This window comes from Paraburkholderia sp. Clong3 (assembly GCF_050436485.1).
GTDB lineage: Bacteria > Pseudomonadota > Gammaproteobacteria > Burkholderiales > Burkholderiaceae > Paraburkholderia > Paraburkholderia tuberum.
In genome coordinates this window covers 1-114766 of record NZ_JBNDMH010000002.1, presented here as the reverse complement: position 1 = coordinate 114766, position 114766 = coordinate 1, and the positions used below count along the sequence as shown (strand labels likewise).

The window sequence follows — 114766 nt, the reverse complement described above, 5'->3', positions numbered from 1 at the left end:
GTACCAACGACGGCGAAATCGTCCCCATGGCGCGTCATTTCAAAGGCACGGGCGCGGTGCTGCGCTTCATCGAGTACATGGACGTCGGCACCTCGAACGGCTGGAACATGACCGAAGTGTTGCCTTCCGCCGAGGTCGTCACGCGCATCGCCGAGCATTTCCCGCTGGTGCCGCTCGAAGCGCACAGCGCCGCCGAAACTGCGCAACGCTGGGGTTATGTCGACGGCGGCGGCGAGATCGGCGTCATTTCGAGCGTCACCCGCGCGTTCTGCGGCAATTGCACGCGCGCGCGTTTGTCGACCGAGGGCAAGCTATACCTGTGCCTGTTCGCATCGACCGGACATGACCTGCGCGCGCTGTTGCGCGGCGGTGCGAGCGATGCCGGGATCGCCACCGCCATCGCCGAAATCTGGCAGGGCCGCGGCGACCGCTACTCGCAGCTGCGCGGCAGCCAGCCGGCCGATCAGGGCGAGCCGGCCAAGCGTCGCGTCGAAATGTCCTACATCGGCGGCTGAGCGGCCGACGCATGTCCATTCCCCGCGAACAGATCACTGGCCTCGTGCTCGCGGGCGGGCGCGGCACGCGCATGGGCGGCATCGACAAGGGCTTGCAGCCGCTGCACGGCGAACCGCTAGCCGCTCACGTGCTGCGGCGCCTCGCGCCGCAGACCGGCCCGCTGATGATCAGCGCGAACCGCCATCCCGACACCTATGCGGCGCTCGGCGCGCCATATCGCGCAAGGCTCGTCGCCGACACCCTCCCCGACTTTCCCGGCCCGCTCGCCGGCATGCTCGCCGGACTGCGCGCCGCCGGCACGGCGTACCTGCTGAGCGCGCCCTGCGATTCGCCGTGGCTACCGGCCGACCTCGCCGCGCGCCTCGCGGATGCGCTCGACGCGAACCACGCCGACATCGCAACGGTCACCACCGTCGACACCGGTGGAGAAACCTCCCTGCACCCGGTATTCGCGCTGATGCGCACAGTCGTCGCGGACGACCTGGCCGCGTTTCTGGCCTCCGGCGAGCGCAAGGTCCGCGCGTGGTACGCGCGCCACAAGACGGTCGAAGTCGTCTTTGCCGACGAGCGCGCGTTCTACAATGCCAACTCGTTACAAGAACTCGCCGACCTCGAACGCAATCGGGGCCCCGGCTGACATCCGCTCCGGCCGCACGGCAACAGCCGCGCCCGTCACCGGTCGCGACGCCCAGCCATTCATGACCACGCTCAACGACTTTTCCCGCTGCGTCGCGCAGTACGATCCTCATGCGCTACCCGTCCCGGCCGCTCAGGCGATCGTCCGGCAGTGGGCGACGCCGGTCGCGGCCGTCGAGCGCCTGGCGTTGCGCGATGCACTCGACCGCGTGCTGGCCGCCGACATCGTGTCGCCGATCGACGTGCCCGCGCACGACAACTCCGCGATGGACGGCTACGCGTTCAATCACGCGGCGCTCGCGGCCGCTATGCGAGGCGGCGCGGACAGCGTCGAGCTGACGGTCGCCGGCAAGGCGCTCGCCGGTCATCCGTTCGCGGGCCGCGTCGCGGCGAACCAGTGCGTGCGCGTGATGACGGGCGCCTGCATGCCTGCCGGTTGCGACACCGTCGTGCCGCAGGAACAGGCGCAGCGCGACGGTGCGGATTCCACGTCGATCCGCGTCGCCGCCAGCGCGGTGGCGGCGGGTGCGAACCGCCGCCGCGCCGGCGAAGATCTCGCGCGCGGCCACGTCGCGCTGCATGCCGGCCGCATCGTGCGCGCCTCGGACCTCGGCCTGCTCGCGTCGCTCGGCATTGGCGAAGTCAGCGTGCGGCGGCGTTTGCGCGTCGCGTTCTTTTCGACCGGCGACGAACTGCGCTCGCTCGGCGAGCCGCTCGACGCGGGCTCGGTCTACGACAGCAACCGCTACACGCTGTTTGCGATGCTGCGGCACCTGAACATCGACGCGCTCGATCTCGGCGTCGTGCGTGACGAGCCGGCGGCGCTCGAAGCCGCGCTGCGCAGTGCCGCGGCCAGCGCCGACGTGGTGCTGACTTCGGGCGGCGTGTCGGTGGGCGAAGCGGACTTCACGAAGCAGCTGCTACAGACCTTCGGCGACGTCGCCTTCTGGAGTCTCGCGATGCGTCCCGGCCGGCCGCTCGCGTTCGGCCGCCTGTGGTCTGGCGCACAGCCCGGGCTCGGCAAACCTGCGCTATTCTTCGGCCTGCCCGGCAATCCGGTCGCCGTGATGGTGACGTTCTATCAGATCGTGCGCGAAGCGCTGCTGCTGATGGCCGGCGCGACGCCGCGGCCGCTGCCGGTGATTCACGCGACGAGCCGCGTGGCGGTGGGCAAGCGCGCGGGCCGCACCGAATTCCAGCGCGGCATCGCCGAACAGGACGCGCACGGACACTGGCACGTGAGCCCGACCGGGTCGCAAAGCTCAGGCGTGCTGAGCTCGATGAGCGAAGCGAACTGCTTCATCGTGCTCGGCCACGACGAGGGCGACATCGACGTCGGCGATCGCGTGTCGATCATGCTGTTCGACGGTCTCATCTGACGTTCCAGGCGGCGCATCGATCGCACGACATCGGCACCACAGCAGCACTTCATCGACACTCCACCCACTATCGCTACTACGACACACGGGTTTGACTTACATGAAAAAACAGATCTCGTTCATCGCACCAGGACAGACGGCCAAAGCGCTGATCCTCGTGTATCTGACGTTCTCGGTGCCGATCGTGCTGCTCGGCGTGGTGGTCGCGTTCGTGCGCTATGGCTCGGTCGAGCTGAGCACGGTGTTCAGCGCGCTGCTGCTGAACGCGATCCTCGGCTTCGTGCTGTTGTGGATCGCGTGCCACGCCTACAACTGGGTCGCGTCGCGCTTCGGTGGTATCGAAATCCATCTGGCCGACGCACCGGAAGAAGCGTAATGCCCGCGACGATCCGCGCCGCCAAGCCCGCGGATACCGGCGCGATCTTCGCGCTCACCTACGAACTCGCGCAGTTCGAGAACCTCACGCACATCTTCGTCGCGACGGAAGATAGCCTGCGCGACGCGCTGTTCGGCAGCTTCTATCAGAAGATGGGGGCGACTGTGTTGCCGGACTGGCGCGTCGTGCGCATGACGGGCGATGCGCTGGTGCGGCTGGCTGCAAGGGCCTGAATTCCAGCGCCTCGCCCCTCATTGCTCATCAGGCTCCGCATTCGACAGCGCATCGCCGAGCAACCCGCTCGCCTCGTCGCCCGGTAACGCCTCGACGTCGCGCAGCTTGCGGTTCATCATGCGCGTGCGCGTTTCCGCTGCCTCGATCGAACGCGTGACGGTTTCGAGCTGCGCCTTGGTCTTCGCGAGCACGTCGCCGAATTTGCCGAACTCCGTCTTCACCGCGCCGAGTACCTGCCACACCTCGCTCGAACGCTTTTCGATCGCGAGCGTGCGGAAACCCATCTGCAGACTATTGAGCAACGCGGTCAGCGTGGTCGGCCCCGCAATCGTCACGCGATAGTCCCGCTGCAGCAGATCCGTGAGTCCCGGTCGGCGCAGCACTTCCGCGTACAGGCCTTCGGTCGGCAGGAACAGCAGCGCGAAGTCGGTCGTATGCGGCGGCGCCACGTACTTCTCCGCGATCGTGCGCGCCTCCGCGCGAATTCGCACTTCGAGCGCGCGCGATGCTTCCTCGACCGCGACCGGATCGGCGCGCTCCTGCGCTTCGATCAGCCGCTCGTAGTCCTCGCGCGGGAATTTGGCGTCGATCGGCAGCCATACCGGCGTATTCGCGCCGCCGGGCTCCGGCCGCCCCGGCAGACGAATCGCGAACTCCACGCGATCGGCGCTCTTCGGCACCGTCGCGACGTTCTTCGCGTATTGATCGACGGTCAGCAGTTGTTCGAGCAAGGCTTCGAGCTGCACTTCACCCCACGTGCCGCGCGTCTTCACGTTGGTCAGCACGCGCTTCAGATCGCCGACGCCGGCCGCCAGCGTCTGCATTTCACCGAGGCCGCGATGCACCTGTTCGAGCCGGTCGGACACGAGCTTGAACGACTCGCCGAGACGCTGCTCAAGCGTTGCGTGCAGTTTTTCGTCCACGGTGCGGCGCATTTCCTCGAGCCGCGTCGCGTTGTTCGCCTCGATGTCCTTCAGACGCTGCTCGATCGTCGCGCGCACTTCGGCGAAGCGCCGGTCGTTCGCCTCGGTTAGTTGCCCGAGTTGCAGGCTCAGCGTGTCGCCGAACTGCTTCAGCGAGCGGCCCTGCTCGTCGCGCGCCTGCTGCGCCTGTGCCTGCAGGCTGTGACGCACGGCGTCGAGCTGTTGCGCGAAGCCGTCGATCTTGCCGCCCTGCACCGTCGTCATGCTGCTGAACTGCGCGGCGAGCGTCTGCTGAAAATGCGCGAAGCCGCTGCTTTGCTCGGTGCGCGACACGCGCGCGGTCTCGGCGATGTCGTTGCGCAGTTGCCGCTCGAGCCGCTCGGCGGTATGCGCCTGCGCGTCGACGACGGCATCGACGCGTTCGTTCAGCATCTCGAACTGTTCGCGCTGCTCCGTGCGGTCGTGACCGCGTAGCAGCAAGGCGAGTGCGATCACGAGGGCAACCGCCAGCACCGCGACGGCCGCCACCAGAATCATTGTCATGAACGCGCCTTGCCGATCACGTCGGGGTTGATCGGATTCGGCGGCTGACCGGCGCGCGGTCCTGCGCCGAGGCCGGCGATCAGGTTGTCCGCGGCGAGATTCGCCATGGCGCGGCGCGTGGTTTCGGTCGCGCTCGCGATGTGCGGCGTCAGCACGACGTTCGGCACGTTCAGCAGCGCCGGGTGCAGCTGCGGCTCGCCTTCGAACACGTCCAGACCGGCCGCCGCGATGCGCCTGTCACGCAGCGCGTCGGCCAACGCCGCATCGTCGACGATGCCGCCGCGCGCGATGTTGGTGAGCGTCGCGCTCGGCTTCATCAGCGCCAGTTCGGCCGCGCCGATCGTGTGGTGGTTGCCTTTGTTGTACGGCAGCACCAGCACGACGTGGTCGGCGCGCCGCAGCAGATCCTCTTTCGACACGTACTCCGCGTTCAGCTCGGCCTCGATTTGCGGCGCGACGCGCGAGCGATTGTGATAGATGACCCGCATGTTGAAGCCCTGCGCGCGCCGCGCGAGCGCCTGGCCGATGCGGCCCATGCCGATCACGCCGAGCGTCGAACCGTATAGGTCGCTGCCGAGGAAGCCATCGTAGCTCCACTTCTGCCAATGTCCGGCGCGCAGCCAGTGCTCCGATTCGGCGATGCGGCGCGCGGCGGCCATCATCAGCGCCCAGCCGAAATCGGCGGTCGATTCGTTCAGCACGTCCGGCGTGTTGGTGCCGAGTACGTTCGCCGCGTTGAACGCGGCCATGTCGAAGTTGTTGTAGCCGACCGCCATGTTCGACACGACGCGCAGACGCGGCGCCGCGGCGAGCACGCCCGCGTCGATCATCTCGCCGGCCGTCAGCGCGCCGTCCTTGTCCGCGAGACGGCGCTTCAGTTCATCGGCGGGCAACACGTCGCCCTCGTTCCAGTCGACGTCGAAGTACTGCTTGAGCCGGTCGATCACGTCGGGAAAAATCGAACGGGCAACGAGGATTTTCTGCAATGCAAGTCTCCGTATCGCACGTCGAGGGATAGTCTCGGCGTTGCAGAGTCAGCGTTCAAAAAAGAGCCAGCCGGTCAGCGCGAACAACGGCACCAGCACCGCGCCGGACCAGCCCAGATACGCAAAAAAGCTCGGCATGCGCACACCGCGCGATTGCGCGATCGCCTTCACCATGAAGTTCGGCGCGTTGCCGATGTAGGTGTTCGCGCCCATGAACACGGCGCCGGCCGAAATCGCCGCGAGCGTGGTCGCGCCGGCGGTCATCAAGGTCTGCGCATCGCCGCCGGCCAGGTTGAAGAACACGAGGTAGGTCGGCGCGTTGTCGAGAAACGAAGATAGCAGGCCGGTCGCCCAGAAGTACATGATGTCGCGCGGCTCGCCTGACGGATCATTGACCAGATGGACGATGCCCGCGAACGCGCCGGCTTCTCCCGCGCGCAGGATCATGATGACCGGCACGATCGTCACGAAGATGCCGGCGAACAGTTTGGCGACTTCCTCGATCGGCGCCCACTTGAAGTCGTTGCCCGCGCGGGCCGCGCGCGGTGTCCACGCGAGCGATAGCAGCGTGACCACGATCAGCGCGGCGTCGCGCACGATGTTTTGCAACGCGACGTGCGTGCCGAGCACGTCGAATGTGATTTGCGGGCGCCACAGTCCGCTCATCAACACGAGCGCGATCACCGCGGCGAGCAGCACGAAATTGATCTTGCCGTCGATGCCGAGCGGCGCGCCGTCGGGCGTCGGATCGAGGAAAGCCGAACGCACTTCCTCGCGCTGGTGAAAGTAGTACGAGTCGAGTGCATAGAAAACGGCAAGTAGCATGCCGCTCACGAACAGCATCGGGAGCGCGAGATGCGTAGTGGTCCAGAAAAAGCTCACGCCTTCGAGAAAACCGAGGAACAGCGGCGGGTCGCCGAGCGGCGACAGCGAGCCACCGACGTTCGCGACGAGGAAGATGAAGAACACGACCACGTGGGTCACGTGGCGGCGATTGTCGTTTGCGCGCAGCAACGGGCGGATCAGCAGCATCGCCGCGCCGGTCGTACCCATCACGCTCGCGAGCGAGGTGCCGAGCGCGAGGATCGCGGTGTTCAGCCGCGGTGTGCCATGCAGGTTGCCGCGCACGCAGATGCCGCCCGCGACGGTATAGAGCGCGCTCAGCAGGATGATGAACGGGATGTACTCGTCGAGCATGGCATGCGCGAGCGCGCCGAGCGCCGCGCTCGCGCCGAAGCTCACGGCAAACGGCACGATGAACGCGAGCGCCCACGCCGCGGCGATCTTGCCGAAGTGGTGATGCCAGAGGGCTGGCGCGATCAGCGGAACGATCGCGATCGACAGCAGCACACCCGCGAAGGGCAAGCCCCACAACGCCGACAAGCGCGCGCCGTCGAGCGTCTCAGCCTGCACGGACGGCGAGCACAGCGCCAGCATCGACGCAACGGCGAGCCACCGGCCCGCCTGCGAATTCATGCCGATACAGGCCGCGCGACGGCTTGCAACCGCACGCACGACAGATAACGCGTGTGTCGCGTATGCGCTGGCACGCCGCCGCGCGACGCGTTCAAGCATCCTGCACGACGATCGCATGCACCCGGTAGGGGCCGTGCGCGCCCAGCACGATGGTCTGCTCGATGTCGCCGGTGCGCGATGGTCCCGACACGAAATTGACCGCGCGCGGCAGTTCGCCGCGTTCCTTGCGGATCAGGTCGAACGCCTCTTCATGACCCGCGACGATCCGCGAGCCCGGCACGATCGCGATGTGCGTCTCCGGCAGCAGCCCGGCCGACGCATACGTCTCGGGACCGGACAGCAACACGAGCGTGCCGGTCTCCGCGGTCGCGCAGAAACAGCCGGTGAGACCGACCACGTCATTGTCTTGCGGTTTGCGATATTCGACGGCGAGGCCGGCTGCGGCCCACGGCAGATCGCGCAGCGTTTGCCACGCGATGGCCTGCAACGGCAAACCGTGTTGCGTCAGATAGCGATGCGCGGCGGCGGGTACATCGGCGAAGGTTTGAACGGTGTCGACAGTACTCGCCATTTTCTGCGCTTCCTCGATGAAGCGCGCGCGCAGATCGGTGGGCATGTCCGGACGCGGGCCGGCCGGATGACGCGCGAGATAGTCCGCCGCGGCTTCGCGCTCGGCGGCGCTCGGTTCGGGCTCGCGCCCTTGCGCGGCGCGGATGCGCGCCAGGATGTTGCGGCGGGCAATCGATGTGTCCATGGGCGAAAATCCTCGTGTCGACGGCCGTGCGATATGGCGAGGATTATACCGGCCGCGCTCCGCGCGAACACCCTGGCCGAACGGCATATTGCCGCCAGTCGATAGCGCGGCGACACGGTTCGCCGTGCCCCCCCCCGAACGCGAGCAGATCATGGTCAGGCGATGAACCGAAAAGCAGTCCGCAAAGCGCGCTACCTGGTCGCCTCTTCTTCCGGCTGCGCGATGCCGAACACCTGGCGCAGATACGCGAGATACGCCTTGTCCTCGCACATGTTCTTGCCCGGCGAGTCCGACAATTTCGCGACCGGCTGACCGTTGCAACGAACCATCTTGATCACGATCTGCAGCGGGTTGTAGCCGAGGTCGTTGGTCAGATTGGTGCCCACGCCGAACGCGAGCTTGCAGCGGCCGCGGAAGCGCTCGTATAGCTGCAGCACCTTCGGGATGTCGAGCGCGTCGGAGAACACGAGCACCTTGGTGCGCGGGTCGCAACGATTCGCCTCGTAGTGTTTGAGCAGGCGCTCGCCCCAGTCGAATGGGTCGCCGGAATCGTGGCGAGCACCGTCGAACAGCTTGCAGAAGTACATGTCGAAGTCGCGCAGGAACGCCTGCATGCCGTACACGTCGGAGAGCGCGATCCCGAGGTCGCCGCGATATTCCTTCGCCCACATCTCGAAGCCGAAGATCTGCGAGTCGCGCAGCCGCGGACCGAGCGCCTGGCAAGCCTGCAGGTACTCGTGCGCCATCGTGCCGAGCGGTGTCAGGCTGTGCTTCATCGCGTAGAAGACGTTGCTCGTGCCGGCGAACTGCTCGCCGAGACCGTCCTTCAGCGTGAGGATCACTTCCTCGTGCCACTGCTTCGAGAAGCGGCGGCGCGTGCCGTAATCGGCGATCTTGCAGTCGGCGAACTCCGGACGAGCGCCGAGCAGTTGAATCTTGTCGAGCAGACGGCCACGGCCTACGTGATAGTCGGGCGTTTGCTGGGTGTTGCGGAAATAGACTTCGTTGACGATCGCGAGCACCGGAATTTCGAAGAGGATCGTATGCAGCCACGGCCCCTTGATGTCGATGTCGATTTCGCCATTGCCCTTCGGCGACGGCGTGATCGAAATGTACTTCTCGTTCAGATGGAACAACGCGAGGAACTCGATGAAGTCGCCCTTGATGAAGCGCATGCGGCGCAGGTAGTCGAGTTCGTCGTCGGTGAAACGCAGTTCGCAGAGCTTGCGCACTTCGTCGCGAATCTCGTCGATGTACGGCACCAGATCGACTTTCGGCGTGCGGCAGCGGAAGCGGTACTCCACGTTGGCGGCGGGGAAGTGATGCAACACCACCTGCATCATCGTGAACTTGTACAGATCGGTATCGAGCAGCGAAGTAATAATCATGATGGTACGAACTGGACCGCTGAAAAAACGAAAAGGGCTCACTGCACCCTTGCAACGGACGCGCTGAGCCGAGCGGCGCGCCAACCTGATGCATGTTACCCGAATGCGTCCGCATCCAGCGTGCCACCGGGCCTTCGCCGCCATTGCGCGGCCGCTCGAGGCACCCCATAAACTAATCACAAAAACATATAAGACGCACGGCCCGATGCTTTATGCGCCTGTTGACGTTACGTTACAATAGTTCTTTTGGCGTCCGCGCCCTCCCCGATTCCGCATGCAGGAGCTGCCTGAATGACTCACGTTGTGACCGAAAGCTGCATCAAGTGCCGCTATACCGACTGCGTCGATGTGTGCCCGGTGGACTGCTTTCGCGAAGGTCCCAACTTCCTCGCGATCGATCCCGATGAATGCATCGACTGCGCCGTGTGCGTGGCCGAGTGCCCGGTGAACGCCATCTATGCCGAAGAAGACGTGCCGGGCGACCAGCAGGACTTCATCGCGCTGAACGCCGACCTGGCGAAAGCGTGGCCGAGCATCACGAAGACCAAGGCACCGCTGCCGGAAGCCGAGGAATTCAAGGATGTGAAGGAAAAGCTCGCGCTGCTCACGCGCTGAGCGCGGCCGCCTGTCACCTGCCTTGGCCGTTCAGACTCAGTATCAGGATGAACGCCGAGGCATTGACAGACGTTTCAGCTGCCTCTACAATTTCGCTTCTCTGCTGTTGTTGTTCTGTTCCTCGATAGCTCAGTCGGTAGAGCGCCGGACTGTTAATCCGTAGGTCCCTGGTTCGAGCCCAGGTCGAGGAGCCAAGAATTGCAAAAGCCCGTTAATCAAGACGGGTTTTTTTATGTAGATCAAGTTGTACTGCTGTTCCTCGATAGCTCAGTCGGTAGAGCGCCGGACTGTTAATCCGTAGGTCCCTGGTTCGAGCCCAGGTCGAGGAGCCAAAAAATTTGAAAGGCCCGCACCCATGCGGGCCTTTTTGTTTTTGTGCCACGATGGACAGCCTCACGCGCGCCGCGCGCCGTTATACGATGGCGACTTCACGGCGCACGTTTCGCCCCGCTCTGGCGCCGGCCCACTCCAGACACTCAACCGGCACGCTCATGAAATCCACCTCGCTACGCATCGCGCTCGCGGCCGCCGGCACCCTGCTGCTTTCTTCGGCGCGGGGCGAAGAAATCGCCAGCGTCAATACGAATTTTCACGTTACCGGCTCCGACCGCGTGGTCGTGGAGGCCTATGACGATCCCATCGTGCAAGGCGTCACCTGCTACGTGTCGCGGGCGCGGACGGGCGGCATCAAAGGCACGCTCGGCATCGCCGAAGATCCGACCGAGGCGTCGATCGCGTGCCGCCAGGTCGGGGAGTTGCATTTCACCGGCCCCGTCAAGCAGAAGGACGACGTGTTCTCGGTCAGCATGTCGCTGATCTTCAAGTCGCTGCACGTGGTGCGCGTGGTCGACACGAAGCGCAACGCCCTGGTCTATCTGACCTACAGCGACCGCGTCGTCAGCGGCAGCGCGAAAAACAGCGTGAGCGCCGTGCCGATGCCCACTGGCACGACGATTCCGGTGAAGTAAGGGCAAGTCTCAGGACAAGTACCGGCAATTGACGGCACCAGCGGCACGCGGCGCGGCGCTGCACACCCGCCGCCGTCCCCGACAACGACGCGTTAAACTGACCGGTCCAGCCAGACTTTCGTCATGACCGCCACCCCTCGTTTCCGCGATTCCGCCCGCTACTGGCGCACGCCGCTACTGCCCGGCGCGGATCTGCTCACCGCCGAATATCACGATCACGAGTTCGCGCCGCATTGGCACGACGCCTACACGATCCCGGTGATCGTCGCGGGTGCGGAATGCTATCGGTATAGCGGCGAGCACCATGTCGCCGAAGCGGGCAGCGTGCCGGTCATCAACCCGGGCGAGTTGCATACGGGGTCGAAGGCGGTCGAGGCGGGCTGGCGGTATCGCGTGATGTATGCGCCGGTCGGGTTCCTCTGCGCGCTGGCCGACGAAGTCGCCGGCAAGCCGCAGGCCTTACCGTGGTTCGCGCCCGGCGTGATCCGCGATTCCGATCTCGCGACGCGGCTCGCGCACGCCCACCGTCTGCTCGAAGCCGGCGACGACGCGCTCGCCGCCGAAACCGCGATGCTCGACGCGCTGTCCACGTTGCTGGTCCGCTATGCGCGGACGCGCCCCGCCGCCGCTCGCGTCGTCACCGACGACAATCGCGTCGCACTGATGCAGGAGCGTCTGACCGGCGACCTCGTCGAACCGGTGACGCTCGCCGAGGTCGCGAAGGCAGCGGGTCTGTCGCCGTTCCACGCGGCGCGGCTATTCACCCAATCGACCGGCCTGCCGCCCCACGCGTGGCGCAATCAGGTGCGCCTGCAGCGCGCGCTCGCGCCGTTGCGCGCCGGCGTCCCGGTGACCGACGTCGCCGCCGCGAGCGGCTTCACCGATCAGAGCCATTTCACGCGGCATTTCCGACGCATGTTCGGCGTGCCGCCGGGCCAATGGCAAGGAACGCAGCGCGGTTCGTAACGCGATGCGGCACCGCCGGCGCCTGCACCGCGCGCCGTGAGCGTGCCGCCGCAATCCGTCAGCCCGTCATCAGCCATCCCCCGCTACACCGTTGCACCCCATCCGCAATCCGCCGCAAGAACGTACAAGTCCGAACGCCGGTCAGCCGCTATGCTTCCGACATCAAGGAGGCTTAGATTGACCGATTCCACCCAAGGCCAGCCCACCCGGGGCGGCCATCTCAAAGAATTCGCCGCCGGCGCGCGCGACATCATCCCGATGATGGTCGGCGCCGCGCCGTTCGGCGTCATTTTCGGCACGCTCGTGACCTCCAGCCCGCTGCATCTGTGGCACGGCCAGTTGATGTCGCTCGTCGTTTTCGCGGGCTCCGCGCAGTTCATCGCGCTCGGGCTGATCGCCGGGCATGCGAGCTTCGCCGTGATCTGGGCGACCACGCTCGTCGTCAATCTGCGTCACGTGCTGTATAGCGCGACGCTCGCACCGCACGTCGCGCATCTGCCGAAGCGCTGGCGTTGGGCGCTCGGCGCGCTGCTCACCGACGAAGTCTTCGCGGTCGCGTGGGAGCATTACCGGCATCGCGAGCCGGGCACGGTCGGCCCGTACTACTTCTGCGGCGCCGGCGTCGCGATGTATCTGAACTGGCAGCTATGGACCGTCGCCGGCCTGCTGTTCGGCGCGGCCTTCCCCGGCCTGCAGTCGCTCGGTCTCGACTTTGCGATGGTGGCGACGTTCATTGCGATCGTCGTGCCGCAACTGGTCGCGCTGCGCTATATCGCGGCGGCCGTCACCGCCGGCACGCTGGCGTTTTTCTGGCAGGCGTGGCCGTATAAGCTCGGCCTGCTCGGCGCGGTGTTCGCGGGAGTCGCGGTCGGCGTGCTGCTGTCGATGTCGCGTCTGAACCTGCGTGGCGCGCGCCGTCCCGTGGAGGCCACGCGATGAACTACGTCGTTCTGATCGTCGGCATGGCCGCGATTACGTGGTTGATCCGCGCGGCCGTGTTCGTGCTCGGCGACCGGCTCGTGTTCCCGCCGCTTCTGCGCGCCGCGCTTAGCTTCGTGCCGGTCACCGTGCTGACCGCGATCATCGTCCCGATGGCCGTGTCACCGCACGGCAACAACGCCGAGCTGAACTGGCGCAATCCGCAGCTGGTCGGCGCGCTCGCCGCGATCGTCGTTAGCGCGCTGACGCGCCGGCCGCTGCTGACGATCGCAGTCGGTCTAGGCGTGTTCTTCGTCTGGCAGTGCGTGGTGCTGAAGTAAGCGCGCCCTGTCTCTACGCTCATCGACTCATCAGCGGTCCGTCGACGCCTCGCCGCGTCGCGGGCCGCGCACTCCCGTTCAAGCGACTCCCAAGCGGGCCATTGCCCGAAGCTTCCCTCCAAAGCGTCCGCGCGTCGCCGGGCCGCCCTCAAGTTTCCCGCCACCCCGCCGATATGCAGTCGAGGTCCGCTCATCGGGAGTCGTCCCGCTGGTTACGCGGCAACAGGCTGGAATCAAGCGCGTCGGCAACCGGCGTCGCATCGCCTCGGTCCGCGCGCGGCCGGGCGATCTTGCGACGGAGCGCCGCGCGCAGCCGCATTAAACGGGATAACACATGGGTCAAATCACCCTGAAGCTCAAGGACGAGACCGTCGCGTCGCTGCGCAAGGACTTCGAGGCCTTTTTACGGGTCTCGCTGAAGCTCGATCCGCAGTTCGCGACGCCGTCGTTCGAGGATTTCTTACGCGCCAAGCTGCTCGACAACATGGTGCCGCTCACCGAGCACGCGGTACAGCGGATGCTGCAAGGCGGCCAGTACGCGTGGGCCAAACGCACGCTCGACAAGGAATTCCCGGACGTCGTGTCGATCCTGATGCGGCAGGCGGGCGAGTTCGGGTTCGGTTTCGCGGCGCGCTCGGAATGGACGCCCGAGGAGCTCACCAAGCAATGCCGCGACTGGGCCGCCGCAATCGTCAAGGAAGCGGAAGGCGACGCGACGCTGGTCGACCCCCTCGCCTCGCAGATCAAGAGCACCGTGCAGGACATTCAGGCACTCGAGGAAGTGATGCAGACGCCGGCATGGCGGCTCGTCGAATCGCTGCGCCAGCGCGTCTACGAGGCGAAGGTCGCGTGCGAGACGAGCGTGGGCAGCACCGCGCGCGAGAAGCTCGGCGAACTGCGTGGGCTGTTGCGGCTAGGCATTTCGCACGGCACGTTCCAGAAGCAGGAAGCGCAGCAGATCATGGAGTATCTGCGGCTCTTGAAGCCGGAGATTTTCGTCGAGGAGCCGTACGACGTGTTCTCGCGGCTCGCCGCATGGCTGCGCAATTTCTTCGTGCCGCCGCCTCCGGTCGCACAGCAACAGCAGCGGCAGTCGCGCTGAGCTTCCACTGACCCGCGCGGCGCACGTCCCTTCGGCGGATAAACGCGCCCCTGCCCGCGCGTCGATCCCAACGCGCGGTGCTAACCGCTCAATCCCACATCTTCCTGAGCTTCGTCGCGATCTCGATCTTCGCCTGCGCGGCCGCGGCGAGCCCAGCCGCGCTCGGCGCGCTCGCCACCGCAATGCGCGGCCATGCATAGGCGTCGAACAGCGGCAGCATCGGCGTGGCGATGAAGCGCGTGCGCGACGCCCACACATGGCGGTCGCCCAGATGCGTCTGGTTGTGCACGTAAAAGCGCTGCGGCACGACGATGTGCAGGTCTTCCTTCGCGCGCGTCATCGCCACGTAGAGCAGGCGCCGCTCCTCGTCGATTTCCTCGTCGCTGCCGGTGCCGAGATCAGAAGGAATGCAGCCGTCGACGCCGTTCAGCACGAACACGTTGCGCCACTCCTGACCCTTCGCCGAATGGATCGTCGACAGGATCAGGTAGTCCTCGTCGATCAGCGGCACGCCGGATTCGTCGCTGGTCGCGTCGGGCGGATCGAGCGTCAATTCGGTCAGGAAGCGTTCACGCGACGGATACGTACCCGCGATGCTTTCCATCTGCAGCAGGTCCGCGTGACGGATCGCGGCGTCCTCGTGATTGCGCTCCAGATGCGGCTCGTACCAGCGCCGCACCATCTCGAACTCGGCGGGCCACGGCGCTTGCCGGCCGTACGCGCTCGACATCAGCTTGGCGAACGGATGCCAGTCTTCCTGCGTGCGCGCGGGCGCCGCAAACGCGGCCAGCACACCGCCCGCGGTCGCGACCGGATCCCCTCCGTCCGCGCGCGCGACGATGTCGTCGAGCACCTTCGCCGCGGTGGCCGGGCCGACGCCCGGCAGCAGTTGCACGACGCGAAAGCCGGCGACGCGATCGCGCGGATTCTCGGCCCAGCGCAGCACGGCGAGCACGTCCTTCACATGCACCGAGTCGAGAAATTTGAGCCCGCCGAACTTGACGAATGGAATGTTGCGGCGCGTGAGCTCGATCTCGAGCGCGGCGCTGTGATGCGTGGCGCGAAACAATACCGCCTGCGACTTCAGCTTCACGCCCTGCTCGCGCGCCTCGAGCACCTGCTCGACGACGTAGCGAGCTTGCGCGGCATCGTCGGCGACCGTGACGAGGCGCGGGCGCTGCGCCGACGCCTTGTCGGTCCACAGATTCTTGGTGTAGCGCTCGCTCGCGAGTTCGATCACCGCGTTCGACGCGGCGAGAATCGGCTCGGTCGAGCGATAGTTGCGCTCGAGCGTGACCTGCCTGGCGGGCGGCTCGAACTGCGTGGGAAAGTCGAGGATATTGCGCACCGTCGCGCCGCGAAACGAATAGATCGACTGCGCGTCGTCGCCGACCACGGTCAGGCCGCGGCCGTCCGGCTTCATTGCGAGCAGGATCGACGCCTGCAGGCGGTTGGTGTCCTGGTATTCGTCGACCAGAACATGATCGAAACGCGCCGACAGATCGGCCGCGATGCTCGGCTCGGCGGCCATGTGCGACCAGTAGAGCAGCAGATCGTCGTAGTCGAGCACGCTCTGCTTCTGTTTGGCGTCGACGTATGCGGCGAACAGCCGGCGCAGATCGTCCTCCCACTCGCGACACCACGGAAACGCGCGGTCCAATACCTGGCCGAGCGATGCGCCGGTGTTGACGACACGCGAGTAGATCGCGAAGCAGGTGCCCTTCGCCGGAAAGCGCCGCTCCTTCGCGGACAGTCCAAGCTCGTGGCGCACGAGGTTCATCAGGTCGGCGGAGTCTTCGCGGTCGTTGATCGTGAACGCGGGCGCGAGGCCGATCAGATCCGCGTATTCGCGCAACAGCCGCGCGCCGACACTATGGAAGGTACCTGCCCACGTGAGCCCTTGCGCGAGCGCGGCGCGTGGGCCGACGGTAGCGGCCGCGGCGCCCGCGATGCGGGTCACGCGGCGGGTCATTTCGAGCGCCGCGCGGCGCGAGAAGGTCAACAGCAGGATGCGCTGCGGATCGGCACCCTTCACCACCAGATTGGCGACGCGGTGCGCAAGCGTGTTGGTCTTGCCGGAGCCGGCGCCCGCGATCACGAGCAGCGCGCCGGGCAGCGCATCTGGCGTGTCGGTCCCGTATTCGACGGCTTCGCGTTGGGCGTCGTTGAGCTTCGCTAGCCAGGCGGCGGTATCGAACGACGGAGCGGATTCGGCGACGGTGGACACTGATCGGTTTCGCGGGTTGGATGGATCTTCAGGATGCGACGCACACTGTATATCCATACAACCTCATGCGACAAGCGCCCCTTTTTTCGGGCGCCTATCCGCCGGTCTACGCCGCGCACTACTGTTTCTTCGCGTCCTTCAGGTTGGCAACAGCGCTGGCCTTGTCGGCGTCGGCCTGCGCGTCGGCTTTGGTCTTGTCCGCATTCGCCTGGACGAGCGCGGCTTTCTTGTCGGCCTTCGCCTGTGCTTTCGCGGCCTTTTTGTCCGCATGCGTGGGGGGCGCCGCGGCCGGGTCGGTCAAGCGACCGACGCCCGCGGCGCGCGAGTCTCGCAGACCCACGCGCCGCGGCATCCAGCAGGGCTTAGTGCTTGACGTCCGCGCCGTCGCCCTGCGCGGCAGCCTGCCCTTCCATGTTCATCTTCATTTCGTTATTGGCGGTCTGTTTGTCCGCCTTCTGGTTCAGCTTCGCGCCGCGCACCTGCTCCTTGTACTGGTCCTTCGCGGCCTTCTGCTCCGCCTTCAATTCCGCTTTCGAGGACTTCCTGGCCGCGCGATACTCGGCGTTGGCCTTCGCGTCGGCGTCGCGCTTCTGCACGAGCGGGTCGGTGGAGCCCGAAGCCGTCAAACGGGCCGGCGGCGGCGCCTCGACGCCTTGCGCGGCGGGTGCGCCCGGGACTTGCTGCATGCCTTGCGTCGAAGGCGGCACCTGCATGCGCTGGGCGCCAGCCGCGGACGGCGGCGCCATGCCGGCGGCGCCCTGGCTCTGGATCTGCGCCTGAGCGCCGATGCCTGCTGCCGGCTGCGCGGTCTGCGCAACGGCGGCCGTCGCGGCAAAAGCAGTGAGGGCGGTACCGATCAGGAGCGAACGAATCTGGGTCATGGCTATCCTCTCTGGAGTTGTTGTGACACGGGCGGACTCTCTGGCGTCGTGATGACGGAACGTCGCGCGCGCCTCGTCCGGTCTGTGCGTCGCTGGATGGGCGGCCGGGGAGCGATCCCGGAAGCCAGCGGGCTTTGCTGCTGAACTGCACTCTAGGAGTGAAATCCGTCCGGTGCGACCAGCGTTACGGAACGTTTCACTTTCCGACAACTGAATAACATCTACTTTCATTTGCTTGCGCGAAGGGCTCGCAGGATGGCCGCGCCGCTCCGGGTGCGCTTGCTTTATGATGCGAACCCCCAACGCGACCCCGTGCCCAAAGGTGCAAACGCCATGCCCAACCTCAATTTCACGCTGACCGGCGAATACGTCGAACTCCACAATCTGCTGAAGATCACGGGCCTCGCGGATAGTGGCGGCTCCGCGAAAATGATGGTCGCCGACGGCGCCGTGATGGTCGATGGCCGGGTCGAGACGCGTAAGACCTGCAAGATCCGCGCGGGCCAGGTCGTGCTGCTCGGCGATACGCGGATCGCGGTCCACGAAGGCTGACGGCAGTCCGGAAAATCGCAGGACGGCACGCACCAGAATTGTGCGTCGTCCATCGACAGCGGCCGGGGGAGGCAATAAGCTGTCGGTTTCGACAGGTAAACGACGGACCGCGCCACGGGCGAGGAGTCGGCTGACCGGCTCGGCGCCGCGTCGCGTTTTTTCCCGCCCGCTGCCCGGCCGCTCCAACGCCCGTCGGAGCGCGCGGCGAGATGCAATGCGGCGCCGCTTGCGCCCGCCTTTCGCTGTTACCACCGCTATTGCCGCCGCTGTTGCCACCGCTCTTACCACTTTTCGCCGTCAGACATTCGATGACTCAACCCAGCTTCGCCCGCGCGGCCAGCCGGCCGCCGACCCTATCCCGCCACGCGGCCGACACCGCGCGGCTCGCCGCGCCGCTCGCGATCGCGCAACTGTCGCAAATGGCGATGAGCGTCACCGACACGATCCTGCTCGGCTCGCTCGGCCCCGATGCGCTCGCCGCCGGCGGCCTCGGCGCGAACCTCTTTTTCGTCGTCGTCACGCTGCTGCAGGGCGTGCTGACCTCGGTCAGCGTCAGCGTCGCGCACGCGCGCGGCGCGCAGGACGACAGCCGGGTGCCGCATATTTACTGGACCGGTTTCGTGCTGTCGGTGCTGCTGTCGGTGCCGGCGTTCATCCTGCTGTCGTTCGCGTCGAGGATCCTGCTCGCGGTCGGCGAGCCGGGCCTGCTCGCGCACAACGTCGGCCGATACGCGGCGGTGTTGCGCTGGGGCGCACCCGCGAGCCTGATCGGCGTCGGCCTGATGCGCTCGTTTCTGCCGGCGATCGGCGCGGCACGGCGCCTGTTGTGGGTGTCGATCGCGAGCGTCGGCGTGAACGGCTTCCTGAACTACGGGCTCATCCACGGCGCGTACGGGCTGCCGCGGCTGGGTTTTCTCGGCTCGGCGGCCGCGACCACGATCACCGTGTGGCTGACCGCGCTCGTGCTGATGGCGCTGCTGCATCTGCGGCCGCGCTTCCGCCATTTCGTCGTCGCGACGCGGCCGAAGCTGCCGTTGATGGGCGAATTGTTCGGCATCGGCTGGCCGGTCGCGATCACCTACGGCGTCGAGTCGACGCTGTTCCTCGCCACTGGCCTGATGGTCGGCCTGCTCGGCGAATCGCAACTGGCCGCGCATCAGATCGCGCTGAACGTCGCGTCGGTCGCGTTCATGGTGCCGCTGTCGATCGGCCAGGCGGCCAACGTGCGGGTCGGCTACTGGGCCGGCGCCGGTCAGCCGCTCGCCGCGCGCCACGCGGGCTTCGTCGCGCTCGCCCTCGGCGTCGGCTTCATGTCGATGTCGGGCCTCGTGCTGATCACCGCGCCGCACTGGATCGTCGGGCTGTATCTGCATCTGGACGACCCGGCCAACGCGCCGACCATCGCGCTCGCCAGTTCGCTGCTCGGCGTGGCGGCGATTTTCCAGATCGTCGACGGGATGCAGGCGGTGGGCTCCGGTTGTCTGCGCGGCCTGAAGGACACGCGCGTGCCGATGATCGCCGCCGCGTTCGGCTACTGGGTGATCGGTTTTCCGACCGGCTATCTGCTCGCGTTTCACGCCGGCCTCGGCGCGCGCGGCTTGTGGTGGGGGCTCGCCGCAGGTCTCGCGAGCGTCGCGCTGCTGATGACGCTGCGTTTTCACAGGCTGAGCCGGCGGCAGGCGCCGACGGCGGCATCTGCCACGCCGCCCGCGCGCTCGGTTCGAGCAAGGTAGCCGTACGCTCCACTCCTGAAGCACTCCCTGTAAAAGGTAAAATGGCCGCCGCGGCCCGCGAGCGCCAACCCGCGCTCACGCGCCACGAACCGCACGACGGCGCGCCTCACGAAGGCAGGCGCCGGACTGGCGCCGCTCGCGCACTCACCATTGCCCGCTTCGCGTGCGGCTTCAATTGGCCGCCCGTTTTTGCCGCGCTTTCGCCACGGCGCTTGGCCGTAGCCGCCTCACCCGCTTTGGCGCGGCAAACGCCGCAACGCCAGCCGACACCCGGCCGCGCCGCAGCCCCCGCTTTCCCGCGATACAACATAACCAGGGACCACCCGCCATGCTTGCCCGCGTCACCCGCCTATTCCCGCTCTGGGCCGTGCTCGTCTCGGTCGCCGCGTACTTCTCGCCGGCCTCGTTTTCCGGCGTTGCGCCGCACGTCACCACGCTCCTCACGATCATCATGCTGGCGATGGGCGTCACGCTGTCGGCCGGCGATTTCCTGCGCGTGTTTTCGCGGCCCGCGCCGGTGATCGCCGGCATCGTGCTGCACTACCTCGTGATGCCGCTCGCCGCGTGGGTCATCGCCAGGGCGCTGCGCATGCCGCCCGACCTGACCGCCGGCATGGTGCTGGTCGGCAGCGTCGCGAGCGGCACCGCGTCGAACGTGATGATTTATCTCGCGCGCGGCGACGTCGCGCTGTCGGTGACGATCAGCGCGCTGTCGACGCTCGTCGGCGTGTTCGCGACCCCGCTGCTCACGCGCCTTTACGTCGACGCGTCGATCGTCGTCGACGTGCACGGCATGCTGATGAGCATCCTGCAGATAGTCGCGCTGCCGATCGTCGTCGGTCTCGTCGTCAATCATCTGTTCGGCAAGCTCGTGCGCAAGATCGAACCGATCCTGCCGCTCGTGTCGATGGTCGCGATCGTGCTGATCATCGGCGCGGTGGTGGGCGGCACGCAGAAGAGCATCGCGTCGGTGGGCCTCGTCGTGATGGTCGGCGTCATCCTGCACAACGGCATCGGCCTGCTCGGCGGCTACTGGGGCGGCCGTCTGCTCGGTTTCGACGAAGCCGTCTGCCGTACGCTCGCGATCGAAGTGGGCATGCAGAACTCCGGTCTCGCCGCGACGCTCGGCAAGCTCTACTTCACGCCGCTCGCCGCCCTGCCGGGTGCGCTGTTCTCGGTCTGGCACAACCTGTCGGGCTCGCTGCTCGCGGGAGTGTGGGCGGGTCGCCCGGCGACAGGCTCGACCCATCCCGACGGCGAGCGCGCGCTGCACGCCGGGCGCGTCTGATAGAGCGGCGGCGCGCCGCGGTTCGCATCAGGTGATGGATCACCGAACCGCGGCGCCCTCCGACCGACGCGCGGCACTCTGCTGCGTTTGCAGACGAACGACGAACACGCGCCCCAATTCCCTTAGAATGGTTTTCTCGACAGCGTGCGCAGGCCTTCGCTGTCGCCACGCGAAAAGCTTGCAAAACAAGGGGAAAACAGCGTGCAGGGCCAATTCGAACAACATCGGCGGGCCGCGCGCCGCCACTCGATAGTCAGCACGACGAGGCAATTTTTCCTGCTCTGTTGCGCGGCGGCATGTGTGACCGCCTGCGCGACGAAGCCGCCCGCCACCGCGTTCGACCCCCAGCTCACGCACGCACTCCCCGCCACCGCGGATACGCCGCTGCGCGAAGCGCTCGCGCCGGTCGAGGCGAAGCATCCGGAGCAGTCGGGCTTTCGCGTGCTGGCGAACGGCACCGACGCGCTGCAGATGCGCATCGCGCTCGCGCGCGCGGCGACCAAAACCCTCGACATGCAGTACTACATTGCCAACGAGGACACCACCGGCAAGCTGCTGCTCGGCGCCGCGCTGTATGCGGCCGATCACGGCGTGCGCGTGCGCATGCTGGTCGACGATCTGAACTTCAAGGACATCGACCGCATCATGGCGGGGCTGAACTCGCACGACAACATCGAGATTCGCGTCTTCAATCCGTTCGGCAGCGCCCAGCAAGGCATGTTCGAGCGCACCACGAACGTATTCACGCAGATCGGCCACTTCACGCGCCGCATGCACAACAAGGCGATGATCGCGGACAACCAGCTCGCGATCGTCGGCGGGCGCAATCTTGGCGACGAGTACTTCAGCGCCAGCGAAACGCTGCAGTTCCGCGACATGGACGTGCTCGCGGCGGGCCCGATCGTCGCCGACGTCTCAGCGAGTTTCGACGACTACTGGAACAGCGACCTCGCCTATCCGCTGCGTGCGCTGAACAGGCAGAAATTCGACCAGAAAGAACTCGAACAGACGCGCGACGACCTGCGCCACCACTGGCGCACCAATGCCGATCCGTACAACGCGAAACCGCTGAACGCGACGCCGCTCGCCGCGCAGATTACGAGCGAGCAGCTCGGCCTCACGTGGGCGGGTGCGGAATTCAGGGCGGACCTGCCGGAGAAGATCGCGCATCCGTCGCCGGACTACGTGAGCCCGCCTCTCGCGCGGCTGCGCGAACTGATGCGCGACGCGCAGCACGACTTCCTGATCGTGTCGCCCTACTTCGTGCCGCACGCGTCGGGCGTGCAGGCGGCCGGCGAGCTCACGCGCCGCGGCATCCGCATCGCAGTGCTGACCAACTCGCTCGCGGCTACCGACGCGGTCGCCGTGCAGGCCGGCTACAGCCCGTTCCGGGTGCCGCTGCTAAAGGCAGGCGTCGAACTGTACGAATTCAGGTCATACCAGGAGACGCCGAACGTGGGGCTGGTCGGCTCGCGTTCGCGCGCGAGTTTGCATGCGAAGACTTATGTGATCGACCACCAGATTCTCGTCATCGGCTCGATGAACCTCGACCCGCGCTCGGCCAATCTGAACACCGAGCTCGCACTCGTGATCCACAGCCCCGAACTCGCGAATCAGGTCGCCGGCATCTTCGAGCGTGCCATCCAGCCCGATCACAGCTACCACGTGACGCTCGCCGACGCGGCCCAGCTCGCCTATCTGCGCTCGATCGGCGCGCCCCTGTCGCCGCTCGTCTGGACCGACGTCGAGAACGGCCAGACACGCACCTACATTTTCGATCCGCAGGCCGGTTTTTACCGGAATGCGCTAACGGGTCTATTCTCGTTATTGCCTGTCAACTCGGAACTTTGAGAAGCGGAGTCAACCATGACTGAAGACGTACGGATGGAGCGCGACACGTTCGGCGAAATCGCGGTGCCGAACGCCCGCCTGTGGGGCGCGCAGACGCAGCGCTCGCTGCAGAACTTCAAGATTTCGACGGAAAAGCAGTCGCCCGAGCTGATCACCGCGCTCGCGGTGATCAAGCGCGCGGCCGCCGAGGTCAACCTCGGCCTCGGTGTGCTCGACGAGCAGAAGGCCCGCGCGATCATGCAGGCGGCCGACGAGATCATCGACGGCAAGCATCCGGACGAATTTCCGCTGGCGGTCTGGCAGACCGGCTCGGGCACGCAGACCAACATGAACCTGAACGAGGTGATCGCCAACCGCGCGAGCGAGCTGCTCGGCGGCGAGCGCGGCGAAGCGCGCAAGGTGCATCCGAACGATGACGTGAATCGCGGGCAGTCGTCGAACGACGTGTTTCCGACCGCGATGCACGTGGCTGCCGCGGATGCCATCGTCAAGCATCTGCTGCCCGCGCTGAAGACGTTGCGCGACACGCTCGACGGCAAGGCGAAAGCGTTCACCGACGTCGTCAAGATCGGCCGCACGCACCTGCAGGACGCGACGCCGCTCACGCTCGGCCAGGAATTCTCGGGCTATGTCGCGCAGCTCGAGCATGGCATCCGGCACGTCGAGTCGGCGTTGCCGCATCTGTACGAGCTTGCGCAGGGCGGCACCGCGGTCGGCACGGGACTGAACGCGCACCCGAAGTTCGCCGACGGCGTCGCCGCCGCGATCGGCAAGCTGACCGGTCTGCCGTTCGTGTCGGCGCCGAACAAGTTCGAGGTGATGGCAGCCGCCGACGCGCTGGTATTCGCGCACGGCGCGCTCAAAACGGTGGCCGCGAGCCTGAACAAGATCGCCAACGACATCCGCTGGCTCGCGAGCGGCCCACGCTGCGGTCTCGGCGAGCTGTCGATCCCCGAAAACGAGCCGGGCAGCTCGATCATGCCGGGCAAGGTCAATCCGACCCAGTCCGAAGCATTGACGATGCTGTGCGCGCAGGTGTTCGGCAACGACGTCGCCGTGAACATCGGCGGCGCGAGCGGCAACTTCGAGCTCAATGTGTTCCGTCCGATGATCGCGCACAACGTGCTGCAGTCGGTGCGCCTGCTCGCCGACGGCGCGCACAGCTTCAACGACAACTGCGCGGCCGGCATCGAGCCGAATCACGAGCGCATCGATACCTTGCTCAACGAATCGCTGATGCTGGTGACGGCGCTCAATCCGCACATCGGCTACGACAAGGCCGCGCAGATCGCGAAAAAGGCGCACAAGGAAGGCACGACGCTGAAGGCGTCGGCGCTGGCGCTCGGCTATGTCACCGAGCAGCAGTTCGACGAGTGGGTGCGACCGAAGGATATGGTCGGACGCACCGCATGATGATGCGCTGCGCTTAGATCTTTCCCTGCGCGACTTCTTCCGGCTTCAGCTCGACGATCGCGTCGAGCGCTTCCTTCACGTCCATCGCGTACCTGGCGAGGCGTTTCTGCTCCTCGGTCTCGGGCAGGAAGGCGGACACCGGCACCGGATGGCCGTTCTCGTTGACGGCGACCATGACGACGAGACAGTCGGTGGTCTGCAGCAGTTCGCCGCCCTTCGGGTCGCCCGCGTGCACCGACACGTGGATGTGCATGCTGGTGCGGCCCGTCGCGACGACGCGCGCGCGCAGCTCGACCAGATTGCCGACGAGGATCGGCCGACGGAAACGGATATTGCCGACGCTGACCGTCACGCAATAGCGCCCAGACCATACCGCCGCGCATGCGTAGGCGGTTTCGTCGATCCACTTCATCAGCGCGCCGCCATGCACCTTGCCGCCGAAGTTGACCGAGGTCGGCTCGGCGAGAAAGCGGAAGGTGGTTTCCGAACGGTCCAGCGGTGCGGTGGGAACAGTGCTCATCTTGACTCCGGTCAATCGGATGCATTGAAAGGAGACGATTATACGAGCGCAATATTGCGCGCGGCGCGGCGTCGATTGGGGACGCGGCGCGAAGCGCGCCGATGGGCCGAGGGTGGGCCTAGTTGTGGACGCTGATCCCTGTGTCGACGGTACCGTACATGTTGATGCTGCCGCTGCCGGCCGACCCCGAGCCGGCTCCGCCCCCCGCGCAGGCGCTGGACAGCAGAACCGCCGCGGCGACGGCGAGAAGAGTTTTCATCACATCGATTTCCTGCAAGGACAGGCTTCGATTCTAGCCTGGTGGCTCGCGACGACGCGCAAACGCGGACCGAGCCGGACACGTCCGTCGCATTGATTGTTCACGCGAAGCTGAAACATCGAATACCCGATGCGCGTAGAGTAGGAATCGTGGCGGCGGGCTTTGCGATTGGACCGCGCTGCCCTGTGCCGCCCATTCAGGAGACGCGCCATGACCGCCCCCCTCTTAGACGACCAGAACCACTTCCCCGGCCTGAGCCGCATCGGCGCGCTACTCGCCGATCCCGGCCGCGCCGCGATGCTGTGGGCGCTAATGGACGGTAGCGCCCGCCCAGCCGGCGAACTGACGATGATCGCGGGGCTGTCGCCATCGGCGGCGAGCGCCCATCTCGGACGGCTCACCGACGGCGGGCTGCTCGCGCTCGAAGTGCGCGGCCGACATCGCTATTTCCGTATCGCGTCGGCGGACATCGCCGCATCGATCGAAGCACTCGCCAACGTCGCGCAGGTCAGCGCGCCACAGCGCTGCGTGCCGCGTCCGGCACGCACCGTGCCGCTAGAAATGCGCTATGCGCGCACCTGTTACGACCACATGGCAGGCGAGCTGTCGGTGCGCATGTTCGAGCGCATGCTCGAGCGCGGACTGCTGACGCAAGACGGCGCATCGCTCGAAGCGACCGCGCAGGGCGTCGCCCGCTTCGCCGACTGGGGCATCGACATGGCCGCGCAGAAGACCCGACGGCGGCGCTTCGCTTGCACCTGCCTCGACTGGAGCATGCGCCGACCGCATCTGGGCGGCGCGCTCGGCGCGGCGTTGCTCGATGCGTGGTCGGCGCAGGGCTGGGTCGAGCGGACCGAGCGACCGCGCGTGCTGCGCGTCACGCCGGCCGGCCATCAACAATTCGATGCGTTTCTGGCCGGATAGACCGTTCACCTGCCGGCGGCCCGACGCCGCGAGACCTTTTGTTACACGCCAGTGAATCCACCTTACAAATGAGCGATTCTTGAAACATAGGCGGCAAGTACAGTGACTGAACGGACCGGCCCATTGCCACGTCCGTCGGAGATCAGTCATGACACACGCCAAGCAGCCCGTGCAGCATGCCGGGATCCGACGCCGGATGAGCGGCTATACGCTGATCGCGGCCGCCGTCGTCGCGCTCGCGACGCAGAGCGCCCTGGCGCAGCAAGCGACACCCGCGCCACAAGCCGCGGCGGCCGTCGGGCCGGGCGGCGATCCGTCGGGCGGCGATCCGTCGGGCGGCGATCCGTCGGGCGGCGATCCGCCGGGGCGCATCGCCCGGCTGAACTACACGGCCGGCGCCGTGACCACCGAGCCCGCCGGCGCGACCGACTGGTCGTACGCGCAGATCAACCGGCCGCTGACGACCGGCGACCAGCTATGGAACGACCAGAACGCACGCTCCGAGCTGCACATCGGCTCGACCGCGGTGCGCCTCGGCCAGAACACGAGCCTCGACGTGCTCAATCTCGACGACACGACCGCGCAACTGAAAGTCGCGCAAGGCACGCTATCGACGCGCGTGCGCGAGCTCGCGCCGGGCTCGTCGTATGAAATCGACACGCCGAACCTTGCGCTCGGCGTAAATGGTCCCGGCGACTACCGCGTCGACGTCGCGCCGGACGGCAGCAGCACGACCGTCACCGTGCGCAGCGGCAGCGCGATCGCGTACGGCGACGGCGGCCAGGTGCCGGTCGCGGCGGGTCAGCAGATCCGCTTTGCCGGCACCAGCCTGCAGCAGCTCGCCGACAACCGCGCGCCCGCTGTCGACGAACTCGACCAGTGGGCCGCCAGCCGCGACGCCACCGAAGACCGCTCGCTGTCGGCGCGCTACGTGTCGCGCGACATCCCCGGCTACGAGGACCTCGATGCCAACGGCACATGGCGCGAGACGCCGCAGTACGGCGAAGTGTGGGTGCCGAACGCGACGCCGGCCGGCTGGGCGCCGTATCACGACGGCCACTGGGTCTGGCAGGCGCCGTGGGGCTGGACCTGGGTCGACGACCAACCTTGGGGCTTCGCGCCGTACCACTACGGCCGCTGGGCCGAGGTCGACGGCACGTGGGCCTGGGTGCCAGGTCCGCTCGAAGCGGACGCGGCGCCGGTCTATGCGCCGGCGCTGGTCGCATTCGTCGGCGACGACGACGGCGGTGTCGACTGGGGTGTGAACCTGGCGGTCGGCGGGGTCATCGCGGCGGGCGTCGCGTGGTTTCCGCTCGGGCCGGGCGAGCGGTGGCATCCGCATTGGGGCGCTCACGACCGCTGGAGCGCTGGGTACTACAACCGCGTGAACCGCACGACGATCGTCAACGACTACCGCCGCAACGTGAACATCCACAACACATACGTGAACTATCGCGTGCCGGGCGGTGTGACAGCCGTGCCGGCGACAGCGTTCGTGCACGGTCAGCCAGTCCGACGCTTTTCGCAGAAGGTCGATCCGGCGCAGTGGCGCAACGCGCGGATCAACCCGGGCGCACCGGGGATCGCGCCGGTGCGAGAAAGCTTCGGGTCGGATCTGCGGCGCGCGAACTACCGGCCACCGGCGAGCGTCGTCGGCCGGCCGGTCGTCGCGACTCGCAATCCCGTCATGCCGGCCGCTTACCACGACGAACTCGCGCAGCGCTTCGCGCAAAGCGGCGGTCGGGTGCCCGGCGGCGGCCAGCCGGTCGTGCGCACCGCTGTGCCGGCGCATATGACCGGCGCACCGAGCGCGCTGCCGATGGCGAATGTGCGGGTCGTGCAATCGCATGTGCCGGGACGTCCGCCGGGGATGGCCGCGGGTGCGCCTGGCGCGCCTGGCGCAATGGGCGGTAACGGCCCGCATGGCGTCGAGCAGGCTGGCCAGCGGCCCGGCGAAGCCGGCGTCGTGGGGCCGCATGGCGAAGCGCCGCAAGCGCGTCAGGGCATGCCGCCGCAGATGGTCGGCAAGCCGCGTCCGCCGCAGCCTGGCGAGAGTGGGCTCGCGGGCAATATGGGCCATCCGTCGAATGGTGTGCCGCGGCCGCCGCAAGCAGCCGGTGGGAATTCAGCCAACGCGGCGGCGTACGCACGGCAGCGCGGCGCGCCGCAGGAATGGGGCGCGGTCGGCAGGTCTCAGCCGGCATGGACGCAGCCGCATACCCCGATGGCGCAGCAGGCACCGCGCATGGCGCAACCGGGCGGCCCGCAACAGCCGAGCTTCGCGCAACAGGCCGGTATGTCCCACCCGCCGGACAACCCGGCCGCGCAGCAACAGGCGCGTGTGCCAAACCGGCATCCGCCTGTGACGCAACAGGCGCCGCGCGCCGTCCCGCCGCAGCAACCGCGTCCCGAACCACAAATGCAGCAGGCGCAACAGCCGCGTGTCGAACCGCGTCCGCAGCCGATGCCGCAAGCCCCTCGGCCCGAACCGCAGTTCCAGCAGGCGCAGCAGCCGCATTTCGAACCGCGTTCACAGCCGATGCCGCAAGCCCGGCCCGAGCCGCGTCCGCAGATGCAGCAGCCACGCCCCGAACCGCGGCCCCAGCAGGTGCAGCAGCCACGTCCGCAATCCCAGCCGCAACCGCAACATGCCGAGCAGCACCAGGGCGGCGGCAATCGCGACGAGCATCACAAGAGCTGAGCAGAGCTGAGCAGGACGCCTGCCGTCCCGGCAACAATAAAGCCCCGCGATGCAAACCATCGCGGGGCTTCTGTTATTCGACGACGACGAGAGCGAGCGCTACCGCCCCGCTCCCACCGACATCAGATCGCCATCGGCGCCGTCAGCGGCTCGTGATGCCGATAGCCGACCAGAGAGAAATCCGCAGGCTCGATCGTCTCGAGCCATTCCGGCTCGTACACGCCGGTCTTCGCGTAGTCGGGCACGCGATCGGAAATCGCGAGCCGCGGACTCTCGTACGGCTCGCGCTCGAGCTGCTGGTGCAGCATATCGAGCTGATTCTCGTAAATATGCGCATCGCCGATGAAATAGCTGAACCAGCGCGGCGTATAGCCCGTCAGCCGTCCGACCAGATGCAGCAGCGCCGCGCCCTCGGTCAGATTGAAGGGCGTGCCAAGCCCGACGTCGTTGCTGCGGATATACAGGCACAGCGAAATTTCGCGGCGCGTAACGTTCGGCAGAAACTGGTACAGCAGATGGCAAGCCGGTAGTGCGATCTGGTCGAGCACGGCTGGGTTCCAGGCATGGAACAGAATGCGTCGATCGGCGGGATTCTGCATGATCGTGTCGAGACACTGGCGCAGCTGGTCGATCGCCTTGTAAAGCAGCACCTTCGAGCGGCCTTCTTCGTCGAACTGTGTGATCACGCGAAAACCGCGCGCCTGCGCGTCAGCGAGTTGCGCACTTGCGCTGGCGTCGAGCACCTTGTACGCCGGCCACTTGCGCCATTGCACGCCGTAGACATCACCGAGATCATCCGGGCCCTCGCGATACGGATTGGCGAGCCACTGTGCGTTCTGATTCGCGTTCCCGTCCCACACCTTGCAGCCGAGCTCGCGGAAATCCGCGGCGCTGCGCGAAGCACGCAGAAACCCGACCAGCTCGCCGATCGCCGACTTGAACGCGAGCTTCTTCGTCGTGACCGCTGGAAAGCCTTGTTGCAGATCAAAGCGCAGCATCGCGCCGGGCATGCTGATGGTGCGGATGCCGGTGCGGTTCTCCTGCCACGTGCCGGTGTCGAGAATCGTACGGACGAGGTCCAGGTATTGTTTCATGCAGTTTCCTTCGGCGCGGCGCGAACCCGATCAGGCGCGCACACGGAATTGAGCAAAACCCGATTCTAACAAGCGCGACCGCACGCCGCCGGGGCATGGCGCGCCGCATGGGGAATATCGAGGGAAATATCAGACGGAAAGGAAAACACCGCGGTACGCGATATACGGGCGGCAAACACGTGCATGCAAAAGTGCTTCGACGCGACGCTTGGCCGATGGGCGTCGCTGCGCCCGGAAGGCACAGTCAATCCGTCCGAACCGGCACAGCCCGAGACCCCCGGCGACGCGCCAGACCTTCACATGCCACGTCGCCCGTCTCGCCGCTCGCCCGCGCCGCCTACAGATGCTGCACCGACGCCGGCAAATCGCCGTGCGGCGGCGCCATCGGCTCGGCTTCCATATGACGCATGCCGTGCGAGCACAGCAGCCGGTACAGCGTTACTCGCGAGATGCCAAGTTCCTGCGCCGCGTCTCCGAGCCGCCCGCGATGCCGCAGCAACGCAAGCTCGATCGCCTGACGCTCGGCCGCTTCGCGCGCCTGCGCGAGCGACACCGGCACGATCTCGACGTATTCGGCAAGTTCGAGGTCGCGCGCGGTGATCGCGCGTCCCTCCGACATCACGATCGCGCGCCGCACCCGATTGATCAGTTCGCGCACGTTGCCGGGCCAGCCGTAGTTATGCAGCGCGGCGATCGCGTCGGGCGCGAAGCCACGCAGGCGGCGGCTCGCATCCTTCTTGAAACGTTCGAGCATGTGCCGCGCGAGCAGTTCGATGTCCTTGCCGCGCGCGCGCAGCGGCGGCTCGTCGATCTGCAGCACGCAGAGGCGGTGATAGAGGTCGGAACGGAAGCGCCCTTCGATCATCGCCGCGGTCATGTCCACGTGCGTGGCCGAAATGATGCGCACGTCGACGTCGATCGCGCCATGGCCGCCGAGCCGCTCGACCTTGCGCTCCTGCAGGAAGCGCAACAGGCTCGCCTGGCTTTCGAGCGGCAGATCACCGATTTCGTCGAGAAACAGCGTGCCGCCGTTGGCCGCCTCAACCCGGCCGATCTTGCGCTGGTTCGCGCCGGTGAACGCACCGCGCTCATAGCCGAACAGCTCCGATTGCAGAAGATGCGGCGGGATCGCACCGCAATTGATCGGCACGAACGGCGCGTTGCGCCGCGCCGAGCGTTCATGAATGGCGACTGCCGTCAGCTCCTTGCCGGTACCCGATTCCCCGGAGATGAACACCGGCGCGTCGGTCATCGCGACCTTGCGGATCGAGCGGAACAGCGCGAGCATCGCGTCGCACGAGCCGACCATCTCGCCCTCGGCGCCTTGCGAGCCGTCGTGCGACGCCGTTTCGCTCAGCGAGATCATGCCGTACGCATGACCGACCGAGTCGACAATACGGTCGCCAGAAGACGGCACCGTCACGTAATCAAAACAGTAGTCGCGCACGAGCCGGCGCAACGCGGCGTCCTGGAGTTGGCCAGGCGTAGTGGCAGCGACCCAGCCGACGTTCGGCATGGTCAAACAGGATTCAAAAGCAGCGATTTCGTGCGGCTGGAAATCACTGGACAGATCGAGCAGGCCACCAGCAGCCGAGCCGGTGCGCACTGCCCGGCGCGCATCGCGCGCCGATCCCACGACTTCGACATGCCAGCCACGCTGCATAAAACGCGTATTCAGTTCCGCGCTCGGGTCACGCGAAACGTAAATCAGTTGCCGCGTTGCGGGTTCCATTATTCAGATCCTCTCGCCAACGAACGTTAAGGACGACGCATGCACCTGAAATTGCGGTTCAGACACGCTGACTCGTCCAGGATTCGCGAATCGCAAAACCCGAACGGCCATTCCATTCCGTGCGGACAGCTGATCCCCAAGAAAGCGGCGTGTGTGTTCGAGACGGCCCGATATGGGCCTTTTTTAAATCTGAAGCTGTTTTCGAGAGCTTACTATACGCGCGCCGCTTCGAAAACAATTATGCGAATTTAATCGATTGACCCGTTGCCCATCAAGGCTTAGCGGCCGATCGCGATTTATTCAGCCGACAAATAAAACATTAGTGGAAGCGCTTTTCGTGGCGTTCTCGCGACAGTATTTCGTACGTCGCGGATTAACGAATTACAGGTATTTTCTGCTGATCCGTTTCAGGGCTGCAACGTTTTTTCCCGATTTGGAACGCATTAGTCGTGTTTGCGCTGGTTGGCGCCAGACGTATCAATGGATTGCGAGCGATGGCACACGTTTCGCTAATTGGCGTGCACCAGGGAGACACATCATGCGACTCGCATTCCGCATCGATCTGATAAGCCGCCGCGCACCATACTTCGCGATCTGCGCAGCTCTCGCGTTCAGCGCCCTGCCGGCGAGTGCCGGCACTCCGACAGCGCAAGCCGCCCCGGCGCGATTCGCCACGCTGACGGATTCCAGCGATGCCGCCGACCCCGCCTCCGCCAGCCTGCAAGCCACCGCGCCGGTTGCCGCGGAGGACGACAGCCAGATTGCCGCCAACCCGTCGAGCCCGGCTGCCGATGCTGCATCCATGAACGATATTTCGCTCGACGACCAGATGCTGTCGCGGCAACGCGGCGGCGCGGTCGGCATGTTGATGGTCGCCGCGACGCCCCGGTTGATGCAAAGCGGCGGCAACCAGGTGACGTTGTGGGACGAGATCGCGCCACCCTCGCCGCTGCCGGTGCCCGTCGATGCCGCGCGCGCCGCCCAGGGCAACGTCGCGACCTACCAGCGCAAGTAAGCAGGACGAAGCCACGAACAGACGGCAAATAACCAGGCACAGTGACGCGCCCCACGACGGCGGGACACAGGCAACAAGAGAGAAGGGACCGGGACATGAGTACGAACCAACAGACGCCGCACGCCCTCGGGCTGCCGGCAGCGTCGTTCAGCAACGCTCCGGTCTTGCCGCGCGCCGCTTCGGCCGGCACCGCCCTTCTCGCCAGTGTCCTCGTCACCGCCTGCTTCACGAGCCATGCCTATGCCGAGCAGGTTGCCAATCCGGGCGACCTCGTCGTCGAGCGCAGCGTCACGCCGCGCGACGCGTTCGTCCCCGTGCCGCGCGACCAGGACCCGGTCGCCGTGCGCGCCACCACGTTCCCGGCCAACTCGTTCGATCCGACGATCGCGACGCTCGTGGGCGACACCGATCTGACGAACGCGCACGGCTCGAACGGCGTCGCCGCCGGCGGCGTACTCGGCGGCACCGGCATGCAGGCCGTCACGCAGATCCTCTCCGGCAAGGCGACCGGCAACACGATCCCGCTGAACTCGGGCGGCATCGGCGGACCGGCGACGGGCGTAGGCGGCACGATCAGCTCGTCGGTGACGGGCGCGCTCGCGCCGCTATCGAACGTGCTCGGCGGCACGCTCGGAGGTCTGAAATGAGCACACGTCTGCGCCCCTCGCAGCGCTCGCGGCAAATCGCTGCGGCACGCCCGGCCCTGCGCGTCTGCGCGTGCCTGTGCATGGGCGTCGCTGCGTTCGTCGCCGGCGCGGCTCACGCGCAGGCGCAAGCGGTGCCCATCGTCGGCGCCATCGCGACGATCGGCACCGGCGCGGGCATGGGCGCGACGGGCGCGCTCACGGTCAACGAAACGGCTGGCCTCGACAACGCGCAGGCCAACCAGATCACGGTGACGAACGGCGCCGCGGTCGGCAACGCGAACGCGAGCGTGCAAAGCGCGTCGGTGGCCGCGAACGTGCCGCGCGCGCAAGCGTCGATCGAAGCCAATGCGTTTTCGAACACATCCGGCGCGGTGCTGGTGAACCAGTCGGCCGGAGCAGGGAATCTGCAGCGCAACAGCACCCAGATCGGGACTGCGGCGCTCGGAGTCGAGACCGTCTCGGATGGGGAGCTATCCGCGACGGCCCCGAAAAACGGCAGTCCGGGGCAGTCGAACGCGATTCACGGCGTGCGCGAGGCAAGCATTTCCAGCGATGCATTGCGCAACGCGAACGGAATCGTGCAAATCAACCAGGCAGCCGGCGCCGGTAATGCCACGGCAAACAGTTTTGTGCTCCGTCCCCCGGCGGGCACTTTTTTTAACTGACCACACTTAAGTATCGGAGCGAATCATGAAGCGCACTCTTATTGCCACGGCCGTTCTCGTTGCCGCGTCCGGCAGCGTGCTTGCCGCGCCGCAGAAGGCCTACCTGTTCAATACGACGGTCGTCGGCGAGATGGTCGGCGTCGAAGGTCTGGTCGGACTGTTTGGCTGCGTGCACGTCTCCAGCACGGCTAACGCGGTGATCAACAACAATCAGACCGTCAACGTGAATGCGACGCTCGATCCGCAGGCGCAGACCTACACCAGCGGCAACGTGACCACGACCCTGAACAACAGCAGAACGTCGGTCAGGGGCGGCGGCTCGGCATTCGCGTTCACGACGCAAAACCATACGTCGTCGAGCTCGGGCTCGCAGGGCTTCGAAGCCTCCGGCGGCTATGCGTACGGCAGCCAGAGCGCGAGCGTGACGAGCGGCGGCTATGAAACCAGCCAGCAGGCAGCCGGCATCGCGGGCAGCTTCTCGCACACAAGTCAGAACTCGGGCGGCCATCTGTCGGCCGGCGGCTCGATCGGCGGCAGCTACAGCTATCAGGACCACAACACGTTCTCGCACGGCAGCGGCTCGTTCAGCGCCCGCGGCGGCCTGCAGGCCGGTTATCGCGAATCGAGCTACGCGAACTCGTCGGGCGTCGCCGGCGGCTTCGAAGCGAGCGAAGCGTCCGGGCAAAGCCGTTCATGGGGCTTCAGGGCGAGCGAAGGCTCCGGCTATGCGATGGTCGGCGAGCAATCGTCGGGCTACTCGCGCAGCCGCTCGTCGTCGAGCGACTCGTATGGCGCCGCCTGGGGCATCGACGCAGGCATGTCGACGACCGACGTGACGACGCGCGGCTCGATCACGCAGCACATCAACAACGAAGCTGCCGCCACGCTGAATGCAACCACCGGCACCAACGCAGCCAGCAACGTGTCGGGCAACCTCGGCATCAACATCGCGGAAGGCATCGACAACGCGCAGAGCAACGACGTGTCGCTCGCCTCGGTCGACGTCGGCAACGTGTTCGGCAACGCGCAGGCCTTCAACGTGCAGTCCTCGGGCGGCAGCGCAACGATCCACAACTTCAATCTGAACGCGTCGGTCGGCAACGGGTCGCTGTCGGGTGTGACGGGCAACGTCGGTGTGAACATCGCTTCCGGTATCGGCAACGCGCAGGACAACGCGCTTGCCGGCGCCGTGACGACGACCTCGCCGGGCAAGGCGCTGACCACCGCGATGGATGCGACGGACGACAACTCGCAATCCGCGACGATGGCCGTCCACGGGCAATTCCAGGGCACCGCGAGTCTGGGTGCCGATACGCTGAAAGGCGCCTCCGGAAACATCGGCGTGAACATCGCCGGCGGCGCGGGCAACTTGCAGCACAACGGCCTTGCCATCGCGGCGCTGAACAGCGGCAAATAAGCCGACGACGCGGCGAGCGCGGGCAAGCAGAAGAAGCACAAAGCAGTCGGAGGGGCGCGCCGGCAGCCATCGAAGCTGCCGGCGCGGATCGGGCAGGAGACCAGCATGACCGGGTTCAAGGGGTTCCCGGCGCTACCGTTCGTCGTAGCGCTGGCAGGGTGCGTGCTGTGCGCGGATCACGCCGCCGCACAGTCGAGCATCGACACGTCCACGTTCGCCGGCGTGCCGTTGACGAAGACGGTCCGTTCGATGAAGGACCTGCGCTACAACCACATCGTCAATCAGCAATTCGATTACAGCTGCGGCGCCGCGGCGCTCGCCACCCTCCTCAAGTACGGCTACGGCATCGATATTCCGGAAACCGAACTGATTCGCCGGATGATGGTCTTTTCAACCCCCGAAGTCGTCGTCAAGAACGGCTTCTCGATGCTCGACATGAAGCACTTCGTCGAGACCATCGGGCTGCGCGGCCGCGGCTTTCGCGTCAACGTCGAAGCGCTCCACCATCTTCAGATCCCCGTGATGGTCCTGATGAACATCGACGGCTACGAGCATTTCGTGATCGTCAAGCATGCGCAGGACGGCCGCGTGTTCATCGCGGACCCGGCGCTCGGCAATCGCATCGTGCTCGAAGAGGACTTCGCGAAGACCTGGAACGGTCTCGTGTTCGCGGTCCTCGGCAAACCCTTCAGGGAGGATTCACCACTGTTGCAGGACAACGAGTCGCTCGCGCTGAAGCTGCGCGCCGCTGCGCTGGCAGCCGGCACCGCCGCGACTCCCTTTTTCGAGTACGGCTTGAACAAGGCAGACATGTTCTGATCCCGCCATGAAGTCACACTTCACACAGCTTGGGTTCGTGCTCTGCGCCGTCGCCTGCGGCGCAGGCGGCCTCGCCCACGCTTCGGAGGGCGCCGCCTCGCCACCGGCTCCCGAACTTTCGATACCGCCCGAGCCAGGCGCCGCGCCCCTGCGGGTGCAACTCGTCGGCGACGACGTGCTCGCGACCCAGACCGGCAAATACGCCGGCGCGACGATGATCTCCGGCTTCGTGCTGAACGTCATTTCGCAATGGCAGTTGCCCAACGGCGCGAGCGCGCTCGCCCAGGGATCGCTGAGCGCGGTGCAGAACGGCGGCGGCCAGCTCACGAGCTCCGTCAGCACGTTCGCCAGCGTGAGCGGCGGCGCGCACGGCCAACCAGGCGATTCGGGCGCCAACCCGAATGCCCAGGCGCGCGGCGGCCAGAGTGTCGGCGTCAATGGCGTGTCGCAGGTCACCCAGGTCGCGGGCGATCGAAACAGCGGCACCAACGCCGCGCTAATCGACTTCAACAACAGCGCCGTGACGCTGACGGGCTCCGCCAACGCGCCGTCGGCATCGGCCAGCAATTCGACCGGCTCCGTGAAAGCCGGCATTTCGTTCGGCAGCAACGGCGTGAACGTGGCGCTGCAGACACCCGCTGGGCTCGCCACCCAGACCATCGCGCCGAGCAACGGGCAGATTGCCCAATTGCTGCAGATTGCAGGCAATAACCAGCAAGTCGCCAACGCCCTGCAACTGCATCTGCAAACCCAGCAGATGTCGGCTTCGATGCTTCGTCAGTTAGGCGTACTGCAGGCACTGCAAAACAGGAGATGACGAAGCGGGCCGCCACCCGCCAGTTGCAGCAAAAGCAGTAAAGAAACGGCCGCGCAGTCAGCACCGCGTGGCCGGACCACCGGGGGAGCAAAAATGAAAAAAGTGTCATCGACCAGGGCACCGCGCATGGCTCTCGCGGCCATTCCGGCCGCCGTCATGCTGTGGGCTCTTTCTCAGACGGCGAGCGCGCAGGCGCTCGCCGGTCAATCCGTGGAGGACCGTCTGAACACGCTGATGCGCGTCGTCGACGAGCAGCAGCGGCAGATCCATTCGCTCGAACGGCAGGTCACCGAACTCGAGATGGCGCAGCGCGGACGCGGCGTGCCGGGCGCCGGCGCCCCCGCGGGCAGCGACACGGTGGCCGAGCAGCCCGGCGCCGACGGCCTGCCGGTGCCGCTGCCGCCGCTCGCGCAGATCGCGCCCGGCGCGCCCGCGCCGGCGGGCACCACCGGCACCGCGACCGGCGTGCCGGTCAATCCGCCGACGCCGGACGGCAGCAATGCAGGCAACGCCAGCGCCGGCGGCCTGCCCGCCGCCACGGACGGCAGCGGCGCGGTCGGCCGGACCCAGCGCGCGAATGAACCGGTGCGCACCCAGGCCGAGCAGGCGGTCGTGCAACGCGAGCATGCGCCGCTCTTCGACCACAAGCTGACGATGGACTTCGGCATCAGCGACACCTACTACGACCGTCGCCAGTTGCAGTTGTCGGGCTTCCTCGCGCTCGACGCGATTTTCCTCGGCAACATCAACCTCGGCCAGACCAAGTCGCACCAGGTAATGGCGGACCTCGACACGCGCTACGGCGTGTCCGACCGCATCAATGTCGACGTCGACGTACCGTACCTGTATCGGCGCAGCACCTTCATCGTCGGCGGCGCGGGCGGCGCGGCGAGCACGCTGTCGGACGCGACGGTGTCGAGTCACGACATCGGCGACGTGAACTTCGGCCTCTACTACCAGTTCGTCAGGGAAACCAATGCCTTGCCGGACGTGGTCGGCAGTCTGCGCGTGAAGGCGCCGACCGGCAGCTCGCCGTTCGGCGAAAAAGTCGTGCAGGTCGACGCGGACAACACCAACCTCGTCGCGCCGACCAGACTGCCGACCGGCACCGGCTTCTGGAACATCACGGCGGGTCTGTCGGTGCTGAAGACCTACGACCCGGTCGTGCTGTTCGGCAGCGTTTCCTATACCTACAACCTCGCGCGTTCGTTCGCGGACATCTCGTCGGTGCAGGGACAAACCGAACCGGCGACGGTCAAGCTCGGCGACATCGTGCAGTTCGGCGGAGGCGTCGCGCTCGCGTTCTCCGACAAGGATTCGGCCAGCGTGTCGTTCACGATGGCGCTCGAACCCGCGTCGCAGACCAAATCGCCGGGCGGCAGCTATCAGAAGGTGCCGGGCAGCGAAACCACGGCCGCGGCGATGAATTTTGGCCTGAACCACGTCGTGAACAAGCATCTGACCATCAACGGCTCGGTATCGATCGGACTCACACCCGACGCGCCGAACTTCGTGGTCGGCATGCGCTTTCCGTACACCTTCTGACGTGCCAACGATACGAGGTCGAACGTGCGTGAATCACCTCATCTGAACAGTGTGGCTTCCGTCGCGGCAGCGGGATCGCATCTGTCGCTCGCGGTGCCGAAGCAGCGCGCCGCCGTGTCGTCCGCTGGGTCCGCGGCGGCGCCGGGCGTTCTCCCACCGGCAAGCAACGAAGCCGGCGGCCCGGCGAGCGCCGCGGTGCGCGGCGTCGAGCGACAGTTGCTGTACGTCGCGCGCACGCCCGACGAAACGCTGATCGCGCATCTGCAAAGCCGCGGCTGGCAGGTCGCGGCGGCGCGCTCGGCACACGAACTCGGGCGACTCGTGAAACCTGACATCGCATGCGCGGGGATCGTCGATCTGGCGAGCTTCGCGCCGCGCGACATCGGCGGACTCGAGGCGAGCCTGCGTCAGCAGCAGATCGGCTGGATCGCGCTGGCGACCAACGAGCGGCTCGACGATCCGCTCGTGCGACGCCTCGTGCGCCACTACTGCTTCGACTTCGTGAAGCTGCCCGTCGCGCACGCGACGATCGACTATCTGGCCGCGCCACGCGTTCGGCATGGTCGCGCTGTGCGACCCGGAACTTCCGCCGCCCGTCAGCGAAGCGGGCGACGAGGAAATGGTCGGCACCTGCGAGGCGATGCAACAGCTTTTTCGCACGATCCGCAAGGTCGCGAACACCGACGCGAGCGTGTTCATCGCGGGCGAATCGGGCACTGGCAAGGAGCTGACCGCGCTCGCGATCCACGAGCGCTCGCCGCGCCGCAAGGCGCCCTTCACGCCGATCAACTGCGGCGCGATCCCGCATCATCTTCTTCAATCCGAACTGTTCGGCTACGAGCGCGGCGCCTTTACCGGCGCGAATCAGCGCAAGATCGGCCGCGTCGAGGCGGCAGACGGCGGCACGCTGTTTCTCGACGAGATCGGCGATCTGCCGCTCGAAAGCCAGGCGAGCCTGCTGCGCTTTCTGCAGGAAGGCAAGATCGAGCGGCTCGGCGGACGCGAATCGATTCCGGTCGACGTGCGCATCATCTCGGCGACCCACGTCGATCTCGACGGCGCGATGCGCGAGGGCCAGTTCCGTGCGGATCTGTTTCATCGCCTGTGCGTGCTGCGCGTCGATGAGCCGCCGCTGCGCGCGCGGGGGCGGGACATCGAGATTCTCGCGTACCACATGCTGCACAAGTTCAAGACCGACAACGCGCGCAAGATTCGCGGCTTCACGCCGTCGGCGATCGAGGCGCTCTACAACTACAACTGGCCCGGCAACGTGCGCGAGCTGATCAACCGCGTGCGCCGCGCGATCGTGATGGCCGAGAACAAGCTGATCTCGGCCGACGACCTCGACCTCGCGGGCTACACCGGGCAGGAAAGCATGACGCTCACGCAGGTGCGCGAGGCTGCCGAGAAGCGCGCGATCGAGGCCGCGCTGCTGCGCCATCGGCACCGGTTGAACGAGGCGGCGGTGGATCTGAACATTTCCCGCGTGACGCTGTATCGGCTGATGGGCGTGCACGGCTTGCGCGAACCGGGCAGCGCCGACGACAAGGGAGCGCTCCCCGCGGACGGGCCGGCGCGGGCGTGAGCGGCGGGTACGCGTCGGTGTGGATCGACGGCTCGGGTAGAATCGCCCGGTTACCCTCCTCTTTCCATTCGATGACGACGCTCACCCTGATCGTCGCTCGCGCCAGCAACGGCGTGATCGGCCGAGACAACCAGTTACCCTGGCGACTGCCCGAAGACCTCAAATTCTTCAAGCGCACGACGATGGGCGCGCCCATCATCATGGGCCGCAAAACGCATGAATCGATCGGCCGGCCACTGCCGGGACGCCGCAACATCGTCGTCACGCGCGATGCCTCGCGGCGCTTTCAGGGCTGCGACACCGCGACCAATCTCGACGAAGCGCTCGCGCTCGCCGCGCAGGACCAGGCGCCGCAGGCGTTTCTGATCGGCGGCGCAGAGCTCTACGACGAAGGGCTGCGCCATGCGGACAAGCTGATCGTCACCGAAATCGCCGCCGACTTCGACGGCGACGCGACCTTCCCCGCGATCGACCCGCAGGTGTGGGAAGAAATCGCGCGCGAAGCGCATCACTCGAATGCGCCCAACGACTTCGATTACGCATTCGTCACGTATCAGCGCAAGGACGTCTGACGGCGCGCGCCGCGCAAGCGATAAAAAACGCCACGCAACGTTCAGTTGCGTGGCGTTTTCGTTTGATACGGGGCTGCGCTGGAACTCGCCGTGCGGCTTACTGCCCCGCGATCGTCATCCGCTCGATCAGCACCGAGCCGGTCTGCTTGGTGCCGCGCGTGATCGTATCCGCGCCGACCGCGACGATATGGCGGAACATCTCCTGCAGCGTGCTCGCGACCGTGATTTCCTCGACCGGATACTGGATCTTGCCGTTCTCGACCCAGAAACCCGACGCGCCGCGCGAGTAGTCGCCGGTCACGTAATTGACGCCCTGCCCCATCAGTTCGGTCAGCAGCAGACCCGTGCCGAGCTTCTTCAGCATCGCCTCGAAGTCGTCCTCGGGGCGCGTGTTCGAACTGAGCAGCGACAGGTTGTGCGAGCCGCCCGCGTTGCCGGTGGTCTTCATGCCGAGCTTGCGCGCCGAGTAGGTGGACAGGAAGTAGCCCTCGACGACGCCGTCCTTCACGACCGGGCGCTGGCGCGTGCGCACGCCTTCCTCGTCGAACGGCGCGCTGCCCATCGCGCGCGCGACGTGCGGGTCTTCGACCACCTGCACGTGCGGCGCGAACACCGGCTTGCCGAGGCTGTCGACCAGAAACGAAGTCTTGCGATACAGCGCGCCGCCGCTCGTCGCCTGCACGAATGCGCCGAGCAGGCCCGCCGCGAGCGGCGCCTCGAACAGCACCGGCACCTTGCGCGTGTCGAGGCCGCGCGCGCCGATGCGCGCGAGCGCGCGCTGCGCCGCGTAACGACCGACCGCTTCGGGATCGGCGAGTTCGTCGGCGCTGCGCGTCGACGTGTACCAGTCGTCGCGCTGCATGTTGCGGCCGCTGCCGGCGATCGGCGCGCACGCGACGTAGTGGCGCGAATACGGATAGCCGGCGAGGAAGCCGCGCGAGGTCGCCAGCACGAACTGCGAGTGCTGTGCCGACACGCTCGCGCCTTCCGAGTTCTTGATCTGCGGATCGGTCGCGAACGCGGCGTCTTCGGCGCGGCGCGCGATTTCGACCGCTTCGTCGGCGGACAGATTCCACGGGTGGTACAGATCGAGGTCGCGCGGCGCGGTTTCGAGCAGCTCCGCTTCGGCGAGGCCCGCGCAATTGTCTTCGGCGGTGAAGCGCGCGATGTTGTAGGCGGCCGCGACCGTGTCCTTCAATGCCTGCGGCGAGAAGTCCGAGGTGCTCGCGTTACCGCGTTTGTTGCCGATGAACACCGTCACACCGACCATCTTGTCGCGGTTGTGCTCGATCGTCTCGACTTCGCCGCGCCGTACCGAGACGGACAGGCCGTCGCCTTCGGAGATTTCGGTCGCGGCGTCGGTGCCGCCGAGCGCCTTCGCGTGACGAAGGATGTCCGAGGCGATTTCCTTCAGCTCATCCTGGGTATGCGGAAAAAAGCGCTGCTTGACGTCCATGTCTGCTGCCATTGTGGTTGCCGTCCTGTTGGGGCCGCGCGGCCCGGATATGCGCACCGTATTCGGCGCGGGCGCGCGGGTGCGGGATAAATGCATCCCGCGATCATAGCAAGGTACGCGCCGCCGCGGGTCGGGCCGGCGCGGCAAGTTACAATACCGGCATGACACGCAAAACCCGCATTCAACCGATCGAATCCGTCGTCACGGAAGTCGACGAAAACGGCTACGATCGTCCGAGCAAGTCCCAGGTCAAACGCGAAATGCAGGCGTTGCAGGATCTTGGCTTGGAACTCGTCGCGCTGCCGAAAGACGCGCTCAAGCGCATGCCGATGCCCGAAAAGCTCGACGAAGCCGTGCGCGAAGCGCGCCGCATCACCGACCACGAAGGCAAGCGCCGCCAGATCCAGTACGTCGGCCGCGTGATGCGCTCGCTGCTCGACACCGAAACCGCCGCGCTGCGCACCGCGCTCGACACCTACAAGGGCATCAACAAGTCGGAGACGGCGAAGCTCCATTGGATCGAGCGCACCCGCGAAAAGCTGCTGGCCGACGACGCCGCGCTGACCGAGTTCATCCGCCAGCACCCGAGCGCCGACCCGCAGCAGGGCCGCACGCTGATCCGCAACGCGCGCAAGGAAGCGGAGCAGAGCAAGCCGCCGCGCTACTTCCGCGAGTTGTTCCAGTGGATCAAGAGCGCGACCGGCACCGACGACGAAGCGCAAGACGCGCACGACCCCAACCTCGCCGCGGAAGACGACGATGACGACCGCGACGCCTGATCAACGTAAGCAACGTCAGCACCCCGACGAAATCGTGATCGGCCTCGTGTCGATCAGCGACCGCGCGTCGACGGGCGTATACGAGGACAAGGGCATTCCGGGGCTGCAGGAGTGGCTCGGCGCGGCCTTGAGCTCGCCATGGCAGGTGGTCACGCGGCTGATCGCCGACGACGCGCCGACCATCTCGGCGACGCTGATCGAGCTGGTCGACGAAGTGGGCTGCGATCTGGTGCTGACGACCGGGGGCACCGGACCGTCGCGCCGCGACGTGACGCCCGAGGCGACGCTCGCTGTCGCGACCAGGGAGATGCCCGGCTTCGGCGAGCAGATGCGGCAGATCAGCCTGAATTTCGTGCCGACCGCGATCCTGTCGCGCCAGGTCGCGGTGATCCGCGAAACCGAACGACACGCCGCGCTGATCATCAACCTGCCCGGCCAGCCGAAATCGATCAGGGAAACGCTGGAAGGCCTGCGCGATGACGGCATAGTCAAGGTGCCAGGGATTTTCGCGGCGGTGCCGTACTGCATCGACCTGATCGGCGGCCCTTACGTAGAAACGAACGTCGACGTGGTCAAGGCGTTCCGGCCGAAAAGCGCGCAACGCGCGCCGCGGCAAGACTGAGGTTCGAGGTTCGGGGCCTGCCCGTGCAAGCCCGCGCTTTACTGAGCGCTCGCGGCGACGTCCGGCGCCGACGGCACGAGGAAATGCTCGCGGTAGTACTTCAGCTCGTCGATCGACTCGTGGATATCGGCCAGCGCCGTATGCATCGCGCGCTTCTGGAAGCCCTTGTAGATGACCGGCTGCCAGCGCCGGCACAGCTCCTTCAGCGTGCTCACGTCGAGGTTGCGGTAGTGGAAGAAGCTCTCCAGATCCGGCATCCAGCGCGCCATGAAGCGGCGGTCCTGGCAGATCGAGTTGCCGCACATCGGCGACTTGCCGGGCGGCACGTACTGGCCGAGGAACTCGCGGATTTGCGCGGTCGCGTCGGCCTCGCTGACAGTCGACGCCTTCACGCGATCGATCAGCCCCGAGCGGCCATGCGTGTTCTGGTTCCACTCGTCCATCTTCGCGAGCGATTCATCGCTCTGATGAATCGCGAGCACCGGACCTTCGACCATCCTGTCGAGCGTCGAATTCGTCACCACCACCGCGATCTCGATGATGCGGTCGGTGTCGGGCTCGAGCCCGGTCATTTCCATGTCCAGCCAGACGAGATTCATGTCGCTGCGCACGAGCGGCGGCTGTTCGGTGGATGCGAGGATGTCAGTCATGAAGGCAACCCTGAGGGCCGCGCGGCGGGCTTAGCTGGAAACCCGCGCGGCGCGGCATGTGTTCGTTTGAAATCGATTCGCGCGGTTCGAGCCGGGCCGGCCGCGCCAAAGCGCCGCCCTGAACTGCTACCCGGAGCTCTTGCGTTGAACCGTCACGTTAAACCGTATCTCCGCCGCGAGGCGGGAAGAAACATATAATTCTCGCATAGATACCACGGAATCCCCGGATGCCTACCCTGTACTTCACCGCCCTGTTCGTCGTCGCCGTCGTCGCGATGGTCGGCACCAAACTCTGGCTCGCGTCGCGGCAGATCCGCTTCGTCGTCGCGCATCGCGAACAGGTGCCGAGCCAGTTCGCGAACACCATCGCGCTCACCGCGCATCAGCGCGCGGCCGACTACACGGTCGAGCGCACGCGGCTCGCGATGGTCGAGATCGTCGTCGGCGCGGCCGTGCTGATCTGGCTCACGCTGCTCGGCGGCGTGCAGATGCTCGATCTCGCGATCTCCGACTGGCTCGGCCGCGGCTACGTCGGTCAGATCGCGCTGGTTGCCGCTGTGATCGCGATCACGAGCGCGATCGACCTGCCGTTCGATTACTACCGGCAGTTCGTCGTCGAGCAACGCTTCGGCTTCAATCGCATGAGCAAAAGCCTGTTCTTTTTCGACCGTCTGAAGGGCGCGCTGCTCGGCATCGCGTTCGGCCTGCCGTTGTTGTTCGTCGTGCTGTGGCTGATGAACCGCGCGGGCAACCTGTGGTGGCTGTGGGCATGGGTCGTGTGGGTCGCGTTCCAGATGTTCGGCCTGCTGATTTTCCCGACCTTCATCGCGCCGCTCTTCAACAAGTTCGAGCCGCTGAAGGATGAAGCGCTCGTGACCCGCATCGAGGCGCTGATGAAGCGCTGCGGCTTTGCCGCGAAGGGCCTGTTCGTGATGGACGGCAGCCGCCGTTCGGCGCACGGCAACGCGTACTTCACCGGCTTCGGCGCGAGCAAGCGCATCGTGTTTTTCGACACGCTGCTCGCGCGCCTGTCGGGCCGCGAGATCGAAGCGGTGCTCGCGCACGAGCTCGGCCACTTCAAGCGTCGTCACGTGATGAAGCGCATGCTGGTCACGTTCGCGATCAGCCTCGCGATGCTCGCGCTGCTCGGCTGGCTGACGCAATGCGTGTGGTTCTACGAAGGGCTCGGCGTGCGGCCGTCGCTCGTCGGCGGCAATAGCGGACTCGCGCTCGTGCTGTTCTTCCTCGCGCTGCCCGTGTTCATGTTCTTCGTCACGCCGCTGGGCAGTCTCAGCTCGCGCAAGCACGAGTTCGAAGCCGACGCGTTCGCGGCGACGCAAACCGACGCGCACGATCTCGTCAACGCGCTCGTCAAGCTGTACGAGGACAACGCGTCGACGCTGACGCCCGATCCGATCTACACCGCGTTCTACTATTCGCATCCGCCGGCCTCGCAGCGGATCGACCGACTGCTGCAGCACGCATGAGCGGCCGCGCTCCGAAGAAGGCGGCGCGCGGCGCGTCGGCCACCGCATCCGGCATGCACGGCACGCGCACGGGCGGCCTCGTAGTGGCCGCGCACGGCCGCCACTATCTGGTCGCTCCTGAAGACGGCGGCGCGTTGCTGCAATGTTTCCCACGCGGCAAGCGCAGCGAGGTCGCGGTCGGCGATCGCGTGATCTATGAGCCGACCTCGGCGGATCAAGGCGTGATCGTCGAGATCGGCGAGCGGCGCAATCTGCTGTATCGCTCGGATCAGTACAAGTCGAAGCTGTTCGCCGCGAACCTCGACCAGTTGCTGATCGTGCTCGCCACCGAGCCGCATTTCAGCGAGGATCTGCTCGGCCGCGCGCTCGTCGCCGCCGAGGCGAACGAATTGAAGCCGCTGATCGTGCTGAACAAGATCGACGTCACCGATGCTCTGGACGGCGCGCGCAAGCGGCTCGAGCCGTATCGCGCGCTCGGCTATCCGGTGCTCGAAGCGTCGATCCGGATGCAGCCCGAGGCGGCACGCGCCACGCTGACCGAACATCTGGATGGTCACGCGACGCTGCTGCTCGGCCAGTCCGGCATGGGCAAATCGACGCTCGTGAACCTGCTGATTCCCGATGCCGAAGTCGCGACGCGCGAGATCTCGACCGCGTTGAACAGCGGGCGCCATACCACGACGTTCACGCGTCTTTATCCGCTGCCGCGGTCGGAGGGCACGACCGGCGTGAATGGCGTCAACGGCGCGGCCGGCGCGCTGATCGACTCGCCGGGCTTTCAGGAATTCGGCCTGCATCACCTGACCGAAGGCCGGCTCGAACGCGCGTTCCCCGAGTTCCGGCCGCTACTGCCAAACTGCCGTTTCTATAACTGCCATCATTTGCACGAGCCTGGCTGCGCGATCCTCCAAGCGGTCGCCGACGGGCGCATCCGCCGCGAACGGCATGCGCTTTATGCGCAGCTCGTGCACGAGGCGAGCCAGATTGTCCGCTGACATGAAGCTGATGCGCGCGCCGAACCTGATCATCGGACAGCATTGGGTCAACGTGCTGGAGAGCGCGGGCATCGCTTGCGAGCTGCACAACCGCTATCTGAACGGTGCGCTCGGCGAGATTCCGGCCGACCAGTGCGCGCCGGAGCTGTGGCTCGTCGATGAACGCGATGAGGCGATCGCGCGGCGGCTGATCGAAGCGGCCTCGCGAGGACCGGCACCGGGCGCGCCTCCATGGCATTGTCAGCAGTGCGGCGAGGTGCTCGAGGCGCAGTTCACCGTGTGCTGGCAATGCGGGACTGTGCGCGATCCGTTGAAGGGGTGAAGTGGAGTCGGGAATTGAAGAAGCCGGGCATTGCCCGGCTTCTTCTTGTGCTGCGCGCGTGGCCTGGCCGCTTCAGGCGAGCCACACCGCGATGGTCAGCATCAACAGCAGGATCATCCACAGTACGACTGCACGCCACACCAGCCCCACTGCCGATTGCAGCGTGCGCGGCGTGCAGTCGTCGCCGACCTGCATCGGACCGCCGTCGCCCGTGGCGAGCGCGTCGAGGCTCGACGGCTCCGCGAGTGGCCCGGCCAGACGCGCGCCGAGCGCCCCGCTGCCCGCGGCGAGCAACACGCCGTCGTTCGTATCGGGCCACTGCCGCGCATGATTGCGCCACGCGTAAATCGCATCCTCGAAATTGCCGACGATCGCAAAGCCCAGCGACGTCAGCCGCGCCGGCACCCAGTCGATCACGAAGAACGCGCGCTGCGCGAAGCTCGAAAACGCGACGGTGCGGTCGTCGGCCGGCCGCGCCCATGCGCGCGCGAGATATTCCGCGCAACGGTACAGCACCGCGCCAGCGGGACCGACCGGAATCAGAAACCAGAAGAACACGCCGAACACATGGCGATGCGACGCGACCACCGCGTGGATCAGCGTGTGACGCACGATCTCGCTGACCGGCATGTCGACGGTCTCGAGCCCCGTCCATTCGTTGAGAATTTCGCGCGCGCGTGGCACGTCGTCGTTGTTCAACGCGAGATGGATGTCGGTGAAGTAATGGCTGAACTGCCGGAAGCCTAGCGTGAAGTACAGCACCACGACGTTCCACAGGAACGCGAGCATGAAGTGAATGTGATACAGCACGTAGTAGACGAGCGCGACCGCGAGCGTCCAGGGCACCACCACGACGAGCCACGCGAGCAGACCGTGACGTTGCTTGCCAGCATCGAATCCTTGCGCCGCCGACTCCGCATGGTATTGAAGCAACGCGGACAACGGATTGTTCGGCGACAGCGCGCGTACCTGTTCAATGATCAGAGCCAGCAATACGGAGAAAAAAGTCATGCGATGCGCCGTGCTTTTTAAGTTTTTACGATTGTTTTATAACGATAGCACAGGGTCGGATGAGTCTGAACGCGGATGCTGACAAAGCGCCGACAAGTGCGTCGTTCGCGCAACTGTGCATCGTCGACGCGGCGATGCGAGTCACGTAATTTATGCGGCGAGGAACCGATACAGGTTGCGCAGCATCGCCGCCGTCGCGCCCCAGATGAAATGATGGCCGCCTTGCACGGCTGCTGGCGTGACCGTCTGCGCGTGGTGCGCGCCGCGCTGCTCGGCGGCCTCCGGAGCCACCGTCAATTCGCCGCGCGGATACGGCATCGCGAAGAAGCGGCGCTCTCCGCCCTCGTAGCGGAACAGGCGCTCTTCGTGGTTGGACGGGTCCATCAGGAACGCGAGCGGCACTTCGAAGACCTCGGCCACTTCGAGCGTATCGATCTCCAGCGAGAACGGCGGGTGCACAAGAGCGATGACCGGCGACACGCGAAAGCCGGTGCCAGTGAGATAGTCGGGCAATGCGCCGAGAACTTCGACGCGCGACGCGTCGAGGCCCACCTCTTCGCGCGCTTCGCGCAGAGCCGTGGCAGTCGCATCAGCGTCGAACGGTTCCTGGCGGCCGCCGGGAAAACTCACCTGACCGGCGTGATCGTTCAGATGGTCCGCGCGCTGCGTGAGCAACACGGTAAGACCACGCGCGCGCACGACGAGCGGCACCAGCACCGCGGCCACGCGCGGATCGAGGTCGGTATTGCGCCACGGCGCATCGGCAATTTTCTCGGGTGTCCAGGCAAGCTGCCGATCAAAGCGCGCCCGCAGTGCATCGGGCGTCAGACGCTCGCGCGCGACCGGTGGCAGATCGGCGCCTGTCGCGATGACAGGCAGAGTTTCGGGCTCAAAGACGGGGCGGATCAACGGGTCTCTCTGATGAGCGTGGACATGCCGCTATTTTGACCTGGCCAACAAAAAAGCACCCGCGAGGGGTGCTTTTTCTTACAGCATTTACGCTTGGGAAGCAGCGCGGTCTTTCGAGACCAGCTTTTCCTTGATTCGAGCCGACTTGCCCGAACGCTCGCGCAGATAGTACAGCTTCGCACGACGCACATCGCCGCGACGCTTGACGACGATGCTAGCCAGCAGCGGCGAATACGTCTGGAACGTACGCTCGACGCCTTCGCCCGACGAAATCTTACGGACGATGAACGACGAATTCAGACCACGGTTACGCTTGGCGATCACGACGCCTTCGTAAGCCTGCACACGCTTACGCGTGCCTTCAACCACGTTCACGCTGACGATGACCGTATCGCCCGGACCAAAATCCGGAATGGTCTTTTCGCCGAGAACGCGCGCGATTTCTTCCTGCTCGAGTTTTGCAATCAGATTCATCACTGACTCCTAGATCCATCTTGTCGGCGTTCGTACCTGCCTCACGCGCTTACTGCGTTGGGCTACGGCCCCGATAGAGGATGGGTTCACATCTGGCACCGCACACGCATGCACGGCACCACCTTGTGTCCGCTTGAAAGACCGGGCCTCAGGCCTTCGGCTCTTCCTTCGCGAGACTCGCGAGCCACGCCTCGTCGGCACGGCTCAGCATTCTGTTCTTTCTGGCCTTCAGGATCAGATCGGGCCGCTTGTTCAACGTGTTGCGCAATGCTTCGCGCCGCCGCCACGCTTCGATTTCCGCATGATGGCCGCCGAGCAGCACATCAGGCACCCGCACGCCCTCGTATTCCTCGGGACGCGTGTAGTGCGGACAATCGAGCAGCACATCGACGAAGCTATCCTGCACCGCCGACTGTGAGTCGTTCAGCACGCCAGGCAACTGACGCACGACCGCATCCATCAACGCCATCGCGGGCAACTCGCCGCCCGACAGCACGAAGTCGCCAAGGCTTACTTCTTCGTCGACGACACGGTCCAGCAGACGCTGGTCGATCGCTTCGTAGCGCCCGCACAACAGGATCAGACCGGGTTCGGCCGCGAACTTCATCACGCGCTCGTGATTCAGTGTGGCGCCTTGCGGCGACATCATCACGACGCGCGCCGCGCCGATGCCCTGCTCCGACTGCGCCGCTTTCGCGGCACTGATCGCGTCTTCGAGCGGCCGGGCCAGCATAACCATGCCGGGGCCGCCGCCGTATGGGCGATCGTCGATCGTGCGGTAGTTGTCGGTCGTGAAATCGCGCGGATTCCACGTACGCAACCCATAGCGCTGCTGCTTCGCGGCCCGGCTGGTGATACCCCAGTCAGTCAGCGCGCGGAACATTTCTGGAAAGAGCGTCACGACATCGAACTGCATCGCTCTCCCCGCTCAACGATAGATTTCAATAGTCAGCTTCCCAGTCGACGACGATATGCTTTGCCGCCTGGTCCACCGTTTTGACAAAGACGCCGACGAACGGGATCAAACGCTCGCCTGCGACCGGCTTGCCGTTTTTGTCGGTAGCCGGATATTCGATGCGCAGCACCGACTGCGCGCCGTTGTCGATCATGCTGGCGACTTTGCCGAGGTTGAGCCCGGCGAGATTCACCACGTCCAGGCCGATCAGATCGACCCAGTAGAATTCGTCGGCTTCGAGCGCCGGAAATTCGCTACGGCCGATGTATACGCGAGAACCGCGCAAAGCCAACGCCGTATCGCGGTCAGCGACGCCACCCAGACGGGCGACCACGCTGTCGCTATGTGTTTTGGCCTGCAAGGACGGCGCCGATTTGCGCTCCTGGCCTTTCAGCAGCCACCAGCGCTTCGCGCTCAGCAAGACGTCGCCGCCTTGCCCGGCATCCGCATGCGCGGCTACCTTGACCCAGCCTTTGAGACCATAGGCGTCGACGATTGCGCCGACTTCGACCGCATCGGCCGGCCAGCTTGCGGCCGTTTCGATGCGCATTTCTGCAGCTTCGAAATCGGCGTTCGCGGCACTGGCTTGCGCCTCTTTCGCCTTGCCGTCGGTTCGTTCGACCGGCTTGCGGACGAATGCACCGAACGACGCCTGACCAGACGCCTTTGCGCGCGAAGCTGCCTTGACGCTACCAGAACTGCCGGAATCACGCACAGACATCGAATAACCTCGACAACAACTTCGCAGCCTGCTTTGGCGTCTGCTTCAGTAAAACAAATTGCGCATCGGACTGCTCACGCGAGTTGCGCGAGCCGCCGGCCGAACCGACGACGATACGCCTGCGGGCCGCCATATCAAGCAGCCGGCTGCGCCTTTTGCGCTTCCTTCACGAGACGTTCGACGGTCGGCGACAGTTGCGCGCCAACACCTTGCCAGTACGTCAGGCGATCCTGAGCGATACGCAGGGACTCGCCCTTCGTAGCGACCGGGTTGTAGAAACCGACGCGCTCGATGAAGCGGCCGTCACGACGGCTGCGCGAGTCGGTGGCGACGATGTTGTAGAACGGGCGCTTCTTGGAGCCGCCACGAGCCAAGCGGATGATGACCATACTAGAATCCTTGAAAACCGGGGTTCGGAACGACTGAAACACGCGATTATAGCGGGAAACCAACGCCATAACAAACACTTACCGGGATAAACTGCGGAACCGGGCTGCACCCACCTTCTACAAGAGGTGCGAGAACCGGTTCAAACGCCCGAATTACCTGAAGGAGCGCCTGTGCAACGCCAGCCGAAACTCCCGTTTCCGTTCGCCTTTTGTGCCTTTTTCGTACGCTTTGCTGGACTTTCGCGCACCTCGTGCAGCCGGATTCTACGTGCGGTAGCGGCCGCGGTTATCGCCGCGCAGGCGTTGACGGCAATCGCCGCGCTGCCCATCGAGAAAATCAAGCTGCCGCCGGGCTTTCACATCGAAGTGTTGTCGGACGAGGTGCCGAGCGCGCGCGCGATGACGTTGTCGCCCAAGGGCATTCTCTACGTGGGCAGCGACGATGGCCATGTGTATGCGCTCGAGCTGCGGAACGGCCGCGTGACGGGTCACCACGTGATCGCGTCCGGGCTGCAGATGCCCGCCGGCGTCGCGTGGCGCGACGGCGCGCTGTATGTGTCGGCCGTGTCGAAAATCGTGCGCTTCGATGCGATCGACTCGCACCTGAACGATCCGCCGAAACCCGTCGTTGTCACCGACGAGCTGCCGACGGACACGCATCACGGCTGGAAATTCATCGCGTTCGGCCCGGATGGCAAGCTGTACGTGCCGCAAGGCGCGCCGTGCAATATTTGCCAGAGAGATCCGGACCGCTTTGCGATGATTGGCCGCATGAACCCGGACGGCAGCCACTACGAGGTCGTCGCGCGCGGCATCCGCAATTCGGTCGGCTTCGCGTGGCATCCGGTCACCCACGAACTTTGGTTCACCGACAACGGTCGCGACCTGCTCGGCGACGATATTCCGAGCGACAAGCTCAACCGCGCGCCGCTAGTCGGCATGAACTTCGGCTTTCCGTACTGTCACGGCGGCGACACGCCCGACCCCGAGTTCGGCAAGGATCATCCGTGCAGCGAATTCACGCCGCCAGTGGTCAAGCTTGGCGCGCACGTGGCGGCGCTTGGCATGCGCTTCTACGACGGCCCGATGTTTCCAGCCGACTACCGCAACAATATCTTCATCGCCGAGCACGGCTCGTGGAACCGCAGCAAGAAGGTCGGCTACCGCGTCGTGCGCGTGATCACCGACCCTGACGGCAGCCACGCACGCCAGCAGGTCTTTGCCGAAGGCTGGCTGCAACCCGGCGAATCGGTCTGGGGCCGCCCCGCCGACGTGTTGCCGCTGCCAGACGGTTCGCTACTGATCAGCGACGATACCGCCGGCGCGATCTATCGCGTCACGTATTCAGCGCCGTAACACGCGGATGCACGCATGTCCGGCTGAACGGCTGCACTCACCTTGAGCCAGGTCCGGCGCATCTCGCCACCCCGCTTTCAGCCTGGGCGATCGTCCTCCACGTGACCACCCGCGCGCCGCAGGCGTAGAATGCGCGTCGGCCCGCGCCCCCGCGGCGCGCCGCTCCTTTCGACCGCCCGTCACTCTGCCCACGCGTTCATGCCCACCGCTGCCTCGACTTCCCCGCGCTTCAGATCCAAGACGCTCACCGCCGCGTTGGCGTTCCTGTTCGGCAGCCTCGGCGCCCACCGCTTCTATCTGTACGGCACCCGAGACATCTACGGCTGGGCGCATCTACTCGGCACGCTGGTCGGCATTCCCGGCGTGATGCTGCTGGTCGCGACCGAGCGCGCGTCGATCCTGGGCTGGGCGCTCGCGCCGATCGGCGCGGTTTCGCTGTTTGCCGCGTTTCTGGCGGCGCTCGTCTACGGGCTGCGTCCTGATCAGAAATGGGATGCGCAATTCAACACCCACACGCAACGCAAAAGCCGCTCCGGCTGGACGGTCATTTTCGTCGTGATCTTTTCGCTGCTGATCGGTGCGTTTCTGCTGATGACCGGTCTCGCGCTCGCGTTCCAGACTTACTTCGAAAGTCAGGTCGAAGCGGCCAAAGCGATTTCGCAGTAATGCCCCAGTGGCGGGACCCGCAGACGTTCCTGCGCGCTAGAAAAGCCTCAGTTGCGGACTGTCGCGCGCCGGTGCGCTCACCTGCTCGGCGCGCGGCGGCTCGATCCGGCGGAAATGCGACATGTCGAGAATGCCGCGGTCGCGCCCGTTCAACCCTAACCGGCGCACGGCCTTGTGAAAGCGCTGCCTGAGCAGATCCGCCCATAAGCCCTCTCCCTTCATGCGGGTCGAGAACGAAGAATCGTAATCCTTGCCGCCTCGCATGTCGCGCACACGGCTCATCACGCGCTCGGCCCGATCCGGGAAATGTGCGCCCAGCCAATCCTTGAACAGCGGCGCGACCTCCCACGGCAGCCGCAGCACGATATAGCTCGCATTGCTGGCGCCCGCTTCGGCGCATGCTTCGAGCACGCGCTCCATATCCGGTTCGGTGACGAACGGGATCACCGGCGCGATGCTGACGCCGACCGGAATGCCCGCCTCGCTGAGCGTACGGATCGTGCGCAGCCGGCGCGACGGCGTGGCCGCGCGCGGTTCGAGCGTGCGCGCGATGTCGGCGTCCAGCGTCGTGATGGTGATCGCCGCCATGAATTGCCCGCGCCCGGCCATCGGCGCAAGCAGGTCGATGTCGCGCTCGATCAGCGATGATTTGGTGATCGCCGCGAACGGGTGGTTGCGCTCGCTGAGCACCTCGATCACACGACGCGTAAGACGCAAGTCACGTTCGGCCGGCTGCCATGCATCGGTGGCGACGCCGAGCGCGATCGGCTCGGGTACATAGGATTTCTTCGACAGTTCCCGCTCGAGCAGTTCGGGCGCGTTGATCTTCGCGTAGATGCGGCTTTCGAAATCGAGCCCGGGCGACAAGCCCAGGTAGCTGTGCGTGGGCCGCGCGAAGCAATAGATGCAGCCGTGTTCGCAGCCCCGGTAAGGATTCAGCGACACATTGAACGGAATGTCCGGCGACGCATTGCGTGTGAGGATGGTTTTTGCGCGCTCCTCGAACACCTGCGTGCGCAGGACCTTCGGCTCCCCGTCTTCGTCGGCCGTCTGCCAGCCGTCGTGGACGGCTTCGCGCTGGTCGACTTCGTAGCGGCCTTGCAGGTTCGTGACCGCGCCGCGCCCCTTGCGAGGCGCCGGCGGCGCGATCGGAAATTCGGGAATGTCAGGGGTGTCGGGGTCGTCCACGGCGGGCCACGCAAAGCAAATGCAAACAGGAAGCGCCAAAGGAAAGCGGCGCAAAACACCTGTATAAATATACAGTGTTTACGCCGTTTGTCGAGCACTTCGTTGGTCGCTTGATGCGCGTCCCACCCCGTCAGTGAACCGGCACCTACTCGCCCACCGCGATCGTCAGCGTCTCCTTGATTTCCTCCATCACCACATAGCTCTTCGACTGCACCGCGCCCGGCAGCTGCAGCAGGATGTCGCCGAGCAACTTGCGGTAATCGGCCATTTCGCCGATGCGCGCCTTGATCAGATAGTCGAAATCGCCCGACACGAGGTGGCACTCGAGCACCTCGGGGATCTTCTGCACCTCGCGCCGGAACAGATCGAACATGTTGCCACTCTTGTGATCGAGCGTGATCTCGACGAACACGAGCAGCGCCGCGCCCAGCTCGGCCGGGTTCACGCGGGCGTAGTAGCCGGTGATCACGCCGTCGCGCTCCATCCGCTTGACGCGCTCGATGCACGGCGTCACCGACAGACCGACCTGCTCCGCCAGGTCCTTCATCGCCATACGGCCGTCCTGCTGCAGGAGCCGCAGGATCTTGTGATCGAGCTTGTCGAGAGCCCGCACGGGCTGGCGCTGGGTACGCATGGTGTTTTTTCTAAAAATGATGAAAATACGATAACAAAACCTGTCTCACTGTTAATAGTATAGCGGTTAACACTGGGCAAACGGCATTTCACCTCACATTGCAGCTCGCCGGATCGAATCAGATCGAACCTCCGACGAGCGCCTTGCCCTCACTCAATTTTTGGATATCTGGAGCAGCTATGCGAGTCGTCGTTTTGGGCAGTGGCGTCGTCGGCGTGACGAGTGCGTATTACCTCGCGCGCGCCGGTCACGAAGTGACCGTTATCGATCGCGAGGCCGGCCCGGCGCTCGAAACCAGTTTCGCCAACGCGGGCCAGATCTCGCCGGGCTACGCTTCGCCGTGGGCCGCCCCGGGCGTGCCGCTGAAGGCCGTCAAGTGGATGTTCCAGAAGCACGCGCCGCTAGCGATTCGCGTCGACGGCACCGCGTTCCAACTGCAATGGATGTGGCAGATGCTGCAGAACTGCACGGCGCCGCGCTATGCGGTGAACAAGGGCCGTATGGTGCGGCTGGCCGAATACAGCCGCGACTGCCTGCAGGCGTTGCGCGCCGACACCGGCATCGAGTACGAAGGCCGCACCGGCGGCACGCTGCAGGTATTTCGCACGCAACAGCAGTTCGACGGCGCCGCGAAAGACATCGCCGTGCTGCAGGAAGCCAACGTGCCATACGAGCTGCTGACGGCCGACGAACTCGCCAAGGCCGAACCAGCACTCGCCGCGGTGTCGCACAAGCTCACCGGCGGCCTGCGCCTGCCCGGCGACGAAACCGGCGACTGCCGGATGTTCACGACGCGCCTCGCGGCGCTCGCCGAGGAACTGGGCGTCAAGTTCCGCTACAACACGTCGATCGACGCGCTCGCGATGGCGGGCGGCCGCATCGCCGGCGTACAGTGCGGCAGCGAACTCGTGCGCGCGGATTCGTTCGTGGTCGCGCTCGGCTCGTATTCGACGCGCTTCCTCGATGGCATAGTGAAGATTCCGGTCTATCCGCTGAAAGGCTATTCGATCACCGCGCCGATCGTCGACGCGGCTGCCGCGCCGGTGTCGACCGTGCTCGATGAGACCTACAAGATCGCGATCACGCGCTTCGATGACCGGATTCGCGTCGGCGGGATGGCCGAGATCGTCGGCTTCGACAAATCGCTGCGCCAGGCGCGCCGCGAGACGCTCGAGCTTTCTGTGAATGACCTGTTCCCGGGCGGCGGCGACACCTCGAAGGCGACGTTCTGGACCGGTCTGCGGCCGATGACGCCGGACGGCACGCCGATCGTCGGTCGCACGCCGGTTCCGAACCTGTTCCTGAACACCGGCCACGGCACGCTTGGCTGGACGATGTCGTGCGGCTCGGGCCAACTGCTCGCCGACTTGATGTCGGGCAAGCAGCCCGCGATTCGCGCGGACGATCTGTCGGTGCATCGCTATCTCGGCGAGACCGCGGGCGAGCATCGGCCGGCGTATGCGTGAGTTTGAGTGCGTGCGCTGACGCGGCCCTGCCCGCGGCGCAGGCCGCAACAAACAGCAGGCGGACAAACAAACGGCGCCTCGCGGGGCGCCGTTTGCATTTCAATGTGCTGCCGCGATCGCGGCCGGCATCGAGGCATGCTCAGAACTGGTCTTCCGACAAAGCCAGCACGCCCTCGCCCCCTTTCGCGCTGACGATCGCCACTTCGAGCGCCGCCGCCTGCGGCAGCACGTGCTCGGCGTAGAACCGCGCGGTCGCGATCTTCGCGTCATGAAACGCTGGGTCCTCGTCGCGCTTCGTCGCCGCGGCAAGCTGCGCACGCGCCATCTGCCAGCCGCCCAGCACGATGCCCGCGAGCTTCAGATAGGGCACGCTGCCCGCGAACACCGCATTCGGATCACCCTTCGCATTGGCGACGGCGAAATCGACGACCGCGCCAAGCGCGCGCTGGCCCTGCGCGAGCTGTGTGCGCATCGATGCGAACGCCGCGCCCTGCTGCGCGCCAAGCGCTTCAACCGTTTCGGCGACGCCAGCGAGCAGTTCCTTCGCGACCTTGCCGCCGTCGCGCAGCGTCTTGCGACCGATCAGGTCGTTGGCCTGGATCGCGGTCGTGCCTTCGTAGATCGGTAGAATGCGCGCGTCGCGGTAGTACTGGGCAGCGCCGGTTTCCTCGATGAAGCCCATGCCGCCATGCACCTGCACGCCGAGGCTCGTCACGTCGATCGACAGCTCCGTGCTCCAGCCCTTCACGATCGGCACCAGATATTCGTAGATCGCCTGATGCTTCGCGCGCGTCGCATCGTCCGGATGACGATGCGCGATATCGCAGTGCGAGGCCGCGAGGTAGGCGAGCGCGCGCGACGCCTCGGTGAGGCTGCGCATCGTCGACAGCATGCGGCGCACGTCCGGGTGCTGGATGATCGCGACCGACTGCTTCGCGGAGCCGTCCACGGGACGGCTCTGCACGCGCTCTTTCGCATACGCGACCGCTTTCTGATATGCGCGATCCGAGATCGCGACACCTTGCATGCCGACCGCGAAACGGGCGGCGTTCATCATGATGAACATGTATTCGAGGCCACGATTCTCTTCGCCGATCAGCTGACCGAGCGCGCCGCCGTGATCGCCGAACTGCAGCACCGCGGTCGGGCTCGCCTTGATGCCGAGCTTGTGCTCGATCGACACGCAATGCACGTCGTTGCGCTCACCGAGCGAACCGTCTTCGTCGACGAGAAACTTCGGCACAAGGAACAGCGAAATGCCTTTCACGCCATCGGGCGCGTTCGGCGTGCGTGCGAGCACCAGATGCACGATGTTCTTCGCCATGTCGTGCTCGCCCCACGTGATGAAAATCTTCGTGCCGAACAGCTTGAACGAACCGTCGGCCTGCGGCTCGGCGCGCGTGCGTACGAGCGCGAGATCGGAGCCGGCCTGCGGTTCGGTCAGGTTCATCGTACCGGTCCATTCGCCGGAAATCAGCTTGGGCACATAGGTCTGTTTTTGCGCTTCGCTGCCAGCGGTTAGCAGCGCTTCGATGGCGCCGTCGGTCAGCAACGGACACAGTGCAAAAGAGAGGTTCGACGCGTTGAGCATTTCGATGCAAGGCGTCGCGATCAGCTTCGGCAGGCCCTGGCCTTCGTAGTCGAGCGGATGTTGCACGCCCTGCCAACCGCCTTCGGCAAACTGGCGGAAGGCTTCCCTGAAACCCGGCGTCGCAGTGACCACGCCATCCTTCCAGCTGCTCGGATTGCGATCTCCGTCGACGTTCAGCGGCGCGAGCACTTCGCCGCATAGTTTCGCCGACTCGTCGAGCACGGCCTGCGCGGTGTCGAGGTTCGCGTCCTCGAAGCCGGGCAGCTTCGCGATGTCTTCGAGTCCGGCCAGTTCTTTCATCACGAACAGCATGTCCTTGATGGGCGCCGTATAGCTCATTTCGGTTCTCCTCCCTTGATATGAAAAAAGGGCGCGGGACTTGGTCGGTCCTGCGCCCTTCGCTTGCTTTCGGCGGCCTCTTTCAGGCGCCGCGGCGCTTAGCCGAGTTCGCTCACGAGTTCCGGCACGAGGGTGAACAGATCGCCAACCAAGCCGTAATCGGCCACGCTGAAAATCGGCGCTTCTTCGTCCTTGTTGATCGCGACGATGACTTTCGAGTCCTTCATGCCGGCGAGGTGCTGGATCGCACCCGAGATGCCGACTGCGACGTACAGTTGCGGCGCGACGATCTTGCCCGTCTGGCCGACCTGATAGTCGTTCGGCACGAAGCCCGCGTCGACCGCCGCACGCGATGCGCCCAGTGCCGCGCCGAGCTTGTCGGCCAGCGGCTCGAGCACCTTCATGTAGTTCTCGCCATTGCCCAGACCACGGCCACCCGACACGATGATTTTCGCGCTCGTCAGTTCCGGACGATCGAGCTTCGTCACTTCGCGGCTCACGAACTGCGAGAGGCCTGCGTCGGCTGCCGCTTCGATCTTCTCGACCGCTGCGCTGCCGCCTTCGGCCGCGACGGCATCAAAACCGGTCGAGCGCACGGTGATGACCTTGATCGGATCAGCCGATTGCACGATCGCGATTGCGTTGCCCGCGTAGATCGGACGCTCGAACGTGTCGGCGCTATCCACTGCCGTGATGTCGCTGATCTGCGCGACGTCGAGCTTCGCGGCGATACGCGGCGCGACATTCTTGCCGTAGGCGGTAGCCGGCGCGAGGATGTGCGTGTAGTGCTTCGCCGCATCTTGCACAAGCGTCAGGACCGTCGCTTCGACGTTTTCCGCGAGGCCTTCGGCCAGTTGCGGCGCATCGGCGAGCAGCACCTTGCTGACACCCGCGATCTTCGCGGCCGCATCGGCCGCGCCCTGCGCGTTATGTCCCGCGACCAGCACGTGAATATCACCGCCGATCTTCTGTGCCGCTGCGATCGTGTTCAGCGTCGCGGCCTTGATCGACGCATTGTCGTGTTCTGCAATTACCAGGTTCGTCATTTCTCGGGTCTCCTCACAGCACCTTCGCTTCGGTCTTCAGCTTCTCGACCAGCGTCTTCACGTCCGGCACCTTCACACCGGCGGAGCGCCTGGGCGGCTCGGCGACTTTCAGCGTCTTCAGACGCGGCGTGACATCGACGCCGAGGTCTTCGGGCTTGACCGTTTCCAGCGGCTTTTTCTTCGCCTTCATGATGTTCGGCAGCGTTACGTAGCGCGGCTCGTTCAGGCGCAGATCGGTCGTGACCACGGCCGGCAGCGTCAGCGACAGCGTTTCCGCGCCGCCGTCCACTTCACGCGACACCGTCGCCTTGCCGTCCGCCACGACAAGCTTCGACGCGAACGTCGCCTGCGGCAGATTCGCGAGCGCGGCGAGCATCTGGCCGGTCTGGTTGGAGTCGTCGTCGATGGCCTGCTTGCCGAGGATCACCAGTTGCGGCTGCTCCTTGTCGACGAGCGCCTTGAGCAGCTTCGCGACGGCGAGCGGCTGCAGGTCTTCACCAGATTCGATCAGGATCGCGCGATCCGCGCCGATCGCGAGCGCGGTGCGCAGGGTTTCCTGCGCCTGCGCAACACCGGCCGACACGGCGATCACTTCGGTCGCGACGCCCGCTTCCTTCAGACGCACCGCTTCTTCAACCGCGATTTCGTCGAACGGGTTCATCGACATTTTCACGTTCGCGATATCGACGCCCGTACCGTCCGATTTCACGCGGACCTTCACGTTGTAGTCGACCACTCTTTTCACTGGCACCAGAATTTTCATGCACACGCTCCAAAGTTACGAATACGTCAACCCGATGAACATTATAGCGACTGCCCTCATGACAGCCGTGTCGCGGGCGCTTTGCGGGAGGATATCGCTCCTCAGCGGCGTGCCGGCAATACCGAACGATCGTTCTATTTTAATCTCCAAAAAACCCGGGAGACAACCCCGGGTTCCTACTCAGACCTCTAATTTCGCATTGCCGTCGTGTTCTGCGAGGTCCGCGGGCGTTGCATCACCAGGAGGTGATCACCGAGCCGCCGAATTTGCTGTCGACGAACTGCTTCACTTCCGGCGAGTGGTACGCCGCGACGAGCTTCGCGACCCACGGCTTGTTCTTGTCCGCTTCGCGGATCGCGATCACGTTTACGTAGGGACCTTTCCGGTCCTCGATCGCGATAGCGTCCTGCGTTGGCTTGAGGCCCGCTTCCATCGCGAAGTTGGTGTTGATCGCGGCGGCATCGACATCGCCCAGCGAACGCGGAATCTGCGCCGCGTCAAGCTCGACGATCTTTAGTTTCTTCGGATTGTCGACGATGTCGAGCGGCGTCGCCTTCAGGCCCGCCTCGGCGGCGCGCAGCTTCAGCAAGCCCTGCTTCTGCAGCAACAGCAGCGCGCGGCCGCCGTTGGTCGGGTCGTTCGGCACGGCGATCTTCGCGCCCGGCTGCAGTTCGGCGAGCGACTTCACCTTCTTCGAGTAGATCCCCATCGGGTACGTGACCGTATCGGCGATACGGATCAGCTTGTAGCCGCGATCCTTCACCTGCGCCTGCAAGTACGGGTCGTGCTGGTAGCTGTTCGCGTCCAGATCGCCGCCCGCGAGCGCCGCGTTCGGCTGCACGTAGTCGGAGAATTCGACGATCCTGATGTTCAGGCCGTTCTTCGCGGCGACCGTCTTCACGACGTCCATGATCTGCGCGTGCGGGCCGCCGGTGACACCAACCTTGATCGTGTCTTCGGCATGCGCCGCGGTGGTGGCGAAGAGCGTTGCCGCGCCGAATGCGGCGGCCAGCTTGAGAATGAAGCGACGTTGCATGATGGACCTTTTCCGAATCTTTATTAGCGGGCTTCCGAACGCCCTTGTTTATTTGTGGCTCAGACGACGCACGAGCCAATCCCCAAACGACTGCACCAGTTGCACGAACACGATCAGTATCAGCACGACCGCGAGCATCACTTCCGGCAGGAAGCGCTGATAGCCGTAGCGGATGCCGAGGTCGCCAAGACCGCCGCCGCCGATCGCGCCGGCCATCGCCGAATAGCCGACCAGCGACACGAACGTGATCGTCAACCCGGCGACCACCCCCGGCAGCGATTCCGGCAACAGCACCTTGAAGACGATCTGGCTGGTGGTCGCGCCCATCGCCTGGGCCGCCTCGATGAGCCCGCGATCGACCTCGCGCAGTGCCGTTTCGACCAGGCGCGCGATGAACGGCGCCGCGGCGATCGTCAGCGGCACGATCGCGGCCGCGGTGCCGATCGACGAACCGACGACAAGTCGCGTAAACGGAATCACCGCGACCAGCAGGATGATGAACGGCGTCGAGCGCACCGCGTTGACGATCACGCCCATCACGCGATTCAACGCGACGTTTTCGAGCACGCCCTGGCGGTTGGTCAAATACAGCAGCACGCCGAGCGGCACGCCGACCACAGCGCCAATCAGTCCGGAGACGCCCACCATGATGAGCGTCTCCCAGAACGACTGGACGAACATATCGAACATTTCACTCAACATGCGAGAGCTCCTCCACTACGACACCCTGCTCGCGCAGAAACGTGATCGCCTGCGCAACCTTGGCCGGATCGCCGCCCGCGAGTACCGCGAGCGAGCCGAACGCCTGCCCCTGGATTTCGTCGATCTGGCCGTGCAGGATGTTGAAGTCGAGCTCGTAGCGGCGAATCGTCTCCGACAGGATCGGCTGATCGACGCCCGAACCGGTGAACGCGAGGCGCAGCAGATGGCCGCTGCCGGTCTTCAACCGCTGCGCGACGCGCGCCTTCATGGCGGGCGGCAGCTCCTGCGCGATCACGTCGCCGATCAGCGCGCGCGTGACTTCGTGGTGCGGCTGCAGGAACACGTCGATCACCTTGCCCTCTTCGACGACGCGGCCCGCGTCGAGCACCGCGACGCGATCGCAGACCTGCTTGATCACGTCCATCTGGTGAGTGATCAGCACGATCGTCAGGTTCAGTTCGCGGTTGATGCGCTTGAGCAGATCGAGGATCGCGCGGGTGGTTTCGGGGTCGAGCGCGGAGGTCGCCTCGTCCGACAGCAGCACCTTCGGCTTGCTCGCGAGCGCACGCGCGATGCCCACGCGCTGCTTCTGCCCGCCGCTGATCTGCGCCGGATAGCGGTCCTTCTGCGCCGACAGACCGACGAGCTCGAGCAGCGGCAGCACGTTCGCCTCGATCTCGTCGCGCTTCATGCCGGCCAGTTCGAGCGGCAGCGCGACGTTCTCGTACACGGTGCGCGACGACAACAGATTGAAGTGCTGGAAGATCATGCCGATCTCGCGACGCGCGTCGCGCAGTTGCGCGGCGGGCAGCGTCGTCAGATCGCGGCAGTTGACGAGGATGTTGCCCTCGGATGGGCGCGTCAGCAGGTTGATCGTGCGCACGAGCGTGCTCTTGCCCGCGCCGCTGCGGCCGATGATGCCGAACACCTCGCCCGCCGGAATCGTCAGATTGACGTTGTGCAGCGCCTCGACCCACCCCCGGGACCCGGCAAACCGCTGGGAAACATTGCGTATTTCGATCATGGACAAACAAAAACGGCGGAGGCTGCCGGCGAGCATCGTGCTCCCGACAAGCGGCCGCCGTTTCTTTTATTGGGATTTGAGGTCGTCATTCTACCGCAGCGACGACATGCCCTTTAATAATCAATTTCGATCTTTTCATAACCTGCGGGCATTAGAGCCGCGCCTTATGCACGAAGCTCACGCGCTTCGCGCCGCTACGACTATGATCGGGCCACTCACCTTCAGCACAGGCCGCCGCCATGCAGACTTCTCCGAGCCACACCGTGCGCGCGAGCGCCGGCAGTCTCAATAAAGATGCGCCGCAGCGCGGGTCGGTGACGACCGGCGATGGCATCGAATTGCCGCTGTATCGCTGGCGGCCGAACGGGCCCATACGCGCGACGGTCGCGCTGCTGCACGGCCTCGCCGAGCACGCCGGCCGTTACGCCGCCGTTGCGGGCCGGCTCAACGCGGCGGGCATCGAACTCGTCGCGATCGATCTGCGCGGCCACGGCCACGCGCCCGGCAAGCGCGCCTATGTGAAACGCTTCGACGACTACCTGCTCGATGCGCAGGCGCTGCTCGACGCCGCCGCGCAAAGCTGTGCGCCGTTATTCCTGATGGGTCACAGCATGGGTGGCGCGGTGGCGGCGCTGTATGCGATAGAGCGCCTCGACGCGAGCGGGCGGCGCCTCGCCGGCCTGATCCTGTCGAGCCCCGCGCTCGCGCCGGGCCGCGACGTGCCGAAGTGGATGCTCGCGCTAAGCCAGGTGATCAGCCGCGTCTACCCAACCTTCCCGGCGATGAAGATCGACCCTGCGCTGCTCTCGCGCCTTCAGCCGGTGGTCAAAGCCAACCTCAACGATCCGCTCGTGCATCACGACGCGATTCCGGCGCGCACGGGCGCCGAGCTGCTGCTCGCGATGGCGCGCATCGAACGCGGACGCGCGAGGCTGCGCATGCCGCTGCTCGTGTTTCATGGCACCGACGACAAAGTGACCGAGCCCGACGGCAGCCGCGCGTTCGGCGAGCACGCGGGCTCGCCGGACAAGACGCTCACGCTGCACGAGGGTAGTTACCACGAGACGATGAACGACCTCGATCGCGATCGGGTGATCGAGGCGTTGGTCGAGTGGATCGAAAGGCGGGCGGTGGGACCGAGTTGACAAGACGCGGCGCTTGCTGGCCGTCGACTACCGCTTCCACTTCGGCGCGCGTTTGTCGATGAAAGCCTGCACGCCTTCGAGCGCCGAGTCGTCCATCATGTTGCAGGCCATCGTCTGCCCCGCGAGCTGGTACGCGGCTTCGATACCCATTTCGAGCTGCCGGTAGAACAGGCCCTTGCCCGCGCTGACAGCTTCGACCGGCTTCGCGCAGATGCTCGCGGCGAGCCGCGCGACTTCGTCGTCGAGCGCATCGGCTGGGGCGACGCGGTTCACGAGCCCCTGCTTGCGCGCTTCGGCGGCGTCGATGAAATCTCCGGTCAGCAGCATTTCTAGCGCGGCCTTGCGCGACAGGTTGCGCGACAGCGGCACCGACGGTGTCGCGCAGAACAATCCGAGGTTCACGCCCGATACGGCGAAGCGTGCGGTATCGGCGGCGACCGCGAGATCGCACATGGCGACCAGCTGGCAGCCGGCGGCGGTCGCGATGCCATGCACGCGCGCGATCACCGGCTGCGGCATGCGCTGGATCGTCAGCATCAGCTTCGTGCAGCGCGCGAACAGTTGCTGGTAATAAGCAAGCGATGGCGCCGCGCGCATTTCCTTCAGGTCGTGCCCCGCGCAGAACGCGCGGCCAGCGCCGGCGATCACGACCACGCGGGCATCGGTCTTCGCGATCCCGGTCAGCGTCTGCTGCAGTCCGTCGAGCAACGCTTCGGACAGCGCGTTGAACGCATCGGGCCGGTTCATCGTCACGCGCACGACGCCCGCTACGCGATACGCGTCGTGTTCGATCGTGACCAGCGACGCGTCGCCGGTGCTGGCGGGACTGGCGTTCATGGCTCGCTCCTCGGTACGTGAATGTCGATTTTCGCTCGCTGGCTTTCGAGCCACTGTCGCCGCGTGCAGTCGGGCAACCTCAGATCTCCGCCAGCGACCGCACGTGCGCGACCACGCTGCGCCCGAGCGCCGACAGGTTGTAGCCGCCCTCGAGACAACTGACGATGCGCCCACGCGCATAACGCCGCGCGATCTCGCGCATCTGGTCGGTGATCCACGCGTAATCGTCTTCGACGAGGCCCATGTTGCCGAGGTCGTCCTCGCGATGCGCGTCGAAGCCGGCCGAGATGAACAGCATCTCCGGCCTGAATTCGTGCAGGCGCGGCAACCACAGCATATCGACCGCTTCGCGCACGGCCATGCCGTTCGAACGCGCCGGCATCGGCACGTTGCACATGTTGGACGCCTGGTTGTCGGCGCCCGTGAACGGATAGAACGGGTGCTGGAAGATACTGCACATCAGCACGCGCGGGTCGCCCGAGAACGCGGCCTCGGTGCCGTTGCCGTGATGCACGTCGAAGTCGATGATGGCGACGCGCGCGAGACCATGCACGTCGAGCGCGTGGCGCGCGGCGATCGCGATGTTGTTGAAAAAGCAGAAGCCCATCGCACGCGCCGGCTCCGCGTGATGGCCCGGCGGCCGCACGCTGCAGAACGCGTTGTCGTAGCGGCCTTCGATCACCGCGTCGGTGGCGGCGACCGCCGCGCCCGCCGCGCGCAGCGCGGCCTGCCACGTGTGCGGATTCATCGTCGTGTCGGGATCGATCTCGGCGACGCCCTCGACGGGCGAGCGACCGCGGATGTAGTCGACGTGCGCCTGCGTGTGCACTCGCAGCAGCGCGGCCTCGTCGACGAGCGGCGGCGATTCGCGCTCGATCAGCGCGTCGATGCGGCTTGCGATCAGTTGATCCTCGATCGCCTGCAGGCGCGCGGGACACTCGGGGTGCCACTGCCCCATGTCGTGCAGCAGACAGTCGGGGTGGGAATAGAAGCCTGTTGCCATAGTTCGTGTTGTGCGTCTCTTCTACGGCGCGACGCATGAACTGCGCGCGCGGCGTGTCTCCGTCGAGCGGCGCGCGCCCCCGCGCGCCTCCATTCGTCAAGTTACCACACGACGCCGCTGTCGCCGATTCAGCACGGTTTTGCGGGAGTCGTCGGATATACTTCCCCGACCCGTTATTCGCCGTTTCGTTCCTGCCGCTTTCCGACTGCTTCCAGCCTTTCACGCATCGCGCTCACTGCTCACCATGACCGTCAAGCTTGCTCTGTCCGCAGGATCCCCACGCCACCGGCTTCGCCTCGGCACCCACGCCGCCTCACTGATCGTCGCATCGTGCATGTTCATCGCAGCAAGTCCCGCGAGCGCGCAAAGCGCCACGAGGAAAGCACCGGTGCAACTCGCGCAGAGCCAGCCGCAGCAGCCGGTACCGCAAGGACAGACGTTCGAGGAAGAGATCATTCCGCAGCGCTATGCGCACAACGCGAACGTCGATGCGTTCATCAACGAGATGGTCGCGCGCTACGATTTCGACGAAGCGTCGCTGCACGCGCTGTTCACCGGCGTCAGCTACTCGGCGACCGCAGTGAAGCTGGTCACCCCGTCATCGACGCCGTCGGTCAAGAACTGGCGCTCGTATCAGGCGCGCTTCCTCGACCCGGTGCGCGTCAATGCCGGCGTGCAGTTCTGGCGCGAGAACCGGGCCACGCTGCAGCGCGCGTATCAGGAGTTCGGCGTGCCGCCGGAGATGATCGTCGGCATCATCGGCGTCGAGACGATCTACGGTCGCTACATGGGTAATTTCCGCGTGCTCGATGCGCTGACCACGCTGAGCTTCGATTATCCGAACACCGCGAATCGCGCGGACCGCCAGGCGACCTTCCGCAAGAATCTCGAAGACTACCTGGTGTGGACGCGCGACGCGCAAATCGACCCGAACACGGTGCTCGGCTCGTACACCGGCGCGATCGGCATTCCGCAGTTCCTGCCGAGCAGCATCGTCCAATACGCGGTCGACTACGAAGGCAACAAGCGCATCGATCTGCGCACGAGCGATGCGGATGCGATCGGCAGCGTCGCGAATTATCTGCGCCAGAACGGCTGGGAAAGCGGCCGGCCGGTGGTATGGCGAATCGGCTCGGACGCGGGCAGCCTCGGTGTCGCGCAGGCCGCGGCCAATGGGCAGCCGGAGCCGCACTGGCCGCTCGACCAGTTGCTGCGTGCCGGCCTCGTGCTGAACGAGCCGAACGTCGACATTGCTTCCGAAGCGGGCACCCCGGTCACGGTGGTCGATCTGCCGACACCGGGACGCGGCACCGAGTTCGTGCTCGGCCTGAAGAATTTCTACGTGCTCACGCGCTACAACCGCAGCTTCTTCTATGCGCTCGCGGTGTATCAGCTGGGTCAGAAGGTCAAGGCGCAGATGCAAGCGATCGACGCGGCGAATGCCGCAAAAGCGGCCAACAACGGCAGCGCGTCGCAAGGCCAGGCGGATCAGTCGAACTCAGATTCGCAGTGAGTCACACCGCGAGTCGCCGCGGGCGCCTCGCGTTGAAAGACGCAAAAAAAGCGCCGGCTCGACCGGCGCTTTTTATTAGCTCGTGTGCCCGCGAAGGCGCCCGGCGACCCGCTTACGCGGGAAATACCCCCGTGGACAGATAACGGTCGCCGCGATCGCAGACGATGAACACGATCGTCGCGTTCTCGACCTGACGCGCGATGCGCAGCGCGACTTCGCACGCGCCACCCGACGAAATGCCCGCGAAGATGCCTTCGACCGACGCCAGGCGGCGCGCCATCGCCTCGGCCGCGGATTGGCTGACGTTCTCCACGCGGTCGACGCGGCTGCGGTCGAAGATTTTCGGCAGATACGCTTCCGGCCATTTGCGAATACCCGGAATACGCGAGCCTTCTTCCGGCTGCGCGCCGATGATTTCGATCTGCTCGTTCTGCGTTTTCAGATACGTCGACACGCCCATGATCGTGCCGGTCGTGCCCATCGACGACACGAAGTGCGTGATGCGCCCTTCCGTGTCGCGCCAGATTTCCGGGCCCGTGCCTTCAATGTGCGAGGCCGGATTGTCCGGGTTCGCGAACTGATCGAGGATGATGCCCTTGCCTTCGCGCTGCATCTGCTCGGCGAGATCGCGCGCGTACTCCATGCCGCCTTTGACAGGCGTCAGGATGATTTCCGCGCCGTAAGCGGCCATGCTCTGGCGGCGCTCGACCGACAGATCTTCCGGCATGATCAGCACCATCTTGTAGCCGCGGACTGCGGCGGCCATCGCGAGCGCGATGCCGGTGTTGCCGCTCGTCGATTCGATCAGCGTGTCGCCCGGCTTGATGCGTCCGCGCGCTTCGGCCTTCTTGATCATGGACAACGCCGGCCGGTCTTTCACCGACCCCGCAGGATTGTTGCCCTCGAGCTTCGCGAGGATCACATTGTTGCGGCTACGGATCTCGTCGTCGGGAAGCCGGACGAGTTGTACGAGCGGCGTATTGCCGACCGTGTCTTCAATCGTTTGGTATGCCATATGGGGTCTAGCGATCGATGCGCGAAAGAGTGTCTTCAGTCCATCGATTCTAAACCACGATCTCCGGCGCTGCCCTGCAGCCCTTCTGTCCGCATGGATGCATGGCGGTTGCTACGCAAAAAGCCCGCGGCTGCGAGCCGCGGGAAAGCGTGTGTACCAATCGATGCAATGGAACGTTCGCGAACCGTGCGCGCCGCAAGCCGCTCGTCAGCATGGCACGCGCAAGGCTCGCGGCCGTTTACTTCTTAACCGCCACTGCGGCGGCGCCCTTCTGCGTGGCGGCGGACGCGGCCGTAGCGGCCGGCTCCTTGCCCGCCGCAGCTGCCGCAACCTGCGTGCTAGCAGCCGCGCCAGCCGGTCCGACAGCGAGACCCTCCGCCTGCAGGCGCTCGATGGTGTGCCCGCCCATGCCCTTGACGCGCTTGCCGAAATCCGCCGCGTCCTTGAACGGGCCGTGCGCATTACGTTCCTCGACAATCGCTTTGGCTTTTGCCGGACCGATGCCCTTGATGCCGCGCAGCGCGTCTTCGTTAGCCGTATTGACGTCGACCGCCGCATACGCGTGGCCGAAAGCGGCGAGCATCGCCGCGGTAACCAGTACTTTTCGAAACATATTGGAATCTCCCTGTTGCCACTGGCCGGCGACCATCACCGGCCAGGAGATTCCAGTTTAAAGAGGATGACGTACGAATCACACCTGGCCGAACAGCCAACGCACGTAACGATCGACACCTTCCTGCACGCTCAGAAACGGCGCGTCGTAGCCGGCCGTGCGCAGTTTCGACTGATCGGCCTGCGTGAAGCACTGGTACTTGCCGCGCAGCGCGTCGGGGAACGGAATGTATTCGATCAGCCCGCGTTGCACCTGATCCGCGAGCGACAGCGCCGGCTCGTTGTTCAGCGCGCGCAGCGTGTTGACCACGGTGCTCGCGATATCGTTGAACGGCTGCGCGCGGCCGGTGCCGAGATTGAAAATGCCTGACTTCTCCGGATGATCGAAGAAGAACAGGTTGACCTTGACGACGTCTTCGACCGAGATGAAATCGCGCGTCTGCTCGCCGGCCGCATAGCCGTTGTACTCGCCGAACAGCTTGACCTTGCCCTCGGCGCGGAACTGGTTGAAGTTGTGAAACGCGACCGACGCCATGCGCGCCTTGTGCGTTTCGCGCGGACCGTAGACGTTGAAATAACGGAAGCCCACGATCTGGCTCTTCGCGGTGGGCAGCACGCGGCGAATCACCTGATCGAACAGGAACTTCGAATAGCCGTACACGTTCAGCGGCTGCTCGACCTCGCGCTCCTCGACGAAGCGGCTCGAGCCGCCATACGTCGCCGCCGACGACGCGTACAGGAACTGGACGTTCTGCGCGAGGCAGATGTCCAGCACGTCGCGGCTATAGCGGTAGTTGTTGTCCATCATGTAGCGGCCGTCGGTTTCCATCGTGTCCGAGCAGGCGCCTTCGTGGAATATCGCGCGCACCTTGCCGAAGTCGCCGCGCCTGAAGCGCTCGACGAATTCGGTTTTGTCGAGATAGTCGTCGATTTCGCAGTCGACCAGATTCCTGAACTTGTCCGCACGCGTGAGGTTATCGACGGCGATGATGCGCTGTTCGCCGCGCTCGTTGAGCGCCTTCACGAGATTGCTGCCGATAAAACCGGCCGCGCCGGTGACGATGACGGTCATGGTGATCCTGCGGTAGTGAGCTTCGTTCAGTCAACGCCGCGCGGGGTCCGCTGGTCCGTCGGACGACGGCGCCCCGCGGGCTGCATCAGGAAAAGAGTTCGTCGTAGTCGACCGTGGCGGTGCCCAGTTTGCCGACCACGATGCCGGCCGCGCGATTCGCGAGTCCCACCGCGTCGACGAGCGAAAGACCCGCGCCGAGCATCGCGGCGAGTGTCGCGATCACGGTGTCGCCCGCGCCCGAAACATCATACACTTCGCGCGCAACGGCCGACGCGTGCAGGATGCCATCGTCGGAGAACAGCGTCATGCCCTCCTCCGAGCGCGTCAGCAGCAGCGCCTTGAACTGGAGCTCGGCGCGCAGCTTCGTGACGCGCGCGATCAGATCTTCCTCGGACTTCCACTGTCCGACGACCTCGCGCAATTCCGCGCGATTCGGCGTGATCAGCGTCGCGCCGCGATAGCGCTCCCAGTCGTCGCCCTTCGGATCGACGAGCACCGGTTTGCCGGCCGCGTGCGCCTTCGCGATCATTTGCGTGACGTGCGTGAGGCCGCCCTTCGCGTAGTCGGACATCAGGATCACGTCGTACGATGGCAGCAGCTCGTCGAAACGCGCGAGGCCCGCGAGCAGCACCTCGTGTGCCGGCGAGTTTTCGAAATCGACGCGCAGCAACTGTTGCTGACGCGACAGCACGCGCAGCTTGATCGTCGTCAGCAAGGCCGGATCGCGTTCCAGATGCGGCGTGACGCCGCTTTCGCCGAGCAGCTGCACGATGCGCTCGCCGGGCTCGTCATGACCGACCACGCACAAAAGACCCGCCTGCGCGCTGAGCGCGACCGCGTTGCGCGCGACGTTCGCCGCGCCGCCCAGCCGATCTTCCTGGCGCTGCACGTGCACGACCGGCACGGGCGCCTCCGGAGAAATGCGGTTGACGTCGCCGAACCAGTATCGGTCGAGCATCACGTCGCCGACCACCAGCACGCGCGCCGCGTTGAGCTGCGCGCGCGGCACGACCGTGAGCTTCTGCGCCGTCGTGGACGCGGGCGCCGCGGGCATGGCCTCAGGCATCGACCGGAAGTTCAGAGGGTTGGGCATAGGGGCGTCCAATGGCGTGGTAGTCGATACCGAGCTCGGTCATCGCGTCCGGTTCGTACAGATTGCGGCCGTCGAAAATCAGCGGTGTCTTCAGCACCGATTTCAGATGCACGAAATCAGGACTCTTGAACTCCTTCCATTCGGTCACGATCACGAGCGCGTCGGCGCCGATCAGCGTTTCGTCCTGAGTGCTCGTGAACGTGAGACGCGCCAGCTGCTCCGGCGCAGCGTGCAGATCCATCGCGAAGACGCGACGCGCCTCGGTCACGGCGACCGGATCGTACGCACGCACGTTCGCGCCGCGCGCAAGCAACTCGCCGATCACGCGACGGCTCGGCGCCTCGCGCATGTCGTCGGTATTCGGCTTGAACGCGAGACCCCACACCGCGAACGCGCGGCCGCTCAAATCCTCGCCGAGCTTCGCGGTGATCTTGTTCACGAGCACGTCCTTCTGCTGGTAGTTCACTTCCTCGACCGCCTCGAGAATCCGCAGGTTGTGGCCGCTCTCGCTCGCGGTGCGAATCAACGCCTGCACGTCCTTCGGGAAGCACGAGCCGCCATAGCCGCAGCCCGCATACAGGAAGTGATAGCCGATGCGCGGATCGGAACCGATGCCGCGGCGCACCGCTTCGATGTCGGCGCCGACCTTGTCCGCGAGATTCGACATCTCGTTCATGAACGAGATGCGCGTCGCGAGCATCGCGTTGGCCGCGTACTTGGTGAACTCGGCCGAGCGAACGTCCATGTACAGCGTGCGTTCGTGATTGCGGTTGAACGGCGCGTACAGACGCTTCATCATTTCGCGCGCCCGCACGCCCGGTTCGTCTTCGTCGATACCGATCACGATACGGTCGGGGCGCATGAAGTCGTCGACGGCCGCACCTTCCTTCAGGAACTCGGGATTCGACACGACCGAGAAGCGATGCTGCGCGCTGCCGGCGAGCCCGCGTTTCGCGAGCTCTTCATTGATCACCGCGCGCACGCGCTGCGCGGTGCCGACCGGCACCGTCGATTTGTCGACGATCACCTTGAAACCATTCATCGTGCGGCCGATGTTGCGCGCGGCCTCGAGCACATATTGCAGATCGGCGGAGCCGTCTTCGTCGGGCGGCGTGCCGACCGCGATGAACTGCACGTCGCCGTGCGCGACGCTCGCGGCGACATCGGTCGAGAACGTGATGCGGCCAGCCGCGCGCGTGCGGGCGATCATCTCCTGCAAGCCCGGTTCGTGAATCGGCACGCCGCCTTTGTTGAGGATGTCGATCTTGCGCTGATCGACGTCGAGACAGAAGACGTCATTGCCGATTTCGGCGAGACAGGCGCCGGTGACAAGGCCCACATAGCCGGTGCCGATAATGGTGATTTTCATACGCTTTCCGGTGGAAGGTTCCGGTAATGAATGCCGCTCATGAGGCCGGCGATAAACTCGTTGCGAAATTCGCGGAGCGGTTGCGTCGCAATGAACGCCGACGCGGCCAAAGCCGCCCGTGCGGCGTCAACTCGACGCGGTAATCGGCTCGACGCGGCGCGGTGCATAGGTTTCCCAACCGCTGCATCCGGGGCACTGCCAGTAGAAAAGCCTCGCCCGGAAACCACAATTCTGGCACGTATAGCGTGGCAGATTCTTGGTGCGCTGGCGGATCAGTGTGTGCATCAGTTCGAGCTCGCTGCGCCGCGGCTCTTCGGCGACGGCCTGCTGCGCTTCGAGCAGACGCGTCATGCCGGCCAGATTCGGCGACTTCTGCATCTGCGTGCGCGCGAGCGCATGCGCGGCATCGGCGCCGCGCAGCGACGCGACGTACTGATACGCGACGTCGAGCAGATCGTTGCTCGGATGACGGTCGACCCACGTGGTCAGCAGATCGGCGCCCTCCTGCGCGCGGCCAAGCGCTTCATACGCCTTCATGATTTTCTCGGCGACGAGCGGCAGATACGCGGGGTTCTGCTCCTCGACGCCGCGCCATTGACCGATCGCCGCTTCGGACGCGCCGCCGGCCGCGTCGACGTCGCCGAACAGGATCGTCGCGCGCACGTTGGTCGGGTTCGCCTTCAGCGCGAGACCGAGCTGATGACGCGCTTCGTCCGGTTTCTTCTGCTGCAGCGCTTCCTGAGCAAGTTCGCAATGGAACTGCGCGATTTCCTTCTCGAGCGACGGCGCGCCCATCGTTTCGAGATGTCGCGCGGTATCGATCGACTTGACCCAGTCCTTCTCGATCTCGTAGATCGTCAACAGCGCGCGTTGAGCGCCGAGTGCGTAATCGCCCGCCTGCAGCGAGCGGAAGGTTTCCTCGGCACGGTCGAGCAGACCCGCTTTCAGGAAGTCCTGGCCGAGTTCGTACAGCGCGTGATCGCGCTCACTGACAGGCAGGTCCGCGCGGCTCAGCAGATTTTGATGCACGCGGATCGCTCGATCCGTTTCGCCGCGCCGGCGGAACAGATTGCCGAGCGCGAAATGCAATTCGACCGTTTCAGGGTCGAGCTTGACGACCTCGATGAATGCGTCGATCGCCTGGTCGGGCTGCTCGTTGAGCAGGAAGTTCAGGCCGCGAAAATAGGACCGCGGCAGGTTCGCGCTCTCGGACAGCAGCGTCTTGAGGTCGTAGCGCGCCGCCATCCAGCCGAACGCGAATGCGACGGGTATGACCAGCAGCCACCAGAAGTCTAGATCCATGCGATTAATGCAAATGTGCGGGAAAGCGAAAAACGAAAAGCCGCGCTCAGAGCGCGCGGCGCAACGGAGTTCAGATCAGCGGCGGCATCGGCGGCTGCTCGACGACGGCTGGAGTTTCGCGCGCCACGCGCAACTCGCGCCTGAGCCGGCCATTCTCCATGCGCAGACGTACGACGGCCGGCATCGCCGACACGAGCCCCGCGAGCAAGCCGATCACGAAAAACGCGAGACCGATCAAAATCAGAGGCGCCGACCAGACGTAGCCGGCGAGGAAATTCAGCGTAGCGGGTTGCGTGTTGGAGAGCGCCAGCACCAGCAGCAGCACGAACACCAGCACACGGATCAGCCAGACGATAAATTTCATGAATAGATCTCTTGACGGCAGTTGCGGGGTGACGCCGGCTCGATGACGCGTCGCGCCACGGTGTTGCCCGCGCCGAAGTGACCCGTATTGTAATGGATGACCTCGGGGCTGGGCAGCAAGTGGCGGGATGGCGCACTGACGGGTGATTCGCGAAATGCAAAGGCCGCACCGGAAGGCGCCCTCTTCTCAAACGATGGTCGAAAAAAAAGCGCCCGAAGGCGCTTTTCCTGGTCTTTTGCCGACTGGCTTTGGCCGCTGACGCTAGCTATGCCACGCTGCAAGACGCACAGCGGACTCATTAAAGGTCGTCATCCGGCTCTTCGGCCTTCAGCGGCTCGCCCGCGCGACGATCCACCCGCTCGCGCAATTCCTTGCCTGGCTTGAAGTGCGGTACGTACTTCTCAGGTACCAGCACCTTCTCGCCCGACTTCGGATTGCGTCCAACGCGGGAGGGACGGCGGTTGAGCCCGAAGCTGCCGAAGCCTCGAATTTCGATGCGATGACCTTTGGCAAGTGCCTCCGACATCGCATCGAGCATCGTCTTCACCGCGAAATCCGCATCCTTGAGAACAAGTTGCGGAAACCGCGTAGCCAGCTGGGCGACCAATTCCGATTTGGTCATACTGCAGCAGACCTCTCAGGCTTACTGGTTCTGGCCGTCGAGCTTGGCCTTCAGCAGCGCGCCGAGGTTCGTCGTGCCGGTAGCGGCTGCGCTCGAATCCGAAGCAGCGAGACCGCGGATGGCTTCCTGCTGCTCAGCCGAATCCTTCGCCTTGATCGACAGGTTGATGCCACGCGACTTGCGATCGATGTTGATGATCATCGCGTTGACCTTGTCGCCTTCCTTCAGCACGTTGCGAGCGTCTTCCACGCGGTCCTGGGCGATTTCCGAAGCACGCAGGTAGCCTTCGACTTCACCCGACAGCTGGACCACAGCACCCTTCGCGTCCACCGACTTGACAGTACCGTCGACGACCGAACCCTTGTCGTTCATTGCAACGTAGTTGCTGAACGGGTCGCCTTCGAGCTGCTTGATACCCAGCGAAATACGTTCCTTCTCGACGTCGATGCCGAGAACGATCGCTTCCACTTCGTCGCCCTTCTTGTACTTGCGAACGGCTTCCTCGCCGGTTTCGCTCCACGACAGATCCGACAGGTGAACCAGACCGTCGATGCCGCCCGGCAGACCGATGAACACGCCGAAGTCGGTGATCGACTTGATGGCGCCGCTGATCTTGTCGCCCTTCTTGAAGTTGCGGCTGAAGTCGTCCCACGGGTTCGGCTTGCACTGCTTCATGCCGAGGCTGATACGACGGCGGTCTTCGTCGATTTCGAGAACCATGACTTCGACTTCGTCGCCCAATTGGACAACCTTCGACGGAGCAACGTTCTTGTTGGTCCAGTCCATTTCCGACACGTGGACGAGGCCTTCGATGCCCGATTCCACTTCGACGAATGCGCCGTAGTCGGTGATGTTGGTGACCTTACCGAACAGACGCGTGCCCGACGGGTAACGGCGCGAGATGCCTTCCCACGGATCGTCGCCCAGTTGCTTGATACCGAGCGAAACGCGGTTCTTTTCCTGGTCGAACTTGAGGATCTTCGCGGTGACTTCCTGGCCAACCGACAGAACTTCGCTCGGGTGACGCACACGACGCCAAGCGATGTCCGTGATGTGCAGCAGGCCGTCGATACCGCCGAGGTCCACGAACGCGCCGTAGTCGGTGATGTTCTTGACCACGCCTTCGACGATCGCGCCTTCCTTCAGCGTTTCGAGCAGCTTCGCGCGCTCTTCGCCTTGCGTTGCCTCGATGACAGCGCGGCGCGACAGCACGACGTTGTTACGCTTGCGGTCGAGCTTGATGACGCGGAATTCGAGCGTCTTGCCTTCGTACGGGGTGGTGTCCTTGACCGGACGCGTATCAACCAGCGAACCCGGCAGGAACGCGCGAATGCCGTTGACCATCACGGTCATACCGCCCTTGACCTTGCCCGTGATCGTGCCGGTTACGAGTTCGTTGTTGTCCAGCGCCTTTTCCAGCGACAGCCACGAAGCCAGACGCTTCGCCTTGTCACGCGACAGGATGGTGTCGCCATAGCCGTTTTCCAGCGCGTCGATCGCGACGGAAACGAAATCGCCCGCCTGCACTTCTACCTCGCCCGCGTCGTTCAGGAACTCTTCGAGCGGGATGTAGGCTTCGGACTTCAGACCAGCGTTCACGACCACGAAGTTGTGGTCGACACGCACGACTTCCGCGGAGATCACTTCGCCAGCGCGCATGTCCTGCTTGGTCAGCGACTCTTCGAACAGAGCCGCAAAAGATTCGGTATTCGGGGTAGAGGTTTGCAGGTCGGACATAAAAATCAGAGTTTGCATGGTCTTCGCAACGCCTGGCTCACCGGACTGGTCAGCAACTGCGGCAAATACGCGAACGCCACGCGGGGTTAAAGGGTTAAAAAAACAACGCTTCGCGACCATCGCGAAGCACCTACCAACAACAGGACTGCCGCTGTCTGGCCACTACCGCATGACCGTTTCAGTTACGCATGCGGGACCAGCGCTTCATACCATTGCACCACCTGCTCGACCGCCTGGTCGACCGACAATGCGGAGGTATCAAGCAGTTTTGCATCCGCCGCGGGCTTGAGCGGCGCGGCCGCGCGCTGACTGTCACGCTCGTCGCGCTCACGCAAATCCCGGAGCAAGTCATCTATATTAGCAGAAAATCCTTTTTGGATCAATTGCTTATGCCGGCGCGTCGCGCGGGCCTCGACGCTCGCCGTCATGAACACCTTCAGCACGGCATCCTGAAAGATCACGGTGCCCATGTCGCGCCCGTCGGCGACGAGCCCCGGCTCCTTGCGAAACGCCCGCTGACGCGCCACCAGCGCGGTTCGCACCTGCGCGTGAACGGCGATCGCCGAGGCGCAGCCGCCCACTTCCTCGGCACGAATTTCGGTCGATACATCGACGCCGTCGAGCTGCGCGAGCCCCTCGCGAAACGTGATATGGAGGTCGTCGATCAGTTTGACAAGTGCGTCGACGTCGTCCGCCGCGATGCCGTAGCGCAGGCTCGCGAGTGCCGCGAGCCTGTAGAGCGCGCCGCTGTCGAGCAGGTGAAAGCCGAGGTTGGCGGCCACCATCGCGGCCACAGTGCCTTTGCCGGAGGCGCTGGGGCCGTCGATCGTAATGACGGGCGTCTGGTGAAAGGGACGGATCGGTTTCATCTAAAAATGTCGCACATCGGGCGATTCGCACGCGAATCTGGATTGCATCAGGGTTGCGCGAGCGCCGTGAAGCGCTCGAAATAATCGGGGAACGTCTTGCCGACGCACTTCGGGTCATTGATGCGGATCGGCACACCGCCCAAGCTCACGAGCGAGAAGCACATCGCCATACGGTGGTCGTCGTAGGTGTCGATCGCGGCATTCGGGATGAGCTTTTCGGGCGGCGTGACGACGAGGAAATCCTCGCCCTCCTGCACCTTCGCGCCGACCTTGCGCAGCTCGGTCGCCATCGCGGCGATGCGGTCGGTTTCCTTGACGCGCCAGCTTGCGATGTTGCGCAGCGTGGTCGTGCCGTCCGCGAACAGCGCGGCGACCGCGATCGTCATCGCCGCGTCGGGGATCAGGTTGAAGTCCATGTCGATCGGATCGAGCTTGCCATGGTCGTTGCCGACGCCGCGCACTTCGATCCAGTCCTCGCCCATCTGCAGGTTCGCGCCCATCTTGATCAGCGCATCGGCAAAGCCGACGTCACCCTGGATGCTCGCGCGGCCCACCCCTTCCACTCTCAGCGGGCCGCCGCCGAGCGCTCCCGCGGCGAGGAAATACGACGCCGACGACGCATCCCCTTCCACCATGATCGCGCCTGGCGACTGATAACGCTGCCCGGCCGGCACCACGAACTGGTGCCAGCCGTGACGCTCGACGTCGATGCCGAAGCGCGCCATCAGCTTGATCGTGATCTCGATGTACGGCTTCGAGATCAGCTCGCCGTCGACCTGCACGGTGGTGACGCCGCTCGCGGTGCGCAAGAGCGGCAGCGTCATCAGCAGCGAGGTCAGAAACTGGCTCGACACGTCGCCGCGCACGCGGATCGGCGCGTCGGCCGTGATCTGGGCGGGACGGATGCGTAGCGGCGGATAGCCTTCGTTCTGTTCGTAGTCGATCTTCGCGCCGATCTGGCGCAGGCCGTCGACGAGATCGCCGATCGGCCGCTCGTGCATGCGCGGCACGCCGTGGATCCGGTAGTCGCCGCCGTTCACGGAGAGGGCCGCGGTCAGCGGACGCACCGCCGTACCCGCGTTGCCGAGGAACAGGTCGGCCGTTCGCGCGGTGAACGCGCCGCGCGTGCCGGTCACGACGCAGGTGTCACCGTCGCGCTTCAGACGTACGCCAAGCTTTTCGAGCGCGGCGAGCATCACGCGGGTGTCATCGGAATCGAGCAGGTTCGTGATCGTCGTCTCGCCTTCGGCGAGCGCGGCGAGCAGCAGCACGCGGTTCGAGATGCTCTTCGAGCCGGGCAGACGAATCGTGCCGGACGCACGGGAAAAAGGTCCGAGATCGAGGAATTCCATGATGTGTCCAGTTTCCGGTTATTTGGACGCGTCGCTGGCGGCCACGCCAGCCGCGCGCTGCTCCTGCCACTGACTGCGCGCGACGCGCGAGCGCGCGAACACCGCTTCGAGCGCGGCGCCGTCGCCGGCCTCGATCGCCGTGCGCAGGCGCGCGAGCACCGCGGTATACGCGTCGAGTTCGTCGAGCAGCGCCGCGCGATTGGCGACGCAGACGTCGCGCCACATCTCCGGACTCGACGCGGCGATGCGCGTGAAGTCGCGGAATCCGCCCGCCGCGAACGAGAACTTCAAAGCGGCGTCGGGCGAACTGAGGATCTGTTCGACGAGCGCGAACGACAGCACGTGCGGTAGATGACTGACCGACGCGAACACGCGGTCGTGCTGCTGCGGCGTCATCTCGCGCACCAAGGCGCCGGTGGCGCGCCACATCGCCGCGACGCGCTCGACCGCTTCCGGCGCGTTCTCCGGCAGCGGGCACAGCACGACGTTGCGGTTCACGTACAGATCGGGCAACGCGGCGTCGACGCCGCTCGACTCGCGGCCGGCGATCGGATGGCCCGGCACGAACTGGCCGATCCGTGCACCGAGCGCCGCGCGCGCGGCGGCGACCACGTCGGACTTGGTGCTGCCCGCGTCGGTGACGATCGTGTTGGCGTCGAGATGCAGCGCGATGCGTTCGAGTAGCGGCTGTGTCTGCGCGACCGGCGCCGCGAGCAGCACGAAGTCCGCGCCCGCTAGCGCGTCGCGCAGCGCGGCGTCGTCGGTGAGCGCCGCGGCGCCGTCGATCACCCCGAGCGCCAACGCGCGCCCGCTCGACGCGGACGTCCGTCCCACCCCAACCACCGTGCGTGCCCCACCGGCCTTGCCGCGTTCACGCAACGCGCGCGCGAGCGATCCGCCGATCAGGCCGACACCGAAAATCACCAGCTTGTTAAAAGAAAACGCGGCCACGTCGCTCACACAATACGGACAATAAGCGCGCCGCTCCTGCCGGCCGACGCGCGGGATCAAGGAAGCAATGCTTACGCAGCGGCAGGCTCGGCAAGCGTCTTTTCGAGCGCCGCGAGGAACGCTCCGTTTTCCTCCGGCAGGCCGATCGTGATGCGTAGCCACTGCGGCAAACCGTAGTTGCCGACCGGTCGCACGATCACAGCCTGTTTCAGCAGCGCGAGATTCACCCGGGCGCCGGCTTCGTCGTCACCGCCGACGCGCACGAGCACGAAGTTACCTTCGGATGGCACGTATTCGAGACCGAGCTTGTCGAACGCCTCGGTCAGAAGCTTATAGCCCTGCGCGTTCAGCGCCGCGCTCTTTTCCAGAAATGCGCTGTCGTTCAGTGCCGCAATCGCCGCGGCCTGCGCGAGCGTATTGACGTTAAACGGCTGACGCAGTCGATTCAGCAGATCGGTCAAGCTGGGCTGCGCGATCGCGAAGCCGATACGCAGGCCCGCCAGGCCGAACGCCTTCGAGAAAGTGCGCGACACCAGCAGGTTCGGATAGCGGCGCACCCAGTCGATCGAGTTATAGCGCTTGTCCGCCGACAGATACTCGGTGTACGCCTCGTCGAGCACGACGACCACATGGCGCGGCAATTTGCAGAGAAACGCCTCGAGCGTCGGACCGTCGACGAACGTACCGGTCGGATTGTTCGGATTGGCGACGAACACGAGACGCGTGTCGTCGTCGATCGCGGCAAGCATCACGTCGAGGTCGTGACCATAGTGCACGGCCGGCACGACGATCGCGCGCGCGCCGACGCCTTGCGTTGCGAGCGCATAGACCGCGAACGAATACTCCGAGAACACTACCGCCTGGCCCTTCTCGACGAACGCGTGCGCGGCGAGTTCGAGGATGTCATTGCTGCCGTTGCCGAGCGTGATCCACTCGGCCGGCACGCCGTAGCGCGCGGCGAGCGCCGCCTTCAGTTCGAAACCGTTCGAGTCCGGATAGCGGCCGAGGTCGGCGATCGCCTGCGCCATCGCGCGCTGCGCGGATTCCGGCATGCCGAGCGGATTCTCGTTCGATGCCAGCTTCACGATGCTCGCCTCGTCGAGACCAAACTCGCGGGCCACTTCCGAAATCGGCTTGCCGGCGATGTACGGCGCGATCGCACGCACATAGGAAGGGCCGAAAGACGCTGTCATGAAAATCTCCGAACGACGATGGATCGTGAAATATGCGTTCGGGCAGTGCACTTGGCGCCGCCCGGACTGCGCTGCCAGCCCTTACCGGGCGCGCGGATACGAGCCGAGTATTTTCAGGAACGCGGCCTTCTCGCCGAGCCCGGCGAGCGCGGCGGCCACGGCCGGGTCGTCGCGATGGCCTTCGACGTCGATATAGAAGTAGTACTCCCACGTGCCGACGCGCGCCGGGCGCGATTCGAAACGCGTCATCGACACGCCGTGGCGCGCCAGCGGCTCGAGCAGCTTGACCATCGCACCGGGTTCGTTCACGACCGACACAATCAGCGAGGTCTGGTCGTAGCCGCTCGGACCGGTCGGCTGCTTGCCGATCATGACGAAGCGTGTGCGGTTGTGCGGATCGTCCTGGATCAGCGCGTTGGTGACCTGCAGGCCGTAGTGGATCGCGGCGCGGTCGCCGGCGATGGCCGCGACGGTCGGATCTTCGGCTGCCATCCGTGCAGCTTCCGCGTTGCTCGACACCGCCTGGCGCTCGAGATGCGGCGCGTTGGTCGACAGCCAGCGCTGGCATTGCGCGAGCGCCTGGGCGTGCGCGCACACGCGCGTGACGCCGGCGAGCCCGTTTTGCGTGAGCAGGTTGTGATGAATCGGCAATGCGAGTTCGCCGCCGATGGTCAGCTGCGTTTGCAGCAGCAGATCCAGCGTGCGCGACACCGCGCCTTCGGTCGAATTCTCGACCGGCACGACCCCGTAGTCGGCGGCGCCCGCCTCGACCGAGCGGAACACTTCATCGATCGACGGGCACGGCAGCCCTTCGATCGACTGACCGAAGTACTCATGCATCGCCTGTTCGCTATAGGTGCCGACGGGCCCGAGGTATGCGGCCTTGATGGTCTTTTCGAGCGCGCGGCTTGCGGCCATGATCTCGCGCCAGATCGCGCTGATGTGTTCGTCCGCAAGCGGCCCCGCGCTCATCTCCTGCAGGCGCGCGATCACCTGCATCTCGCGCTCGGGTCGGAACACCGGTGCGTTGAAATGCTTCTTGACCTCCCCGACTTCGAGCGCGACCGACGCGCGCTGGTTCAGGAGCGCGATCAGCTGCGCGTCGAGCGCGTCGATGCGATCGCGCAGAGGTTTGAGTCGTGTATTGAGTTCGTCGTCCATGCGTAAAACGGCTTTGCCGGGTAAATGCTGGAAAAGATGCGCACGCCTGCCGGTCAGTGTGGCTCAGGCACTGCGCTGTTCGAATTCCTTCATGTATTCGACAAGCGCTTTGACGCCTTCGAGCGGGACGGCGTTATAAATCGACGCCCGCATGCCGCCGACGGACTTGTGGCCCTTTAGCTGCACCAATCCCCGCGCTTTCGCGCCGGACAGGAAATCTTCGTTGCGCGACTCGTCGGCGAGAAAGAACGGTACGTTCATCCGGGAGCGCGAGCCACGCTCGACCTTGTTCAGATAGAAGCTGCTCGAGTCGATCGTGTCGTACAGCAGCTTCGATTTTTCGAGGTTGCGTGCCTCCATCGCCAGGAGGCCGCCCTGCTTCTTCAACCACTTGAACACGAGCCCGGCGATATAGATCGCGTAGGTGGGCGGAGTGTTGTACATCGAATTGTTCTCGGCGACGGTCTTCCATTCGAACGCCGACGGGCAGATCGGCATCGCGCGATCGAGCATGTCCTCACGCACGATCACGACCGTCACGCCGGCCATGCCGATGTTCTTCTGCGCACCGCCGAATAGCACGCCGTATTTGGCGATGTCCATCGGGCGCGACAGGATATGCGACGACGCGTCCGCGACGAGCGGAGTATCGCCGAGGTCGGGAATCTCGAAGGTTTCGACGCCGTGAATGGTCTCGTTGGTGCACAAGTGCACGTAAGCCGGATCGTCCGACAGCTGCCATTCCGAGCGCGCCGGCGCGCGGGTGAAGCCCTCGGCTGTCTTGCCGGTCGCGGCGAGATGCACGCTGCCGTATTTCTGCGCTTCCTTGAACGATTTCTCCGACCACGAGCCGGTGATGACGAAATCCGCGCGCGGTTTCGAGCCGAGCAGGTTCATCGGCACGATCGCGTTTTCGCCGAGGCCGCCGCCCTGCAGAAACAGGATGCGGTGGCTTGCCGGCACCTGCAGCAACTCGCGCAGATCGGTCAGCGCTTCCTCGTGGATCAACATGAATTCCTTGCCGCGATGGCTCATTTCCATCACGCTCATACCACTGCCTTGCCAATTCAGCATCTCGTCGGCTGCCTGGCGCAGCACTTCTTCAGGCATGGCCGCCGGGCCGGCGGAGAAATTAAAGACGCGCATGTGAGGTCCTGGAAGCGGGCGCGAAATAACGAAGTCGCGCGGGAATCGGCGAAAAGAGCTGCGAAATGGCTCGCCGAAAAAGATAATGGCCGTCTGCGCCAGTGCGCAAACGACCATTATCGCATTGTCGCCGCCAACCCGCCACGCCGGGTGGCCCAGCGGGCGCGACGACAGGCCGGCTGATCAGCGCAGCCTGCGAGCGGAATTTACTTGGCAGCCGGCTTGACCGATGCGACTTCCTTGTCGGCCTGGTCACGCGTTGCCTTGATCGATTCCGGCATGTACTTCTGCATCAGACCGTTCACGACGTCGCGGCCAACCTGGTCTTGCACCTGGATGAACTTGCGACCGGTCGGGCTCTTGTAGAACGTGGTCAGATCCTTGATTTCCGACGTGCTGTAGTACTTCGCGTACGCGTCGTACTGAGATTGCATCGCGTCCTGACGGAAAGAGTCGGTCGCGAACACCTGGCCCGCGCTGTCCACCAGCTTCGGCACCGCGTTCTTTTGCAGCGTCGGCACGGCGGCCTGCTTCTGCTTGTCCGTCATCGTCTTGTTCTCGGTCAGCGCGTCCGACAGGATTGCCGGAACGAGCTGCTTGGCCTGCATCTGCGCGCTGTTGCCGATTGCGCCAACCAGCTTCTGCGCATCGATGGCGTCGAGCAGCTCCTTGATGGCAGCTTGCTTGGCCGGATCAACCGGTGCTGCTGCGGCAGCCGGAGCCGCAGGCGCCTGGTTCTGCAGCGCTTGAGCCATGGCGAAGGTCGGCACGATGGCAGCCAGCAACATCAGTTGTTTGAATCGTTTTTGCATCACTACTCCCTAAGAGAAATTAACTTGAACTGCACGCCACACGGGAAGCGTACCGGCCCGATACGCCGTGACCCGCAGCGTAGCTTCAACGTATTAACTGAGACTGAAAGCCGCTGGCACGGATCAAGCCGCGCCGCCGCCCTCACCGCCGTTATCACCTTCAGCGGAGCCGTCGGAATCGCTTTCCGACTCGCCCTCGGCCTCCGCTACCTGCTGCAGACCGGACAGCTTGGTCCCTTCGTCAAGGCTGATGAGTGTAACACCTTGCGTTGCGCGTCCCATTTCGCGAATTTCCGACACGCGCGTGCGAATCAGCACGCCCGTAGTGGTAATCAGCATGATCTGCGCTTCCGGGTCCACGAGCGTCGCGGCAACGACCTTGCCGTTACGCTCCGACGTCTGGATTGCGATCATGCCCTTCGTGCCGCGGCCGTGACGCGTGTACTCGGTGATTGGGGTGCGCTTGCCGTAGCCGTTCTCGGTTGCGGTGAGCACCGACTGCTGCTCGTCGCCGGCCACCAGCAACGCGATCACGTTCTGGCCGTCCTCGAGTTGCATGCCGCGCACGCCGCGCGCCTCGCGGCCCATCGGACGCACGTCGTTTTCGTCGAAGCGCACTGCCTTGCCCGAATCCGAGAACAGCATCACGTCGTGCTGGCCGTCGGTGATCGCGGCGCCGATCAGGTAATCGCCCTCATCGAGACCGACCGCAATAATACCCTTGCGCAACGGCCGGCTAAATGCTTCCAGCGGCGTCTTTTTTACCGTTCCCAACGCGGTCGCCATGAACACGAACTTGTCGGCCGAGAACTCCTTGACCGGCAGCACGACCGTGATCTTTTCGCCTTCTTGCAGCGGGAACATATTGACGATCGGCCGGCCGCGCGAATTGCGCGAACCCTGCGGCACTTCGTAGACCTTGACCCAGTACACACGGCCGCGGTTCGAGAAGCACAGGATGTGGTCGTGCGTATTGGCAATGAACAGCGTGTCGATCCAGTCGTCTTCCTTCATGGAAGTGGCCTGCTTGCCACGACCACCGCGCTTCTGGGCTCGATATTCGGACAACGGTTGCGATTTCACGTAGCCCGCGTGCGACATCGTCACGACCATTTCCTGCGGCGTGATCAGGTCTTCGGTGTTCAGCTCGGTCGCGTTCAACTCGATCTTCGAGCGACGCGCATCGCCGAATTCGGCCTTGATGGACGTGAGTTCGCCGACGATGATCGCCGAAATGCGTTCCGGGCGAGCCAGAATGTCCAGCAGGTCAGCGATCTGCGCCATCACGTCGCGGTATTCGCCGATGATCTTGTCTTGCTCGAGACCGGTCAGTCGCTGCAGGCGCATCTGCAGGATTTCCTGCGCCTGCGTATCGGACAGACGGTAAAGGCCGTCGGTCTGCATGCCGAACGACGGGTTCAGTCCCTCCGGACGATAAGCTTCGCGACCGCCCGCCGACGCGTTTTCCGACTCGGCGCGTGACAGCATTTCGCGCACGAGCGACGAATCCCACGCGCGCGACATCAGCTCCTGCTTGGCGATCGGTGGTGTCGGCGCGGCCTTGATGAGCGCGATGAATTCGTCGATGTTCGCGAGCGCAACCGCGAGACCTTCGAGCACGTGACCACGTTCGCGCGCCTTGCGCAGTTCGTAGACGGTGCGCCGCGTCAGCACTTCCCGGCGATGCGACAGGAAGCACGTCAGCATTTCCTTCAGATTCAGGAGCTTCGGCTGGCCGTCGACGAGCGCGACCATGTTCATACCGAACGTGTCTTGAAGCTGGGTCGCCTTGTACAGATTGTTCAGCACGACCTCGGGCACTTCGCCGCGCTTCAGCTCGATCACGACGCGCATGCCGCTCTTGTCGGATTCGTCGCGGATGTCGGAAATGCCTTCGAGCTTCTTCTCGTTGACGAGCTCGGCGATGCGCTCGAGCAGGGAGCGCTTGTTCACCTGATAGGGCAGTTCATCGACAATGATCGCCATGCGCTGGCCGCGGTCGATTTCCTCGAAGTGCGTCAGCGCGCGCATCACGACGCGGCCGCGACCGGTGCGATAGCCGTCGCGCACGCCGGCCACGCCGTAGATGATGCCGGCGGTCGGGAAGTCGGGCGCGGGGATGATCTCGATCAGCTCGTCGATCGTCGCTTCCGGGTTTTTCAGCAGATGCTGACACGCGTCGACGACTTCATTGAGGTTGTGCGGCGGGATATTGGTCGCCATGCCGACCGCGATGCCGGACGAGCCATTGATCAGCAGATTAGGGATGCGCGCGGGCAGGATGGCCGGCTCGTTCTCGCTGCCGTCGTAGTTCGGCACGAAGTCGACCGTTTCTTTGTCGATATCGGCCAGCAGTTCGTGGCCGATCTTCGCCATGCGGATTTCGGTGTAACGCATCGCCGCGGCGTTGTCGCCGTCGACGGAACCGAAGTTCCCCTGGCCGTCGACGAGCATGTAGCGCAGCGAGAAGTCCTGCGCCATCCGTACGATCGTGTCGTAGACAGCGGTGTCGCCGTGCGGATGGTATTTACCGATGACGTCGCCGACGATACGCGCCGACTTCTTGTAGGCGCGGTTCCAGTCGTTGTTCAGCTCGTGCATCGCGAACAGCACGCGCCGGTGCACCGGCTTCAGGCCATCGCGGACATCGGGAAGCGCTCGCCCTACGATCACGCTCATCGCGTAATCGAGATACGAACGGCGCATTTCCTCCTCAAGGGAGATTGGCAGAGTCTCTTTGGCGAATTGATCCATTATCCGTATCTTTTACGTGCGAAGGCGGGTTTCGCCGCTTCTTCGCGTAAGCATTGCAAGCGCAACGCATCACGCGATTCTAACATGCCACGAATCCACGCCCGACGAAGGTACGTATACATATTAGAGGGGCGCCCGCCAACACCTCGCCGATCGCACAATTTCAGTCTCGTCAGGCTCGATTCCTGCATGGGACCAATTCGCCGCTCAGCCAGAGCCGGCGGACCGCTCAGACGAAAACATTTGTTGCGCATGCACCACAATTGGAGGGGGATTTGATCGGGGGCGGATTTTTTTTTCGTCGGAAGGGAACGATATGGCAAAATGCCAACGCACAAAGAGTCAGACACTGCTCGAAGTCTACACAAACGGTTTTTGTTCCGCACCAATGTTATACTTCGAGCAATGTATGACTGGTCTTCGTCAACAGGCTCGCAGTAAACCTGCGGTAATCTCAATTTCGAGAGGAGAAATATGAATAAACTTTCAAAGCTCGCGTTCATTGCAGCTACCGCAGTTATGGCTGCATCCGCCATGGCGCAGTCGGTGCCGGCGTCGCGACAAGCTACCAACGACAACTGGGTGAATGGTACTGGCGAATACGTGTGGATGAACGGCACGAACGAGCTTTGCTGGCGCGATGCATTCTGGACGCCCGCAACGGCTAACGCCAAGTGCGACGGCGCTCTGGTTGCTCAGGCTCCGACCCCGCCGGCACCGGTCCCTCCGCCTCCGGCTATCTCCAGCGAAAAGATTACGTATCAAGCTGATGCGCTGTTCGACTTCGACAAGGCAATCCTGAAGCCGGCCGGCAAGGAACGTCTGAGCGAACTGGCATCGAAGATCCAGGGCATCAACCTCGAAGTCGTCGTCGCTACGGGCCACACCGACCGTATCGGTTCCGTCGCCTACAACGACCGTCTGTCGCTGCGTCGTGCTCAAGCTGTGAAGGCCTTCCTGGTCAGCAAGGGCGTCGAAGCCAACCGTATCTACACGGAAGGCAAGGGTCCGCGCAACCCGGTTACCACCGGTTGCAACCAGAAGAACCGCAAGCAACTCATCGCCTGCCTCGCACCGGACCGCCGCGTGGAAGTCGAAGTTGTCGGTACGCCGAAGCAGTAAGCTGGAAAATTACCGCAGTATCGAAAGCCCCGCTTCGGCGGGGCTTTTTTTATGCGCGGGTACCGCGACCTGACGTGATGCGCGACGCAGGAGCGTCCCGCTCCGCTACCAGCGGCTCGCAGCTTGCATCAGCGCCCGCTACCCGACGCGCTTTTGCCGCTCTTTCTCTCGCCCTATATACTCAGGGTTTATCCTCGAGCGTCCGCTCACCGCTTTCATCGAGGCAGCCTTCACCATGACCAACGCCGATCCTCACGAACTACAGAAATTCAGCGACCTCGCGCATCGTTGGTGGGACCCGAACGCCGAATTCAAGCCGCTGCACGAACTGAATCCGATTCGTCTAAGCTGGATCGACGCCCACGCCCATCTCGCCGGCAAAAAGGTGCTCGATATCGGCTGCGGCGGCGGCATCCTGTCGGAATCGATGGCAGGTTTGGGCGCTCATGTGAAGGGCATCGATCTGTCGACGCAGGCACTCGGTGTCGCCGATCTTCACAGTCTTGAAAGCGGTGTAACCGTCGATTACGAAGAAATCGCGGCTGAGGCGCTGGCCGCACGCGAACCGGGCGCCTATGACGTGGTCACCTGCATGGAAATGCTCGAGCACGTGCCCAGGCCGGCCGCGATCGTCGAGGCCTGCAAGAATCTCGTGAAGCCGGGCGGCTGGGTGTTTTTCTCCACGCTGAACCGCAATGTCAAGTCGTATCTGTTCGCGGTGATCGGCGCCGAATACATCGCGCGAATGCTGCCGATGGGCACGCACGACTACGCGCGCTTCATCCGCCCGTCGGAGCTCGCCGGCTTCGTGCGCGCCGCCGAGCTGCGCACGGCGGACATCAAGGGCATCGTGTACAACCCGCTCAGCAAGCTTTTCGCGCTGTCGTCCGACACGAGCGTCAACTATATGCTCGCCTGTCGCCGCGACGCCTGAATTGCCCGAACCGCCCCGATCCGCCGTATCCGAAACGAACAATGAGCGACCCGACTCCCCTGCCGCAACGCGAAGACAACGACGACACGCTCGGCTTTTGCCTCGCCGTGCTTTTCGACCTCGACGGCACGCTTGCCGACACGGCGCCCGACCTCGCGGCCGCCGTCAACAAGATGCGCCACGACCGGGGGCTCGAGATGGTGCCGCTCGAGAAGCTGCGCCCGCTGGCTTCAGCCGGAGCGCGCGGACTGATCTGCGGGGCGTTCGGCATCGGGCCCGATCATCACGAATTCGCATCGATGCGCGAGGAGTTTCTCGCGAACTACGAAGCAGATCTGTGCATCGAGACGACGCTCTTTCCGGGTATCGCGGAAGTGCTCGACGAACTCGACGCGCGCGGCGTGCGCTGGGGCATCGTCACGAACAAGGTCGCGCGGCTTACCGAGCCGCTCGTCGCGCAACTCGGTCTCGAGGAGCGCGCCAGCTGCGTGGTGAGCGGCGACACGACCCCGCATTCGAAGCCGCACCCCGCGCCATTGCTGCACGCGGCGCGTGAGCTGGACATCGCGCCGGAGCGCGTCGTCTATATCGGCGACGATCTGCGCGACGTGCAGGCCGGTTTTGCCGCCGGCATGAAGACCGTCGCCGCGGCGTACGGCTATTGCGGCAACGACATTCCGCCGACACGGTGGCACGCGCAACACGTCGTAGAATCGACGGCCGAGTTGCAAACCCTGCTGCGCGACATCGGCTGACAAAGTCAGACAGATCGGCTGAAGGTCCCGGCCCGCACTCTTGTTAACCATGTTGCACCATTCAGCAGCCACCAAAGACGCACGACGCAGCCCTCGATCTATTGTAAAATCTCCTTTGGCTCACATATGTGAGCAACGAACCGCGGGGGCGACCTGGTTTCGACAGGGGTTGCGAAGCGGCTAGGGCATGTCGAGGACCCGTCACCTCGTTAATCAATGGGAAAAACGTAACTGCAAACGACGATACGTTCGCACTGGCAGCCTAAGGGCCGCCGTCCTCTGCCTAGTTCACTGACGGGCTAGTGTCGCAAGACCGGTAGCAATACCGACAGAGGTCATATACGTCAGTTAAGCCTTGGCGGCGTCACGACGTCCGGGTCGAAAATTTAGTGAACCGCCGTAGCGCAGCGTGTTCGTCCGCGTCGCTGTGGTTAAATCAAAAGACAGAACTAAACATGTAGAACTGGTCGTAGAGGACTTCTGGACGCGGGTTCGATTCCCGCCGCCTCCACCAAATACCTGGAACGTTCGCGATGAACGGCCCCAAAAAACCCCGGTAGCGTAACGCTGCCGGGGGTTTTTTATTTTCGGCACCGTCTGCGACGCTTTGCGGGCCGGCCACACATCTCCCCTTCACTCAACGGGGACGCACAACACGCCCCGGTAAATCCGCGGCCGTTGCTTATACTCGTAGCTCGAAGCGAGTCGTGATTCGTCAACCACGTCGCCAAAACAGGAGCCTGCGTCATGCGCAAGACCATCGCTCTGCTGGCCCCGCTCGCACTCCCCGTGCTACACGCCCGGTGCCTTTGCCGATCCGCCCAAACTGTCCGACGGCCGCTTCGTCACCGCTGACGGCATGACGCTCCACACGTTCGACAAGGACACCAGGCCCGGCGTCAGCGGCTGCATGAGCAACTGGCCGGCGGCCACGGCGGCGCCGACCGACAAGCAGGCGGGCGATGCAAAGGGGGACGGTTTCAAGGAAATCTGGCACATCGCCAGGCCATAAGAAGCCACTCCAGCCGGCAACTGGGCCGCCATCGCCCCCGCCACAAAGCACAACGCCGACCCAAGGGCCGGCGTTGCGTCAAACCTCGAAGCTCGAGCGAAGCCCGAGCCAATTCTTATTCGTCTTTCGGGCACTGCAAATTGCAGCCATTCGGATCTCCCATGTCGCCGCGCTTGCGCGCCTTCGAACGTTGGCCGTGCTGATACTTGTCCGACGGGGCGGACGCGGCGAACGGCATCTGCGGATGCTCGTTAATGCGGAATTCGTCGGTCAGGATGCCACCCGGCACGCCAGGCGAATTTTGCGCGTAAGCGACGGAGACGGTGGCACAGAGCACACCAGCCGCGGCAGCAGCGGCACATGCATGGAGAAGAGATTTCATGTCGGTTCAGCGCAGCTTGGCGCGCGGTAAAGGCGGATACGAAGCCAAGAGAGTAGCCGAAACCGGCGCGCTGCGCAGCCGCGCACGCCGAGCGCCACCGCTTTTCTGGTTACAGGCTCTTACTCCGCCGTTACGCGAGCGCGCCGCCGAGCCCCTCGTCCAGATCGACGAGCCTGCCCCGCAGTCGCACGGATCGTAGCCGGCGAGTTGCTCGACGCGTTGGTGAAACGCGCTGCCGCGCAACAGGTTGATCACCGTCGCGAGCGGCGCGCGAGAGAGGTGCGCGCGATCGCACGCGAAGTAATAGTCCTCGTCGACGATCGGAATGAAGTCGAGCCCGAAATGATGCGCGGCCGGTTCGACGCCGAAGCCTATGTCCACCATGCCGCTCGCGACGAACGCCGCGATCGCCGAGTGCGTCAGCTCGGTCGATGCATAGCCGTTGACGCGGTCCGGGTCCACACCGACCTGTCGCAGCGCGAGATCGAGCAGCATCCGCGTACCCGAGCCCGGCTGGCGGTTGACGAAACGGATGTCGTCGCGCGCCAGATCGCCGAGCCCGCCGATCCGCTTCGGATTGCCCTTGCCGATGAACAGACCCTGCTTGCGTCGGGTCAGATGCACGAGCACATGGCGTTGCGGATCGAGCCAGCGCCGGTAGGTATCGGCGCACACCGCGCGGAACTCGCCGAGCGGCAGATGAAAGCCCGCCAGATCGCACTCGCCGCGCGCGAGCGCACTGACCGCCTCGGCGCTGTCGCGGTACTTGATCTCGACCGGCAGATCGTTGGCGACCAGCGCCGTAACAAGCGCGGCCACCGCGTAACCGTGCGACGCGTGGATGCGCACGTCATCGGCGGGGGGCGCAAGCCAGCGGTTCAGATCGCTCGCCACTTCGCTCGCGAGCGCCTGCAAATTGCCGTCGAGCCGCTCGCCGCAGAGCCGTTGCCCGCGCAGCACCGCGTGACCGAGCTCGGACAACACCGAGCCGCGCCCACGCTCTTTCGCGATCAGAGGACCACCAAACCGCTCCTCGATGCTGCGCAGCAAGCCCCATGCGTGCCGATAGGACAAACCCTTAAGCGCCGCGGCCTGCGCAATGCTGCCAGATTCATCGACGAGAGCGAGCAGCGGCACCACGTCAGACAGGCTGGCCTCGCGGCCATCCGCGCCCTTCACCACCAGCTCGACCTGACATTCGATCCTGACCATATATGTTTGACTGTTTCCTATTGCGCGCGCCGGTCGGCCCGCCTATCTTTCGGCTATACCATATCGAATAAGCGAAGCATACGTGCATGCATTATGAATAACAAGTGCATATATCGCTTCGGAGGAGCCCCCCTTTGGACGATTCTCTCGCCACGGCGCCGGATCAGCTCGTGCAACGTCACGCGCAGCCGGGCCGCACACTCATCACGATCCTGCACGCGATCCAGGACGAACTCGGCTTTGTGCCACCCGCGGCGGTCGGACCGCTCGCCCGCGCGCTGAACCTGTCGCGAGCGGAAGTGCACGGCGTCATCACTTACTACCATCACTTTCGCACCTCGCCTGCCGCGCCCGTCACGGTGCAGCTGTGCCGCGCCGAAGCGTGCCGCAGCATGGGCACCGAGGCGCTTGCCCAGCACATCGAGGCGCACACCGGATGCCGCTTCGACACCGGTCACCATGACGGCGCAACGGTGGAACTCGAATCGGTGTACTGCCTCGGCCAATGCGCGCTGTCGCCGGCGATGATGCTCAACGGCACGCTGCACGCGCGCGTGTCGCCGCAAAAATTCGACGCGCTGTTCGCCGCTGCCCGCAAATGCGTGGAGGTGCCGGCATGACGCGCATCTATGTTCCGCGAGATTCGTCGGCGCTCGCGCTCGGCGCCGATGCGCTGGCCGAAGCCATCGCCAGCGAAGCCGCGCGCCGCGGCATTGCGATCGAACTGATCCGCAACGGTTCGCGCGGGTTGCTGTGGCTCGAACCGCTCGTCGAAGTTGCGACGCCCGAAGGCCGCATCGGCTATGCGAATGTCGACGTGGAAGACGTCGCCGCGTTGTTCGACGCGGGCTTCGTCGAGGGCGGCGAGCATGCGCGGCGCGTCGGCGTGGTCGACGAGATTCCGTATCTGAAGAAGCAGCAACGCCTGACCTTCGCGCGGATCGGCATCACCGACCCGCTGTCCATCGACGATTACGTCGCGCACGGCGGCCTCGAAGGCCTACGCAACGCCCTGCAAACCGACGCCGATGCCGCCTGCGAAGCGCTGATCGAATCCGGTCTGCGCGGCCGCGGCGGCGCGGCCTTCCCGGCCGGCATCAAGTGGCGCACGGTGCGCGGCGCGAAAGCCGCGCAGAAGTACGTCGTCTGCAATGCCGACGAAGGCGATTCCGGCACCTTCTCCGATCGTCTCGTGATGGAAAGCGATCCGTACGTGCTCATCGAAGGCATGATCATCGCCGGCGTCGTGACCGGCGCGACCGTCGGCTACATCTATGTGCGCAGCGAATACCCGCACTCGATCGCGACGCTCGAAGCTGCCATCGCCCGTGCGCGCACAGCCGGCTGGCTCGGCGACAGCGTGCTCTCGAGCGTGCAGCGTTTCGAGCTGTTCGTCGCGAAAGGCGCGGGCTCGTATGTGTGCGGCGAGGAAACCGCGATGCTGGAATCGCTCGAAGGCAAGCGCGGACATCGTCCGCGCAAAGCCGCCGGTGCCCGCACTCGTGGGTCTCTATGGCCAGCCCACCGTGATCAACAACGCGATCACGCTCGCCACCGTGCCGATCATCTTCGCGCGCGGCGCCGCGTTCTATAAAGACTTCGGCGTGGGCCGCTCGCGTGGCACGCTGCCGTTCCAACTGGCCGGCAACATCAAGCGAGGCGGCCTCGTCGAACTCGCGTTCGGCGTGACATTGCGCCAACTGCTCGACGACTTCGGCGGCGGCACCGCGAGCGGCCGGCCGGCGCGCGCGGTGCAGGTCGGCGGCCCGCTCGGCACCTATCTGCCGCCAAGCCAGTGGGACATTCCGATGGACTACGAGGCGTATGCGGCGATCGGCGCGGTGATCGGCCACGGCGGTCTCGTCGTGCATGACGACACCTCGAACCTCGCCGAGCTCGCGCAATACGCGATGCACTTCTGCGCGCTCGAATCGTGCGGCAAATGCACACCGTGCCGGATCGGCTCGACGCGCGGCGTCGAGGTGATCGCGCGGATTCGCAACGGCGACACGTCGCCGCGTCAGGTGCAATTGCTGCGCGATCTGTGCGACACGATGGTAGCCGGCTCGCTGTGCGCGATGGGCGGCATGACGCCGTATCCGGTGCTGTCCGCGCTCGATCATTTCCCTGAAGACTTCGGTCTCGCCGCCGATCCCACTGCCGACCACGCCACCAAAGCGGCCGCGGCCTGACTCCAGGAGTTCACCATGTCCGACCAGTTCAACTCCCCTGCCGGCGCCCCGAAGGAAGTCCCCCTGGGGGGCGGCTGCGGCTCAGGCAACTGCGCGTGCAAGTCGCAAGCCCTGGCACGCGCCGCCAACGCGTTCGCCGACGATACCGACTACGGCACCCCCGCCCGCCACTCGGACGTCGACGTGACGCTCGAAATCGACGGCCAGGCGGTGACCGTACCGGCGGGCACGTCGGTGATGCGCGCGGCGGCTGAAGCTGGCGTCAACGTGCCGAAGCTGTGCGCGACCGATTCGCTCGAACCGTTCGGCTCATGCCGCCTGTGTCTCGTCGAAATCGAAGGACGGCGCGGCTATCCGGCCTCGTGCACGACGCCGGTCGAAGCCGGCATGAAGGTGCGCACGCAGACCGACCGTCTGCAGTCGCTGCGTCGCAACGTGATGGAGCTGTACATCTCCGACCATCCGCTCGATTGCCTGACCTGCCCCGCCAACGGCGACTGCGAACTGCAGGACATGGCGGGCGTGACCGGCCTGCGCGAAGTGCGCTACGGCTTCGACGGCGCGAATCATCTGAAGGACCAGAAGGACGAATCGAATCCGTACTTCACGTACGACCCGGCGAAGTGCATCGTCTGCAATCGCTGCGTGCGCGCGTGCGAGGAAACCCAGGGCACGTTCGCGCTGACGATCACCGGACGCGGCTTCGAATCTCGCGTCGCGGCCAGCGAGAACCAGCCGTTCATGGAATCGGAGTGCGTGTCGTGCGGCGCCTGCGTGGCCGCGTGCCCGACCGCGACCTTGCAGGAAAAGTCCGTCGTGATGCTCGGCCAGCCCGAGCACTCGGTCGTCACCACCTGTGCCTATTGCGGCGTCGGCTGCTCGTTCAAGGCAGAGATGAAGGGCAACCAGGTCGTGCGGATGGTGCCGCACAAGAACGGCCAGGCCAACGAGGGTCATGCATGCGTGAAGGGCCGCTTCGCGTGGGGCTACGCGACGCACAAGGACCGCATCAAAAAGCCGATGATCCGCGCGACGATCACCGACCCGTGGCGCGAAGTCAGCTGGGACGAAGCGATCTCGTACGCGGCATCGGAATTCCGTCGCATCCAGGCGAAGCATGGCCGCGATTCGATCGGCGGCATCACGTCGTCGCGCTGCACGAACGAAGAGACTTACCTCGTGCAGAAGCTCGTGCGCGCCGCGTTCGGTAACAACAACGTCGACACCTGCGCGCGCGTCTGCCACTCGCCGACCGGCTATGGTCTGAAGACGACGCTCGGCGAATCGGCCGGCACGCAGACGTTCGCCTCCGTCGACAAAGCCGACGTGATCATGGTGATCGGCGCGAATCCGACCGATGGCCACCCGGTGTTCGCCTCGCGCCTGAAGCGCCGCGTGCGCGAGGGTGCGAAGCTGATCGTCGTCGATCCGCGCCGGATCGACATCGTCGATACGCCGCACGTGAAGGCGTCGCACCATCTGCAATTGCGGCCCGGCACCAACGTCGCGATCGTCAACGCGCTCGCGCATGTGATCGTCACCGAAGGCCTGCTCGACGCATCGTTTGTGGCCGAGCGCTGCGAAACCCGCGCGTTCGAACAGTGGCGCGATTTCGTCGCGCTGCCGGAGAACTCGCCGGAAGCGACCGAAGCGGCGACCGGCGTGCCCGCGCAACAGGTACGCGAAGCCGCGCGCATCTACGCGAGCGCCGGCAACGCCGCGATCTACTACGGCCTCGGCGTCACCGAACACGCGCAAGGCTCGACGATGGTGATCGGCATCGCGAACCTGGCGATGGCGACCGGCAACATCGGCCGCGAAGGTGTCGGCGTGAATCCGCTGCGCGGCCAGAACAACGTGCAGGGTTCGTGCGACATGGGCTCGTTCCCGCACGAGCTGCCCGGCTATCGTCACATCGGCGATCCGCTCGTGCGCACGCAGTTCGAAAACGCCTGGGCCGTCACGCTGCAACCGGAACCTGGCCTGCGCATTCCGAACATGTTCGACGCCGCGCTGCACGGCAGTTTCAAGGGTCTGTACTGCCAGGGCGAGGACATCGTGCAGTCGGACCCGAACACGCATCATGTGGCGGCGGCGCTGTCGTCGATGGAATGCATCGTCGTGCAGGACATCTTCCTGAACGAGACCGCCAAGTATGCACACGTGCTGCTGCCCGGCTCGTCGTTCCTCGAAAAGGACGGCACGTTCACCAATGCCGAGCGCCGCATCTCGCGCGTGCGCAAGGTGATGCCGCCGCTCGGCGGCTACGCGGACTGGGAAGTCACGCAGTTGCTGTCGCGCGCGCTCGGCTACGAGATGGACTACACGCATCCGTCCGAGATCATGGACGAAATCGCGCGGCTCACACCGACCTTCCACGGCGTGTCGTACCAGAAGATCGACGAAATGGGCAGCATCCAGTGGCCATGCAACGAGGACGCGCCCGACGGCACGCCGACGATGCACGTCGACACCTTCGTGCGCGGCAAGGGCAGGTTCGTGATCACGAAGTTCATCGCATCGCCGGAGAAGGTCACGCGCAAGTATCCGTTGCTGCTGACGACCGGGCGCATTCTGTCGCAGTACAACGTCGGCGCGCAGACGCGCCGCACCGAGAATTCGCGCTGGCATGACGAAGACCGGCTCGAACTGCATCCGCACGATGCCGAGGAACGCGGCATCAAAACCGGCGACTGGGTCGGCATCGAATCGCGCGCGGGGCAAACCGTGTTGCGCGCGAAGGTGACGGAGCGGATGCAGCCGGGCGTCGTCTATACGACGTTCCACTTCCCCGAATCGGGCGCGAACGTGATCACGACCGACAGCTCCGACTGGGCGACCAACTGCCCCGAATACAAGGTGACCGCGGTGCAGGTGATGCCGGTCGAGCAGCCGTCGCAATGGCAGAAGGACTATTCGCGCTTCAATAGCGAACAGCTCGAACTGCTGAAGCAGCGCGAGCCGGCCAATGCGGCCGCGGCCGTCACCGCGGGCAAGTGAGACGAGCCATGGACAATCGGAATCTGATCGACATGGCGAACCGGATCGGCGACTTCTTCGAGTCGATGCCCGATCACGAGGAAGCGCTGACCGGCGTCGCCGAACACATCCGCCGCTTCTGGGAGCCGCGCATGCGGCGCGCGCTGCTCGCGACGCTCGACGAAGCGCCGGACACGTATGACATCGCGCTATCGGACTTCACGCGCGAGGCGATCGTCAGGTATCGCGAGAAGTTGACGCCGGCGCCGGCCCAGGCGCCGGCGGCTTAGGCTCGGGCGGTTTCCCCAATCAACCAGGCGCGGCGGCGCGATCCGCTGCCGCGTGCGTGCCCATACCACGCAACAGGCGGCGCCAATCACAACGTCGCCTGTTCCGAGATCTCTCCCCCAACCGTAAACCACGCTTCGCAGTGCCGTACGAGACCGTGCAGGTCCGAGCCGGTGCGTCCGCGCGCGCTGATGTAGCCGTCGGGCCGCACCAGATAAAACGACGGCCGCGTGCGCCCATACGATTCGGACAACGCCGGGCCGCCGTCGCCGCTCGTATCGGTGACGCGCCAGATTCGCACCGCGTTCGGCAGCAGCCGCTCGACCTCGGCGGCGAGCTTTTCTACTTCGGGGTCCGGCGGCGGTGCATGTTTGGCGGCGGGATCGAGCGGCGTGCCATCGACGGGCAGCGGCGGCAACAGCAGAAACAGCGAGAAGAACGCCGGATCGTGCAGATCGAAAATGCAGCCGACGCCCGGCGCGCGCCCGAGCGGACCGTCGACGACGTGCACGAGCGCATCGGGCGCGCGCTCGCCCGCGCGCGGGCCGCCGTCGAGCAAGCGTTCGAGCGTCAGCGGACTGCGCCGGTACTGGATCGACAGCTCGCTGATCGTCGCGCGTGCGGCATCGCGCAGCGGACCGAACGCGGCCAGCACCGGCATCACGCGCTCGCGCAGCAGCTTCATCGGTCCGTGATCGGCCTCGGCCATCTGCGTGATGAAACCGGTCTGCCGCAGCACCTCGCGCTCGATCGGATGTCGCTCGGCGTGATACGTGTCGAGCAGGCGATCCGGCGCCGCGCCGCCGATCACGCGCGCGAGCTTCCAGCCGAGATTGAGCGCTTCCTGGATGCCGGTGTTCATGCCTTGTGCGGCCGCGGGGCTGTGTACGTGCGCGGCATCGCCGGCGAGGAAGATGCGGCCCACGCGCAGCCGGTCGACCATCCGGCTGTTCACGTGGAAGTACGCCGACCACGCCAGCTCCGACACGTCGACGCGCTCGCGCACGCGACGCGCGATCAGCGCCTTGCATTGTTCGAGCGACGGCGCCGGCGCCCGCTCCAGCGGCGGCTCGCCGAGCACCGCGGGGGCCGGCGGCGCGGCGCTGCCGGACGGCTCGACCGCATGATCGGCGATCAGACGATGGCGGCCGTGGCCCATCGGAAACAGCGCGACGAGACCGTCGCCCGACGCGAAGATATGGAACTCGTCGTCGGGCCAGTCGGTTTCGGCATGCAGGTCGGCGAGCAGAAAGGTCTGGTCGAAGGTCTTGCCCTCGAAGTTCAGGTCGAGGCGATGGCGAATCGAACTGTGCGCGCCATCGGCCGCGATCAGATACGACGGGCGCATGGCTTCCGTGCGGCCGTCCGCGCGGCGCAAGGTCGCCTGAACGCTCGCGGAGCCTTGCATGAACGCCACGAGCTCGACGCCGCGCTCGACCTTCACGCCGAGCGTCGCCAGATGCTCGGTCAGGAGCCGCTCGGTCACCGACTGGTCGAGAAACAGCAGATAGGGATAGCGCGTGTGCAACGGGTCGAAATCGAGCTGCGCAAGCCGCATGCCGTTCGAAGACAGATTCGCCACGCGAGCGCGATGGCCGAGCTCGAGAAACGGTTCGACCAGTCGATGCTGCTCGAGCAGTTCGAGCGTGCGTGCCTGAATGCCGATCGCGCGCGAGTAAGGGTTCGGCTGGGGCGCCTTGTCGATCAGGCGCACGGGGATGTGGGCGCGCGCGAGACTCATCGCTGCGGCAAGTCCGGTGGGACCGGCCCCGACGATCAGCACCGGCGACGCGTCGTAGGCGGCAGCGTCCATGCGGAACTCCGGAGGCAACAATGCGTTCCATATGCAAACAGACCCTAGTGTACGCCGCCGCTCTTGCGCACACGGGTGCGCTGCATCAATCGCGCGTCGGCAAGACGGGTCGCGCGGGGGTTCCATCCGTCGTTGCCCATGAACTCACGCTCCGCGCAAATCCGGGCCGCTTGCGCAAGTATGGGAAAATGCGCCCTCAGTCTGATTGATCCAAATGCCCTCCCCGTCATGCAACCTGTATTTGACCGCGCGTTCGCGGCGCATCGTGACGGCCGCCTCGACGACGCCGAACGCGGCTACCGCGCCACGCTCGACCACGACCCCAGCCACGTCGACGCGCTGCATCTGCTCGGCGTGCTGCGCCACCAGCAGGGCCAGCACGCAGAAGCCGCGGCGCTGGTGCGGCGCGCGGTCGATCTGCGCCCCGAAGACGCGGCGCTGCAGCTGAACCTCGGCAATGCGCTGAAGGCGCTCGGCCAGATCGACGCCGCGATCGAGCAGTTCCGCAACGCGCTGACGCTCGCGCCGACCTTCCCGATGGCGCACTACAACCTCGGCAACGCGTACGCGTCGCAAGGCCGTCACGAAGACGCCGCCGATGCGTTCGAACGTTCGCTGCGCCTGCAGCCGAACGACGCGTCGTCGCACAACAATCTCGGCAACGCGCTGCACGCGCTCGGCCGTCACGTGGACGCGATCGCGTCGTTCCGGCGCGCGCTCGAGCTGCGCCCCGGTCACGCGGGCGCGCTGAACAACATGGGCATGTCGCTGAACGCGCTCGATCGACCGAACGAGGCGGTGCCCTGCTTCGAGGCCGCGCTCGCCGCCGAGCCGCGCTTCGTCGCCGCGCACTTCAATCTCGCGAATACGTTCGATGCGACCGGCCGCCATGCGCGGGCAGTCGCGTCATTTGAAGCGGCGCTGCGTCTGCAGCCGAACCTGCCGCCCGCGATCTATGGCATGGGCAACGCGCTCGCGGCGCTCGGCCGTGCCGAACAGGCGCTGCCGTATCTGGAGCGCGCGGTCGGGCTCGATCCGCAATTCGCGCTCGCGTGGCTTGCGCTCGGCACCGCGCACCAGGCGCTCGGCGCGCACGCGGCCGCGGTGCGCGCGCTCGATCAGGCGTTGCGGCTGCGCCCGGATCTCGCGTCCGCGCATATGAACCGTGCGCTCGCGTGGCTCGCGATGCGCGACTTCGAGCGCGGGCTGCCCGAATACGAATGGCGCTTGCAAACCGTCGCGCAACCGGTGATCCAGACGTTGCCGCGCTGGCACGGCGAGTCGATCGAAAAACACACGCTGCTGATCCATGCCGAACAGGGTTTCGGCGACACGCTGCAGTTCGTGCGCTTCGTACCGCTCGCAGCGCTTCGCGCCGCGCGCGTCGTGCTGGAAGTGCAGCCGCAGTTGGTGCCGCTCTTCGCGCCCGTCGCGCAGGCATGGCGCGTCTCGCTGATCGCGCAGGGCCAGCCGCGCCCCGCCGCCGATCTGCAGATTCCCCTCTTGAGCCTGCCGCTGGCGCTCGGCACGCGCTACGACACGATTGACGCGCGCACGCCCTATCTGAGCGTGCCGCCGGCCTATGGCCGCAAATGGCGCGGCTCGCTTGGCGGTCAGGCGAAGCGCAAGATCGGGCTCGCATGGTCGGGGCGCATCCAGCGCAACGAAACCCGCACGATGCCGCTCGCCGCGCTGGAGCCGCTGTTCGCACTGGATGGCATCGACTGGATCGTGTTGCAGCCCGATCTGTCCGAGGACGACCGCGCGGCGCTCGACGCGCATCCGCGCGCGGCCGCGATCCATCGCTTCGACCACCGCATCGGCGATTTCGCGGATACCGCGGCGATCGTCGAGCGGCTCGACGCGGTGGTGTCGATCGACACGTCGATCGCGCACCTCGCGGGCGCGCTGCGCAAGCCGCTGTGGCTGATGCTGCCGTTCGCCGCCGACTGGCGCTGGTTCGACGGCGACACGCGCAGCCCGTGGTATCCCGGCGCGACGCTCGTGCGTCAGCCGCGGCCGGGCGCGTGGGATGAAGTCGTCGAGGTGGTCGCTAACGAATTGCGGCACGGGTAGCCACAGACCACGCGCCGCAAACAAAAGACCCCGCTAGCGCGGGGTCTTTTGTTTTCAGCACACGAAGTGAACCGTCAGGCCGCCCGATACTGATTGCGTGACTCCGGCGTGCGATACAGGAACAGCGTCGCGAGCAGACCGCAGATTGCCGCCACGCCGAGGACCAGGCCCGGCGCCGCCTTGTTGCTGGTCACGTGGATCAGCAGCGTGGCGATGGCCGGCGTGAAGCCGCCGATCGTCGTCGCGAGACTGTACGCGAGCGAGAAGCCAGCGGTTCGCACTTCGACCGGCATCACTTCGGTCAGCGCGACGACCATCGCGCCGTTGTAGCAGCCGTACAGGAACGACAACCACAGCTGCACGGCGAGCAGACGCGCGAACGACGGTTCGGCGACGAGCCATTGCAGCGCCGGATACGCGGTGAGGATCGTCAGGATCGTGAACGCGAGCAGCACCGGACGGCGGCCGATGCGGTCCGACAACGCGCCGGACAACGGCAGCCAGATCAGATTTGAGATACCGACGCAGACGGTGACGACGAGCGCGTCGATCGCCGACAGCTTCAGCACTTCCCTGCCGAAGGTCGGCGTGTAAGCGGTGATCGTGTAGAACGACACGGTCGTCATGACGACCATGCCCATGCCGCCCAGCACGATCGGGTAGTTCGCGAGCATCGACTTCAGGATCTCGCCCATGCTCGGACGATGCTTGCGCGCCGTGAACTCCTCGGTTTCCTGCAGCGAGCGGCGGATGATGAACAGGAACGGCACGATCAGACAGCCGATCAGGAACGGCACGCGCCAGCCCCACGCGAACATCTGCTCGGCGGGCAGAATCTTGTTGAGCATCACGCCGATCAGCGCGGCGAATACCACCGCGACCTGCTGGCTGCCCGACTGCCACGAGCAATAGAAGCCCTTGTTGCCCTTCGTCGCGATCTCCGACAGATACACCGACACGCCGCCGAGCTCAGCGCCGGCGGAGAAGCCTTGCAGCAGCCGGCCGAGCAGCACCAGCACGGGCGCCACGAGCCCGATGGTCGCGTAGCCCGGTATCGTCGCGACCGTCAGCGTGCCGAGCGCCATCAGGCTCAGTGTGAGGATCAGGCCTTTGCGACGGCCGTGATGGTCGATGTAGGCGCCGAGCACGATCGCGCCGAGCGGACGCATCAGGAAGCCCGCGCCGAACACGGACAGCGACAGCATCAGCGACGCGAAATCGCTGCCGCCAGGAAAGTAGGTCTTGGCGATCGCGGAAGCGTAGTAGCCATAGACCATGAAGTCGTACATTTCAAGAAAGTTGCCGCTGACAACGCGGAACACTGTCTTGACCTTGGATTCTTCGGTGGTGGAAGCGGCGTGGGTCGCTGTAGACATGACACTCTCGGATAGGCCCGCCGCCCTGTCGGACGGATCGACGCGGACGGTGACGAGCGGGCAGTTGAAACGATCCACTGCATTTGGCAAGCGGATGCCGCAGGCGGACGCACAGGTATAAGCAAAGTGCGCCCGCGGGCGCCGCATTCTGCTGCTCACGGCGCTCATTCGATATGAGGGTAAACGCTGAGCTCGATGTCGGGCCGATGCCACGTAATGTTACTGCTGATAGGGTCGACGCGAAACGCATACAGTTTGCTTACGCGCGACACCCGCGGGCGGCCGTAGACTGTCCGCGCGAGGCCATTCAGTCGATTACGCCGATGCGAACCACCCCTGCTCTTTCCCTGCGCCCCGCCACACTCGAGGACGCCGCGCTGATCGCGTCGATCCACAGCGCCAGTTGGCAGGCGACCTATCGCGGTCTGTTGCCCGACGCGTTTCTCGACGGCGAAGTCACGCGCGAACGCGCCGCCTATTGGGAAGCACGTCTCGGCGCGCCGGGCGGCGAGCGCCGCATCGTGCTGATCGCCGAGCTGGCCGGCGAGCCGGCCGGCTTCGTATGTGTCGAGCGCCAGCCCGAGTCCGCGTGGGGCGTGCTGCTCGACAACCTGCATGCGCTGCCCGGTTATCAGGGCATCGGCGTCGGCAAAACACTGATGCACGCGGCCGTAGACTGGACGCGCGCGCAAGGCGAGGCACAGCTGTATCTGTACGTGCTCGAGGGCAATACGGCGGCGATCGGCTTTTACGAGCGACACGGCTGGCAGTTGGTCGGCGCGGAGCCCGATCAGATGGGCGGCGTGGATATCACCGCGTTGCGCTACGTGTACCGGTTGAAGGCTTGAACGCCGTGGTTGAGCGTGCGTGAAGCGCGTGGCGTCGCGGGGACGGCGCGCGCCGGCGGTGTTCCTGTTTTCGGAGTCATCTGAACGGTGGACGACGTAGTTTCGAGGCATGATTTTCTGTTGCCGATGGCTTCATCGGCCCCCTACAAATTCCGTCACTGCCGCACCGGTGAGGCTGTCCGAGACACCGGAAGAAACCGATGACCAGCACGCCGCTCATCCTGATTGAAGGCGCATTCGCGCTTCCCCCTCTCCGTACGCTCGACCACCTGCCCGAACCGTTCGGCCGCGACTGGGCGTTGCTGTCCGGCGCTCAGCGCTGGCGAACCGGGCTCGATTCGCTGTATGCCGCGCTGCTGCGCACCGTGTGCATCAGAGATCAGCAGTTGCTGTCGTATGGGCAGTGGGTGTCGATCGACGGCGTGCTGACCGGCGTGCTGACCGACATGAAGCGGCCGGCAGAGACGCCCGTCGCGAACGCCACGCAGCCTGCCGGGGAACCGTCGCATACCGCGACGGCGGCGCATCCCGCTATGCAACGGAAGGTGCCTCAGGGTCCAATGCGAATCGTGCTCAAGGCCCGCTCGCCGCGAATCGCGCAGCGGCGCACTGTGCGGCATCGGCGAACGGTCGCGGCGAGTGCCGGCGTAATCGGCTGCGTCGCGGTGCTGGCGTGGTGGATCGTCGATCAGCCTCCGGCGCCGCGGCATATGGCCTCCGACATGCTGAAATCGGCGCAAGCTCTGATGCCCCGTCGTGATGCGCCGGCGCCGGTAGAAAAGCGTCGTGCGCAGCATCTGGTTGCGAGTCCCGAGGCACCGGTGATTGCGGAGGCCGTCACACCGGCTCCTGTGCTTCCGCCATTACCTGTCGACGTGGCCGCCGCCGCACCCGCGCGCATCGTGGCTTTGCCTCAGGGCACCGCCACGCGACATGCGTCCACCCCGCGTGACGCGATTCGCTCGTCGCCTCCGCGTCGTGCGCTTCGCGTGCAAACGCATCCGCTTCCGGTAAATCGCCATGCCGCGAATGACCCATCGCATGAAGCGCGCGTTCGTACCCGGTTCGGCGAAGACGGATACGCTGATGTAACGACGTTCGCCATGATGTCTTTGCGCGACGTCGCGCCGCTGCCGCGCTCCACCGTGTCGAACAATCTGCCGGTAAATAGCACCGAGTGGATGAACCACATATCGCAGCGTCGCGTCACCGAAATCCCGGAACAATTCGCGCAATGAGCGCCGCCGTTACTTCGGCGCAGGCAAACCCGCTTCCGTCTGCTGCTGCAAGCGCGTGACCGCGCTCTGAAGCTGACGCAATTGCGCCTGCGCGTTGTCGCGCTCCGCGCGCAGCGCGAGCGCCTCGTCGCGCGTCTGCCGCTGCCGGTCGTCGACCTTCGCCTGCTGCGTGCGGGCGACCTCGAGATCGGTCTGCAGCCGTTGCGCCTGCTGCTGCGATATCGCGATGCTGCCCTGCAGATACGCATTCTGCGCCTGCAACCGCGTGCGATGAATCTCGACGTCCGCGAGTTGCTGCGTCTGCTGCGCGAAACCGGCGTAGATCGCTTCCGCGCGCTCTGCCGAATCGCTCCTGATCACGCGCCAGAAATGCTTGTTCTGAAACAACGCGACGTAGTACGTCATCCGCAGCGGATCGAAGAACAGGCTCGCACCGTAGCTGCCGTTGTAGGTCGTGCGCAGTTCGCTGAGGGTCGCGTCGTGGATCAACTGGATCAAATCGGCGACGTCGCCGCGCGCGGCGGCGGGCGTATTCGCGGACACCTCGGGCTCAGCGACGGACTGGGGGCCAGCCTCTCGCGGCGCCACCTCCCCTGGAGCCGGCCGCGTGCCCGCCAGCGGCGCGCTCACGCTGTCCTGCTGTGCCACCGCAACACCCGTATGCCACAACGCATAGACACCGGCGAGCAACATAGCGCGCCGGATAACCAAGGAGTACTTCATATGCCTGCTCCACGCCGATCCAGAATGACGTTGGATTATCGCGCGGATTTATCGCGACGCGAAGCTCGTGGGCACTGTATGGACACGCTCGAAATCGAGATAGACGGTTGGCGCAGCGAACCACTCCATCCAAAATCACAGTCGCAAAATAAAGACGCCACCCAGCTCGCACTCCTGATTATTTCGAGAGAAGAAAACGCACTGCCACATAACGTGGCAGTGCGTCAGAATGGAATGGCTCCGTCGGGCTGCGGAAAACAGCGAAAGCGCGGGACCGATGCGCAACCACGCCGCGGACTCAACCTCGACCGCGCACGCCGCACCAACGCAAACCCGCCATGCTTAAAACCTCGTCTCCCGCGCGACCCGCAGGAACGTATCGAGCAACGGCGTGCAATCGAGCAGCTCCGGTCCGCCCGCGCGATGAAACTCCGGGTGCCACTGCACGCCCATCACGAACGGCGCGCGCCGGTAGCGCACGGCCTCGATGATGCCGTCCGACGCCGACACCGCCTCGATATTCAGATCGCGGCCCAGCGTCTTTACCGCCTGATGGTGGATCGAGTTGACGATCGCGTCGCGCCGTCCGGGGAACATGTTCACCAGCGTCGAGCCATCCGGAAAATGCACGCCGTGCCGGTGCTGATCGTAGTTTTCGTTGACGTGGGCGTTCGCGGTGGGCACTTCGGTCGCGATGTCCTGATATAGCGTGCCGCCGAACGCGACATTGATCAGCTGACAGCCGCGGCACACGCCGAGCACCGGCTTGCCCGATTCGACGAACTCGTGCAACAGCTCGAGCTCGTACATGTCGCGCACGCGGTCACCGGGCCATTCGTGGCTGGCCGCCGATTCCGCATACGTCTGCGGCGACACGTCGGCGCCGCCTTGCAGCAGCAGGCCATCGAGATGCTTCGCATAGTCGCGCAGACGGATGTTGCTCGGGTGCAGCATGCCCTGATGACCAACGGTCGGGATCATGAACACCAGCACGTCGCGCGACATCACCCAGTGCGCGACCGACTCCTCCAGATACTGCAGCGTCTTGCCGCGCAAGCCCTTCGCGCCCGGTTCCGGATGGAAGATGCGCGCCGACACGCCGATGCGCAGCGTGCGCTGCGTGATCCGCTGCCCCGCGCGATCGAACAGCTGCCGCGCGCGCGCCGCGATGATGCGGCCGAACACGCTCCACGCGGAGTCGCTCTCCTTCAGATAACGCGGTGGCGACGGCGGCAGCGCGTTGGGTGGCGGCGGGTTCGTGGCGCTGAAATCGGGTGCCGCGCCGAAACCGGGCGGCGGCGAGCCGGGCGCACGCGCCGCGGGTGCGGCGGCTGCCTCGGTGGCGATTTCGTCGTCGGTGGCGAGGTCCGCGGCCCTAATGCCGCCCGCGGGCGGCTCGCCGGCGGCCGCCGTCGGTTTGACGACTGGCTCGGGTTTCACCATGGTCGCGCCGCCGGCGTACGGACCAGCGCGCCGCGCTTCGCGCTCGTGCACCTTGGCTTCCTGCCGCGCGGTCGATTCGGCGGCGGCGCTGCGCGCCTCGGCCGCGTCGCGCAGCCGCGCCGTGCGCGGATCTTCGGGCGTGACCGACGATGCGCTGAGCGGATCGTCGGTCGACGACCTCGCGGTCGCCTCCTCGGCCGCCGGGCTCGTGTCTTTGGCGGCCGACTGGATGGCATCTTCATGCGACGGAGGAAGCGAGGCGGCCGGTTCGGCCGGCGCGCTGCTCGGCGCGGAGGAGGCTGGCTGCGGACTGCCGGTCGTGCCGGCGTTTTCGGGTTTGTTTTCGCTCATGACTGTCGGACGGGCGCCTTACACGCGAACGAATGAATATGCCCTGATTATCCGTCAGTGCTGCAGGCCCCGCAAATCCGCACACAATTGCTCACATTGTTGCGAAGCGTTACACCGACCCCGATGGGTCAAGGATCCGGCCGCTCTTCGAAGGTTTCCCGCAACGCGATCTGCATCGACGCATGAATCTTCACGCACCAGCGCCACACGAGCGCGAGCAGCAGCGCGGCGCACACGAGCACCGCGACGAGCAGGCCAGTCGGCGGCAGAATGCTGCCCGACAGCGCCGCCACCAGCAGAAACACGCCGATCATCGACACGATCGGCACGAGATCGGCGATCGCGTGACGCAGCGCGCTCGTGAAGCGTCCCGCGGTGGTCCCCTGCACGCTGACTTCGGCGAGCAGCAGCGCGAGCGACTTGGTCTTGCGATACACGGCCACGAGAAACGGCAGCGAAACGACGAGCGCGACGCTCCACTGCACGACGCGTTGCAGCGGCTCGTCGTCGAGCCAGTGCGCGAGCAGCCGGCCGCTATGCGGCGCGCTATACGACACGGCCAGGAAAATGGCCGCGACGAGCGCGAGATTCACCGCGATCTGCAATACGATCCGCCGCGTCATGCTGACGAGCGTCGGCTCGCCGCGCGCCGTGATCAAACTGCGCAGCCATTGCCCGTACATGCCGAACACGTTGGACAACGTGGCGGGCATCGCCTGTCCGATGCGGCGCGTGAGCGGATCGGCGACGCGGATCAGATATGGCGTCGTCAGCGTCGTCAATGCCGACACGGCGACCGCGATCGGATACAGAAACCCGCTCGTCACCTTCAACGTCAGACCGAGCGTCGCGATGATGAACGAGAACTCGCCGATCTGCGACACGGTCATGCCGACGCGCATCGAGGTGCGCGCGTCCTGCCCCGACAGAAACGTGCCGAGCCCGCACGACACGATCTTGCCGACGATCACCGCGAGCGTGATCACGGCGATCGGCCACCCGTAGTCGAGCATCACGGCCGGGTTCAGCATCAGTCCGATCGTCACGAAGAAGATCGCGGAAAACGCGTCGCGCAGCGGCGCGATCAGATGCTCGATCCGACGCAGATGACGCGACTCGGCCATGATCGCGCCGATCAGGAACGCGCCGAGCGCGATGCTGTAATCGAGCTTGAGGACCAGCAGACAGAAGCCGAAGCAGAAGCCGAGCACGGACACGAGCATCATCTCGTCGCTGCCCGTGCGCGCGACGTAGTTCAGCGCGCGCGGCACGAGCAGCACGCCGACCAGCAGCGACACCGTCATGAACAGCAGCAGCTTGCCGAGCGTGACGGCCGCGAGCCCGGCCGACAGCTGCCCGGTCTGCGCGATGCCGGTCAGCAGCACGAGCATCGCGATACCAAGAATGTCCTCGACGATCAGAATGCCGAACACGAGCTGCGCGAAGCTTTCGCGTTTGAGTCCGAGATCGGACAGCGCCTTCACGATGATCGTCGTCGACGAGATCGCGAGGATCGCGCCGAGGAACAGCGAGTCCATCGGAGTCCAGCCGAACGCGCTGCCGATCTCGTAGCCGATCCACAGCATCAGCACGATTTCCGACAGCGCGGCGACGATCGCCGTCGCGCCGACCTCGAACAGCTTGCGCAGGCTGAATTCGAGGCCCAGCGAAAACATCAGGAACACGACGCCCAGCTCGCCGAGCGTCTGGATCGTCTGTTCGTCGTGGATCAATTGGAACGGCGGCGTGTACGGTCCGATGATCACGCCGGCCGCGATATAGCCGAGCACCACCGGCTGCTTCAGGCGATGGAACAGCACGGTGACGACGCCGGCCAGCGCCATCACGACGGCCAGATCCTGGATGAAGCCGATGCCATGGTGCATGAGCGCTTTCCTTACAAACAGTAATCTCGAAAAGCGCAGTGTAGCAAACGAACCGGCCATCTTTCTGGCGAATTCGCGCGCCGCGTCGCGCCGCCAGTAGCAGGCCGCTCGGCCGCAAAACCTTGCTCTACAATGCGGACGGACCTTTCCCTTTGGCTCCGCACTGCTTCGCTCATGCGCCCGCGCTGCGCTCAACCGGATTTCTACCGACATCATGGCCACTGAATTCGCCCCGTTCCCACCGCTTGCCCAGCTTGCCGCCGATCTCGCCGCCGGCCGCACGACGAGCCGCGCGCTCGTCGAAACCGCGCTGGACCGGATCGCCGATCCGGCCGGCCAGGGCGCCGCCGTCTTCATGCACGTCGACACCGACGCCGCGCGCGCCGCCGCCGACGCGCACGACCGCCTGCGCGCGGCCGGCACCGTGCTGTCGCCGCTCGCCGGGATTCCGGTGTCGGTCAAGGACCTGTTCGACATCGAAGGCCAGCCGACCCGCGCGGGCTCCGTCGTGCTCGCCGACGCGCCCGCCGCGAAGGCCGACGCGGTCGCGGTCGCGCGTCTGAAGCGGGCCGGCGCCGTGATCGTCGGGCGGACCAACATGAGCGAGTTCGCGTTTTCCGGACTCGGCCTGAATCCGCACTACGGCCATCCGCTGTCGCCGTACCGGCGCGGCGTGAAGGGCGACGAGCGGATTTCGGGCGGCTCGTCGTCGGGCGCGGGCGCGTCGGTCGCCGACGGCATGGCCGCGGTCGCGCTCGGCACCGACACCGGCGGCTCGATCCGCATCCCGGCCGCCTTGTGCGGGCTGACCGGCTTCAAGCCGACCGCCGCGCGCATCCCGAAGCAGGGCGGCGTGCCGCTGTCGTCGACGCTCGATTCGTTCGGGCCGATCGGCGTGTCGGTCGCATGCTGCGCGCTGGTCGACCGGATGCTCGCCGGGCTCGAGCCGCGCATCCCGGCCGCGCGGCCGCTCGAAGGCGTGCGCCTCGGCGTGCTGACCAATTTCGTGACCGACGGCGTCGAGCCCGAAGTCGCGCGCGCGATCGATACCGCGCTCAAGCATCTGGAGGCGGCCGGCGCGATCGTCAGCGAGGTGCGCTTCGCGCCGCTCGACCGGCTGCCGGAGATCAACCGCTTCGGCTTTTCGTCGATCGAGGCGTATGCGTGGCATCGTCCGCTGCTCGACAAGCATCGCGAGCAGTACGATCCGCGCGTGCTCGTGCGCATCATGAAGGGGCAGCCGGCCAGCGCGGTCGATTATCTGGACCTCGTCGCCGAGCGCGACGCGATGCTCGACGAAGCCGCGCGCACGCTGTGGCAGCGTTTCGACGCGGTCGTCGCGCCGACCGTGCCGGTCGTGCCGCCGCGCCTCGCCGACCTGCTCAACGACGACGACGCGTTCGGCCGCACCAATGCGCTGATCCTGCGCAATCCGAGCGCGTTCAACTTCCTCGATAGCTGCGCGCTGTCGCTGCCGTGCCATCTGCGCGGCGACGCGCCGGTCGGCCTGATGCTGGCGGGCGCACCGCACGCCGACGACGCGCTGCTCGCGATCGGCCGCGCGGCCGAGGCAGTGCTGAAAGCGATCCGGTAGAGCGCGCCGGGGTTGGCCGCCCGGCGCGGTCGCCGCCGCGCCAATGTTCAGGCAATAAGTGGCGCGGCCGGGGTTCGCGCTAGAATCGCGGGCACCCGCCCTTTCGTCTCCGGAGCAATCGAAGATCCATGACTAACGACTCCGCAATGCTGCGCCGCGAGCGCACCCTGCTGGTTCTGCTCGGCCTGATCTGCCTCGCCCTCGTGGGCGGTGCGTTGTATCTGCAGTTCGGCCTGCGCGAAGACCCGTGCCCGCTGTGCATCATCCAGCGCTATTTCTTCCTGCTGATCGCGATCTTCGCGTTCCTCGGCGCGCGCTTCAGGCACTGGCGCGGCGTGCGCCTGCTCGAAGTGATGGCGGCGCTGTCGGCGCTCGCCGGCATCGCGACCGCGGCGCGCCATGTGTACATCCAGGCGAATCCTGGCTTCAGCTGCGGCTTCGACGCACTGCAGCCGGTGGTCGACAGCCTGCCCCCCGCGCACTGGCTGCCGAGCGTGTTCAAGGTCGCGGGCCTGTGCGAAACCGCCTATCCGCCGATTCTCGGGCTGACGCTGCCGATGTGGTCGGGCGTCGCGTTTATCGTCGCGTTCGTCGCACTGGTGCTGAGCCTGGTGCGCAATCGCCATCGGGTGTCCTGACGGCGGGCAAGCCTGGTCGAGCGAGCTTCGAACGCCGCCTGAAGCGCCGAACTCGCCGCCAGGACGCTTACCGATTCGCATCGCCAATGACGCCGGACTTCGTGTTGCCCATGCCGGGCACCGAAGTCCGGCGTTTTTTCTGCGCGACGTTCCGCGATCGCGCGCCGTTCCTGTCGGTCCCCGCTCCGCGCACGCAACTTCTCGCCTCGGCGCGAATCGTACCCGGATCATGACCGCCGCCGCATGAGCTTCATGCGACACGGGAAATATTTTCGGGCCGGGGTAGTGCTATCTTCGGGTATGGATGGCGATCTACGTGCGCGAGGCCGGCTTTTTGCGACCCCATGCGTAACGCGCGCCCGGTCCGCACTGTCTTCCGATTCGCCATGACAACGCAAACCATCCGCTTCTACCACCAGGGGTCCGTCCGCGAGGTCGCGGGCGTGCCGGCGACGCGCACCGTGCTGCAGCACCTGCGCGAGGACTTGCGCTGCACCGGCACCAAGGAAGGCTGCGCGGAAGGCGACTGCGGCGCATGCACGGTCGTGATCGGCGAACTCGATGCGCGCGGCGACCTCACGTTGAAGGCGGTCAACGCCTGCATCCAGTTCCTGCCGACACTCGACGGCCGCGCCCTCTTCACCGTCGAAGACCTGCGCGCCGCGAACGGCGCGCTGCATCCGGTGCAGCAGGCGCTGGTCGACTGTCATGGTTCGCAATGCGGCTTCTGCACACCCGGCTTCGTCATGTCGATGTGGGCGCTCTACGAGAACCAGCCCGTCAGCGCCGGCCTGCCGACCCGCCATGAAATCGACGCCGCGCTGTCCGGCAATCTGTGCCGCTGCACGGGCTACCGGCCGATCATCGACGCCGCGCAGAAGATGTTCGACTACGCGCAGCATCCGCGCGTCGCGCTCGATCGCGACGCGATCGCGGCCACGCTGCGCACGCTGCAACGCGAAGACACGTTCGAATACAGCGCGCCAGGCACCCGCGGCGCCGCCTTCGGCTCGCCCACCTTCCACGCCCCGCTCACGCTCGACGCGTTCGCGACGCTGCGCGCGCAGCACCCGGACGCGCGCATCGTCGCGGGCAGCACCGACGTCGGCTTGTGGGTCACCAAGCAGTTCCGCGATCTCGGCGATCTGCTGTACACCGGCAACGTCGCGGAACTGAAGACGATCGCGCGCGACGCGCAAACGCTGACCATCGGTGCGGCGGTCACGCTCGAGGACGCGTACGCGGCGCTCACCGCCGACTACCCCGAACTCGCCGAACTATGGACGCGCTTCGCATCGCTGCCGATCCGCAATGCGGGCACGCTCGGCGGCAACGTCGCGAACGGCTCGCCGATCGGCGATTCGATGCCGGCACTGCTCGCGCTCGGCGCCGATGTCGAGTTGCGCCGCGATCGCACGACCCGCACCGTGCCGCTCGACGCGTTCTACCTCGGCTATCAGAAGACCGCGCTCGCGGAAGGCGAATTCGTCAGCGCGCTGCGCGTGCCTCGCCCGGCCGGCGCGCTGCGGTTTCGCACCTACAAGGTGGCGAAGCGTTACGACCAGGACATCTCGGCGGTGTGCGCAGCGTTTGCGCTGCACGTCGCGGAAGATGGCACGATCCGCGCGGCGCGGGTCGCGTTCGGCGGCATGGCGGCGACGCCGAAGCGGGCCGCGCATGCCGAAGCCGCGCTCAACGGCGCGGCGTGGAACGAACCGACGGCCCGTCGCGCGATGGACGCGCTCGCCGCCGACTATCAGCCGCTCACCGACATGCGCGCGTCGAGCGCGTATCGGCTGAGGGTCGCGCGCAATCTGCTGTGGCGCCTCTACCTCGAAACGCGCGACGACGCGCCGCTCGCGCTCTGCGACGTGAACGCGTTCGCGTTCGAGGCCAACGCAGCCGTCGTGAAGGAGTCGCCGTGATGAACCGGACCGATGCCTTTATCGAACCCGCGGGCGCGCGTGCCGATCAACGCGAGGACGCGTCGATCGGCGTACCGCTGCCGCACGAATCCGCCGCGCTGCACGTGAGCGGCGAAGCGACCTACACGGACGACATCGCCGAGCTGCACGGCACGCTGCACGCGGCGCTCGGCCTGTCGCGCCATGCGCATGCGCGCATCGTGTCGATGGATCTCGACGCGGTGAGAAACGCGCCCGGCGTGATCGCGGTGCTGAGCGCCGACGATATCCCTGGCGAAAACAATTGCGGCCCGGTGCTGCACGACGATCCGATCCTCGCCGACGGCGAAGTGCTCTATCTCGGCCAGCCGGTCTTCGCGGTGATCGCCGAGAGCCACGAACTCGCACGTCGCGCCGCCGCGCTCGCGAAAAGCGACGACGTGATCCGCTACGAGCCGCTCGACGCGATCCTCACCGCCGCCGATGCGAAAGCCGCGAAGCAGTTCGTGCTGCCGCCACTGCATCTGCGGCGCGGCGACCCCGACGCGAAGATCGCCGCCGCGCCGCATCGACTGGCCGGCAGGTTCGAGGTCGGCGGCCAGGAGCAGTTCTATCTCGAAGGCCAGATCGCCTATGCGGTGCCGAAGGAAATGGACGGCATGCTCGTCTACAGCTCGACGCAGCATCCGAGCGAAATGCAGCAGGTCGTCGCGCACATGCTCGACTGGCCCGCGCATAACGTCGTCTGCGAATGCCGGCGCATGGGCGGCGGCTTCGGCGGCAAGGAATCGCAATCGGCGCTGTTCGCGTGCGTGGCCGCGCTTGCGGCGCAACGCCTGCGTCGCCCGGTCAAGCTGCGCGCCGATCGCGACGACGACTTTCTGATCACCGGCAAGCGCCACGATGCGGTCTACGAGTACGAAGCGGGCTTCGACGAGCAAGGCCGCCTGCTTGGCGTGCGCGTCGAAATCGCATTGCGCGCCGGCTATTCCGCGGATCTGTCCGGCGCGGTCGCGACGCGCGCGGTGTGCCACTTCGACAACGCGTACTACCTTTCCGACGTCGATATCGTCGCGCTGTGCTGCAAGACCAATACGCAGTCGAACACCGCGTTTCGCG

General features: G+C 65.4%; 103 protein-coding genes, 2 tRNA genes, 1 other RNA gene and 3 pseudogenes (1 of these 109 cut by a window edge). 55 read left to right on the top strand and 54 right to left on the bottom strand.

Features of this window, described 5'->3' with window-relative positions:
* From moaA to OKW30_RS04840, 5 genes are all read left to right on the top strand, one after another.
* A protein-coding gene (moaA, locus tag OKW30_RS04860) for a GTP 3',8-cyclase MoaA (RefSeq protein ID WP_429346142.1) crosses the window boundary here: on the top strand, positions 1 to 515 show its final stretch. 595 nt of this gene lie to the left of the window's left edge; only the last 515 of its 1110 coding nucleotides appear in the window; the start codon falls outside the window, past its left edge; it ends in the stop codon at positions 513 to 515.
* A gap of 11 nt (positions 516 to 526) precedes the next feature.
* On the top strand, positions 527 to 1153 hold the full coding sequence (mobA, locus tag OKW30_RS04855; RefSeq protein WP_429346141.1) for a molybdenum cofactor guanylyltransferase MobA: 627 nt from the start codon (positions 527 to 529) through the stop codon (positions 1151 to 1153).
* A 61-nt stretch (positions 1154 to 1214) separates the two neighbouring features.
* On the top strand, positions 1215 to 2531 hold the full coding sequence (gene moeA, locus OKW30_RS04850; protein WP_429346140.1) for a molybdopterin molybdotransferase MoeA: 1317 nt from the start codon (positions 1215 to 1217) through the stop codon (positions 2529 to 2531).
* A gap of 100 nt (positions 2532 to 2631) precedes the next feature.
* Positions 2632 to 2907, top strand: coding sequence for a hypothetical protein (locus OKW30_RS04845; RefSeq protein ID WP_008923126.1), 276 nt, complete (start codon positions 2632 to 2634; stop codon positions 2905 to 2907).
* Positions 2907 to 3140, top strand: a complete 234-nt coding sequence (locus OKW30_RS04840) for a hypothetical protein (RefSeq protein ID WP_429346139.1) — start codon at positions 2907 to 2909, stop codon at positions 3138 to 3140. The genes OKW30_RS04845 and OKW30_RS04840 overlap by 1 nt, the downstream gene beginning before the upstream one ends.
* 18 nt (positions 3141 to 3158) lie before the next feature.
* Here the strand turns inward: OKW30_RS04840 and OKW30_RS04835 are convergent, their stop codons facing one another.
* The 5 genes from OKW30_RS04835 to pncB form a co-directional block, all read right to left on the bottom strand.
* Positions 3159 to 4607 (bottom strand): DNA recombination protein RmuC, encoded by a 1449-nt coding sequence (locus OKW30_RS04835; protein ID WP_429346138.1) that lies wholly within the window; start codon positions 4605 to 4607, stop codon positions 3159 to 3161.
* Entirely contained in the window at positions 4604 to 5593 is a 990-nt protein-coding gene (locus tag OKW30_RS04830) for a 2-hydroxyacid dehydrogenase (protein ID WP_090801203.1), read from the bottom strand. Before OKW30_RS04830 ends, OKW30_RS04835 begins: the two co-directional genes overlap by 4 nt.
* A gap of 48 nt (positions 5594 to 5641) precedes the next feature.
* A complete protein-coding gene (locus tag OKW30_RS04825) occupies positions 5642 to 7030 on the bottom strand; it encodes a sodium:proton antiporter (RefSeq protein WP_260336685.1) in 1389 nt (462 codons plus the stop codon).
* Between the two features lie 130 nt (positions 7031 to 7160).
* Positions 7161 to 7823 carry a LutC/YkgG family protein gene (locus OKW30_RS04820; protein ID WP_184073768.1) on the bottom strand — a complete coding sequence of 221 codons (663 nt, stop codon included), beginning with the start codon at positions 7821 to 7823 and terminating at the stop codon, positions 7161 to 7163.
* Between the two features lie 191 nt (positions 7824 to 8014).
* A complete protein-coding gene (pncB, locus tag OKW30_RS04815) occupies positions 8015 to 9211 on the bottom strand; it encodes a nicotinate phosphoribosyltransferase (RefSeq protein ID WP_187627963.1) in 1197 nt (398 codons plus the stop codon).
* A 291-nt stretch (positions 9212 to 9502) separates the two neighbouring features.
* Between pncB and fdxA the strand changes: the two genes are divergently transcribed.
* The 8 genes from fdxA to OKW30_RS04775 all read left to right on the top strand — a co-directional run bounded on the left by fdxA (position 9503) and on the right by OKW30_RS04775 (position 14121).
* A complete protein-coding gene (gene fdxA / locus OKW30_RS04810) occupies positions 9503 to 9826 on the top strand; it encodes a ferredoxin FdxA (RefSeq protein ID WP_184027901.1) in 324 nt (107 codons plus the stop codon).
* Positions 9827 to 9944: 118 nt separating this feature from the next.
* Positions 9945 to 10020 (top strand) — tRNA-Asn (locus tag OKW30_RS04805).
* 62 nt (positions 10021 to 10082) lie between these two features.
* A tRNA-Asn gene (locus OKW30_RS04800) sits at positions 10083 to 10158 on the top strand.
* A 159-nt stretch (positions 10159 to 10317) separates the two neighbouring features.
* Positions 10318 to 10794, top strand: a complete 477-nt coding sequence (locus tag OKW30_RS04795) for a CreA family protein (RefSeq protein ID WP_184027898.1) — start codon at positions 10318 to 10320, stop codon at positions 10792 to 10794.
* A gap of 123 nt (positions 10795 to 10917) precedes the next feature.
* Complete coding sequence (locus OKW30_RS04790) at positions 10918 to 11760, top strand: AraC family transcriptional regulator (RefSeq protein WP_429346137.1); 843 nt, start codon at positions 10918 to 10920, stop codon at positions 11758 to 11760.
* Positions 11761 to 11937: 177 nt separating this feature from the next.
* Complete coding sequence (locus OKW30_RS04785) at positions 11938 to 12699, top strand: AzlC family ABC transporter permease (RefSeq protein WP_429346136.1); 762 nt, start codon at positions 11938 to 11940, stop codon at positions 12697 to 12699.
* Entirely contained in the window at positions 12696 to 13019 is a 324-nt protein-coding gene (locus OKW30_RS04780; protein ID WP_184073774.1) for an AzlD domain-containing protein, read from the top strand. The genes OKW30_RS04785 and OKW30_RS04780 overlap by 4 nt, the downstream gene beginning before the upstream one ends.
* A 334-nt stretch (positions 13020 to 13353) precedes the next feature.
* On the top strand, positions 13354 to 14121 hold the full coding sequence (locus tag OKW30_RS04775) for a DUF4088 family protein (protein WP_090801217.1): 768 nt from the start codon (positions 13354 to 13356) through the stop codon (positions 14119 to 14121).
* 88 nt (positions 14122 to 14209) lie between these two features.
* On the opposite strand, the gene OKW30_RS04770 is transcribed toward OKW30_RS04775, so the two are convergent.
* The 3 genes from OKW30_RS04770 to OKW30_RS04760 form a co-directional block, all read right to left on the bottom strand.
* Positions 14210 to 16405 carry an ATP-dependent helicase gene (locus OKW30_RS04770; protein ID WP_429346135.1) on the bottom strand — a complete coding sequence of 732 codons (2196 nt, stop codon included), beginning with the start codon at positions 16403 to 16405 and terminating at the stop codon, positions 14210 to 14212.
* A 61-nt stretch (positions 16406 to 16466) separates the two neighbouring features.
* Positions 16467 to 16688, bottom strand: coding sequence for a hypothetical protein (locus OKW30_RS04765; protein ID WP_429346134.1), 222 nt, complete (start codon positions 16686 to 16688; stop codon positions 16467 to 16469).
* A gap of 22 nt (positions 16689 to 16710) precedes the next feature.
* Positions 16711 to 17229: a hypothetical protein gene (locus tag OKW30_RS04760; protein WP_184027875.1), complete on the bottom strand. Its 519-nt coding sequence runs from the start codon at positions 17227 to 17229 to the stop codon at positions 16711 to 16713.
* A gap of 333 nt (positions 17230 to 17562) precedes the next feature.
* Between OKW30_RS04760 and OKW30_RS04755 the strand changes: the two genes are divergently transcribed.
* From OKW30_RS04755 to fumC, 5 genes are all read left to right on the top strand, one after another.
* Positions 17563 to 17781: an RNA-binding S4 domain-containing protein gene (locus OKW30_RS04755; protein WP_013090085.1), complete on the top strand. Its 219-nt coding sequence runs from the start codon at positions 17563 to 17565 to the stop codon at positions 17779 to 17781.
* A gap of 308 nt (positions 17782 to 18089) precedes the next feature.
* Positions 18090 to 19514 carry an MATE family efflux transporter gene (locus tag OKW30_RS04750; RefSeq protein WP_429346133.1) on the top strand — a complete coding sequence of 475 codons (1425 nt, stop codon included), beginning with the start codon at positions 18090 to 18092 and terminating at the stop codon, positions 19512 to 19514.
* Between the two features lie 328 nt (positions 19515 to 19842).
* Positions 19843 to 20802, top strand: a complete 960-nt coding sequence (panS, locus tag OKW30_RS04745) for a ketopantoate/pantoate/pantothenate transporter PanS (RefSeq protein ID WP_429346132.1) — start codon at positions 19843 to 19845, stop codon at positions 20800 to 20802.
* Between the two features lie 249 nt (positions 20803 to 21051).
* On the top strand, positions 21052 to 22653 hold the full coding sequence (locus tag OKW30_RS04740) for a phospholipase D family protein (RefSeq protein WP_429347725.1): 1602 nt from the start codon (positions 21052 to 21054) through the stop codon (positions 22651 to 22653).
* A 15-nt stretch (positions 22654 to 22668) separates the two neighbouring features.
* On the top strand, positions 22669 to 24066 hold the full coding sequence (gene fumC / locus OKW30_RS04735; RefSeq protein ID WP_184073786.1) for a class II fumarate hydratase: 1398 nt from the start codon (positions 22669 to 22671) through the stop codon (positions 24064 to 24066).
* A gap of 13 nt (positions 24067 to 24079) precedes the next feature.
* On the opposite strand, the gene OKW30_RS04730 is transcribed toward fumC, so the two are convergent.
* Positions 24080 to 24586 (bottom strand): acyl-CoA thioesterase, encoded by a 507-nt coding sequence (locus OKW30_RS04730; RefSeq protein ID WP_184073788.1) that lies wholly within the window; start codon positions 24584 to 24586, stop codon positions 24080 to 24082.
* 118 nt (positions 24587 to 24704) lie between these two features.
* The gene (locus tag OKW30_RS04725) at positions 24705 to 24845 is read right to left on the bottom strand and encodes a hypothetical protein (RefSeq protein ID WP_167368602.1); all 141 of its coding nucleotides are present in this window, start codon (positions 24843 to 24845) and stop codon (positions 24705 to 24707) included.
* Between the two features lie 210 nt (positions 24846 to 25055).
* On the opposite strand from OKW30_RS04725, the gene OKW30_RS04720 reads away from it, so the two are divergent.
* Together OKW30_RS04720 and OKW30_RS04715 are read left to right on the top strand one after the other, a co-directional pair.
* Positions 25056 to 25769 (top strand): ArsR/SmtB family transcription factor, encoded by a 714-nt coding sequence (locus OKW30_RS04720; RefSeq protein ID WP_184027858.1) that lies wholly within the window; start codon positions 25056 to 25058, stop codon positions 25767 to 25769.
* A gap of 148 nt (positions 25770 to 25917) precedes the next feature.
* Positions 25918 to 28470, top strand: a complete 2553-nt coding sequence (locus tag OKW30_RS04715; RefSeq protein ID WP_429346131.1) for a DUF6600 domain-containing protein — start codon at positions 25918 to 25920, stop codon at positions 28468 to 28470.
* A gap of 122 nt (positions 28471 to 28592) precedes the next feature.
* On the opposite strand, the gene OKW30_RS04710 is transcribed toward OKW30_RS04715, so the two are convergent.
* Both OKW30_RS04710 and OKW30_RS04705 read right to left on the bottom strand, forming a co-directional pair.
* The gene (locus OKW30_RS04710; RefSeq protein WP_090801238.1) at positions 28593 to 29564 is read right to left on the bottom strand and encodes a thymidylate synthase; all 972 of its coding nucleotides are present in this window, start codon (positions 29562 to 29564) and stop codon (positions 28593 to 28595) included.
* Between the two features lie 337 nt (positions 29565 to 29901).
* On the bottom strand, positions 29902 to 31296 hold the full coding sequence (locus OKW30_RS04705) for a sigma-54 dependent transcriptional regulator (RefSeq protein WP_184073796.1): 1395 nt from the start codon (positions 31294 to 31296) through the stop codon (positions 29902 to 29904).
* Between the two features lie 538 nt (positions 31297 to 31834).
* Between OKW30_RS04705 and OKW30_RS04700 the strand changes: the two genes are divergently transcribed.
* The 9 genes and pseudogenes from OKW30_RS04700 to OKW30_RS04660 all read left to right on the top strand — a co-directional run bounded on the left by OKW30_RS04700 (position 31835) and on the right by OKW30_RS04660 (position 40378).
* Positions 31835 to 32311, top strand: coding sequence for a hypothetical protein (locus OKW30_RS04700; protein WP_184073839.1), 477 nt, complete (start codon positions 31835 to 31837; stop codon positions 32309 to 32311).
* Between the two features lie 95 nt (positions 32312 to 32406).
* The gene (locus OKW30_RS04695; RefSeq protein ID WP_184027849.1) at positions 32407 to 32958 is read left to right on the top strand and encodes a hypothetical protein; all 552 of its coding nucleotides are present in this window, start codon (positions 32407 to 32409) and stop codon (positions 32956 to 32958) included.
* Positions 32955 to 33623, top strand: a complete 669-nt coding sequence (locus tag OKW30_RS04690) for a hypothetical protein (protein WP_429346130.1) — start codon at positions 32955 to 32957, stop codon at positions 33621 to 33623. The genes OKW30_RS04695 and OKW30_RS04690 overlap by 4 nt, the downstream gene beginning before the upstream one ends.
* 25 nt (positions 33624 to 33648) lie before the next feature.
* On the top strand, positions 33649 to 35040 hold the full coding sequence (locus OKW30_RS04685; RefSeq protein ID WP_429346129.1) for a hypothetical protein: 1392 nt from the start codon (positions 33649 to 33651) through the stop codon (positions 35038 to 35040).
* A 105-nt stretch (positions 35041 to 35145) separates the two neighbouring features.
* Complete coding sequence (locus OKW30_RS04680; RefSeq protein WP_429346128.1) at positions 35146 to 35859, top strand: C39 family peptidase; 714 nt, start codon at positions 35146 to 35148, stop codon at positions 35857 to 35859.
* 7 nt (positions 35860 to 35866) lie between these two features.
* Positions 35867 to 36676, top strand: a complete 810-nt coding sequence (locus tag OKW30_RS04675) for a peptidase C39 (RefSeq protein WP_187627949.1) — start codon at positions 35867 to 35869, stop codon at positions 36674 to 36676.
* Between the two features lie 93 nt (positions 36677 to 36769).
* Complete coding sequence (locus OKW30_RS04670) at positions 36770 to 38221, top strand: hypothetical protein (RefSeq protein WP_429346127.1); 1452 nt, start codon at positions 36770 to 36772, stop codon at positions 38219 to 38221.
* A gap of 24 nt (positions 38222 to 38245) precedes the next feature.
* A pseudogene (locus OKW30_RS04665) lies at positions 38246 to 39806 on the top strand (sigma 54-interacting transcriptional regulator).
* A 71-nt stretch (positions 39807 to 39877) separates the two neighbouring features.
* Positions 39878 to 40378 carry a dihydrofolate reductase gene (locus OKW30_RS04660; protein ID WP_018421333.1) on the top strand — a complete coding sequence of 167 codons (501 nt, stop codon included), beginning with the start codon at positions 39878 to 39880 and terminating at the stop codon, positions 40376 to 40378.
* 97 nt (positions 40379 to 40475) lie between these two features.
* Here OKW30_RS04660 and pmbA read toward each other — a convergent pair whose 3' ends face one another.
* Entirely contained in the window at positions 40476 to 41846 is a 1371-nt protein-coding gene (pmbA, locus tag OKW30_RS04655; protein ID WP_187627946.1) for a metalloprotease PmbA, read from the bottom strand.
* Between the two features lie 149 nt (positions 41847 to 41995).
* On the opposite strand from pmbA, the gene yjgA reads away from it, so the two are divergent.
* Positions 41996 to 42613: a ribosome biogenesis factor YjgA gene (gene yjgA, locus OKW30_RS04650; protein ID WP_429346126.1), complete on the top strand. Its 618-nt coding sequence runs from the start codon at positions 41996 to 41998 to the stop codon at positions 42611 to 42613.
* On the top strand, positions 42594 to 43235 hold the full coding sequence (gene mog, locus OKW30_RS04645) for a molybdopterin adenylyltransferase (protein ID WP_429346125.1): 642 nt from the start codon (positions 42594 to 42596) through the stop codon (positions 43233 to 43235). The genes yjgA and mog overlap by 20 nt, the downstream gene beginning before the upstream one ends.
* A 38-nt stretch (positions 43236 to 43273) precedes the next feature.
* Here the strand turns inward: mog and orn are convergent, their stop codons facing one another.
* Positions 43274 to 43885: an oligoribonuclease gene (orn, locus tag OKW30_RS04640; protein WP_429346124.1), complete on the bottom strand. Its 612-nt coding sequence runs from the start codon at positions 43883 to 43885 to the stop codon at positions 43274 to 43276.
* A 227-nt stretch (positions 43886 to 44112) separates the two neighbouring features.
* On the opposite strand from orn, the gene OKW30_RS04635 reads away from it, so the two are divergent.
* Genes OKW30_RS04635 through OKW30_RS04625 form a run of 3 tightly spaced genes read left to right on the top strand, consistent with a single transcriptional unit; the run spans position 44113 to position 46689 of the window.
* The gene (locus OKW30_RS04635) at positions 44113 to 45372 is read left to right on the top strand and encodes a M48 family metallopeptidase (RefSeq protein WP_090801268.1); all 1260 of its coding nucleotides are present in this window, start codon (positions 44113 to 44115) and stop codon (positions 45370 to 45372) included.
* Entirely contained in the window at positions 45369 to 46367 is a 999-nt protein-coding gene (gene rsgA, locus OKW30_RS04630) for a ribosome small subunit-dependent GTPase A (RefSeq protein ID WP_429346123.1), read from the top strand. Before OKW30_RS04635 ends, rsgA begins: the two co-directional genes overlap by 4 nt.
* 1 nt (position 46368) lies before the next feature.
* Positions 46369 to 46689, top strand: coding sequence for a DUF2007 domain-containing protein (locus OKW30_RS04625; RefSeq protein ID WP_187627942.1), 321 nt, complete (start codon positions 46369 to 46371; stop codon positions 46687 to 46689).
* Positions 46690 to 46761: 72 nt separating this feature from the next.
* On the opposite strand, the gene OKW30_RS04620 is transcribed toward OKW30_RS04625, so the two are convergent.
* The 6 genes from OKW30_RS04620 to rpsP form a co-directional block, all read right to left on the bottom strand.
* Positions 46762 to 47700 carry a CobD/CbiB family protein gene (locus tag OKW30_RS04620; protein WP_184073822.1) on the bottom strand — a complete coding sequence of 313 codons (939 nt, stop codon included), beginning with the start codon at positions 47698 to 47700 and terminating at the stop codon, positions 46762 to 46764.
* A gap of 150 nt (positions 47701 to 47850) precedes the next feature.
* The gene (locus OKW30_RS04615; RefSeq protein ID WP_184073824.1) at positions 47851 to 48609 is read right to left on the bottom strand and encodes an NUDIX hydrolase; all 759 of its coding nucleotides are present in this window, start codon (positions 48607 to 48609) and stop codon (positions 47851 to 47853) included.
* A gap of 87 nt (positions 48610 to 48696) precedes the next feature.
* Positions 48697 to 49083 (bottom strand): 50S ribosomal protein L19, encoded by a 387-nt coding sequence (gene rplS, locus OKW30_RS04610; protein WP_013090115.1) that lies wholly within the window; start codon positions 49081 to 49083, stop codon positions 48697 to 48699.
* Between the two features lie 148 nt (positions 49084 to 49231).
* Positions 49232 to 49999: a tRNA (guanosine(37)-N1)-methyltransferase TrmD gene (gene trmD, locus OKW30_RS04605; RefSeq protein ID WP_187627939.1), complete on the bottom strand. Its 768-nt coding sequence runs from the start codon at positions 49997 to 49999 to the stop codon at positions 49232 to 49234.
* Positions 50000 to 50024: 25 nt separating this feature from the next.
* Positions 50025 to 50759 (bottom strand): ribosome maturation factor RimM, encoded by a 735-nt coding sequence (gene rimM / locus OKW30_RS04600; RefSeq protein ID WP_184073827.1) that lies wholly within the window; start codon positions 50757 to 50759, stop codon positions 50025 to 50027.
* Positions 50760 to 50893: 134 nt separating this feature from the next.
* Positions 50894 to 51148: a 30S ribosomal protein S16 gene (gene rpsP / locus OKW30_RS04595; protein WP_013090118.1), complete on the bottom strand. Its 255-nt coding sequence runs from the start codon at positions 51146 to 51148 to the stop codon at positions 50894 to 50896.
* Positions 51149 to 51409: 261 nt separating this feature from the next.
* On the opposite strand from rpsP, the gene OKW30_RS04590 reads away from it, so the two are divergent.
* Complete coding sequence (locus OKW30_RS04590; RefSeq protein WP_429347724.1) at positions 51410 to 52504, top strand: PQQ-dependent sugar dehydrogenase; 1095 nt, start codon at positions 51410 to 51412, stop codon at positions 52502 to 52504.
* A 198-nt stretch (positions 52505 to 52702) separates the two neighbouring features.
* Positions 52703 to 53170, top strand: a complete 468-nt coding sequence (locus OKW30_RS04585) for an NINE protein (RefSeq protein ID WP_184073831.1) — start codon at positions 52703 to 52705, stop codon at positions 53168 to 53170.
* Positions 53171 to 53206: 36 nt separating this feature from the next.
* On the opposite strand, the gene OKW30_RS04580 is transcribed toward OKW30_RS04585, so the two are convergent.
* Positions 53207 to 54358, bottom strand: coding sequence for a PA0069 family radical SAM protein (locus tag OKW30_RS04580; RefSeq protein WP_429346122.1), 1152 nt, complete (start codon positions 54356 to 54358; stop codon positions 53207 to 53209).
* Between the two features lie 145 nt (positions 54359 to 54503).
* The gene (locus tag OKW30_RS04575) at positions 54504 to 54992 is read right to left on the bottom strand and encodes an Lrp/AsnC ligand binding domain-containing protein (RefSeq protein ID WP_090801287.1); all 489 of its coding nucleotides are present in this window, start codon (positions 54990 to 54992) and stop codon (positions 54504 to 54506) included.
* 179 nt (positions 54993 to 55171) lie between these two features.
* Between OKW30_RS04575 and OKW30_RS04570 the strand changes: the two genes are divergently transcribed.
* Positions 55172 to 56458 carry a D-amino acid dehydrogenase gene (locus OKW30_RS04570; RefSeq protein ID WP_184073833.1) on the top strand — a complete coding sequence of 429 codons (1287 nt, stop codon included), beginning with the start codon at positions 55172 to 55174 and terminating at the stop codon, positions 56456 to 56458.
* A gap of 139 nt (positions 56459 to 56597) precedes the next feature.
* Here OKW30_RS04570 and OKW30_RS04565 read toward each other — a convergent pair whose 3' ends face one another.
* The 6 genes from OKW30_RS04565 to OKW30_RS04540 all read right to left on the bottom strand — a co-directional run bounded on the left by OKW30_RS04565 (position 56598) and on the right by OKW30_RS04540 (position 62959).
* On the bottom strand, positions 56598 to 58388 hold the full coding sequence (locus OKW30_RS04565) for an acyl-CoA dehydrogenase (protein WP_429346121.1): 1791 nt from the start codon (positions 58386 to 58388) through the stop codon (positions 56598 to 56600).
* A 98-nt stretch (positions 58389 to 58486) separates the two neighbouring features.
* On the bottom strand, positions 58487 to 59434 hold the full coding sequence (locus tag OKW30_RS04560; protein WP_184027751.1) for an electron transfer flavoprotein subunit alpha/FixB family protein: 948 nt from the start codon (positions 59432 to 59434) through the stop codon (positions 58487 to 58489).
* 13 nt (positions 59435 to 59447) lie between these two features.
* Entirely contained in the window at positions 59448 to 60197 is a 750-nt protein-coding gene (locus OKW30_RS04555; RefSeq protein ID WP_184027740.1) for an electron transfer flavoprotein subunit beta/FixA family protein, read from the bottom strand.
* A gap of 235 nt (positions 60198 to 60432) precedes the next feature.
* Positions 60433 to 61233 (bottom strand): MetQ/NlpA family ABC transporter substrate-binding protein, encoded by an 801-nt coding sequence (locus OKW30_RS04550; protein WP_429346120.1) that lies wholly within the window; start codon positions 61231 to 61233, stop codon positions 60433 to 60435.
* A 48-nt stretch (positions 61234 to 61281) separates the two neighbouring features.
* Complete coding sequence (locus tag OKW30_RS04545; RefSeq protein WP_184070708.1) at positions 61282 to 61935, bottom strand: methionine ABC transporter permease; 654 nt, start codon at positions 61933 to 61935, stop codon at positions 61282 to 61284.
* Positions 61925 to 62959: a methionine ABC transporter ATP-binding protein gene (locus OKW30_RS04540; RefSeq protein WP_187628971.1), complete on the bottom strand. Its 1035-nt coding sequence runs from the start codon at positions 62957 to 62959 to the stop codon at positions 61925 to 61927. Before OKW30_RS04540 ends, OKW30_RS04545 begins: the two co-directional genes overlap by 11 nt.
* Before the next feature lie 239 nt (positions 62960 to 63198).
* On the opposite strand from OKW30_RS04540, the gene OKW30_RS04535 reads away from it, so the two are divergent.
* Complete coding sequence (locus OKW30_RS04535) at positions 63199 to 64104, top strand: alpha/beta hydrolase (protein WP_090801301.1); 906 nt, start codon at positions 63199 to 63201, stop codon at positions 64102 to 64104.
* Positions 64105 to 64131: 27 nt separating this feature from the next.
* Here OKW30_RS04535 and OKW30_RS04530 read toward each other — a convergent pair whose 3' ends face one another.
* Together OKW30_RS04530 and OKW30_RS04525 are read right to left on the bottom strand one after the other, a co-directional pair.
* Positions 64132 to 64941 (bottom strand): enoyl-CoA hydratase, encoded by an 810-nt coding sequence (locus tag OKW30_RS04530; RefSeq protein ID WP_090801303.1) that lies wholly within the window; start codon positions 64939 to 64941, stop codon positions 64132 to 64134.
* Between the two features lie 79 nt (positions 64942 to 65020).
* Positions 65021 to 65944 (bottom strand): histone deacetylase family protein, encoded by a 924-nt coding sequence (locus OKW30_RS04525; protein ID WP_090801305.1) that lies wholly within the window; start codon positions 65942 to 65944, stop codon positions 65021 to 65023.
* Positions 65945 to 66278: 334 nt separating this feature from the next.
* On the opposite strand from OKW30_RS04525, the gene mltB reads away from it, so the two are divergent.
* Positions 66279 to 67457: a lytic murein transglycosylase B gene (mltB, locus tag OKW30_RS04520; RefSeq protein WP_187628969.1), complete on the top strand. Its 1179-nt coding sequence runs from the start codon at positions 66279 to 66281 to the stop codon at positions 67455 to 67457.
* A gap of 112 nt (positions 67458 to 67569) precedes the next feature.
* On the opposite strand, the gene cysM is transcribed toward mltB, so the two are convergent.
* From cysM to gyrA, 17 genes are all read right to left on the bottom strand, one after another.
* The gene (gene cysM / locus OKW30_RS04515; protein WP_184070716.1) at positions 67570 to 68472 is read right to left on the bottom strand and encodes a cysteine synthase CysM; all 903 of its coding nucleotides are present in this window, start codon (positions 68470 to 68472) and stop codon (positions 67570 to 67572) included.
* A 238-nt stretch (positions 68473 to 68710) separates the two neighbouring features.
* The gene (locus OKW30_RS04510) at positions 68711 to 69085 is read right to left on the bottom strand and encodes a ComEA family DNA-binding protein (RefSeq protein ID WP_090805416.1); all 375 of its coding nucleotides are present in this window, start codon (positions 69083 to 69085) and stop codon (positions 68711 to 68713) included.
* Between the two features lie 78 nt (positions 69086 to 69163).
* Positions 69164 to 70156, bottom strand: coding sequence for an ADP-glyceromanno-heptose 6-epimerase (gene rfaD, locus OKW30_RS04505; protein ID WP_184011054.1), 993 nt, complete (start codon positions 70154 to 70156; stop codon positions 69164 to 69166).
* Positions 70157 to 70241: 85 nt separating this feature from the next.
* Entirely contained in the window at positions 70242 to 71249 is a 1008-nt protein-coding gene (rfaE1, locus tag OKW30_RS04500; RefSeq protein WP_090801312.1) for a D-glycero-beta-D-manno-heptose-7-phosphate kinase, read from the bottom strand.
* On the bottom strand, positions 71215 to 72618 hold the full coding sequence (locus tag OKW30_RS04495; protein WP_090801314.1) for a UDP-glucose dehydrogenase family protein: 1404 nt from the start codon (positions 72616 to 72618) through the stop codon (positions 71215 to 71217). The genes rfaE1 and OKW30_RS04495 overlap by 35 nt, the downstream gene beginning before the upstream one ends.
* Positions 72619 to 72744: 126 nt before the next feature.
* Positions 72745 to 73920 carry a lipopolysaccharide assembly protein LapB gene (lapB, locus tag OKW30_RS04490; protein WP_187617118.1) on the bottom strand — a complete coding sequence of 392 codons (1176 nt, stop codon included), beginning with the start codon at positions 73918 to 73920 and terminating at the stop codon, positions 72745 to 72747.
* A gap of 70 nt (positions 73921 to 73990) precedes the next feature.
* Positions 73991 to 74284 carry a LapA family protein gene (locus OKW30_RS04485; protein ID WP_013090140.1) on the bottom strand — a complete coding sequence of 98 codons (294 nt, stop codon included), beginning with the start codon at positions 74282 to 74284 and terminating at the stop codon, positions 73991 to 73993.
* Positions 74285 to 74582: 298 nt separating this feature from the next.
* The gene (locus OKW30_RS04480) at positions 74583 to 74906 is read right to left on the bottom strand and encodes an integration host factor subunit beta (RefSeq protein ID WP_006050255.1); all 324 of its coding nucleotides are present in this window, start codon (positions 74904 to 74906) and stop codon (positions 74583 to 74585) included.
* A 21-nt stretch (positions 74907 to 74927) separates the two neighbouring features.
* On the bottom strand, positions 74928 to 76661 hold the full coding sequence (gene rpsA, locus OKW30_RS04475; protein WP_008921410.1) for a 30S ribosomal protein S1: 1734 nt from the start codon (positions 76659 to 76661) through the stop codon (positions 74928 to 74930).
* Between the two features lie 164 nt (positions 76662 to 76825).
* Positions 76826 to 77512: a (d)CMP kinase gene (gene cmk, locus OKW30_RS04470; RefSeq protein WP_187628965.1), complete on the bottom strand. Its 687-nt coding sequence runs from the start codon at positions 77510 to 77512 to the stop codon at positions 76826 to 76828.
* A gap of 47 nt (positions 77513 to 77559) precedes the next feature.
* Entirely contained in the window at positions 77560 to 78864 is a 1305-nt protein-coding gene (gene aroA, locus OKW30_RS04465; RefSeq protein ID WP_184027696.1) for a 3-phosphoshikimate 1-carboxyvinyltransferase, read from the bottom strand.
* 18 nt (positions 78865 to 78882) lie between these two features.
* Entirely contained in the window at positions 78883 to 79824 is a 942-nt protein-coding gene (locus OKW30_RS04460) for a prephenate dehydrogenase (RefSeq protein WP_429347723.1), read from the bottom strand.
* 62 nt (positions 79825 to 79886) lie between these two features.
* A complete protein-coding gene (gene hisC / locus OKW30_RS04455) occupies positions 79887 to 81008 on the bottom strand; it encodes a histidinol-phosphate transaminase (protein WP_429346119.1) in 1122 nt (373 codons plus the stop codon).
* A gap of 81 nt (positions 81009 to 81089) precedes the next feature.
* Entirely contained in the window at positions 81090 to 82169 is a 1080-nt protein-coding gene (gene pheA / locus OKW30_RS04450; RefSeq protein WP_018421374.1) for a prephenate dehydratase, read from the bottom strand.
* Between the two features lie 63 nt (positions 82170 to 82232).
* Positions 82233 to 83315: a 3-phosphoserine/phosphohydroxythreonine transaminase gene (gene serC / locus OKW30_RS04445; RefSeq protein ID WP_184070725.1), complete on the bottom strand. Its 1083-nt coding sequence runs from the start codon at positions 83313 to 83315 to the stop codon at positions 82233 to 82235.
* A 206-nt stretch (positions 83316 to 83521) separates the two neighbouring features.
* Complete coding sequence (locus OKW30_RS04440; RefSeq protein WP_184027684.1) at positions 83522 to 84127, bottom strand: DUF2059 domain-containing protein; 606 nt, start codon at positions 84125 to 84127, stop codon at positions 83522 to 83524.
* 123 nt (positions 84128 to 84250) lie between these two features.
* On the bottom strand, positions 84251 to 86881 hold the full coding sequence (gene gyrA, locus OKW30_RS04435; protein ID WP_184070728.1) for a DNA gyrase subunit A: 2631 nt from the start codon (positions 86879 to 86881) through the stop codon (positions 84251 to 84253).
* A 474-nt stretch (positions 86882 to 87355) separates the two neighbouring features.
* On the opposite strand from gyrA, the gene ompA reads away from it, so the two are divergent.
* The 5 genes from ompA (at position 87356) to OKW30_RS04410 (ending at position 90704) form a co-directional block, all read left to right on the top strand.
* A complete protein-coding gene (gene ompA, locus OKW30_RS04430) occupies positions 87356 to 88003 on the top strand; it encodes an outer membrane protein OmpA (RefSeq protein WP_090801331.1) in 648 nt (215 codons plus the stop codon).
* Positions 88004 to 88238: 235 nt separating this feature from the next.
* Positions 88239 to 88937 carry a bifunctional 2-polyprenyl-6-hydroxyphenol methylase/3-demethylubiquinol 3-O-methyltransferase UbiG gene (gene ubiG, locus OKW30_RS04425; protein WP_429346118.1) on the top strand — a complete coding sequence of 233 codons (699 nt, stop codon included), beginning with the start codon at positions 88239 to 88241 and terminating at the stop codon, positions 88935 to 88937.
* A gap of 41 nt (positions 88938 to 88978) precedes the next feature.
* A complete protein-coding gene (gene gph / locus OKW30_RS04420; RefSeq protein WP_187628962.1) occupies positions 88979 to 89692 on the top strand; it encodes a phosphoglycolate phosphatase in 714 nt (237 codons plus the stop codon).
* Between the two features lie 144 nt (positions 89693 to 89836).
* Positions 89837 to 90206, top strand: a transfer-messenger RNA (tmRNA) gene (ssrA, locus tag OKW30_RS04415).
* A 312-nt stretch (positions 90207 to 90518) separates the two neighbouring features.
* Positions 90519 to 90704, top strand: a complete 186-nt coding sequence (locus tag OKW30_RS04410; protein ID WP_409340051.1) for a hypothetical protein — start codon at positions 90519 to 90521, stop codon at positions 90702 to 90704.
* 115 nt (positions 90705 to 90819) lie between these two features.
* Here OKW30_RS04410 and OKW30_RS04405 read toward each other — a convergent pair whose 3' ends face one another.
* Entirely contained in the window at positions 90820 to 91086 is a 267-nt protein-coding gene (locus OKW30_RS04405) for a hypothetical protein (protein ID WP_184070731.1), read from the bottom strand.
* Positions 91087 to 91216: 130 nt separating this feature from the next.
* A pseudogene (locus tag OKW30_RS04400) lies at positions 91217 to 92298 on the bottom strand (substrate-binding domain-containing protein).
* A gap of 134 nt (positions 92299 to 92432) precedes the next feature.
* On the opposite strand from OKW30_RS04400, the gene OKW30_RS04395 reads away from it, so the two are divergent.
* From OKW30_RS04395 to OKW30_RS04380, 4 genes and pseudogenes are all read left to right on the top strand, one after another.
* On the top strand, positions 92433 to 92918 hold the full coding sequence (locus OKW30_RS04395; RefSeq protein WP_429346117.1) for an NAD(P)H-dependent oxidoreductase subunit E: 486 nt from the start codon (positions 92433 to 92435) through the stop codon (positions 92916 to 92918).
* Positions 92915 to 94490: pseudogene (locus tag OKW30_RS04390) on the top strand (formate dehydrogenase beta subunit). Before OKW30_RS04395 ends, OKW30_RS04390 begins: the two are co-directional and overlap by 4 nt.
* A gap of 15 nt (positions 94491 to 94505) precedes the next feature.
* Positions 94506 to 97490 carry a formate dehydrogenase subunit alpha gene (gene fdhF, locus OKW30_RS04385; RefSeq protein WP_429346116.1) on the top strand — a complete coding sequence of 995 codons (2985 nt, stop codon included), beginning with the start codon at positions 94506 to 94508 and terminating at the stop codon, positions 97488 to 97490.
* An 8-nt stretch (positions 97491 to 97498) separates the two neighbouring features.
* Entirely contained in the window at positions 97499 to 97759 is a 261-nt protein-coding gene (locus OKW30_RS04380; protein ID WP_184027626.1) for a formate dehydrogenase subunit delta, read from the top strand.
* 86 nt (positions 97760 to 97845) lie between these two features.
* Here the strand turns inward: OKW30_RS04380 and OKW30_RS04375 are convergent, their stop codons facing one another.
* Positions 97846 to 99570, bottom strand: coding sequence for an FAD-dependent monooxygenase (locus tag OKW30_RS04375; protein ID WP_429346115.1), 1725 nt, complete (start codon positions 99568 to 99570; stop codon positions 97846 to 97848).
* 228 nt (positions 99571 to 99798) lie between these two features.
* Here OKW30_RS04375 and OKW30_RS04370 point away from each other — a divergent pair, with 228 nt between their 5' ends.
* Positions 99799 to 101646 carry a tetratricopeptide repeat protein gene (locus tag OKW30_RS04370; protein ID WP_429346114.1) on the top strand — a complete coding sequence of 616 codons (1848 nt, stop codon included), beginning with the start codon at positions 99799 to 99801 and terminating at the stop codon, positions 101644 to 101646.
* A 74-nt stretch (positions 101647 to 101720) separates the two neighbouring features.
* Here OKW30_RS04370 and OKW30_RS04365 read toward each other — a convergent pair whose 3' ends face one another.
* Entirely contained in the window at positions 101721 to 103022 is a 1302-nt protein-coding gene (locus OKW30_RS04365) for an MFS transporter (protein ID WP_184070747.1), read from the bottom strand.
* A 323-nt stretch (positions 103023 to 103345) separates the two neighbouring features.
* Between OKW30_RS04365 and OKW30_RS04360 the strand changes: the two genes are divergently transcribed.
* Positions 103346 to 103870 (top strand): GNAT family N-acetyltransferase, encoded by a 525-nt coding sequence (locus tag OKW30_RS04360; RefSeq protein WP_018421404.1) that lies wholly within the window; start codon positions 103346 to 103348, stop codon positions 103868 to 103870.
* 200 nt (positions 103871 to 104070) lie between these two features.
* A complete protein-coding gene (locus OKW30_RS04355; protein WP_429346113.1) occupies positions 104071 to 105108 on the top strand; it encodes a hypothetical protein in 1038 nt (345 codons plus the stop codon).
* Between the two features lie 9 nt (positions 105109 to 105117).
* Here OKW30_RS04355 and OKW30_RS04350 read toward each other — a convergent pair whose 3' ends face one another.
* The 3 genes from OKW30_RS04350 to OKW30_RS04340 all read right to left on the bottom strand — a co-directional run bounded on the left by OKW30_RS04350 (position 105118) and on the right by OKW30_RS04340 (position 109511).
* A complete protein-coding gene (locus tag OKW30_RS04350; protein ID WP_429346112.1) occupies positions 105118 to 105831 on the bottom strand; it encodes a DUF2968 domain-containing protein in 714 nt (237 codons plus the stop codon).
* Between the two features lie 342 nt (positions 105832 to 106173).
* Complete coding sequence (locus tag OKW30_RS04345; RefSeq protein WP_429346111.1) at positions 106174 to 107625, bottom strand: gamma-glutamyl-gamma-aminobutyrate hydrolase family protein; 1452 nt, start codon at positions 107623 to 107625, stop codon at positions 106174 to 106176.
* A gap of 128 nt (positions 107626 to 107753) precedes the next feature.
* Positions 107754 to 109511 carry a cation:proton antiporter gene (locus tag OKW30_RS04340; RefSeq protein WP_184070755.1) on the bottom strand — a complete coding sequence of 586 codons (1758 nt, stop codon included), beginning with the start codon at positions 109509 to 109511 and terminating at the stop codon, positions 107754 to 107756.
* A gap of 214 nt (positions 109512 to 109725) precedes the next feature.
* Here OKW30_RS04340 and OKW30_RS04335 point away from each other — a divergent pair, with 214 nt between their 5' ends.
* The 4 genes from OKW30_RS04335 to OKW30_RS04320 all read left to right on the top strand — a co-directional run.
* Positions 109726 to 111105: an amidase gene (locus OKW30_RS04335; RefSeq protein WP_429346110.1), complete on the top strand. Its 1380-nt coding sequence runs from the start codon at positions 109726 to 109728 to the stop codon at positions 111103 to 111105.
* Positions 111106 to 111233: 128 nt separating this feature from the next.
* A complete protein-coding gene (locus OKW30_RS04330) occupies positions 111234 to 111743 on the top strand; it encodes a disulfide bond formation protein B (RefSeq protein WP_184070759.1) in 510 nt (169 codons plus the stop codon).
* A 386-nt stretch (positions 111744 to 112129) separates the two neighbouring features.
* Positions 112130 to 113668 carry a xanthine dehydrogenase small subunit gene (xdhA, locus tag OKW30_RS04325; RefSeq protein WP_429346109.1) on the top strand — a complete coding sequence of 513 codons (1539 nt, stop codon included), beginning with the start codon at positions 112130 to 112132 and terminating at the stop codon, positions 113666 to 113668.
* Positions 113668 to 114766, top strand: a 1099-nt coding sequence (locus OKW30_RS04320) for a molybdopterin cofactor-binding domain-containing protein (RefSeq protein ID WP_429346108.1), incomplete at its 3' end; no start/stop codon positions are given. The genes xdhA and OKW30_RS04320, both read left to right, overlap by 1 nt.

Excerpts from the sequence above, each read along its gene's own strand:
- OKW30_RS04820 (WP_184073768.1), bottom strand. The coding sequence starts at position 7,823 with ATGGACACATCGATTGCCCGCCGCAACATCCTGGCGCGCATCCGCGCC.
- rpsP (WP_013090118.1), bottom strand. The coding sequence starts at position 51,148 with ATGGTCATCATCCGCTTGGCTCGTGGCGGCTCCAAGAAGCGCCCGTTC.
- OKW30_RS04635 (WP_090801268.1), top strand. The coding sequence starts at position 44,113 with ATGCCTACCCTGTACTTCACCGCCCTGTTCGTCGTCGCCGTCGTCGCG.
- OKW30_RS04345 (WP_429346111.1), bottom strand. The coding sequence starts at position 107,625 with ATGAGCGAAAACAAACCCGAAAACGCCGGCACGACCGGCAGTCCGCAG.
- OKW30_RS04375 (WP_429346115.1), bottom strand. The coding sequence starts at position 99,570 with ATGGACGCTGCCGCCTACGACGCGTCGCCGGTGCTGATCGTCGGGGCC.
- mltB (WP_187628969.1), top strand. The coding sequence starts at position 66,279 with ATGTTCATCGCAGCAAGTCCCGCGAGCGCGCAAAGCGCCACGAGGAAA.
- OKW30_RS04710 (WP_090801238.1), bottom strand. The coding sequence starts at position 29,564 with ATGAAACAATACCTGGACCTCGTCCGTACGATTCTCGACACCGGCACG.
- OKW30_RS04485 (WP_013090140.1), bottom strand. The coding sequence starts at position 74,284 with ATGAAATTTATCGTCTGGCTGATCCGTGTGCTGGTGTTCGTGCTGCTG.
- OKW30_RS04790 (WP_429346137.1), top strand. The coding sequence starts at position 10,918 with ATGACCGCCACCCCTCGTTTCCGCGATTCCGCCCGCTACTGGCGCACG.
- pmbA (WP_187627946.1), bottom strand. The coding sequence starts at position 41,846 with ATGGCAGCAGACATGGACGTCAAGCAGCGCTTTTTTCCGCATACCCAG.
- serC (WP_184070725.1), bottom strand. The coding sequence starts at position 83,315 with ATGCGCGTCTTTAATTTCTCCGCCGGCCCGGCGGCCATGCCTGAAGAA.
- rfaD (WP_184011054.1), bottom strand. The coding sequence starts at position 70,156 with ATGACCGTCATCGTCACCGGCGCGGCCGGTTTTATCGGCAGCAATCTC.
- OKW30_RS04840 (WP_429346139.1), top strand. The coding sequence starts at position 2,907 with ATGCCCGCGACGATCCGCGCCGCCAAGCCCGCGGATACCGGCGCGATC.
- OKW30_RS04440 (WP_184027684.1), bottom strand. The coding sequence starts at position 84,127 with ATGCAAAAACGATTCAAACAACTGATGTTGCTGGCTGCCATCGTGCCG.
- OKW30_RS04480 (WP_006050255.1), bottom strand. The coding sequence starts at position 74,906 with ATGACCAAATCGGAATTGGTCGCCCAGCTGGCTACGCGGTTTCCGCAA.
- OKW30_RS04715 (WP_429346131.1), top strand. The coding sequence starts at position 25,918 with ATGACACACGCCAAGCAGCCCGTGCAGCATGCCGGGATCCGACGCCGG.
- OKW30_RS04620 (WP_184073822.1), bottom strand. The coding sequence starts at position 47,700 with ATGACTTTTTTCTCCGTATTGCTGGCTCTGATCATTGAACAGGTACGC.
- OKW30_RS04770 (WP_429346135.1), bottom strand. The coding sequence starts at position 16,405 with ATGGATATACAGTGTGCGTCGCATCCTGAAGATCCATCCAACCCGCGA.
- moeA (WP_429346140.1), top strand. The coding sequence starts at position 1,215 with ATGACCACGCTCAACGACTTTTCCCGCTGCGTCGCGCAGTACGATCCT.
- OKW30_RS04845 (WP_008923126.1), top strand. The coding sequence starts at position 2,632 with ATGAAAAAACAGATCTCGTTCATCGCACCAGGACAGACGGCCAAAGCG.
- orn (WP_429346124.1), bottom strand. The coding sequence starts at position 43,885 with ATGACTGACATCCTCGCATCCACCGAACAGCCGCCGCTCGTGCGCAGC.
- fdhF (WP_429346116.1), top strand. The coding sequence starts at position 94,506 with ATGTCCGACCAGTTCAACTCCCCTGCCGGCGCCCCGAAGGAAGTCCCC.
- rpsA (WP_008921410.1), bottom strand. The coding sequence starts at position 76,661 with ATGCAAACTCTGATTTTTATGTCCGACCTGCAAACCTCTACCCCGAAT.
- pheA (WP_018421374.1), bottom strand. The coding sequence starts at position 82,169 with ATGGACGACGAACTCAATACACGACTCAAACCTCTGCGCGATCGCATC.
- OKW30_RS04570 (WP_184073833.1), top strand. The coding sequence starts at position 55,172 with ATGCGAGTCGTCGTTTTGGGCAGTGGCGTCGTCGGCGTGACGAGTGCG.
- OKW30_RS04660 (WP_018421333.1), top strand. The coding sequence starts at position 39,878 with ATGACGACGCTCACCCTGATCGTCGCTCGCGCCAGCAACGGCGTGATC.
- OKW30_RS04755 (WP_013090085.1), top strand. The coding sequence starts at position 17,563 with ATGCCCAACCTCAATTTCACGCTGACCGGCGAATACGTCGAACTCCAC.
- gph (WP_187628962.1), top strand. The coding sequence starts at position 88,979 with ATGAGCGACCCGACTCCCCTGCCGCAACGCGAAGACAACGACGACACG.
- OKW30_RS04545 (WP_184070708.1), bottom strand. The coding sequence starts at position 61,935 with ATGTTGAGTGAAATGTTCGATATGTTCGTCCAGTCGTTCTGGGAGACG.
- OKW30_RS04365 (WP_184070747.1), bottom strand. The coding sequence starts at position 103,022 with ATGTCTACAGCGACCCACGCCGCTTCCACCACCGAAGAATCCAAGGTC.
- lapB (WP_187617118.1), bottom strand. The coding sequence starts at position 73,920 with ATGGATCTAGACTTCTGGTGGCTGCTGGTCATACCCGTCGCATTCGCG.
- OKW30_RS04540 (WP_187628971.1), bottom strand. The coding sequence starts at position 62,959 with ATGATCGAAATACGCAATGTTTCCCAGCGGTTTGCCGGGTCCCGGGGG.
- OKW30_RS04725 (WP_167368602.1), bottom strand. The coding sequence starts at position 24,845 with ATGAAAACTCTTCTCGCCGTCGCCGCGGCGGTTCTGCTGTCCAGCGCC.
- OKW30_RS04360 (WP_018421404.1), top strand. The coding sequence starts at position 103,346 with ATGCGAACCACCCCTGCTCTTTCCCTGCGCCCCGCCACACTCGAGGAC.
- rplS (WP_013090115.1), bottom strand. The coding sequence starts at position 49,083 with ATGAATCTGATTGCAAAACTCGAGCAGGAAGAAATCGCGCGCGTTCTC.
- OKW30_RS04825 (WP_260336685.1), bottom strand. The coding sequence starts at position 7,030 with ATGCTGGCGCTGTGCTCGCCGTCCGTGCAGGCTGAGACGCTCGACGGC.
- cysM (WP_184070716.1), bottom strand. The coding sequence starts at position 68,472 with ATGGCATACCAAACGATTGAAGACACGGTCGGCAATACGCCGCTCGTA.
- OKW30_RS04355 (WP_429346113.1), top strand. The coding sequence starts at position 104,071 with ATGACCAGCACGCCGCTCATCCTGATTGAAGGCGCATTCGCGCTTCCC.
- OKW30_RS04695 (WP_184027849.1), top strand. The coding sequence starts at position 32,407 with ATGAGTACGAACCAACAGACGCCGCACGCCCTCGGGCTGCCGGCAGCG.
- OKW30_RS04330 (WP_184070759.1), top strand. The coding sequence starts at position 111,234 with ATGACTAACGACTCCGCAATGCTGCGCCGCGAGCGCACCCTGCTGGTT.
- OKW30_RS04690 (WP_429346130.1), top strand. The coding sequence starts at position 32,955 with ATGAGCACACGTCTGCGCCCCTCGCAGCGCTCGCGGCAAATCGCTGCG.
- OKW30_RS04405 (WP_184070731.1), bottom strand. The coding sequence starts at position 91,086 with ATGAAATCTCTTCTCCATGCATGTGCCGCTGCTGCCGCGGCTGGTGTG.
- OKW30_RS04750 (WP_429346133.1), top strand. The coding sequence starts at position 18,090 with ATGACTCAACCCAGCTTCGCCCGCGCGGCCAGCCGGCCGCCGACCCTA.
- OKW30_RS04685 (WP_429346129.1), top strand. The coding sequence starts at position 33,649 with ATGAAGCGCACTCTTATTGCCACGGCCGTTCTCGTTGCCGCGTCCGGC.
- fumC (WP_184073786.1), top strand. The coding sequence starts at position 22,669 with ATGACTGAAGACGTACGGATGGAGCGCGACACGTTCGGCGAAATCGCG.
- OKW30_RS04510 (WP_090805416.1), bottom strand. The coding sequence starts at position 69,085 with ATGTTTCGAAAAGTACTGGTTACCGCGGCGATGCTCGCCGCTTTCGGC.
- rimM (WP_184073827.1), bottom strand. The coding sequence starts at position 50,759 with ATGTCTGTGCGTGATTCCGGCAGTTCTGGTAGCGTCAAGGCAGCTTCG.
- mog (WP_429346125.1), top strand. The coding sequence starts at position 42,594 with ATGACGACCGCGACGCCTGATCAACGTAAGCAACGTCAGCACCCCGAC.
- OKW30_RS04335 (WP_429346110.1), top strand. The coding sequence starts at position 109,726 with ATGGCCACTGAATTCGCCCCGTTCCCACCGCTTGCCCAGCTTGCCGCC.
- ubiG (WP_429346118.1), top strand. The coding sequence starts at position 88,239 with ATGACCAACGCCGATCCTCACGAACTACAGAAATTCAGCGACCTCGCG.
- fdxA (WP_184027901.1), top strand. The coding sequence starts at position 9,503 with ATGACTCACGTTGTGACCGAAAGCTGCATCAAGTGCCGCTATACCGAC.
- OKW30_RS04535 (WP_090801301.1), top strand. The coding sequence starts at position 63,199 with ATGCAGACTTCTCCGAGCCACACCGTGCGCGCGAGCGCCGGCAGTCTC.
- rsgA (WP_429346123.1), top strand. The coding sequence starts at position 45,369 with ATGAGCGGCCGCGCTCCGAAGAAGGCGGCGCGCGGCGCGTCGGCCACC.
- OKW30_RS04340 (WP_184070755.1), bottom strand. The coding sequence starts at position 109,511 with ATGCACCATGGCATCGGCTTCATCCAGGATCTGGCCGTCGTGATGGCG.
- mobA (WP_429346141.1), top strand. The coding sequence starts at position 527 with ATGTCCATTCCCCGCGAACAGATCACTGGCCTCGTGCTCGCGGGCGGG.
- trmD (WP_187627939.1), bottom strand. The coding sequence starts at position 49,999 with ATGCAGTTCGATGTCGTGACGCTCTTTCCAGAAATGTTCCGCGCGCTG.
- cmk (WP_187628965.1), bottom strand. The coding sequence starts at position 77,512 with ATGAAACCGATCCGTCCCTTTCACCAGACGCCCGTCATTACGATCGAC.
- pncB (WP_187627963.1), bottom strand. The coding sequence starts at position 9,211 with ATGATTATTACTTCGCTGCTCGATACCGATCTGTACAAGTTCACGATG.
- OKW30_RS04575 (WP_090801287.1), bottom strand. The coding sequence starts at position 54,992 with ATGCGTACCCAGCGCCAGCCCGTGCGGGCTCTCGACAAGCTCGATCAC.
- OKW30_RS04550 (WP_429346120.1), bottom strand. The coding sequence starts at position 61,233 with ATGCAACGTCGCTTCATTCTCAAGCTGGCCGCCGCATTCGGCGCGGCA.
- gyrA (WP_184070728.1), bottom strand. The coding sequence starts at position 86,881 with ATGGATCAATTCGCCAAAGAGACTCTGCCAATCTCCCTTGAGGAGGAA.
- OKW30_RS04730 (WP_184073788.1), bottom strand. The coding sequence starts at position 24,586 with ATGAGCACTGTTCCCACCGCACCGCTGGACCGTTCGGAAACCACCTTC.
- OKW30_RS04680 (WP_429346128.1), top strand. The coding sequence starts at position 35,146 with ATGACCGGGTTCAAGGGGTTCCCGGCGCTACCGTTCGTCGTAGCGCTG.
- panS (WP_429346132.1), top strand. The coding sequence starts at position 19,843 with ATGCTTGCCCGCGTCACCCGCCTATTCCCGCTCTGGGCCGTGCTCGTC.
- OKW30_RS04705 (WP_184073796.1), bottom strand. The coding sequence starts at position 31,296 with ATGGAACCCGCAACGCGGCAACTGATTTACGTTTCGCGTGACCCGAGC.
- OKW30_RS04835 (WP_429346138.1), bottom strand. The coding sequence starts at position 4,607 with ATGACAATGATTCTGGTGGCGGCCGTCGCGGTGCTGGCGGTTGCCCTC.
- OKW30_RS04350 (WP_429346112.1), bottom strand. The coding sequence starts at position 105,831 with ATGAAGTACTCCTTGGTTATCCGGCGCGCTATGTTGCTCGCCGGTGTC.
- OKW30_RS04585 (WP_184073831.1), top strand. The coding sequence starts at position 52,703 with ATGCCCACCGCTGCCTCGACTTCCCCGCGCTTCAGATCCAAGACGCTC.
- OKW30_RS04495 (WP_090801314.1), bottom strand. The coding sequence starts at position 72,618 with ATGAAAATCACCATTATCGGCACCGGCTATGTGGGCCTTGTCACCGGC.
- OKW30_RS04530 (WP_090801303.1), bottom strand. The coding sequence starts at position 64,941 with ATGAACGCCAGTCCCGCCAGCACCGGCGACGCGTCGCTGGTCACGATC.
- xdhA (WP_429346109.1), top strand. The coding sequence starts at position 112,130 with ATGACAACGCAAACCATCCGCTTCTACCACCAGGGGTCCGTCCGCGAG.
- ompA (WP_090801331.1), top strand. The coding sequence starts at position 87,356 with ATGAATAAACTTTCAAAGCTCGCGTTCATTGCAGCTACCGCAGTTATG.
- OKW30_RS04525 (WP_090801305.1), bottom strand. The coding sequence starts at position 65,944 with ATGGCAACAGGCTTCTATTCCCACCCCGACTGTCTGCTGCACGACATG.
- OKW30_RS04700 (WP_184073839.1), top strand. The coding sequence starts at position 31,835 with ATGCGACTCGCATTCCGCATCGATCTGATAAGCCGCCGCGCACCATAC.
- OKW30_RS04720 (WP_184027858.1), top strand. The coding sequence starts at position 25,056 with ATGACCGCCCCCCTCTTAGACGACCAGAACCACTTCCCCGGCCTGAGC.
- OKW30_RS04795 (WP_184027898.1), top strand. The coding sequence starts at position 10,318 with ATGAAATCCACCTCGCTACGCATCGCGCTCGCGGCCGCCGGCACCCTG.
- OKW30_RS04560 (WP_184027751.1), bottom strand. The coding sequence starts at position 59,434 with ATGACGAACCTGGTAATTGCAGAACACGACAATGCGTCGATCAAGGCC.
- OKW30_RS04760 (WP_184027875.1), bottom strand. The coding sequence starts at position 17,229 with ATGACCCAGATTCGTTCGCTCCTGATCGGTACCGCCCTCACTGCTTTT.
- OKW30_RS04780 (WP_184073774.1), top strand. The coding sequence starts at position 12,696 with ATGAACTACGTCGTTCTGATCGTCGGCATGGCCGCGATTACGTGGTTG.
- rfaE1 (WP_090801312.1), bottom strand. The coding sequence starts at position 71,249 with ATGCCCAACCCTCTGAACTTCCGGTCGATGCCTGAGGCCATGCCCGCG.
- OKW30_RS04565 (WP_429346121.1), bottom strand. The coding sequence starts at position 58,388 with ATGAGCTATACGGCGCCCATCAAGGACATGCTGTTCGTGATGAAAGAA.
- OKW30_RS04675 (WP_187627949.1), top strand. The coding sequence starts at position 35,867 with ATGAAGTCACACTTCACACAGCTTGGGTTCGTGCTCTGCGCCGTCGCC.
- OKW30_RS04670 (WP_429346127.1), top strand. The coding sequence starts at position 36,770 with ATGAAAAAAGTGTCATCGACCAGGGCACCGCGCATGGCTCTCGCGGCC.
- OKW30_RS04775 (WP_090801217.1), top strand. The coding sequence starts at position 13,354 with ATGGGTCAAATCACCCTGAAGCTCAAGGACGAGACCGTCGCGTCGCTG.
- aroA (WP_184027696.1), bottom strand. The coding sequence starts at position 78,864 with ATGGAATTCCTCGATCTCGGACCTTTTTCCCGTGCGTCCGGCACGATT.
- OKW30_RS04370 (WP_429346114.1), top strand. The coding sequence starts at position 99,799 with ATGCAACCTGTATTTGACCGCGCGTTCGCGGCGCATCGTGACGGCCGC.
- OKW30_RS04555 (WP_184027740.1), bottom strand. The coding sequence starts at position 60,197 with ATGAAAATTCTGGTGCCAGTGAAAAGAGTGGTCGACTACAACGTGAAG.
- OKW30_RS04625 (WP_187627942.1), top strand. The coding sequence starts at position 46,369 with ATGAAGCTGATGCGCGCGCCGAACCTGATCATCGGACAGCATTGGGTC.
- hisC (WP_429346119.1), bottom strand. The coding sequence starts at position 81,008 with ATGACAGCGTCTTTCGGCCCTTCCTATGTGCGTGCGATCGCGCCGTAC.
- OKW30_RS04380 (WP_184027626.1), top strand. The coding sequence starts at position 97,499 with ATGGACAATCGGAATCTGATCGACATGGCGAACCGGATCGGCGACTTC.
- yjgA (WP_429346126.1), top strand. The coding sequence starts at position 41,996 with ATGACACGCAAAACCCGCATTCAACCGATCGAATCCGTCGTCACGGAA.